Consider the following 115343-nt stretch of genomic DNA (forward strand, 5'->3'; position numbering starts at 1 on the left):
CCCGTTCGCCACTCATCCACACCCGAAGGTGCTTCAGCGTTCGACTTGCATGTGTTAAGCACGCCGCCAGCGTTCGTCCTGAGCCAGGATCAAACTCTCCAACAATGAATAGTTTAATCGAGGCAATGTAATGCTCTCAAAGGAAACCCCGACGAGGGGGTTTCAAATATAAGCTCTACTGGCTTAGTTCACTAGCACACTGTTGAGTTCTCAAGCAACACACTCCGGACTCACCGCCTTATCAGCGGCTCTATCCTCGGCAGTTGTTCCAAGCGATATTCACAAGCTTTTGGTCGAGCATGCCTCAGCCTACGGGTTTAGTCGTAGGGGGTCGGCGGCCGCTCGTGGGCCGACGCTGAACATTACCCGGTCCGATCCGCGGTGTCAACCCGCTCGTCCCGGCCTGGTCTCCGGGGCTTTCGGCCCCGGTGTGACCCGGTGTTCCTGGCGACGAAGAGAAGATTACATGGCCCGGAACGACCCCCGAACAGGGGGGTCACTTAACGGCATCGCCGCAGGTCAGACTGCTTACGGACGGCTACGACGGCACCGTCGGCAGATACCGCGGCGGCACCCGGGCCGGCGCGGCCCGCGAGAAGTCCGCCGCCAACGCCAGCATCCGGGCGTCGGACCACCGCGCTCCCATGAACGAGATCCCGACCGGGAGCTGTCCCGCGAACCCGGCCGGGACCGTCACGTCCGGGTAGCCCGCGACCGCGGCCGGCGTCGAGGACGGGATCACGTCGTTGTCGCCCACCGCGCAATTCGTCTTCCACGCCGGCGGGTTGGTCGGCGAGGCGATCGCGTCCAGGTGGTACGCGTCCAGGGTCTCGTCCAAGGATCGACGCGAAAGGTCCGTGAGCTCGGCGCGCACGGCGAGGTAGCCCGGGTCCGACGGACCGGGTGCCGCGAGGGCCTGTTCGAACAGCTCCTGCCCGGCGAAACACGTCCGCTCCAGCGGGTCCGCCCGGTTGTAGGCGATCAGCTCGGCCAGGTTCCGCGGCCCGGACGGGCGGGTCGCCAGGTACGCGTCGATGTCCCGGTGGAACTCCGTGAGCAGCGCCGGGAACTCCAGTTCGGTCAACCGCGACTGGTAGGGCAACGTCACTTCGACGACCGTCGCCCCCGCCTTGACCAGGGAGTTCTTCGCCGATGTCATGATCGCGTCGGTGGCCGGGCCGAGGACCGGGAGGCGCCACAGGCCGATGCGGGCGCCGCGCAGGACACCCGGCCGGAGGAACTTCGCGTAGTCCGTCGGCTGGGTGCGGGGGTACGTCAGGGTCGCCGGGTCCGCGGGGTCGCGGCCCTGCAGGACCGAAAGCGTCAGGGCCGCGTCGACGACGTTGCGGGCGATCGGGCCCGCCGTGTCCTGCTCGGCCGAAATCGGGACCACGCCCGTGCGGCTGACCAGGCCGAGACTCGGTTTGTGCCCGACCGTCGCCGTCATGCCGGCGGGGCACACGATCGAGCCGTCCGTCTCCGAGCCGATCGCGACCTGGGCCAACGTGGCCGCGACGCCGGCCGCCGAGCCCGCCGACGACCCGCACGGGTTGCGGTCCAGCACGTACGGGTTGTTCGTCTGCCCACCCACGCCCGACCAGCCCGACGTCGGCTTCGCGGCGCGGAAGTTCGCCCATTCCGACAGGTTCGCCTTGCCGAGGATCACCGCTCCGGCGGCACGCAAACGAGTGATGAGGGTGGCGTCCGCCGCCGGGCGGCTGCGCAACGCGCGCGAGCCGGCCGTCGTCCACTGGTCCCGGGTGTCGACGTTGTCCTTGACCAGCACCGGGATGCCGTCGAGAGGGCCACGCAGGTGGTGCGCGCGACGTCGCGCGTCGCTGGCCGCGGCCTGGCCGAGAGCCGACGGGTTGAGGGCCAGGACCGCGTTGACCTTACCGTCGATCCGGTGAATCCGATCGAGGTAAGTGCTGGTCAGGCCCACGGCAGTGAGCCGGCCCGACGCCATCCGGGCCTGCAGGGCCGGGATGTCGGCGGAGTCGAGGTCGAACCGCGGCGAAACCGGCGAAGCGGCGACGGGCGCGGCGGGGACGAGCACGAGTGCGGCGGCCAGCATCGCGAGGAACACCGGCCGCCGCCCCATCAGAGCACCGGGAGGAGCGTTCGGAGTTCGTACGGGGTGACCGCGCTGCGGTAGTTGTCCCACTCCACGCGCTTGTTGCGGAGGAAGAAGTCGTAGACGTGCTCGCCGAGCGCTTCCGGCAGGAGCTCGGACTTCTCCATCTCGGCCAGTGCCTCTCCCAGGTTCTGGGGTAGCTGGGCGTACCCGGCGGCGCGCCGCTCGGCGTCGCTCAGCTGCCAGATGTTGTCCTCGGCGGGTGGCGGCAGCTCGTAACCCTTCTCGATCCCCTTGAGCCCGGCGGCCAGGATGACCGAGTACGCCAGGTACGGGTTGCACGCCGAGTCCAGGGTACGGATCTCCACCCGGCGGGATGACGCCTTTCCGGGTGAATACATCGGGACGCGGACGAGCGCGGAGCGGTTCGCGCGGCCCCATGACACCGTCGTCGGCGCCTCACTGCCGCTGATCAGGCGTTTGTAGGAGTTCACCCACTGGTTGGTGACCGCGGAGATCTCCTTGGCGTGGTGCAGCACCCCGGCGACGAAGGCCTTGCCGGTCTCCGACAGCTCGTGCGGGTCCTCGGCGTCGTAGAACGCGTTGCGGTCGCCTTCGAACAGGCTGACGTGCGTGTGCATCCCCGAGCCGGGCTGGTCGGTGAACGGCTTCGGCATGAACGTCGCGCGCACGCCCTGGGTCAGCGCGACCTCCTTGACGACGTAGCGGAACGTCATCACGTTGTCGGCCATCGTCAGCGCATCGGCGTAGCGGAGGTCGATCTCCTGCTGGCCCGGTGCCCCTTCGTGGTGGCTGAACTCGACCGAGATGCCCATCGCTTCGAGGGTCTCGATGGCGTGCCGGCGGAAGTGCGTCGCGGTGGCGTGGCTGGCCTGGTCGAAGTAGCCGCCGTTGTCCGCCGGCTCCGGCTCGCTGCCGTCGTCGGGCATGTTCGAGAGGAGGAAGAACTCGATCTCGGGGTGCACGTAGCAGGTGAAGCCCGCTTCGGCGGCCTTCGACAGCTGGCGGCGCAGCACGTGCCGCGGGTCCGCCCAGGACGGTGAGCCGTCGGGCATCGCGATGTCGCAGAACATGCGGGCCGAGTACGGGCCGCCGTCGGGGGTTTCCCAGGGCAGCACCTGGAACGTGGCCGGGTCCGGCTTGGCGACCATGTCCGATTCGTAGACGCGCGCGAAGCCCTCGATGGCCGAGCCGTCGAAGCCGATCCCGTCGTTGAAAGCGCCCTCGAGCTCGGCCGGCGCGACGGCGACGGACTTGAGGAACCCCAGCACATCGGTGAACCAGAGACGAACGAAACGGATGTCGCGCTCCTCGAGCGTGCGGAGCACGAATTCCTGCTGGCGATCCATGGCCGCACCCTAACCACAGCGTGTTAACGGCATGTTTCGCGACGCGCCGACGCCGCCGAAGTCACGTCGCGAGCACCGCAACGGGTTTCTTCGCCCGCGTGATGGCCAGAGAAGCGACCGACGCGATCACGGCGAGCACGGCGGCGGAGTACCAGGCCAGGGTGTAGTTCCCGAGCTGGTCGCGGACCAGGCCGGCGGCCGACGCGGCGAACGCGGCCCCGAGCTGGTGGGAGGCGAAGACCCAGCCGAACACGATCGGGCCGGCGTCACCGAAGGCGCGGATGCAGAGCGCGACGGTCGGCGGGACCGTGGCCACCCAGTCGAGGCCGTAGAACAGGATGAACGCCCACATGCTCGGCTGCACGCTGTCGGTGAACAGCTGCGGCAGCAGCGCCAGCGAGAGCCCGCGCAGGGCGTAGTAGACGCCGAGCAGGATCCGCGGGTCGATCCGGTCGGTGAGCCAGCCGGAGAAGATCGTGCCGACGACGTCGAAGACGCCGACCAGGGCCAGCAGGCTCGCCGCCGTCGTCTGCGGCATGCCGTGGTCGTGCGCGGCCGGGACGAAGTGGGTGCCGACCAGCCCGTTGGTCGTCGCGCCGCAGATCGCGAAGCCGACGGCGAGCAGCCAGAACGTGCGGGTCCGGGCGGCCTGGCCCAGCACGGAGAGGGCGCGGCGGACCGAGCCGGTCTTCGGTGCCGGGCGCGCGATCTCGGTGCCGGCGGGCGCGCCGTAAGCCGTGGTGCCGATGTCGGCCGGGTGGTCGCGCATCACCAGCAGGACCACCGGGACGACGGCGAGCGCGGCGATGGCGATCACCAGCGACGCCGTCCGCCAGCCGGAGCTGACCGCGAGGTTCGCGATGAGCGGCAGGAAGATCAGCTGGCCGGTGGCGCCCGCCGCGGTCAGGACGCCGGTGACGACGCCGCGGCGCTGCACGAACCACCGGGTCGCGACCATCGCGGCGAAGCCCATCGCCATCGAGCCGGTCCCCAGCCCGACCAGCACGCCCCAGCACAGCACGAGCTGCCAGCTCGCGGTCATGAACACCGTGCCGCCCGCGCCGGCCGCGATCACGGTCAACGCCGTCGCCGAGACGCGCCGGATGCCGAACCGCTCCATCAACGCGGCCGCGAAGGGCGCGAAGAGGCCGAAGAGCACGAGGTTCACCGAGACGGCGGAACTGATCGTGGTGCGCGACCAGCCGAACTCTTCGTGCAGCGGGTCGATCAGGACGCCGGGAGCGGCGCGGAAGCCGGCGGAGGCGAGCAGCGCGACGAAGGCGGCGCCGGCGATCAGCCACGCGCGGTGCAGCTTCGGGGCGGGACGGGTCTCAACAGTCACGCAGGCAGTCTCACCGCGCGCGCGTGACGGCGGAAGTGGCCGGAAGGACATCATCCGCAAGATTCGGGCCAACAGTAGGCTCGCGCCATGTCCCGCCTCGCGCTGCTGCTGCTCGCGCTTCTCCTGACGGCCGGCTGCACCGGGTCACCCGATACGCGGGGGCCCTTCCCGGCGGGTGCCGACCTCGTCCGCGAGGCCGCGACGTCATTCGCGGCCGTGCGGGGCGTGCACTTCGCGGCCGGCGTCAACGGCGTGCTGCCGGGCTTCCCGCTGCGTCAGATCGAGGGCGACGCGACCCTCGACGACGGCGAGTCCGCGACCGGAACGGCCGACGTCCAGGATGGCGACGGCCACACCGAGTTCCGCTTCATCGTCAATGGCACGCACGTCGACACCGGCACCGAGGCCGGTCCCCTGCCCGACGCGTACACGGTCAGCAGGTTCCTCGGTCCGCACGGCGGGCTGAAGCGGCTGCTCGACGGCGTGACCGACGCGAAGACCGAAGGTCGCGAGAACGTGGACGGCGCGCCCGCGCTGCGGGTCGGCGGCAAGGTGCCGGCGAACGTCGCGTACAGCGTGCTCGCCCAGGTCCACGCCGACCTGACCGTCAAGATCTGGGTCGCCGACGACGGCGGGCCCCGGCGCTTCGTGCGGCTGTGGGTGCAGGTCCCGCCGGCCGGCGACCACCTCAGCCCGGTGATGATCGAGCTGTCGCTGACCAACCAGCAGCAGTAGCTACTGGCCCGAGCAGCGCTTCCCGTCCGGCGGCACCGTGCCGTCGACCAGGTAATCCGTCCCCGCCTGGTCCACGCACTTCACGCCCTGGAGGAACACCGTGTGCTGCGTGCCCTCGTAGGTGAGCAACGCGCCCTTCAGGCCCTTCGCGAGGTTGACGCCGGCCTGGTACGGCGTCGCCGGGTCGTTGGTCGTCGAGATGACCAGCGTCTTCGCCAGGCCTTCGACGTTCGGCACGTGCGGCTCGGACGTGTTCGGCACCGGCCAGAACGCGCAGGCGTCGCGGGCCGCCGAAGCCGGGCGGCCGTCGTCGAGGAACGGCGCCACCTTCACGTACTCCTCCTGCGCCTTGAGGATGACGGCCGGGTCCGTGACGCGCGGGTCGTCGACGCACCGGATCGCCGTGAAGGCGTCCTGCGTGGTGCCGTACTTGCCGTCGGAGTCGCGCTCGTTGTAGATGTCGGCGAGCTTCTCGAGCGTCGCGCCGCGCTGCTGCTTCAGCTCGTTGAGGCCGGTGTTCAGGGTGTCCCACAGGCTTTCCTGGTAGAGCGCCTGGATGACGCCGGTGGTGGCGTCTTCGTAGGAGAGCTTGCGGCCGTCGCCGACCGGCACCGGGAAGTCGATCAGCGGGCGGACGAGGTTCTGGAACGCCGTGACCGCGCCGCCGGCGTCCCCGCCGAGCGCACAGTCCTGCTGGGCCGCGCACCACTTCGCGAACTGCGTGAACGCCGTCCCGAAGCCCTGACCCTGCGCGACGAGCGACTCGACCGCGTCCTGCTCGGGGTCGACCGCGCCGTCGAGGACCATCGCGCGGACGTTCTTCGGGAACGCCTCGGCGTAGGCCGACCCGATCCGGGTGCCGTAGGAGTAGCCCAAATAGGTGAGCTTTTCGTCGCCGAGGACCGAGCGGAGGACGTCCAGGTCCTTCACGACGTCGCGGGTGCCGACGTTGGCGAGCATCGCGGTGCCGTCGTCGGTGCGCTGGGCGCACTTGGCCGCGAAGTCCTTTTCCTGCGATTCCTGCTTCAGCACCCCGGCCGGCGAGCCGTCGGTCTCGCTGTCGTCGGCGCGGTCGGCGTCCCGCTCCTGATCGGTCAGGCAGTGGATGGCCGGCTGGCTGGCCCCGATCCCCCGCGGGTCGAACCCGACCAGGTCGAAGCGCTTGCCCAGCCCGGTGCTGGTCACCGGCTTGCCCAGCCCGGCGGCGGCGACCATGCCCGACGCGCCCGGGCCGCCCGGGTTGACCACGAGCGACCCGATCTTCTCGCCGGTGGCCTTGCGACGGAGCAGGCCCAGCGTGATCGTGTCCCCCGCCGGCTTCGCGTAGTCCAGCGGCACGGTCAGGCGCGCGCACTGGACGTCTTTCGCCTGGAACGCCGATCGCGAGTCCTCCGACGTCGCGTAAGGTGCGCAGTCGGCCCAGCTCAGGCTCTGGCCGTAGAACCGCTCCAGCCCGGCGGGCACCGGCCCGGACGGCGGGTGCGACTCGGTCGTCGGCGCGGGCGGCTCGGTCTTGCCGGAAGACGTGCACGCGGCCAGCGAGGCCGCGAGCAGCACGGACGTCGCGATCGCGGTGATCCGGCGACGATGGGACCTGGCGCTGGGATGAGGGAACACGGTTGGATCGTCCCATCCGGCCGCGGAACTCGAACGCACCACCGTCGCGTTGGGTGGTGGAGGCCGGTCGAGCGAGAGAGAACGGGAGACCAGGGGTGGCAGCACTGATCAGCCGGATGGGCAAGAAGCTCCGCCGGATCATCCAGCGGCCGGGCAGCGTCGAGCTGACCCGCTACGAAGCACTGCTGCCCGCGGTCGAGAAGCTCGAACCCGAGCTCGAAAAGCTCTCCGACGAGGAGCTGACCGAGCGGGCGGGCAAGCTTCGCGAGACGCTGAAGGACACCGCGTTCGGCGACGACCAGCTGATCGAGGTGTGCGCGCTGGGCCGCGAGGCCGCCCGGCGGGCACTGGGCGAGCGCGCGTTCGACGTGCAGGTGCTGGGCACGATGGGCCTGCTCACCAAGCACGTCGTGCAGATGGAGACCGGTGAGGGCAAGACCCTCGCGGGTGCGCTGGCCGCGGCGGGGTACGCGATCCGCGGAAAGCGCGTTCACGTCGTCACGGTCAACGACTACCTGGCCCGCCGCGACGCGGAGTGGATGGGCCCGGTGTACGCCCTGCTCGGCGTGTCGGTCGGCTGGGTCGAGCCGTCGCACTCGCGTGAAGAGCGCCGCGAGGCCTACGCCAAGGACGTCACGTACGGCGCCGTCGCCGAGATCGGCTTCGACGTGCTGCGCGACCGCCTGGTCACGAAGGTCGACGACCTGGTCCAGCCCGACCCCGAGGTGGCGATCGTCGACGAGGCGGACTCGGTGCTGGTCGACGAGGCCCGCGTCCCGCTGGTGATGGCCGGCTCGATCGACCGCAGCGACGCCGACGAAGAGGTCGCCAAGATCGTCCGGCGGCTGCGGCTCAACCTGCACTACGAGACCGACAGCGAGGGCCGCAACGCCTGGCTGACCGACGCCGGCTCGTCCGTCGTCGCGAAGTCGCTCGGCCTCGAGGTCGACGACCTGTTCAACGAACAGGCGTCGGACCGGCTGGCCGCGGTCAACGTCGCCCTGCACGCCCACGCGCTGCTCACCCGCGACGTCGACTACCTGGTCCGCGACGGCAAGGTCCAGCTCATCAACGCCGCCCGCGGCCGCGTCGCCGAGCTGCAGCGCTGGCCGGACGGCCTCCAGGCCGCCGTCGAGGCGAAGGAGCAGGTCACCGCGACCGACCGCGGCGAGATCCTCGACTCGATCACCGTCCAGGCGCTGCTCGCGCGGTACCCGGAGGTCGCCGGCATGACCGGCACCGCGGTCGCCGTCGCCGAGCAGCTGCGCGAGTTCTACGAGCTCGAGGTCGCGGTCATCCCGCCGAACACCCCGAACATCCGCGAGGACCTCGAGGACCGCGTCTTCGCGTCGCCGTCGCAGAAGCTGCGGGCGATCGAGGAGGAAATCCGCACGGTGCACGAAACCGGGCGGCCGATCCTCGTCGGCACCCAGGACGTCGCCGAGTCCGAAGAGCTGGCCGAGAAGCTCGCGAAGGTCGACCTCGAGTGCGTCGTGCTCAACGCGCGCAACGACGCCGAAGAGGCCGCCATCATCGCCGAGGCCGGCAAGAAGGGCGCGGTCACCGTGTCCACCCAGATGGCCGGCCGCGGTACCGACATCCGGCTGGGCGGCACCGACGGCGCGACCCGCGAAGAGGTCGTCGAGCTGGGCGGGCTGCACGTCATCGGCACCGCGCGGTACCCGTCGAGCCGCCTCGACGGGCAGCTGCGCGGCCGGTCCGGACGTCAGGGCGACCCGGGCAGCGCGGTCTTCTTCGCGAGCCTGAACGACGACCTCGTGCTGTCGAACGCGCCGGACGTGCCCGAGGGCATCGTCGACGACGAAGAGACCGGCGAGATCACCGACGGCGCGGCGCTGCGGCAGCTCAACCACGCCCAGCGCGTCGCCGAGGGCGTCGACCTGGAGATCCACCGCAATACCTGGCGGTACACGCGGCTGATCGAGCGGCAGCGGCGTGACCTGCTCGTGCACCGCGACAAGGTGCTTCGCACCGCGTACGCGGCGGAGGTGCTGGAGAAGGCGCACGAGGAGAAGTTCGGCGAGCTGAAGGAGAAGCTGGACGATCAGGAGAAGCTGGAGCAGATGTGCCGCGAGGTGCTGCTGTTCCACATCGACCAGCTCTGGTCCGACCACCTCGCGTACCTGACCGACGTCCGCGAGAGCATCCACCTGCGCGCGCTGGCCCGCGAGACGCCGCTGGACGAGTTCCACCGCGCGGCGATCCCGGAGTTCCACAAGATCATCGGCGAGGCCGATGCACGGGCGGCGAAGACCCTCGAAGAGGCGGAGCTGACCGACGAGGGCATCGACCTCGGCGACGCCGGGGTGCGGCGGGCGAACACGACGTGGACGTACCTCGTGCACGACAACCCGTTCGATTCGGACTTCGAGCAGACCATCAAGAAGGTCCGGAGCATGATCAAGCGCAAGTAGCTCTTCGCCTGTCGAGGCCCCCGTCCGGTTCGCCGGGCGGGGGCCTTCGATTTCGCCCACATTCGCTCGGCCTTCCGGGTGACCGTGAGCCAGAATGGCGGCATGCCGCAACTGCGCATCGCGCTCGCCCAGGTCAACCCCACCGTCGGCGACCTCGACGGCAACGCCGAGCTGCACGTCGAGTGGACGCGGCGGGCCGCCGAAGCCGGCGCGCACGTCGTCGTCTTCCCCGAGATGTCCCTGACCGGCTACCCGATCGAGGACCTTTCGCTCCGCAAGACCTTCGCGGCCGCCTCGCGGGAGGGCGTCGAGTCGCTGGCGCGCCGGCTCGACGAAGCCGGCTGCGGTGAGGTGCTCACCTACCTCGGCTACCTCGACCTCGACGACGTCGGCCCCCGCGACGCCGCCGCGGCGCTCTACCGCGGCGAGGTCGTCGCCCGGCAGTTCAAGCACCACCTGCCCAACTACGGCGTCTTCGACGAGCACCGCTGGTACAAGGCGGGCACCACGCTCGACGTCGTCCGGTTCCACGGGCTCGACATCGGCATGGTCATCTGCGAGGACATCTGGCAGGACGGCGGGCCGATCTCGGCGCTCGGCCGGGCCGGCGTCGATCTCGTCGTGGCGCCGAACGCTTCGCCGTACGAGCGGTCGAAGGACGAGCAGCGGCTGCCGCTGATCGCCCGCCGCGCCGCCGAAGCCGGGGCGCCGCTGGTCTACACCAACCAGATCGGCGGGCAGGACGACCTCGTCTTCGACGGCGACTCGCTCGTCGTCGGCGCGGACGGCACGCTGCTGGCCCGCGCGCCGCAGTTCGTCGAGCACCTGCTCGTGCTGGACATGGATCTGCCCAAGACCGGGTACGCGGGCGACGGTTCGTACGAAGGCCTGGCCGTCCGGCGCCGGGTGCTCAGCGAGGATCCCCTGCCGGCGTACCCGGCTTCCGCCGAGCCGGTGATCAGCGAGCCGCTGTCGGACGAAGCCGAGGTGTGGCACGCGCTGGTCGTCGGGCTGCGGGACTACGTGCACAAGAACGGCTTCTCGTCGGTGACGTTCGGGTTCTCCGGCGGCATCGACTCGGCGGTCTGCGCGGCGCTGGCCGCGGACGCGCTGGGCGGCCACAACGTCTACGGCGTCTCGATGCCGTCGAAGTACTCGTCGGGGCATTCGAAGGACGACGCCGCCGACCTGGCTCGGCGGATCGGCGCGCACTACCGGGTCGAGCCGGTCGAGGACATGGTGCGCGTGTACGTCGAACAGCTGTCCCTGACCGGGCTGGCCGAGGAGAACATCCAGGCGCGGACGCGGGGCATGCTCCTGATGGCACTGTCCAACCTGGACGGTCACCTGGTGCTGGCCACCGGCAACAAGACCGAGCTCGCCGTCGGGTATTCGACGATCTACGGCGACGCGGTGGGCGCGTTCGCCCCGATCAAGGACGTCTTCAAGACGCACGTGTGGCAGCTGGCGAGGTGGCGCAACGCCGAAGCGGTGAAGAACGGCGAAACCCCGCCGATCCCGGAGAACTCCATCACCAAGCCGCCGTCGGCCGAGCTGCGGCCGGGCCAGGTGGACACCGATTCGCTGCCGGACTACGAGCTGCTGGACGACATCCTCGACGACTACGTCGAGGGCGACCGCGGGTACGCGGACCTGGTTTCGGCGGGCTTCGACCCGGAGACGATCGACCGCGTGGTGCGGATGGTCGACAAGGCCGAGTACAAGCGGCGCCAGTACCCGCCGGGCACGAAGATCACGTTCAAGGCGTTCGGCCGCGACCGGCGGCTGCCGATGACCAACTTGTGGCGCGAGGGCAAGGCCTAGCTCAAGGCGACCTGGCGGCCTTCCGGAGTGCGGAGGGCCGCCGTCAGGCTCGCCTTGTCCGCGCGGCGGACCAGCAGCTCCAGGCCGAGCGCGTCGGTCACCGCGAGCACCGAATCCGGGTCCGGGTGGGTGCCGGTGACCATCAGCAGCGGCAGGGACGGCAAGTCCCGCGTCGTCGGGTGCGGGGTGCTGCCCCAGTCGATGAGGAACGGGTGCAGGGTGCCCGGGACGCTCGGCGGGGTCAGGCGCCAGCGCAGGGTTTCGCCGTCGCCGGTTTCGCGGGACATCTCCCTCGGGTCGCCCGGGTCGAAGCCGTGGGCGCGGGCCTGCGCGATCGTCGCGTCGAGGTCCGTCGTGCGGACGGCCCAGGCGACCAGGGCGGGCTCGGTCAGGTCGTCGATGCCGAACGGCCGGGGCCCGTCGGGGTCCGGCTGGTCCGGGTCGGGGCCGATGACCTCGAGGTACATGCCCGCGCCGAGGTCGGCGAGGTGGTTGGCGGTGCCGAGACCGACGTGGCGGCCGCCGGGCGCGGGCGTGACCCCGGTGAGGGCGGCGACGCGGGCGACGGCGTCGGCGAGGTCCGGGCCGGCGTAGACGAGGTGATCGAGCACGAGCGCCATCATCCCGCGCCGACGGCCTTCGCCGCATCGACCACCCCGTGGCCGTAGTAGGTCGTTCCTTGTTTCGTGGGCGCGCAGACGGTGTCCGGGCAGGACAGCGGCGTGGCCGTGGCGTAGAGGGCGCGTTTGATGCGCTCGGCACTCCAGTGCGGGTGCTGGCTCGCGATCAGGGCGGCGACCCCGCTGGCGTGCGGCGCGGCCATCGACGTTCCGCTGGCCGATCGGTATTCGCCGTTCGGCCAGGTCGACCAGACGCGCGCGCCGGGCGCGGCGACGCTGATCCGCGTCGCGGAGTAGTTCGAGAAGGTGGCTTTGACGAGCTTTTCGTCGAGCGCGCCGGTGCCGACGACGCCGGGGAGCTCGTGCGGCAGCCGGGTGCAGCTCGGGTCGATCCGGCGCTCCACCGGCGTGCTGTCGGCCGGGCTTTCCTTGTCCACCGAGCGGGTGTCCAGGTTGATCCCGGCGTTGCCGGCGGAGGCGACGACGAGGACGTTCCGGCGTTGCGCGTACGCCACCGCGCGGCCGACGGCGAGCTTCGCGGCGGCCTGGTCCGGCTGGTCGTCGCAGTTGTAGCGCCACGGGATCGAGCGGTAGCTGTTGCTGGCCACGGTGAACCCGTGCTCGGCGGCCCAGACGAAGCCGCAGACCATGCTCTCGGCCGTCTCGGTGTCGTCGAGTTCGGCGAGCTTGACGGCGGCGATGCGGACGCCGGGAGCGACGCCGACGACGCCGGAACCGTTGCGGGCCGCGGCGATCGTGCCCGCGACGTGCGTGCCGTGGCCGTCGAGGGTGGGCCGCCAGGCGCCGGGGCCGCGGTCGGGCCAACCGGAGAGGCAGGAGACGGAGTTCCTTCGGTCGAACGCTTCCGTGAGCTCCGGGTGGGTGTCGTCGACGCCGACGTCGAGGACGCCGACGACGGTGTTTTTGCTGCCGTCGGTGACGGCGTGCGCTTCGGGCAGGTGCAGCGCCGGGACGTCCCAGGCGGTGCCCTCCGGCGGGACCTGGCCGGAGTTCGGCGAGTTCGGCCCGGCGTAGCGGAGGTCCTTGCGGGGCGCGAAGAACTCCTTCGGGACCTTCGCGGTGCGCGTCGCGCCGACGGCGTCGATGCCCAGGGTTGTCCGGAGCTTCGCGGCGAAGTCGTCCTTCGCGGTGTACGCGACGACGACGCCGATCTGCGGGTAGCTCGCGACGACGGTGCCGCCGGCCTTCTTGATGGCGAACTCGGCCCACCAGGTGTGGTGCGCGACGACGACGTGCGGCAGCACCAGCGGGTCGGCGGCCGCCGGCGTCGCGATCAGGCCGAGCAGCAGCGCTGTCGCCAGGATGATTCGCCGCACGCGTCCTCCTCGAATTCGCCCAAACCGAACTTAGCGATCATTTGCGGCGGGGCGGTACCCCTCTTCGGTCGTAGGCTGGACGCCATGACGACGGGGTTCACGGTGTTCGAGACGGCGATCGGCGCGTGCGGGCTGGCCTGGCGCGACGACGTCGTGATCGGGACGTCGCTGCCCGAGGGAAGTGCTTCGGCGACGCGGGCCTGGCTGATCCGGCGGTTCCCGGACGCCGTCGAGGGGCCGCCGCCGGCGCCGGTTCAGGAGGCGGTGGACGCGATCGTGGCGTTGCTCGGCGGCACGCGTCAGGACCTGGCTTCGGTGGCGCTGGACATGACCGGGGTCCCGGAGTTCAACCGGCGCGCGTACGAGGTCGCGCGGACGATCCCGCCGGGCAGGACGCTGACGTACGGCGACATCGCGCACCGGCTCGGCCAGCCGGGGTCGGCGCAGGCCGTCGGGCAGGCGATGGGGCACAACCCGTTCCCGATCATCGTGCCGTGCCACCGCGTGCTGGCCGCCGGCGGGAAGGACGGCGGGTTCTCCGCGCGGGGCGGCGTCGGGACGAAACGCCGGATGCTGGTGATCGAGGGCGCGCTGGCGGACGAGCCGACGCTGTTCTGAGCCTCCCGCGGTGCGCTCGGAGGGGCATCACGCGTGCCGGGATGGACGACACGCGTACCCAGGCGGACGACACACGTGCCGGGATGGACGACACACGTACCTGGACGGACGACACGCGTACCCAGGCGGACGACACGCGTACCTGGATGGACGACACGCGTGATTGGAGGGTCGGCTCGCGTGATTGGACGGACGACACGCGTGATTGGAGGGTCGACACGGGGGGGGCGGCTGGGTGGCTCGCGGGGGGGCGCGAGCCGGGCGGCTGTCAGGCTGGTTGGGTTGTCGGGGTCCAGGGCTTGATGAAGGGGGACTCGGGCCAGCCTTCGGCGGCGGCCATCAGGGGGAAGGCCGTGGCGCCGTCGATGTGCTCGCGGATGATGTCCGCGTGGCCGGCGTGGCGGGCCGTCTCCTGGATCAGGTGCAGCAGGACCCAGCGGACCGACCACGCCTCGACGTCCTGCGGGAACCACGGGACGCCCTTCGGGACCGGGACCGCCTGGCCGAGGTCCTCGATGCCCGCGATCACCTCGGCCGTGCGCGCGGCCACCTCGTCGTAGCGGGCCAGGACGCCCGCCAGGGTCTCGTCCGGGCGCAGCCGGTGCGCGTCCTCGTACTCCGCCACCGCCTCGTCGAACGGCTTCTGCGGGACCTGCAGCACCGTGTCCATCCAGCCGTACTCGGTGCTGGCGACGTGCTTGATCAGCCCGCCCACCGACAGCGTGCTCTTCGTCGAGGTGAGTCTCGCCTGCTCGTCCGTCAGCCCGTGGGCGGCCAGCCTGAGCACGTACCGCTGCTGCTCCAGGAAGCTCAGCAGCCCGTCACGCTCGTCGGCCACCGGGCGCACGTTTCCCGCCATGTCGATCCTTCCGCTCGGATTCCCTTGCGGCGATCGTGCCACCCGGCACCGACATTTTCGGGCGAATCCCGCTATCGGTGCACGTGCCGCGGGGCCGGCTTGACGAAGGCGTACGCCCCGCCGACGCCGTACAGGGCCGCGCGGACCACCAGCTGGACCCGCGTGAAGACGCCTTCGTACGTGCCCAGCTGCCGGGCGAGCACGACGGCCAGCCAGGTCGCCAGCACCACGGCCAGGCCCGCGACCGCGAGGGCGCGCCAGCCCGGCGGCCACCACATGATCAGGCTGATCACCCCGCCCACCAGGACCACGTTGAGCAGCGACGACAGCAGGTCGCTGCGCTCGGGGTAGGCGGCCTGCAGCAGCACCAGCACGCCGAACGCGCTCACCGAGATCGAGCTGAGCCGCGCCGACCAGTGGACCGGCCCGAGCCGGTGCAGCGGGGGCCCGGCGAGCACGAACGCGACCCCCGACACGGCGAGCAGGACGCGGAACACCGGCGGCCCGGTCAGCAGCGCCTCGGCCGGGTCGTGCACCGGGGACACCCCGGTCGGCAGGAAGAACTCCAGCAGCCAGCCCGAATACGCCAGGATGGCCACCCCCATCAGGAGGGCCGAGGCGATCCGAGCCGTGCGCACGAGGCAGAGCGTAAGCGACGGACCGCGCCACGGCCCGTCGCCGTGACCAGGTCCACCGACTCGTTATGCCTGCGGTCGGACGAAGGGGAACAGGACCGTCTGGCGGATCGACGCCCCCGTCAGCATCATCATCAGCCGGTCGACACCCAGGCCGAGCCCGCCGGTCGGCGGCATGCCGTGCTCCAGGGCGAGCAGGAAATCTTCGTCCAGTTCCATCGCTTCGACGTCGCCGCTGGCCGCGCGCAGCGACTGCGCTTCGAGCCGCCGCCGCTGCTCGATCGGGTCGGTCAGCTCCGTGTAGGCCGTGCCGACCTCGGAGCCGAACGCGATCAGGTCCCAGCGCTCGGCCAGCCGAGGGTCGGCGCGGTGCTGGCGGGTCAGCGGCGAGACGTCGGTCGGGTAGTCGGTGTAGAACGTCGGCAGCACGGTCGCGCCCTCGACGAGGTGCTCGAACGCCTTGAGCACGAGGTCGCCGTGGCTCGGGTTCTCCCCCACCGGCACGCCCGCGGCCGCGCACAGGCGGCGCAGGTCGGCCACCGGCGTCCCCGGGCCGACCTGCTCGCCGAACACCGCCGAGACGGCTTCGTGCACCGGAACCACCGGCCAGTCCCCGGAAATGTCGTACTCGACGACCTTCCCGTCCGCGTCGGGCCGCCGCACGATCTGGGCGCCGTACGCCGCTTCGGCCGCGTGCTGGACCAGCTCGCGGGTCAGCGTCCGCATCGTGTCGTAGTCCGCGTAGGCCTGGTACGCCTCGATCATCGTGAACTCGGGGTTGTGGGTCGCGTCGACGCCTTCGTTGCGGAAGTTGCGGTTGAGCTCGAAGACGCGCTCGACGCCGGCCACGCACAGCCGCTTGAGGTAGAGCTCGGGCGCGATCCGGAGGTACATCCGCATGTCGTAGGCGTTGATGTGGGTGACGAACGGCCGGGCGTTGGCCCCGCCGTGGACCGTCTGCAGCATCGGCGTCTCGACTTCGAGGTAGTCGGCGTGGTGCAGCCGGTCGCGCACCGCGCGGACCACAGTGGACCGCAGCCGCAGCATGGCCGTCGAGTCCGGGTTGACCGCCAGGTCGAGGTAGCGCTGCCGGACCCGCGTCTCCGGGTCGGTGAGGCCCTTGCGCTTGTCGGGCAGCGGGTGCAGGCACTTCGCGGTGACCGTCCACTCGTCGACGAGCACCGAGAGCTCGCCCCGCTTCGACGTCACGACCTGGCCGCTGACGCCGACGTGGTCGCCGAGGTCGACCCCGGTCCGCCAGCGGTCGAGGTCCAGCTCGCCGACCTCTAGCATCAGCTGGATCTCGCCGCTGAAGTCCTTGACGCGGGCGAAGCACAGGCCGCCGAGGATGCGCAGGTTCAGCACGCGCCCGGCGATCCGGACCCGGTGCCCGGTGCTCGTGTCCGGGGCCAGGTCGCCGTACTTCGCCACGACGTCCCCGATGTGGTCGTCGCGGCGGAAGCCGACCGGGTAGGGGTCGATGCCGGCCTCGCGCAGCTTGGCGAGCTTGGCGATCCGGACGCGGACCTGTTCGGGCCGCCGCACGGTCTTGGCCGCCGGTGCCGCCGCCGACTCCTCGATCTCCTTGACGTGGGCGACGAAGTCCTCGCTGACCGTCTCCAGCCGCAGCGACCGCGCCCGTCCGGTCGGGACGAATCCTTCGAGGGCGCCCGCGACGATGCCGACGCGCGGCAGCCGCCGGGCCGAGGAGTAGCAGAGGAACCGCGGCTCCCAGTCCGGGCCGTACTTGGCGTTCGACCGGTACAGCGACTCCAGCTGGAAGAACCGCGAGAAGACGCTCAGGATCCCGCGCCAGGCCCGCAGCACCGGACCGGCGCCGATCCGCTCGCCCTCGGAGAACACCGCGCGGAACATCGCGAAGTTGAGCGAGATCCGCTGCGCGCCGAGGTGCTGGGCGGCCGCGACGGTCTCGGCGATCATGTACTCGTTGAGGCCGTTCTCGGCGTCGCGGTCGCGGCGCATGAGGTCCAGCGAAAGCCCGCGGCGGCCCCACGGGACGAACGAGAGCAGCCCGCGCAGCTCGCCGTGGGCGTCGTAGGCCTCGACCATCACGCTGCGGCCGTCACTGGCGTCGCCGAGGCGGCCCAGCGCCATCGAGAAGCCGCGCTCGGTCTCGGCGCCGCGCCAGGCCTGCGCCCGCCACAGCAGCTCGGTCATCTCGGCGTCGGGGATTTCGCCGTGACGGCGGACCCGCGAGGTGTAGCCGGCGCGCTGGATGCGCTTGACGGCCTGGCGCACCGACCGCCGCTCCGGGCCGGCCAGGCTGAACTCGCGGACGTCGAGCACGGCTTCGTCGCCGATTTCCAGCGCGCGCAGGCCCGCGCCGGTGTACGCCTTGGCGCCGCGCTCGCTCGCCCCGAGCACGCCCGGGGTCCAGCCGTACGTGCGCGTCTCGTCGAGCCACGCGCGGACCGCGTCGGGCCACGCCTCCGGGTCGCCGACCGGGTCGGCGCTGGCGACGCTGGTACCGCCGAGGACGCGGTAGGTCACCGCCGCGCGGCCGTTCGGCGCGAAGACGACGCTTTTGTCGCGCCGGGTGGCGAAGTAGCCGAGGGAGTCGTCCTCGCCGTGTTCGGCGAGCAGCTTGCGCAGGCGGAGCTCGTCTTCGTCGGTCCGCAGCGCCCGGCTGCGCACGCCGCGGAAGAGCAGGTACAGGGCCGCGGTGGCGACGGCGGTCGCGCTGAGGTCGAGGAGGACGTCCAGCCAGCCGGGACCTTCGCCGACGCCGATCCGGCGCAGCTGCAGGTTCTCGCCGGTGGCGTGGTTGACGACCCAGGCGAAGCGTTCCCACGTGTCGCCGAGGTGGCCGGGGAACGCCTCGACCAGGCCCCAGCCGACCAGGATGACCACGGCGAAGCCGCCGAACAGCATGCTGAGGCCGTCGCGCCAGGCGCTCGGTGCGAGCCGGGCGGGGAACGCCGGGCGCAGCGCGAGCAGGAACACGATCAGCCCGATCGACACGACGTCGGCGATGGTCAGCACCCACAGCTGCGCGGGGATGTGCCGGACCTGCTTCGGGCCGAGCGTCAGCAGTTCGGGTGACCACAGCAGGGTCGCCTGCAGGGCCAGGGTGAGCAGCAGGCCGCCGATCTGGAACAGCACCAGCGTGTACAGCGCCGCCTTCTTGCGGCGGCGCAGCGCGCCCCCGAGCACCACCAGCAGCAGCACCATGACCAGGCTCTCGCTGGTCGGCACGCTCAGGCCGGAGAAGGCCATGTCGATGCCGTTGAGCAGGTGGCCGCGCGGGCCGCCGGTGAAGAGCAGGATCACCGAGAACACCGCGGCCAGCTGGACCACGGTCGCGACGATGCCGCCCGCCTTCGCCTTCCAGGCGGGGAGGCGACGGCGCGAGCTCGCGAGGTTTCCCATGGGTGGTTTCGTCGCCTTTCGCGGCCGGTCGGGGGTCATGCCCTCTTCTTGACGCAAGTGAACCCGCATCGGTTGTCCCCGGACATCAACCTGAAGGCTGACGGCCGGTCCTCCCCGGGGGTGTGAAGCTGGTCGCACGCGGTTGGGGCCGGTCCGGGGGCGTGTCACCCTTTGAGACGCCTCTGCTCCACGACCCGGGGACCTCACCGAGGCCTCGAGGGAAGGACGGTCGACGACGATGTCCGCCAGCACCGAAGAACCCGCCCCCTACGGCACCGGGCCCGCCGCTCCCGCGGCCAAGTCCCCGGGCCGGAAGGTCCGCGTCCACCACCTGCGCGAGCTCAAGGAACGCGGGGAACCGTGGCCCATGCTCACCGCGTACGACATGTACACCGCCGCCCTGTTCGACGAGGCCGGGATCCCGGTGCTGCTCGTCGGCGACTCCGCGGCCAACAACGTCTTCGGCTACGACACGTCGCTGCCGGTGACGGTCGACGAGCTGCTGCCGCTGGTCCGGGCCGTCACCCGATCGGTCAAGCGGGCCCTGGTGGTCGCCGACCTGCCGTTCGGCTCCTACCAGCTCTCGCCGCAGCAGGCGCTGGAGACGTCGGTGCGGTTCATGAAGGAGGGCCGCGCGCACGCCGTGAAGCTCGAAGGCGGGCGGCGGTTCGCCCCGCACGTCGAGGCGCTGACGTCGGCCGGCGTGCCGGTGATGGGCCACATCGGGTTCACCCCGCAGAGTGAACACAACCTCGGCGGCTACCGGGTGCAGGGGCGCGGCGAAGCGGCGGACGTGCTGCTCGCCGACGCGCTGGCGCTGCAGGAGGCCGGGGCGTTCGCGGTGGTGATGGAGATGGTGCCCGCCGAGGCCGCCAAGCGCGTCACCGCGGAGCTGAAGATCCCGACGGTCGGCATCGGCGCCGGTCCGGACTGCGACGCGCAGGTGCTCGTCTGGCAGGACATGGCCGGGCTGCGGCGCGGCAAGGCACCGCGGTTCGTCAAGCGCTACGCCGACGTCGCGACGGTGCTGCAGGACGCGGCCACGGCGTTCGCCGAGGACGTCCGGCGCGGGGAGTTCCCGGCGCCGGAGCACGCGTTCCACGACTGAGCCCGTCACCGGCGCTTGAACCGTTCCGCGAGCGCCGGGTCGTTCTCCCACCACAGGCCGGTCGGCGGCGCTTCGTCCAGCCGGACGTCGAGCTGCTTCGCCCGCCGTTCGTCGTCGCGGGCCCACCGCACGAACAACGCGACGACGAACGGCAGGCCGGCGACGTCACCGCCGATCCACAGCACGCCCGCGCCGATGACCTGGTCGGTGCGCGGGTCGGGGCCCCAGCCGGGGTGCGCGGCCGCGTAGTGCGCCGGGGCGAGCAGCGGGCCGAGCCACAGCACCAGGCCGAGCGCGCCGTCGAAGATCACCTCGGCGAACGCGATCCACACCGAGACCAGGTGCGGGTCCTCCCGCGGGGTCGGATCGAGCCCCAGGCGCGTCCAGAAGTAGGTGAAGCCGGCCAGCACGAGGGCCAGCCGGACCAGGCCGTCGACGAGCGGCGAGCGCAGCGTGAGGTCGTAGAGCGGCGTCAGGTACAGCACGAGCACCGGCGCGACCAGGACGACCGTGACGACCGGCGGGAACGTCAGCGCGCGGGCGAGCGGGCCACGGCCATGCCGCCGCAGCCACCGGGCGTCGACGGTGTCGGAGAGCAGCCGGACGGGCGCGCCCAGGGCCAGCAGCAGCGGCGTGATCATCAGCAGCGTGACCGTCTGGACCGCGCGGACCCAGAAGAACGTCGTGTCGTAGGTCGCCAGCGGCGAGCAGGTGACGATCAGAATCGTCGCGAGCCCGGCGAGGAACGCCGTCGTGCGGCCCGGGGGCCAGCCGCGGCCGCGGGCCGCGCGGACGTAGAGCGTCCCCGCGGCGAGCACGCCGAAGACGGCCGGGGCGTCGAACGTCAGCGGCATCTCAGACCGCGAAGAAGATCAGGCTGCCGATTCCGGCGACCACGCAGTAAATGGCGAACGGGGTCAGAGTGCGCGTTTCGAAGTATCCGGTGAGGAACCGGACAGAAACGTACGAAGCCACCCCGGCGATGACGCTGCCGACGAGCGCCGGGCCGAGTGAAGCGTGGTTTTCGGGGGCGAACAGCGTCGGCATCTTGAGCACACCCGCGGCGAGGATCACCGGCGTGGCGAGCAGGAAGGCGAACCGTGCGGCGTCCTCGTGACCCAGCCCGCGGCGGAGGCCGGCGACCATGGTGATGCCCGAGCGGCTGATGCCCGGCAGCAGCGCGAGGATCTGCGCGGCGCCGATCAGCACGGCCTCGCCGACCCGCAGCTTCGCCAACCGGACGTCGGTCGCCTCCTCGACCGAGACCGCCCGCATGACCAGCGTGTCTTCGGCCGAGAAGTCCACTGTGTCCGCTTCCTCGGCGGGCCTGCGCCGGGAGAACTTCTCGGCGGCGTAAAGGACACCGCCGTTGAGCGCGAGGAAGATCGCCGACGGCACCGGCTTGCCGAGGAAGTCGCGCAGCAGGCTTTCCAGCAGCAGGCCGGCCAGCCCGACCGGGATGGTGGCGAGCACCAGCAGCCAGGCGAGCCGCTGGTCGGGGGTGCGGACTTCGCGGTGGCGGAGGGACGTCCAGAGGCCGCCGATGATCCGCACCCAGTCCTTGCGGAAGAACAGGACCAGCGCGAGCGCGGTGGCGACGTGCATCGCCACCAGTACCGCGAGGTACGGCGAATCCTTCCCGATGCTCAGGTCCCGCTGCCACGAGCCGCCGAGCCAGGCCGGCAGCAGGATGCTGTGGCCGAGACTGGACACCGGAAACAATTCCGACACCCCTTGCAATGCCCCGACGACAATCGCCTCGAAATAGGTCACCGCGGACATTCCGTACCCCTTTTTGCCGAATCCCGACACCGGAAAGTACCGGCCCTTTCGTAAGCGCCGGGCAAGGGGGACGCGCGCACTCAGCGTCCTCACAGCGGGCGTTCACATCCATGAACATCAATCATGTTCTTGACTGGTGTTCGACTCGTGGCTTAGCGTTTAGCCCGTCGCCGCCACGACGAAGCATCGACCCTCGACGAGGAGGACGAAATGCGTGCGCGGATCACCGACCCACCCGTTTCCCCCCGCGGCGGCTGACGCCCTCGGACCGGGGACCCGCTCAGCCCGGCGGCGGGGGCGGGTCCCCACCTTTTCGGTCGTCGTCCCGGCTCTCGGCGGCGGGGCGCCGGGGCGACGGCCGAACCCCTACGGCACAGTGACTTGCATGGACGAGCTGTACCCGCCGATCGCCCCGCGTGCCGAAGGGTTCCTGGAAACCGGTGACGGGCACCGGATCCGCTGCCAGGAGGCGGGCAACCCGGCCGGGAAGCCGGTCGTGGTGCTGCACGGCGGTCCCGGCAGCGGGATCGCCCCGATGGCCCGGCGGCACTTCGACCCGGCGGCGTACCGGATCGTCCTGTTCGACCAGCGCGGCTCGGGGCAGTCGACGCCGGGCGCGCACGACCTGGGTGCGAACACCCTGTGGCACCTGGTTTCCGACATGGAGACCCTGCGCGAGCGGCTCGGCATCGACCGCTGGCAGCTCTTCGGCGGCTCCTGGGGCGCGACGCTCGCGCTCGCCTACGCCGAGACACACCCTTCGCGCGTCAGCGAGATCATCCTGCGGGGCGTGTTCACCGTCCGGCAGAGCGAGCTGGACTGGATCTACCGCGGCGGCGCGGCCCACCTGTTCCCCCGCGAGTGGGAGGCGTTTCTCGCGCCGTTGCCCGTTTCCCTGCGCGACGACCCCCTCGCCGGGTACGCGGTGCTGCTCGACGATCCCGCCGAGGAGGTCCGCCACCGCGCGGCGGTCGCCTGGAGCACCTGGGAGGGCGCGACGGTTTCGGTACTGCCGCAGGAGTCGTTCGTCCGCCAGTACGCGGACCCGGCGTTCGCGCTGACCTTCGCGCGGCTCGCGGTCCACTACTTCACCCACGGCGCCTGGCTCGACGACAGGCAGCTGATCCGGGACGCGGGCAAGCTGGCCGGCATCCCGGGTGTGCTGGTCCAGGGCCGGTACGACACGGTGTGCCCGCCGGTGACGGCGTACGAGCTGCACCGGGCGTGGCCGGGATCCGAGCTGAAGCTGCTCGAGGGCGCGGGCCACGCGGTGACGGACCCGGGCGTGCTGGCGGCCCTGCGCGCGGCGACGGACTCATTCCGCGAGTAGCACGGCGAACACCTTCTCGAGCTTGCCCCGCAGGACCTCTTCGTCCGCGCGGTTGAGCTCGGTGCTCCCGAGCAGGGTGCGCATCACCCAGAACCCGGCGATCACCGACAGCGCCAGCGCCGGGTCCGCCGGCGCGCGGTGCGGGAGCAGGCCGGCCAGGTGCTTCTCGACGTGCCGCTCGATGCCGGCTCGCAGGAGCTCCGCGGCCCGCGGGTTGGCCGCCGAACGCAGCATCAGCAGGAACGGGTCGAGCCGTCCGGCGTCCGGAGCCGTCCGGCGCACGAGCGAGGCCGCGAGGTCCGCGGCGAGCGTCGCCGGGTCGTCGGTGAGCACGGTCCGCTCGGCCATCGCCGCGTCGACGACCTCGGCGAAGAGGCCTTCCTTCGAGCCGAAGTAGCGGTTGACGAGCATCGCCGTGACGCCGGCCGATTCGGCGATCTCGCGCACGCCGACGCCGTCGTAGCCGGCCCGGGTGAACGCTTCGAGCGCGGACGCGAGGATCGCTTCCCGGGTCGCGGCGGCGTTGCGGGGTCTCATGTATACGAGTGTAGACTTCCCCTAAGTCTACAGCCGTAGACCTCAGCGAAAGGCACTTCATGGATCTCGAAATCGCAGGCAAGCGCGCTCTGGTCACCGGTTCGAGCGCGGGTCTCGGCGAGGCGATCGCGCGGTTGCTGGCCGCCGAAGGCGCGGCCGTGGTCGTCCACGGCCGGAACGCGGCCCGCACGGAGCAGGTGGCGGCGTCGATCGGGGCGGCCGGGATCGCCCTGGGCGATTTGTCGACCGACGCGGGAGCAGACGCGGTCGCCGCGGCGGCCGGGGACGTCGACATCCTGGTCAACAACGCCGGCGCCTACGACCACCTGGGGTGGGGCGACGCGACCCCGGCGGACTGGACCGCGATGTACGAGGCGAACGTCGTCTCGGCGGTCCGGATGATCCACCGGTGCGTGCCGGGCATGCGCGACCGCGGCTGGGGCCGGGTCGTCCAGATCGGCGGCGGGCTGGCGATCCAGCCCCTGGCCATGCAGCCGCACTACACGGCGACGCTGGCCGCGCGGCACAACCTGGCGGTGTCGCTGGCGCGCGACCTGGCCGGCACGGGCGTGACGTCGAACGTCGTCTCCCCCGGCGCGATCCTGGTCGACTCGGTGCGCGAGCTGCTGACGTCGATCGCCCCGCAGCACGGGTGGGGCACCTCGTGGGACGACATCGAACGCGCCGCGGCGCGCGAGCTGGTCCCGAACGACACCGGCCGCCTGGGCCGCCCCGAGGAGATCGCGGCCGCGGTGGGCTACCTGGTGAGCCCGGCGGCGGCCTACGTGAGCGGCGCGACGATCCGCGTGGACGGCGGCACGATCCGGTCAGTGCACTAGAGCCGCCCGCCCGAAGCCGTGTCGCCGGACAGGCGTTGCGCCAGGTACACCGGGACCGTCGACGCCACGATCAGCACCGCCGCCACCACGTTCACGATCGGGGCCTGGTTCGGCCGGAACAGGTTGTTGTAGATCCAGATCGGCAAGGTCTCCATGCCCGTGCCGAGGGTGAACGTCGTCACGATGATCTCGTCGAACGACAGCGCGAACGCCAGCAGTCCGCCCGCCAGCAGCGCCGACCGCAGCATCGGGAACGTCACCAGGCGGAACGTCGTGAGGCCGGTGGCGCCGAGGTCCATCGACGCCTCCTCCAGGTTGCCGCCCATCCTCCGCAGCCGGGCCACGACGTTGTTGAACACCACCACGATGCAGAACGTCGCGTGCGCGATGATCGCCGTCAGCAGGCCGAGGTCGATGCCGAGGATCGTCCGGAACGCGTTGTTCAGCGCGATGCCCGTGACGATCCCCGGCAGCGCGATCGGCAGGATGATCAGCAGCGACACCGGGTTGCGGCCGAAGAACCGGTAGCGCTGCAACGCGAACGCCGCCATCGTGCCGAGCACCAGCGCGATCGCCGTCGCCGCCAGGCCCGCCTGCACGCTCGTCCACAGCGCGTGCAACGCGCCTTCGTTGGACGCCGCGCGGCTCCACCACTCCAGAGTGAAGCGGGACGGCGGCCAGCCGAACGTCGTGTCGGCGTTGAACGAGTTGAGCAGCACCACCACCAGCGGGAAGTAGATCACCGCCAGGCCGAGCCCCAGCGCCACCCACAGCACCCTGCGCACGAGAGAACTCCTAGAGGTTGTCCAGCGCGCCGGTGCGGCGCACGGCGGCCAAGTACGCGAGCATGATCACGACCGGCACGGTCGCCACCGTCGCCGCGAACGGGAGGTTGTTGGCCGCGCCGATGTTGTCGTAGACGACGTTGCCGAGCATCTGGGAGGTGCCGCCGACGATCTTCACCGCGATGTAGTCGCCCAGGGACAGCGAAAACGTGAAGATCGAGCCCGCCACGATCGCCGGGAACGTCAGGGGCAGGATCACCGAGCGGAACGTCCGCAGCGAGCGGGCGCCGAGGTCGCCGGACGCGTCGACCAGGGAGTCCGGCAGCCGGTCGAGGCCCGCGTAGATCGGCAGGATCATGTACGGCAGCCAGAGGTACGACAGCGTGATGATCGTGGCCGTGACGCCGTACCCGGGCGAAATCGAGCTCAGGGCGCCGTTGCCGGACAGCATCGAGCGCCAGGCGTACGCCTTCACCAGGTAGCTGGCCCACAGCGGGGTCATCACCGCGATCACCAGGATCCGCTGCGCCCGCGGCGAAGCGAGCTTGGCCATCGCGTAGGCCATCGGGAACGCGACGACGGCGTCGATCACCGTCACCAGCGCCGCGATCCCGACCGTGCGGAAGGTGATCGTGCGGTACACCGCGTCGGTGAACAGCGTCTCGAAGTTGCCCAGCGACCAGTCGATGACGACCTGGCCGGTGAAGGCGTCGGTGTGCCAGAACGCCGTGACGAACAAGGCGGCGAGCGCGCCCAGGTAGGCCAGGCCGAGCCAGAGCAGTGGGGCCGACAGCAGGAAACCCAGGCGCAGCTTGGGTTTCCGGTAGAAGAAGGCGGAAACGGCGGTCATCGCACCTCGCAGGGTGAAGGCCGGACGCGGCGGGCGGAGTGGGGGGACACAGCCCGCCGCGTCCGGGGTTCGGGGGTCAGCCCTTGATCTCGGTCCAGGCCTTCGTCCACTCGCCGTAGTCCTTGCACTTGACGTCCGTGCGGCCGTCGAGGCACTGCGGGATCGGCGTGGTCCAGTACGCGATCTTCGCCGCGTACGCCGCGTCGTTGGCGTGGTAGGTGTCGCAGAGCGTCTTGTCCGACATCTCCGCGCACGCCTTCGTGTTCGCCGGCGCTTCGCCGAAGTACTCGGCGACCTGGGCGTTCACCTTTGGGCTGATGATGTAGTCGAGCCACTTGTACGCGCACGTCTTGTGCGCCGACTTCGCCGCCACCATCCAGGTGTCCGACCACCCGGTCGCGCCCTCGCTCGGCACCGCGGCCTCCAGCGGCGCGCCCTCGCCCTTGGTCAGGTTGACCGTGACCTGCCAGGCGGTGCCGACGACGGCGTCGGCGTTCTTCAGCGCCTGCGACTCCTTGAGGTAGTCCGACCAGTACTCGGACACCAGCGGCCGCTGCTGCTTGAGCAGGTTCACCGCCGCGGTGAACTGCTTGTCGTCGAGGGCGTACGGGTTCTTGATGCCCAGGTCCGGCTGGTGGGTCTGCAGGTACAGCGCCGCGTCGGCGATGTAGATCGGCGAGTCGTAGGCGATCACCTTGCCCTTGTAGGGCGAGTTCGCGTCGAACATCACCGACCACGACGTCGGCGCCGGGGTCACCTTGTCGGTGCGCCAGGTCAGCAGGTTCGCGCCCCAGCCGTGCGGGATCCCGTACGCCGTGCCGTTCACGCTGTTCCACGACTTGTTCTTGAGGAACGGCTGGACGTCGTTGTAGTTCGGCACCAGGTCGGTGTTCACCGGCTCGGCGTCCCCGGACGCGACCAGCCGCAGCGACGCGTCACCCGAGGCCGAAACGACGTCGTACTGCCCGGTCTTCATCAGTGTCACGGCCTCGTCGGACGTCCCGAACGGCTTGACGTTCACCTTGCACCCGGTCTGCTGCTCGAACGGCGTGACCCAATTGACCTTCGGGTCGTTCGACCCGTTCTCCGCGTACCCCGGCCAGGCGAGGACGTTCAGCTGTCCCTCCGGCTGCCCGAGCGCCTTCAGCGCTTCTAGCTTCGGCGGCGTGAAGCCCTGCGCGCCCGGCGGCGCGGCGGAATTCGAGCCGGACGTGCCACATGCAGCCAACAGCAGGCTGGCGCCGATGAGACCGGCGAGCCGCGTCTTCCTGTTCTTCATGGCAACCCTTCTGAAGGACTACTGGACCTGGAAGCTGTGTTCGTTCCGCCAGCTGAGCCGGACGCGCCCGTCGGCGAACGCCGCGCCGTCGGTGTTCTGCCGGACGACCGAAAGCCGGCCCCCGGCGTCGAGCGCGACCGAGTACCGCACGGTCGCCCCGGCGTAGACGACGTCGGTGACCGTGCCCGTCGCGGTGGTGTGCCCGGCCGCGGCGGGCTCGGACAGGTCGCCGTCGATGCGGATCTTCTCCGGCCGGATGCTGAACAGCCCCGGCCGGCCGATGACGCTCTCGGCGCCACGCCCGCCCAGCAGGTTGGACGTCCCGACGAACCCGGCGACGAACGCGCTCGCCGGGCGTTCGTAGACCTCCTCCGGGGGGCCGACCTGCTCGATCCGGCCGTCGTTGAACACCGCGATGCGGTCGCTCATGGTGAGGGCTTCGTCCTGGTCGTGGGTGACGAAGACGAACGTGATGCCGACGTCCCGCTGGATCTGCTTGAGCTCCAGCTGCATCGCCTGCCGCAGCTTGAGGTCGAGCGCGCCGAGCGGCTCGTCGAGCAGCAGCACCTTGGGCCGGTTGACCAGCGCGCGGGCCAGGGCGACGCGCTGGCGCTGCCCGCCGGACAGCTGCGCGGGCTTGCGGGAGCCGTAGTCCTCCAGCCGCACGGTCTTCAGCGCTTCGAGCGCGCGCTCCCGGCGCTGCTGCTTCGGGACGCGCTTGACGCGCAGGCCGTATTCGACGTTCTGCTGCACGTTCATGTGCGGGAAGAGCGCGTAGTCCTGGAACACCGTGTTGACGTCCCGCTCGAACGGCGCGAGCCGGCTCACGTCGTGGCCGTCGAGCTCGATCGTGCCCTCGGTGGGCAGCTCGAACCCGGCGATCATGCGCAGCACCGTCGTCTTGCCGGAGCCGGACGGGCCGAGCATGGAGAAGAACTCGCCCGGCGGGATGTCGAGGTCGACGCCGTCGACCGCGTGGACGTCGCCGAAGTGCTTGCGCAGCCCGGAAAGCCGGATCGCCGGGCGCGTGCTTTCCGGCGCGGCGGGCTCTTCCCGCGTCCCGGACGGTGCTTGGTTGGGCATCGCGACCCTCACAGTGCGCTCATCACGTGCTTGACGCGCGTGTAGTCCTCGAGGCCGTAGAGGGAGAGGTCCTTGCCGTAGCCGGACTTCTTGAACCCGCCGTGCGGCATCTCGGCGACCAGGGGGATGTGCGTGTTGATCCAGACGCACCCGAAGTCGAGCTTCGCGGCGGCGCGCATCGCCCGCTGGTGGTCGCGGGTCCAGACCGACGACGCGAGGGCGTACTGGACGCCGTTCGCGAGCTTCAGGGCTTCGGCTTCGTCGGAGAACCGCTGGACGGTGATGACCGGGCCGAAGATCTCGTTCTGGATCGCCTCGTCGTCCTGCCGGAGGCCGGAGACGACGGTGGCCTCGTAGAAGTAGCCTTCGTCACCGGCCCGGTGTCCTCCACAGTGGACGGTCGCGTGCTCGGGCAGCCGGTCGATGAACCCGGCGACCTTCTCGAGCTGGGCGGCGTTGTTGAGCGGGCCGTAGGCGACGTCTTCGTCGTCCGGCTTGCCGGTCCTGGTCTGCTCGGCCTGCCGGGTGAGCGCGGCGACGAAGGTGTCGTGCACGTCTTCGGCGACCAGTACGCGCGTGGCGGCGGTGCAGTCCTGGCCCGCGTTGAAGTACCCGGCGACGGCGATGGCCTCGGCGGCCGCTTCGAGGTCGGCGTCGCCGAAGACGATGACCGGCGCCTTGCCGCCGAGTTCCAGGTGCACGCGCTTGACGTCGTTCGCGGCCGACCGCGCCACCTCGATGCCGGCCCGGACCGAGCCGGTGATCGACACCATCGCCGGGATGTCGTGCTCGACCAGCGCGCGGCCGGTGTCGCGGTCGCCGCAGATCACGTTCAACACCCCGGGCGGGAAGAACTCGCCGGCGATCTCGGCGAGCAGCAGGGTCGACGCCGGGGTGGTGTCGGAAGGCTTGAGGACGACGGTGTTGCCGGCGGCGAGGGCGGGCGCGATCTTCCAGATGGCCATCAGCAGCGGGTAGTTCCACGGCGTGACCTGCGCGCAGACGCCGACCGGCTCGCGGCGCACGAACGACGTGTGGCCTTCCAGGTACTCCCCCGCGGCCCGGCCTTCGAGCACGCGCGCGGCCCCGGCGAAGAAGCGGACCTGGTCGAGGACCATCGGGATCTCTTCGGCCATCGTCAGGGCGACCGGCTTGCCGGTGTTCGCGGACTCGGTCGCGACCAGCTCTCCGGCTCGGGCTTCGAGGGCGTCGGCGAGCTTGAGCAGCGCGAGCTGGCGCTGGGAGGGCGTGGTTTCCCGCCAGGTCTCGAACGCGGTCGCGGCGACCTGCAGCGCGTTGTCGACGTCTTCGGGGCCGGCGATCGGGGCGGTGCAGTAGGGACGTCCGGTGACGGGGTCGACGATCTCCGCCGTCCGGCCCGACTTGGACTCGACGTACGCGCCGCCGACGTAGTGCTTGAGCTCCTGCGGCGGGGTGGGTGGGCTGGCAGAAGACACGGTCACTCCTCGGTGCTGACGGGAGCTAAAACATATGACTCCATATGTAATAGGACAAGGGCATGAGGCAAGATTGGTGCGAACGGGTACTCCGACCGGCGAGGATCACGATGCGCAAGGGCATGTCGCACAGCGCGCGTTCCGCCATGTTCGCCCCGCTCGGCCAGATCGGGCGGGCGGAGGCGGTGGCGGCGCGGCTGGTCGACGCCATCACCCTCGGCCTGCTCGCGGACCAGGAGCAGTTGCCCAGCGAAGCCGACCTGGCCGCGCAGTTCGGCGTCTCGACGGTGACGGTCCGGGAGGCGCTGGTGGCCCTGCGGCAGCAGGGGCTGGTCGAGACGCGGCGAGGGCGCAGCGGCGGCAGCTTCGTGCGCGCGCCGGCCCACCCGCCCGCGGACGCGTGGCGCTCGCGGCTGCGCGAGGTGTCGCTGTCGGACCTGCGGGACGTCGGCGACCACTACCTGGCGATCGCCGGGGCCGCGGCCAAGCTCGCCGCCGAGCGCAGTTCTCCGGAGGACGTCGCCCGGCTGCGGCTGGCGACCGACGACCTCCGCACGGCCCACGGCATCGATTTCACCCGGGCGGAGCGGCAGTTCCACCTGGAGGTCGCGGCGGCCGCGCAGTCACCGAGGTTGACGCACGAAGAGGTCCACCTGCAGAGCGAGCTGGGTGGGTTGCTGTGGCTGCCGCTCGGGTCCACGGCACCCTCGTGCGAGGAACACGCGGCGATCACCGCGGCGATTTCCTCCGCGGACGGCGAGCTGGCCCGCAAGCTGACCGAGGAGCACCTGCTGGGCGCCCTCGACCGCCTCGCAGACGTGCACCTGGACCTGCTCACGCCGTAAACTTCCGCTACTCCGCGCATCGAGGTGAGCACCGTGAACGACACCCGCACGCTGGCCGGCGACGAGGTCGTCGAGCAGGTTTCCGCGTTGGTGGAAGGGGTTTTCGAGCGGCTCAAGCCCCTGCTGGCGGCCGCCGAGTCGGTCCTGGCGGACAGTCCGGCCGCGGCCGCCCTGCACCGGATCCGCCCGCAGGTCACCGAAGCACTGGGCGGGCTCATCATCGGCGCGGGGTTCGTCAGCGCCCCGAGCGTGCTGGCCGACTCGGAATTCGGCTTCGAGTGGTGGACGGGCTCGTCTTCGGAGCCGTCCCAGCTGTTCATCAGCCTCGACCCGGCGAGCGAGAACTTCCTGGACTACACGCGCCAGTCCTGGTTCACGGTCCCCCGCGACACCGGGCGGCGGCACATCAACGGCCCGTACGTCGATTACCTGTGCACCGACGAGTACACGCTGACGTTCACGATCCCGGTGTTCCGAGGCGATTCTTTCGCGGGGGTCGTCGGCGCGGACGTGTACGTGAGGGAGTTCGAGCGGACGGTGCGGCCGCGGCTGCGGTCGCTGGGGCGCGGGGCGGCGCTGCTGAACGCGCAGGGCCGGGTGATCGTGTCGAACAGCGTCCGGCAGCCGACGGGATCGCTGGTGCGGGAGGCGGACGTCCCGGCGTGGTGGTCGGCGGGCGCGGAGCCCGGCCCGGGCCTGCGGCGGTGCGGGGATTCGCCGATCGTGCTGGTGACTGCGGCTTAGGGACCGCCCAGCAGTGCGTACCGCACGAAGCAGCCCGGGCTGTCCCGCACGAGCACCGTCAACGGCGTTCCCTCGGGCACCGGCCGGGTCGTGAACACGGGGTGCGCCGGACCGAACAGCGTGCTCACCTCGCCGACCCGGGTCAGGGAGGTTTCGTCGCCGCCGAAGGGGGTGCAGTTCGTGGAGGCGCGGTAGTCCCGGCCATCGTGGTGGATGCGCGAGGGGAGCCCGCCGTTGCCGGGCAGGGCGTAGCCGAAGTGGTTCGCCGTCCACGGCAGGAACGCCATCCCGCCCGCCGCGAGCAGGACGACGGCAGCCACGACAGCCGCGCGTTTCCAGGTCACCTCCCGAAGACGCCCGTCGGGGTGTTCAGGTTTGCAGCGCCACCCAAAGTTCCGCGCGGACGCCCGGTGAGTCCAGGTCGCGGCCCAGCAGTTCCTGCGCCTTCGTGATCCGGTTCCGCAGCGTGTGCCGGTGGACGCCGAGCCGCGCGGCCGCCACGTCCCAGTGGCCGTGGTGTTCCAGCCAGCAGCGCAGCGACGCCACCAGGTCTCCGCGGCCCGTTTCGTCGTGGCGGCGCAGCGGGGCCAGGAGGTTTCCGGCGTGGACGCGGGCCACCTCCGGGTCGATCAAGGACAGCAGGCCGCGGCCGGTGTGTTCGGCCGCCGAGATGAGGATCTTGCCCTCGGCCTCCGCCGCCTGGGCCGCCAGGCCCGCCTGCTCGAGCCCGGCCGCGAAGTCGCGTGGGGCGACCGGGCCCGCCACCCCGCCGTGCAGCCCTCCGATCCGCACCGCCACCTCGGCGGCCTGCTCGACCACGCTCGCCGGCCCGAAAGCGACCACCGACGCCCCGGAACGCGCCGCGAACAGCTCGCCGTCCAGGGCCCCGAGCAGCTTGCGCCGGGCCGCGGGCGGGCCGAGGAACACCAGCACCGACCACGGCGCGGCCGGCGCCTCGGCCCCGGAAGCGGCCAGCACCCGCAGGGCCAGTTCGGCCTGGCCGCCCACGAGCAGCTCCACCAGCCCGGTCCGCAACGCCTCCCGCGCCGCCGCCTGCGCGCGATCCTGTTCCAGCGCCAGGGAAAGCACCGAGACCGCCGTGTTGACGATGTGCCGCCCCGCCGTGTCCAGGGACGCCCCGACGGCGAGCACCCGGCGCGCGCTGGTGTCCAGCGTTTGCAGCACGACTTCGTCGTCCCCCAGTGACACAACCCGCGTGCCGGTCTGCAGCCGCTCCAGCTCTTCGCGCAGCGAAGCGCCGTACGTCCGCGCGCTCGCCGGAGCCGCTTCGGTGACGGTTGTGCGGTCGAAGAGCAGCACCCAGCCGTCGACGAGCTTCGCCAGCTTGCGCAGCACACCCGCCGGGCCGCCCTTGCCGACCGCCGTGCGGGTCAGTTCCTGCTGGGCGCGGCCGATGCGGACCGTCGTCGCGTACTCGTCGGCCGCCACCGCGCGCGACACGGCCCGGGTGATCGCGATGAACGGTGTCTTCCGCGGCACCTCCAGCACCGGCAGCCCCACCGACGCCGCCGTCGTCACGAGTGAGCGCGGGACGGACTCGTGGCTGAGCCCGACGCCGAAGCCGAGGCCCGCGACCCCGGCGGCCACGAGCCGCCGGACGTAGGCCGGTGACGTCGCTTCGTCCAAAGCCAGGCCGGTGGTGAGCAGCAGCTCGCCGCCTTCGAGGAACGCCTGGGGCTCGGTCAGCTCCGTCGGGTGGACCCAGCCGATCGGGCGGTCCAGGACGTCTTCGCCGGTCAGCACCCGCAGCCCGAGCGGGCGCTCGGCGGCCAGCCGGGCCAGCGTGAGTGCCATAACGGCCAATTGTACGCGCGGAATTGTCCAGGACGGCCACCTGACGACCGTCCGGTAACCGCTCATCCTGAGGACGTCCCCGACTTCCCAGGAGCACGCCGTGACCGCAAGCACCACCGCCGGGCCGCAGGCGCCGGCGCCCCGCCAGCGCAGGCTGCAGACCGAAATCCCCGGCCCCGTCTCGCGCGAGCTGCAGCAACGCCGCACCGCTGCCGTCGCCGCCGGGGTCAGCTCGGTGCTGCCCGTCTACGTCACCTCCGCCAGCGGCGGCCTGCTCACCGACGCCGACGGCAACGTCCTGATCGACTTCGGCTCCGGCATCGCGGTGACGAACGTCGGGCACTCCGCGCCGGCCGTCGTCGACCGCGTCCGCAAGCAGGCCTGCTGGTTCACCCACACCTGCTTCATGGTCACGCCGTACGAGGGGTACGTCGAGGTCTGCGAAGCCCTGGCCGAGCTGACGCCGGGCGACCACGCGAAGAAGTCCGTCCTGTTCAACTCCGGCGCCGAAGCCGTCGAGAACGCCGTGAAGATCGCGCGCACGGCGACCGGGCGTCAGGCCGTCGTCGTGTTCGACCACGCCTACCACGGCCGCACCAACCTGACCATGGGCATGACCGCGAAGTCCATTCCCTACAAGCACGGCTTCGGCCCGTTCGCGCCCGAGATCTACCGCGTGCCGGGCTCGTACCCGTTCCGCGACGGCCTGTCCGGCCCCGAAGCCGCCGCGCTGGCCATCGACCGGATCGAGAAGCAGATCGGCGGCGACCAGGTGGCCGCGGTGGTCCTGGAGCCGATCCAGGGCGAGGGCGGCTTCATCGAGCCGGCGCGCGGCTTCCTGCCCGCGATCGCGGCCTGGTGCCGCGAAAACGGCGTCGTGTACGTCGCCGACGAGGTCCAGACCGGGTTCTGCCGCACCGGTTCGTGGTTCGCGTCCACCGACGAGGACGTGGTGCCGGACCTGATCGCGACGGCCAAGGGCATCGCGGGCGGCCTGCCGCTGTCCGCCGTCACCGGCCGCGCCGAGCTGCTGGACGCGGTCCCGCCGGGCGGCCTCGGCGGGACGTACGGCGGCAATCCGATCGCGTGCGCGGCGGCGCTCGGCTCGATCGAGACGATGAAGACGGAGAACCTGGCCGCGTCGGCCCGGCGCATCGAAGGTGCCGTGCTGCCGCGGCTGCGGGCGCTGGCCGCCGAGACCGGCGTGATCGGCGACGTCCGCGGGCGCGGCGCGATGCTCGCCGCGGAGTTCGTGAAGCCCGGTACGTCGGAGCCCGACGCCAACCTGACCAAGCGCGTCGCGGCGGCCTGTCACCGGGCCGGTGTGGTGGTGCTGACCTGCGGGACCTACGGCAACGTCGTCCGGCTGCTGCCGCCGCTGGCGCTGTCCAACGACCTGCTCGACGAGGGCTTGTCGGTGCTGGAGCACGCCGTCCGGACGGAGGCCCGCGCATGACGTTCCCGTTCTGGGTCGCCGGGAAGGCGGTGACCGGCGGCGCGACCGCGGTCGTCCGTCACTCCTTCGACGGCTCCGAGGCGGGGTCCCACTTCGTCCCTTCGCCGTCGGACGTCGAAGCCGCGGTGCAGGCCGCGGCGGACGTCGCCGACGAGTTCGCGACGCTGCCCGCGCACGTCCGCGCCGGGGCGTTGGACCACGTGTCCCGTTCGCTGGGTGAGCGGTCCGAAGAGATCGCCGCGCTGATCACGGCGGAGTCGGGCAAGCCGCTGAAGTGGGCCCGCGGCGAGGTGGGGCGCGCGGTGTCGACGTTCCGCTGGGCGGCCGAGGAGGCCCGCCGCTTCTCGGGCGAGCTGCAGCGGCTCGACACGGACCCGGGCGGCACCGGCCGGCTGGCGCTGGTCCGGCGCGTGCCGCGCGGGCCGGTGCTGGGCATCACGCCGTTCAACTTCCCGCTGAACCTGGTGGCGCACAAGGTGGCCCCGGCGATCGCGGTGGGCGCGCCGATCGTGCTCAAGCCCGCGCCGGCGACGCCGCTGACGGCGTTGCTGCTGGGCGAAATCCTGGCCGGCACCGATCTGCCGGCGGGGTCGTGGTCGATCCTGCCGGTGGACAACGAGACGTCGTCCCGCCTGGTCGAGGACCCGCGCCTGCCGGTGGTGTCGTTCACCGGCTCGGTCCCGGTGGGCTGGGCGATCCGCGACCGCGTGCCCCGCAAGCACGTGGCCCTGGAGCTGGGCGGCAACGCGGCGGTGCTCGTCTGTCCGGATTGGCCGGACCTGGACTTCGCGGCGCAGCGGATCGCGACGTTCGCGATGTATCAGGCGGGGCAGTCGTGCATTTCGGTGCAACGGGTGTACGCGCACGACTCGGTGTTCGACGCGCTGGCCGCGAAGGTGCTCGACCAGGTCCGCGCGCTGGGAGTGGGTGACCCGCGCACCGAGGGTGTCGACGTCGGCCCGTTGATCAACGTCGACGCCGCTTCCCGGGTTTCGTCGTGGGTTTCGGCGGCGGTTGCTTCCGGCGCGAAGTTGCTCACCGGCGGCGGGCAGTCGGGAGCCACGGTCGAGCCCACGGTCCTGGCGGACGTGCCGGAGGACGCGTCGGTGATGGCCGAGGAGGTGTTCGGGCCGGTGGTTTCGCTGGTCCGGGTTTCTTCGGTGGAGGAGGGCGTTTCGCGGATCAACGCGTCGCGCTTCGGGCTGCAGGCCGGGGTGTTCACCCGCGACGTCCCGACGGCGTTCGAGGTGTCGGCGGCCCTTCGCGTGGGCGGCGTGATCGTCGGGGACGTGCCGAGCTTCCGCGCCGACCAGATGCCGTACGGCGGGGTGAAGGACTCCGGTGTGGGGCGGGAAGGCCCGGCGTCGGCGATGGCGGACTTCACCGAGGAGCGCGTCACGGTCCTGACGGGATTGACGCTGTAAGAGCCTCGTGCGCCTCGACGAGTGACGGTCCGTACCACGTGAGGTGACGGCCCGAGACCAGGACGTACCGCGCGTCCGGGAAGTGGTCCGGGCCGTCCTCCTCGGTGAACAGGTACGGCTCGTCCGGCAGCACCAGCAGGTCCGCGTCCGCCGAGAAGTGCGCCCGCAGCTCCTCGATGTCCGGGCGCGGGTAGCGCTCCTCCGACGTCGCATACACGTTCGCCACGCCGACGCGGCGCAGGACGTCGCCGGCGAACGTGTCGCGGCCCAGCACGATCCACGGCTTGCGCCACACCGGGACCACCGCGTGGAAACGCACCGGCCGGACCTCGCGCCAGGCCTCTTCCGCCGCCACCAGCCACTCCGGCTCGGCGAGCTCGTACGCCTGCGTCAGGATCCGGCGCAGCGAGCCGAGCGCCGCGGGCACCGACGCCGCCGCGGCCATCACCCAGACCGGGATTCCGTTGGCGCGCAGCCGTTCCACGTCCTCCTGGCGGTTCTCCTCCGCGTTGGCCAGCACCAGGTCCGGCGCCAGGTCGAGCACGCGGTCCAGCTTCGGGTACTTCGACCCGCCCACCCGCGGAACGTCCAAAACGGACGGATGCGTGCAGTAGTCCGTCGCGCCCGCCAGCCGTCCAGGGGCGCTGACCTCGACCGCTTCGGTCAGGGACGGCACGAGCGACACCACTCGCGAAGCCGGCCCGGACAGCGGTACCGGTTCGCCGAGATCGTCGACCAGGTACGTCATGCGCGTTCGAACGACACCTTCCGCTTCTCGACGTCGACCGCGGTCAGCCGGACCGCGATCCGCTCCCCCGCGGTCAGCCGCTCCCCCGCGCACTTCGCCATCACCGTGGGGTCCTCGACCAGGATCTCCGCCTTGTTCTCGTCCGCGCGCAGCACCACCGCGCTGAACTCGCCGCCGACGTGCTCGGCCAGCACCCACGCCTCGACCTGGTCGATGCACGCCCGCTCGACCTTCGCGGCGAGCGCGTCCGACGCGCTCATCCGCTCCGGGACGTCGGCGAGCGCCGCCCGCACCCACTCCGGGACCTCGCGGCCGGCCGAGACGGCGAGGCAGATCTCGGTGGCGAACCGGTCCACCAGCCGCCGGATCGGGGCCGTGACGTGCGCGTACGCGCCGCCGATGCCCGCGTGCGTCGTCAGTGACGGCAGTTCGCCGTCGAACGCCGTGTAGCCCGCGCCGCGCAGCAGCCGGGTCGTGTCGGCGTAGAGCGCCATCGACGCCGGCTGCCCGGGATCCAATCGGGACAGGAACTCCGACACGGTCACTTCCGGCGCCCACGCGATGCCGAGCGCTTCGGCCGAGCGGCGCAGCCAGTCGACGGCCTCGGGCTCCGGGTCGGGCAGCGTGCGCAGAACGCCGATCCGCGCGTCGAGCATGATCCGCGCCGCGGCCATCCCGGTGAGCAGCGAGATTTCGGCGTTCCAGGCGTCGACGGCGGTGCGCGGGCGGCGGGCGAGCACCCAGCCGCCGTCCGGGTCGCCGGTGATCTCCTGCTCCGGCAGCTGCAGCTCGACGGCGCCGCGCCGGACGGCCAGCTCGCGCCGCCGCCGGCCCAGTTCCGGCAGCGCGGCGACCGACGGGTGCGGGTTCCCGGCGTCGAGGGCGGCCTGCACCGTCTCGTAGTCGAACTGCTCGGTGGACCGGACCAGCGCGCGGCGGACGCGGGTGGCGGTCGGCTCGCCGGCGTCGTCGGTCTCGATGGTCCAGAGCACCGCGGGCCGGATCTCGCCGGGCAGCAGACTGGCCGCGCCTTCGGAGAGCACCGGCGGGTGCAGCGGGACGTTGCCGTCGGGCAGGTAGAGCGTCTGGCCGCGCAGGCGCGATTCGCGGTCGAGGGCGCCGCCGGGCGGGATGAACGCGGCGAGGTCGGCGATGGCGTAGTGCACGCGGAAGCCGTGCGCGGTCTTCTCGACCACCATCGCCTGGTCCAGGTCCTTGGACCCGGGCGGGTCGATGGTGACGAACGGCAGGTCGGTCGCGTCCTCGCGGGGGCCGGCGCTGGCCAGCGGGTCGAGGACCGCCGCCTCCGCCTCGGCCAGCACCTCGGGCCCGAACGACTCCGGCAGCGAAAACTCGGCACGCAGGGGGCCGAAGTCCCCGCCCGCCGAGTGTGTCCTGATCACGAGGGGAGGCACCCCCCAACCCTAACCCGCGCCGGGCCCGGAGATCGCCCGATCGGGTGCGGGCCGGTCGGGTGTACGTTGCTCTGGGCATAATGAAAACCGTCATCATTACCAGAAGGGGATCCCGACCGTGAAGATCGCGTTCGTCGGCAAGGGCGGCAGCGGCAAGACCACGCTGTCGTCGCTGTTCGTGGCGTACCTCGCCGACGCCGGCCTGCCGGTGCTGGCCATCGACGCCGACATCAACCAGCACCTGGCGGTGGCCCTCGGCGCGACCGAGGAGGAAGCGCTCGCCTGGCCGACGCTGGGCGACAACATGGCGCTGATCAAGGACTACCTGCGCGGCGACAACCCGCGGATCCCGGACGCGGCGTCGATGATCAAGACGACCCCGCCCGGCCGCGGCTCGCGGCTGGTCCGGCCGTTCGAGGACAACCCGGTCTTCGCGGCGTGCTTCCGCCAGCTGGGCGGCGTCCGGCTGGGCGTCACCGGCCAGTTCGACGAGGACGACCTCGGCGTCAAGTGCTATCACTCGAAGGTGGGGGCGGCGGAGCTGCTGCTGAACCACCTGGTCGACATCGACGGCGAATACGTCGTGATGGACATGACGGCGGGCGCGGACGCGTTCGCTTCGGGCCTGTTCACCCGGTTCGACGTGACGTTCCTGGTCTGCGAGCCGACGGTGCGGAGCGTGGGCGTGTACCGCCAGTACGCGGACTACGCGCGCGACTTCGGCGTCCGGCTCGTGGTGGTGGGCAACAAGGTGACGGACGCGGAGGACGTCGAGTTCCTGCAGGACCAGGTCGGCGCGGCGCTGCTGGGGTGGCTTTCGGCATCCGGGCACGTACGGGCGGCCGAGCGCGGAACGGCCCGCCCGATCGCGGAGCTCGAGCCGATCAACCTGGCCACGCTGGCCACGATGCGCGCGGCGGTCGACGCGGAAGAGCGCGATTGGGCCCGCTACCAGCGCCAGGCGGTCGAGTTCCACCTGCGCAACGCGGCGGCCTGGGCCGGCGCCGACCTCGCCGCGCAGGTGGACCCGGAGTTCGTGCTGAGCCCGCGGTTGACGGTCTAGTCGTCGTCCTCGGCATCGGCCCGCCGGGTGCGCTCCCGGGCGATCTCGAGGGCGCGCCGGGCGGTGGCCTCGTCGGGGTACGGGCCGAGCAGATCGACGCTGCGGCTGCGTTCGAGGTGCTCGACCTGGTGGGTGCGGGTGTTGTAGTACCACCCCTGGTCCGGGTTCGGGTCTTTGGACATGGTCCTAGGTTCGCACCCGAGCGCCGGTTTTTCAGCGCTTGTACCGGTAGGGGATCTCGGTCGGCTGCCCGGTGGGCCCGAAGTCCTGCGGTTCTTCGGGCTCTTTCTGTTCGGTGAATTCGTCGAACCAGCCACGCGGGGTGCCGCGAGGAGGAGTTTCGGGTTCCTGGCGAGAGGGCTGCGGGAGCGGGGTGTCCCGCCCGGGGAAGACGGGACGGGCGTTCGCCGCCGGCGGCGGAACGGGCGGCATGGTCCCGGGGCCCGGGAAGACCGGGCGGGCCGGGGCCGCGTGGCGGGCCGGGAACGGCTGGGGGGTGGATTCCGGGCCGGGGAAGACCGGCTTGGGGTTTTGGGGCCGGCTGGGTGGGGCTGGGGGGCTGATTGGGCCTGGGGTTGGAGTGCTGGGTGCTGCCGGGCTCTGCGCCGGTCCGGTGGCCGGGGTGCTGGGCACTGCCGGACTCTGCGCCGGACCGGTCGCCGGGGTGCTGGGCACTGCCGGACTCTGCGCCGGACCGGTCGCCGGGGTGCTGGGCACTGCCGGACTCTGCGCCGGACCGGTCGCCGGGGTGCTGGGCGCTGCCGGACTCTGCGCCGGACCGACGGCCGGGGTGCTGCTGGGCGCTGGGCTCTGCGCCGGAGCCCCGGGTGCCGCTGAGGCACCCGTCGGACTCTGCGTCGCGCCGGGCGCCGGCGTGCTGGGTACCGCTGGGGAGCCGGGCACCCCTTGGGCCGGGCCGACGGCCGGGGTGCTGGGTGCCGCTGGGGAACCTGCCGGGCTTTGCGCCGGACCGGCGACCGGAGCGCCAGGCGCAGCGGGGGAAGCAGCCAGACCTTGCGCCGGACCGGTGGCCGGAGCGCCGGGCGAAACGGGGAAACCACCCGGACTTTGCGCCGGGCCGGCGGCCGGAGTGCCGGAAACCGCTGGGGAACCAGTCTGCGCCGAGCTGGGCACCGGAGCAGCGCCGGGCGCCATTGGGGAATCGACCGGGCCTTGCACCGAGCGGCCGGGTGTCGTCTGGGAGCCGGCCGCGCCGCTGCCCTGCGCGGGCGTGGTGCCCGGCAGCGAGGCAGGCCCCCAGGGCGGCTTGGGCAGATGGGCGCCGATCATCGGAGCCGGTGCCTCCGGTGAGGTCGGCTGGGAGGCATCGGCCGAGGCAGCGCTTGGCTGAGCGACCTCCGGTGCGGCCTGCGATTCGGCAGGCTGTTGGGCGCCAGTCTGCGCCGTCGGCTGTGGAACGGCTGCGGGTGCCGGCGGTTCGGCGGGCGACTCCGACTCCGAGGCGGCCGTCGGCGGCGAAACCGCAGCGGATGCCGACGGTTCGGCATGCGACTCCACCTCTGAGGCGGCCCTCGGCTGCGACTCCGCTTCCGGAGGGGCTGTCGGTTGGGGGGCCTCGGGCGCCGTCTGCGATTCCGCGGCAGGCTGCACCCCGACCGGCGGCTGCGGCTGCTGACCAGCCGAGTGCGCTTCCTGCGGCACAGCCGGCGCACTCTCGACCGGATGGTCCGGCTTCTGTTCCGCCGGGCTGGGAACGTCCGGCTCGATCCGGTCTGCTTCGCCTGCCTGCGACTCGGCGGGCATGGGTGCCGCCTCGGTCTGGGGCTCGTTCGACGGCACCGATTCGGCCGCAGGTTCGACCGACTCCGGGCGGGCGGCCTCCTCCGATGCCGCTCCGGCGGATACCGATCCGGCTGCCTCCGCCTCTCGCAATGCCGGTGCGGCAACTTCCTGCTGGTCAGAAACCGCTTCAGCCGCCCCGGACTGACTCGCATCCCCCGCCTCGGCCGAAACCGACCCGGCAGCCTGATCCTCAGGTTCACCGGGTGGCGCCACCGCAGTCTCCGGCTGCTCCACGTCCTGCGGCGCTGCCGTCGCGCTGTCTGGCCGCGATTCACCCGCCGGGACGGCACCCTCAGGCCGCTCGGATTCCCGGGGCGCCGAGGCGACGGTCTCCGGCGCATTCACAGGCTCAGCCCCAGGGCGAGCCCCCTGAGCCTGCACGGCCTCAGCCACCGACGGGCGTTCCTCAGCAGCAACCGGCTCAGGCGCAGAAGTGACCGCATCCGGCGAAGCAGGAACCTCCGGCGCCGCATGGCGGGGCGGGGTCGGGGCCTTCACCGGGCCCGGCAGGTCCGGCTCGGCCGTCAGCGACCACTCCGGCGGAACCGGCGCCCCGCCACCGGACGAACCCGGCCGCGCCCACGCCCCCGGCACCTGCTGCTCCGGTGTCCCCGGTACCGCCTGGGCCGGCGGGGGGTGGGGCACCGTCCGCCACACCGGGGCCGGGCCGATGTTCATCGGGGCCGGGGCCGCCGCCGAGCCGGACGGGGACGCCGCCGGGGGTGCGGGTCGCGCTGCCGGCTTGGGGATCGGGTCCAGGCACGACACCAGGACCGACGTGTTCTCCGGGTCCGGGACCTTCCGCCCGCTCCTCTCCCGGTAGACCATCTCGCCGTCCGCGTCCATCTCCACCAGGTAGCCCGCCTCGGCGAGCTGTTCCTCGTCGAGGTCCGCCAGCTTCTCGTAGCGCGATGGCACCACCCGGTAGATCGGCCACGCCAGGCCCGCGTTCTCCGCGTGGAACTGGGCCAGCAACGCCGCCATCTGGTGCTGCCACGGCAGCGACATACCCTCGGCCAGCGACCGCGGCAACACCACGTACCCCGCGTCGACCCCCGGGTAGCCCTGGCCCAGCTGGTCGGCGAGCGGGGTGCTGGACACGGGACGCGCGCTCTGCCGGGGCGGCTGAGGCGCGCCGAACAGCGCCGCCGGGTCCCGGGGCTCGCCCGCTCCGGGCTTGCCCCTCCTGCCGAATTTGCGTCCCACGTGCTCATCCTCTGCCAGTACGCGGCCACCTGCTCGTGGAAGCGGCCGCGACGTCGGTGCGATCGGTGTCCAGGCCCTCGCAACCCATGCTAAACGCCGGGGCGGACCGCCTGCGGCACGAGTTCGCGCTCGTCGAACGAGAAGGCCCGGGTGTGCACCGGGACACCCGTCTGCTGCGCCTCGACGATCTTGTTGTCCCCCAGGTACATCATCACGTGGTGGATGGAGGACGGGTCCGCCGGGTCGGTGGCGAGGAACAGCAGGTCACCGGGCTGCGCGTCACGCACCGGCAGGTACGCGCCGGCGTGGTACTGGTCGCGCGAGACCCGCGGCAGGATGATCCCCGCCGACTCGTACGCGCGCAGCATCAGGCCCGAACAGTCGTAGGAATCCGGGCCCGTGGCGCCCCACACATACGGCTTGCCCTGCTCGCCCAGCGCGAAACTGATCGCCTGCCCGGCCGCCTGGCTCGGCGGCAGCAGTGCACCCAGGCCGGTGCCGCAGGCGACGACGTCGACGACCTGGCCGACCGTCTCGACCAGCGTCGCCGCCATCGGCTCCCACTTGTGGTAGCGGTCCGGGAAACCCGAACGCTCCACCGCCTGCGCCGCGTCGCCGGGCCGCTTGTTCTCCCAGTCCGGCACCGCGAGGAGGACGTCGTAGAACTTGTTGACCGCGTACGTCGGGTTCGTCACCTCGGCGACCGATCCCCAGCCCATCGACGGCCGCATCTGGAAGATGCCCTGGGAGTCGCGGTCACCGTAGGTGAGGTTGTGCAGGCCGGATTCGGTCATGCCGGCCTGGATCGCGACCTGCCACGCGCGCGGCGCGAGCGTCCGCTGCTTGCCGATCGAGATGATCAGCGCGACGATGCCGCGCTGCTCCTCGTCCAGCTTCGACGCGTCGACCGTGCCGCGATCACCCTGGCCGGGCTGCGTCGGCCCGACCGAGGCGTCGCAGCTCATCAGGTTGACGCCCCGGGCCTGCGCCTGCTGGTTGTCGACGACGACCTTGGCGGCGACCGCGGTCACGACCAGGGCACCGATCGCGACGAACACGACCAGCCCCAGCCACAACCCCAGGCGCCGCACGGTCAGCTCGCCTGGTCGTAGTCGGCGACCCGCCAGCCGGCGTTGGTACTCACCACCGTGATGGCCAGCTTCGGCCCGTCGGTCGGGATGGTCAGCTGCACCGAGCTCGGGTAGGACGTGCCGACGACCGGCTCACCGGTGACCTTCGACGCCGGGATGTTCGACGGGTCGACCGTCGACATCACCGGCAGGTACTCCTCGGTGGTGTACGGCTTCAGCTGCGCGAGCCACTGCTCGGAGGTGATGCCGGCCGGGTGCCTCACCCAGGCCGCGGCCCACTCCTTGGCGACGCGGATCGCGTCGGCGTTCGGCGCCGTCGGGGTGGGGGTGGCGAGCGGCGTGGACAGCCGCGTCGGCAGGTTCGACGTCGGGACCGGCGCCGCGACCCCCGGCGGGGTCGCCGTCGCCGAGGTGGTCGTCCCCGGGCCGCCCGGGGACGCCTTGGCCTGTGGTTTGCCGATCACCTTCGGCAGCACGATGCCCAGCGCGGTGATGAGGATGGCCAGGAACACGAGCGCGCCGACGAGGTGGCGCGGCGAGCGCAGCGGCCAGCCCCACAGGCGCCGGTAGACCGCGGCGCGGCCGCGGTTGGTGCGGATCGGCATCGATCACCGCCCCAGCACTTGGTCGGTGTCCCGCGGCTCCTCGCGGACTTCGATGCCCCGCGACGGCCGGTAGAGCACGAACACCGGCTTGCCGGCGACGACTTCGGGGTCCACGCGCCGCGGCTGAGCGCGCACACCCGGCGTCCGCGGCGCGTAGTCGCTGAAGCTGGACTCGGGCGGCCGCAGGTCGGACGGCACGACGACGGGCTCGGGCTCGTCGCTCCAGCGCCGGTCGGCCACCGGCGAGGTGTCGACGCGCCGGCTCTCCTCCCGCGTCGTCGGACGGCCGCCCGCGCCGACGACGACGTAGTCGCCGCCGTCGCCGTTGGCCGGGTTGTACTGGCCGAACACCGGGGCGCCGGGACGTCCGCCCGCCGGCAGCGCGCCCGCGGACCCGCCCCCGCCGACGGCCCCCGGCCACGCGCCGGACCAGGCGGCGGCCGGGCGGGAGGCGTGGGAGCCGTTGTCGAGGCGCTGGGCGTTGGCGAAGATGGTGGCTTCCGGCCGGAACCGGCCACCGCCGGCGGTCGCCCCGAGCGGGCCGCGCTGCTCGCCGTCGACGACGTCGTCGGTGTCGCGGACGTTCTGCCAGAACTCGTCCTGCGGGGTCGGGCCGTTCTTGTTGCGCCGGAACCGGGAGAAGATCCCGCCGCCGGGCGACGGCACCGCGGCGCCGACCATGCTGACCGACATCTCGACCATCTGCCACAGCCGGCGCACCGGCCGCCCGACCATGAACAGCAGCACGGTGATGAGCCCGGCGAGCACCATCTGCGTGAGCATGTTCAGCGAGTTGCCGGCGTCGAAGATGGCTTGCAGCAGCAGGGCGTGCACCCCGGCGAGCACGGAGAGGACGACGAGGTTGAAGGCCACCCCGCCGGCGACCTTGAGCACGCGGCGCAGGATCTCCGGGTGCAGCAGGGCGACCAGGCCGATGAGCGGCGCGGTGAGGGCGAAGAGGCGGATGAGGACCTGGGCGAGCAGGACGCTGGCCTTGGCCAGGAGCTGGAAGAGCGAGTAGACGAGGGCTTGGCCCAGGGAGAGGAAGCCGGCACCGGTGCGGCCACCGGCCTCGCCGGTGAAGTAGCCGGTGGCGGGGCCGAGCTTGGTGGAGATGTCCTTGTAGGCGTTCTTCTTGCCGTCGATGACGGACTGGTTGCCGTCGTCCCCGTTCACGAGCTGGTTGCGGGTGAACGCCTGGGCGTCGAGCAACGGCTTGCCGAACTGCTCGGCCTGCGGCGCCGTCGGCGTGCCGAACTCCCCGCGCAGCCAGTTGTTGTAGACGATCTGCGTGTGGAGCTGGGTCGGCAGGATGTCGCGGACGATCCGGTCGCCGCTCTCGTCGACGAACCCCGCCTGGATGTTCGTCGTGGTCTGGACGATCGCTTTGTCGATCGGGTCGAAGTACCGCAGCATCGCCAGCGACGACGCCGCCAGCCACACCCCGGCCAGCGCGTAGAGCGCCCGTTTGCTGACCGCGGCCAGGTCGCCGCGCCAGATGTTGCGGAACATCATGATCGACAGGATCAGCGCGACCAGGCCGAACAGCTGGGCGTAGATGTTGTTGTAGACCTTCTCGGCGCCCGACTTCACCGCGTTGTAGATCGGGTTCAGCAGGCCGCCCTCGAGCACCGTGTAGTGCAGCGAGTTGGTCGCGCCGACGATGTTCTTGCCCAGGTTGAACAGCTGGTTCCCACCCCAGGTGTCCAAAGTGGACCCCGGCGGGGTGAGGTTCACGGCCGAGCAGTTGGTCTCGAAGGTGTTCCAGACCATGCCCGCGTAGCCGTAGTCGATGTAGGCGCTGTTCGGCTCGCCGTGGCCCTCCGGCGGGTCGATCGCGCCGACCATCCCGGCACCCGGGCGTTCCGGGTTCGGCGCCTCGCCGCACGCCGCCGCGCTGGCCGCGGGGGCCGTGGCGATGGCCTGCAGGCCGAGGACGAGCATGACGGCGAACATGGTCGCCTTGCGGCTCGGCACGCGCCGGGCCGGCGGGCCTTCCTTGATGCGGCGCTTCACGGCGTGCCACCCGGCGGCCAGCGTCAGCAGCACCGCCAACGTCAGCAGGGTGTTCATGCCGCACCCCCCGTGGCCGCACCGGAACCGGCCTCGGAGCGGCGGCCCGCGACCCGGCGGCCGGGGCCCGCGTCCGCGCGCACGCCTCGTTCCCGGGCCGCGTTCATGCGGCGTCCCGGCCGGTGCCGCCCTTCCCACCTGAGCGGGCGTGTTGCTGCTGCCCGTTGGACGGCTGGACCCCGCCCTCCACTTCGCCCGTCTCGGACGCCAGCGGGTCCGGTGCGCCGAGGAGGTTCTCGTCGGCCAGGCCGACCTCCAGTTCCGCCGCCAGCTCGAAGTCCTGCTCCAGCTCGATGTCGTCCTCCGGGGGCACGGCGACGTACGGCTTCTTCTCCTCCGCCGGCAGCGCCAGCTCGTTGCCCGGGCGGCGGGACGGCGCCGCGTCCTTCGAACCCGGGGTCGTGTCCATGACCGCCCGCAGGTGGTCCAGGTGGGGGCCGGAGAAGTCGACGCGGATGCGCTCCACGCCTCCTGCGCCGTCACCGAAGATGAACTGGCGGGGCTCGACGTCCCGCTCCAGGCCCCGCTGCGCTCCGGGACGGCGTCCGAGCGCCGCCACGACCTGCTCGTACCCGACGCCGACCGGCACCTTCAGCAACCTGAGGGCGTCCGCCTGGGCGTCGTCGTCGTCGAGACGGCCGACGAACACCGAGTCCAGCAGGGCCACGAACCCCTGGATCTTCAGGAAGTCCGCCGGGATCTGGGACGACAGCAGCACGCGGACGTTCCATTTGCGCGAGTCACGCGCGAAGCGGTTCATCAGCACGCGGCCCGTGGGCACCTCGGAGAGGAAGAACGCCTCGTCGATCCAGACGCCCTTGCGCATCTCCTTCGGCTTCTCGTACACCGACCGCTGAGTCAGCCACGCCGCCAGGTTCAGCATCTCGACGCCCAGGGACTCCGCGTCCGTCCAGTACTCGCGGGGGACGCCGTCCTTCGGCAGGGTCAGCCCGGCCATCGTCAGAACGGTGAGCCGGTCGTCGCGGGTCTCCGAGTACGGGTCCGCGTCCGTCTCCGGGATGAGCAGCGCCATGCGCTCGCGCATCTCGTCGAGGAAGTCCGCGACGACGCCCGCGTGCTCGTGGTGTTCCGACGAATCCCGCCGGAGCGCATCGATTACCTGGCCGGGATCGGCGTCGAACCGGCCGCCGACGGCCCTCACCGCGCGCAGCAGCACGATCCGCGTCTGCGCCATCCGGGACACCTCGTACGGCAGGACACCGGTCAGGACGTCCAGCACCAGACGTCGCCGGGTCGCGCCCGCGAGGGCCTTCTCGCGGCGCCAGGACCGCTCGGGGTCGTCCTCGTCCATGAAGTGCTCGATCAGCGGCTCGGCGACCACCCGGTACGGGTTGAGGATCCCCGGCTGGGCGTTGAGCAGGTTGATCGGCCGCGCGTAGGGGCGCAGCTCCGGCAGGTCGCACAGCCGCGACAGCGGGCCCGACGGGTCGAGGATCGTCCAGTTCGCCCCCGCGCGCAGCGTCTTGTAGACGATGCCGCCGCCGAGGAACGACTTACCACCACCCAGGCCGGCCACCATCGCGGTGAGGCCGGAGCCGTCGCGGATCTCCTGGGCCATCCAGGGGTCCCAGGCGACCGGGCGGCGGGTCGCCGTGCACGTCTCGCCGAGCAGGATGCCGCGGCGGTCGCCGACCTCCGCGGTCGCCGTCGGGACCGCCGAGGACGCCCAGACCACCGACCCGCGGCGCATGTACGCCGCCGAGGCGAGGGGCTCGCCAGGGATGAACTCCCGGGCCATCGCGTACTGGGCCTCGGGGTGCTCGATGGCGATCTTCGGCTTGTACAGGTCGAGCAGCTGCTGGGCCAGGCGCAGCGCGTCGCGCTCGGTCGGGCCGGACACCGCCAGCCGCCACCAGGACCGCACGCGGGTGGCCAGCGCGGTGAAGCCCGACGTCATCTCATCGTCGATCTCCAGCACCCGCCCGGCCTGCCGGGACAGCGACTGCGGCGGCTCGAGCTCATGCTCGTCGGTGTAGTGCTTGACCTGCGAGCGGACCTTGTTCATCTGCCGCTGCAGCTCGCCGGCGACCTCTTCGGGCCGCCGGACGTAGATGCGCGCGGACACCTCGACCGCGGCGGGCAGGCGGTCGGCGTGCTGGATCCACGGGTCGTCGACCTCGGGGATCTGCAGGCCGTGCATCTGCCCGACGGTCAGGATGGCCAGGTGCCGCGAGACGCCGGCGTTGGAGCCGGTGCGGCCGCGGACTGTCACCGTCGGCGCGTACGGCTCGGCGTAGTAGTCGGCGGCGTCGGTGAAGCTGGCCAGGTCCTCCGGCTCCCAGGCCGCGCCCGGCACGGCGGGCATGTTCCGCGGCGCGGGCAGGCCCAGCGAGCACGAGCGGTGCATCAGCCAGGACATCTCCTCGGCGTGCACCGGACGGCCTTCCAGCCCGGCGCTGCCGATGACCTGGTCGAGGTGCTCGACCTCGGAGTCCAGCGCGGTCAGCTCGGCGTCGACGGCCTCGGGCAGGATCTTGCGCAGCACCGGCGCGGCCCGCTCGACCGCGCGGTCGACCATCCGCCGGGTCTGCACCTGGACGCCCAGGTAGACCTCTTTTTCGGCCATCGAGCGGCCCATCAGCTGCTGCTGTTCGCCGATCAGGTAGTCGTCGAACGACATGGCGCCGGGGACGTCGGCCGGGCGGCCGTGGGCGTTGTAGACGTGCGCCTCGGCCCACATCCGGATCGGGTACGGGCGGTTCGTCACGCGCAGGTGCAGCCAGCGGCCCTGCAGCTCGGCGTACTGGCCGGCGATGGCCGCGATCAGGTCGCGCCGCTGGGAGTCCGAGCGGAACGACCAGCGCTGCGGCGCCAGCCGGTACCAGGCGTAGACCTCGACGCCGGTGCGGACCAGGTGCCCGTCGATGCTTCGCACCGCGATCGACGGGGTATACGCGGGAATCGCCTGCTCACCGGGCAGGCGCGCCTTGTTCCCCGAGCCGTTCCGCGACGCGCGGACCTGCTCGGGCGGTTGCCATGCGCCCGAGTGGGTGTCCCGACCCCGTTTTCCTCGGCTACCGCCGCGACCGAACAACGACTACCTCCCGGCCCGAGCCGGGTTGCCCCGGCTCCGGCGCGCTCGTGGTGCTCCCTGGGTGAAGGCTGCCCCCGGCGGGCCGCCGTGGTGCTGGTACTGCCGCCTCCGCTTGTGCTTCGGCAGCGGGCGCTCGGCCCGGACCCGGACGCGGCTGGCGCTGACCGCGCCCCCGGTGCCCGTGGTCACCTCTCTGGGGGTGTTCAGCTCGCGCCCGGCCATCGCGACCACGGCCCCGAGCGGGCGCTCGTGGCTGATCTTGGCGGTGAGCAGCCGGGTGATCACGATGGTGGCGACGAACGCCCACGCCGTCGAGAAGAACCCGAAGCTCCACCCTGCCCAGCGTTCGACGCCGAGCACGAGGAAGAAGGTCGGGATGCCGATGAGCCAGGCGACGTACCGGGCTCTCCAGGGAAAAGTCGCTTTCGGCGGGCCGAGCCACACGGCGTCGACCCGGTAAACCTCGTCGTCGGTCCTGATGCGCACGTGGGCCGCCTCAGCCGGTGAACAGGCCGGCGATCCACTGGCCCACGTTCACGCCCGCGCCGCTGACCGCGAGACCGATGATGGCGAGCGCGATGACCACGCCGGCGAGCCGGCGCATGACACCGGCGTTGTCGCCCTTGCCGCCGCCCAGCCACAGGAGCAGGAGTGCGACGGCCAGCAGCACCAGGGGGATGACGTTGTCGAGCAGCCACTGGCGCACGTTGCCCGTGCCCAGTTCGCCGGCCGCCAGCGTGTCGAGGGTGGTCAAGGTCATCATCGCGATACTCCCGGTGCGCGGTGGGGGCCGCGCGGTTCTGGCTCAGGCGGTGCTTCGAACAACATCATGGGGGCTACGAGGGGTAGTGGTCAAAGTGCGCAGCGTAGAGACCGGCTGGCTTGTCAACCGTCGTGGTGCGCGCGGCACCCGAAATCTCCACGCCCACCATCATCGCGGCAAGGGCCCTCGGGTTGAACCCCGGCCACCCATACTTCTCAGTGTGCTGACGAACTCACCCCATTGCCCGGGATTTGCTCACTGTGGGTACTGACACTGTGGCCGTTGTGCGGCCTGGAACAGTGTTGCATGACACGAACGGCCGTGTCCCGCGAGTCCGCTCTGTGACAGCCGTCCGCCGGTCGGCGGCCATGTCGATCTTGACCGCGAGTGCTGTCCGTCACGGGGCGCCCGATACTTCACAACTTTTTCACTACATAGCGTGATCTTGACCGGTGTTCAGGGCCTGCCGAGGGCGAAGACGCCGTCCGGGAAGGCGCCCGCGTCGATGACGCGACGGCTGAGACCGCGGCACAGCTCCTCGAGCCGGGCGGTCCGCTCGGGGCCCAGGTGGTCCCACGGCCGTCGCGCGGCGGTTTCGGTGGCCGCTTCGATGCGGTCGCGCAGCGCGGCGCCCCCGTCGGTCAGCACGCCGTCGGCGTCGAGGACCCCGCGGTCCGCCAACCGGCTCTCGGCCGCGGCCCACTGCTCGTCGCTCCAGCCGCGGGTGAGCTTCGCGGCGGCGAGGTTGAACCCGCGTCCGGTGGCGCTGTGGGTGACGAGGGCTTCGAGGCCGTCGAGCCCTTCGAGGACGAGGGCGGCGATGTGGCCGTCGCCGCGGTACTCGCGCAGCAGCGTGATGGCGTGCCAGAGCACCAGGTGCGGCTCCCCCGGCCAGGCCAGTCCGGCGTGCGCGGCGTAGAGGGGACGTCCTTCGCCGGTGCACCCCCGGCTCGCTTCGCGCGCGAGTTCGGCGGCCTCGGCGACTTCGTCGCTCTTGACGTGGTCGCCGAGCAGGCGGGTCAGCGCCTTGTCGACGGCTTCGAGCCGCGCGTCGAGGACCTGCTCCGGCGTCGCCAGGGTCCAGGCGCGCGGGATCACCCGGGCGACGACCTCGGGGTTGAAGTTGTAGAAGGTGGCCGCGACGACCTCCGGCCCGACGGCCCCCATGGCCGCCGACCGGCTCGCGAAGTACGGCATCCGGCCCGGCCGCAGCCCGATCCCGGTGAGCGCGGCCTCGGCTTCGGGCACGAAGTACACGAAGGCGTGCAAGGAATCGAAAGCCGACTTGAACCGCTGCTCGTCACCCGCCATGCCCGCACCCTACTACCGGGTAACCACGCGACGGAACCACGCTTCGGCGTGCAGGAAGGGTCATCACCCGTGATTGAGCAGTCGACACGCGTGATCAGGAGGTCGACACGCGTGATTGAAGCGACGACACGGCTTCGGCTGCGGGTCCCGCCGTGTCGACCCTCCAAACACGCGTGTCGACCCTTCAAGCACGCGTGTCGACCCTCTAAACACGCGTGTTGGCCCTTTGATCACGGGGTGGGCGGACGAGCTGGCATGTAAGCCGGATCCTGTTCCCCGGTCGCCTTGCGGCTCGCGGGGCGGCGGCCATCCATCTCGGCCTGCCGTCGCCGGCAGGCTCCAGCGGCCTACCCGCAGGCTCGGACGGGCCGTCCTCGAACGCCTGCGCAGGAGCTCGCGCTCCCTCTTGGCCTTGCTCCGGGTGGGGTTTACCTAGCCGTCCCGGTCGCCCGGGACGCTGGTGGTCTCTTACACCACCGTTTCACCCTTACCCCCGCCGAGGCGGGGGCGGTCTGTTTTCTGTGGCACTTTCCCGCGGGTCGCCCCGGGTTGCCGTTAGCAACCACCCTGCCCTGCGGAGTCCGGACTTTCCTCGGGCCGGGTCGCCCCGGCCCGCGACCGCCCTGCCAGCTCGTCCGCAGGCTGGATCGTAGCCCAGCGCGGCTCAGTGACCGGCCACCGCCTCGCTGCGGCGGCGGGGCCGGGCCGGGGGCGGGGACTCGGCGGGCGCCGGGTGCTGGCGGGCCAGTTCCGCGGTCCAGTGCAGGACGGCGGCCGGGCTGTCGAGGCCGATCAGGCCGACGAGCCGGCCCTGGCGGACGAAGCCGGTGATCGGCCGGGTGCCCGGGACCGGGGACTCCAGCAGCACCGTGTCGGTGGCCAGCGACGGCCGGCCGGCGACCTGGATCCGGACGCCGTGCTGCTCGGACCAGTAGCGCGGCACCGGCGTGTAGGCCGGGGCCCCCTGCGGCCCGGCCAGGAGGTTCTCGGCGGCCGCGCGGCTCATCTCCACGGCGTTGAGCCAGTGCTCCTCCCGGTGCGGTGCGCTGTCGAAGCGGAGGTTGGGCCAGCGGGCGACGTCGCCGGCCGCGACGATCGTCGACGAGCCGACCACGTGGCAGGTCGGCGCGCAGACGACGCCGTCGTCGAGCGGCAGCTTGGCGCCGCGCAGCCAGGACACCGCCGGAACGCTGCCGACCGCGACCACGACGCAGGCGGCCTCGAGGGCGCGGCCGTCGGCGAACTCGAGACCGACGTGCGTGGGCGCGGGCCGCCAGCGGCGGATCGTGGTGCCGAGTTCGAGGTGGACGCCGCGGGCGGTGTGCAGCGCCGTGAGCCAGTCGCCGATGTCGGGCCCGAGGACGTCGGCCAGGAGGGCGCGCTGCCGTCCGAAGAGGACGACCTCGCGGTTCATCTCGCGCAGGCTGGAGGCGACTTCGCAGCCGATGAAGCCATCGCCGATCACGGCGACCGGGCCCGGGTTGGAGGCGAGGGCGCGCTGGAGGGCGATCGTGTCGGAGAGGGTGCGGACGACGACCACGCGCGGGTGGCCGTGCGGCGCGCCGGGCATCCGGCGCGGTTCGACGCCGGTGGCGACGATCAGGCCGTCGTAGTGGAGTTCTTCGTCGCGGAGGTGGACGACCTGGCGGTTCGGCGAGAGCCCGGTGACCGGCGTGCCGAAGCGCCATTCGGCGTCGACCTCCAGGGGGTCGGCGAGCAGCGTGTCGGCGCGGCTGACCGCCCCGGTGAGCAGCTGCTTGGACAGCGCGGGGCGGTGGTAGGCGATGTCGGGTTCGGCGCCGAGGACGACGACTTCGCCGTCGAACCCGAGTTCGCGCAGCCGTTCGGCCGCGCGCAGGCCGGCCAGGCCGGCTCCGGCGATGACGATGCGTTCGCTCATCGGGTGGCTCCCAACAGGTGGATGGCTCTCATGGGGCAGGCGCGCGCGGCGGCCTGGACGTTCGGGACGAGCTGGGCTTCCGGGCGCCTCTCGTAGGCGAGCTGCCCGTCCTGGCCGAGCTGGAAGACCTGGGGCGCTTCGGACTGGCAGACCCCGTAGGCGTGACAGCGCTGGCTGTCGACGTCGACGCGCACGGTGGCCGGCTCCGGGCCGTCCCCCGCGGGCGGCCGCGCGACCAGGCCCACGCGGGCCAGCGCCTCGGCGGGCAGCACGCGCAGCACCGACAGCAGCACCGGCGGGACGAGCAGCGTGATGCCGGCCAGCCAGACGACGGCGAGGTGCCCGCTCGCGATGGCGCCGAGCCACGCGTGCACGGCGAGCAGGCCGATGGCGAGGTACCCCACCTGGTGGAACCGCAGCCAGCGGCCTTCGCGGGTGCCGCGGCGCAGGGCCGCGGTCACCGACACGGCGATGACGAGCTCGAGGCCGGCGATGCCCAGCGCGTGCCGGGGCGTGCCGTCGTAGAAGGGCAGGAGGAGGTCGGCGACGCCGAGCGGGTCGTCCTCCAGGAAGAGGAAGGTCAGCCCGTGCAGGGTGCCGGTGGCGAGGGTGAACGCGGCGAGCACGACGTGCCCGGTGCGGATCGCGTCCTGGCCGCTGAACCGGCGGACCCAGCCGGTCGCGGCGAGGACGCCCCAGCACAGCGTCAGGCACATGCAGAGGTAGGTGAGGCGGCCGGACAGCGTGGCGGCCTCGGCGATCCCGGTGTCGTGCGGCGACACCGGGATCAGCGCGGCGTGGGGGGACATGGAGCGGCTTACCTCCGGGGGCGCGGCGAGGTCCTGCCGGGGGTTCCGAGCAGGCGGAGCAGGCCGAACGTGGCGACGGCGGCGAGGGCCACGAGAACGGCACCGGCGGCGATGGCGCCGCCGCCGAGGGTGTCGTCCTCGGTGGCGGAGACGAGCAGGGACGTGGTTTCGGCGAGCCCGGTGCTCTCGAGCAGGGTCAGGTGCCCGAGCGAGGTGTCGACGGCGGTCTGGGCGAACGCGCGGACGTCGTCGTCGCGGGTGCCCGCGCGGACGTCGGAGGCGAGCCCGAAGAGCGTGCCGTACTCGGCGCGGAGGCGGTTGACGTAGGCGCGGTCGAACGTGTCGCCGGAGTCGGCGGCGATCTCGTCGGCCCAGCCGCGCTCCCGGTCGGTCGGCTCCCCCGGAAGGGTGACGGCGAGCCGGTCGGCGACGGCGCGCAGGGCGACGTCGAGGCGGGCCTGGTCGTCGGCGATGCGGACGGCGACGGCGCGCACGCGGCGGTTGGTGGCCCGCTCGACGGCGAGCCTGCTCGACGGCACGGCCCACAGCGTGTGCTGCTTGAGCCGGGTCAGCAGGGCGCGGTCGGACTGCTGCAGTTCCCCGGCCGACGCCGGCCCGGCACAGCCCAGCACGAGCGCGGCCACGGCGGCCAGCAACGCCACGAATCGGAGCGGCATCCCCGTTGTCCCTTCGCAAAGGAGTCCTCATCTCCTGGTACGGCGCGCGGATGTGATCCGGTTCTCTCCGTCACCTTTTAGTGACCTGTGACCTGTATCACAAGACACATTGTGAACCGGCCGGTGGTGACACTCGCCGACGCTGCATCGAATTGAGCCGTGAAACTGATGCATATGGCCTATTAAGTGATTTTGCGCTACGCTCCGATGACCCTACGGTCCGCCAGTCAGGTGAGGTTGCGAGCTTTATGGAAGCAGCAGGAAGAGAAAGTCGCGGCCAGGTCGGCTACGCGTCGTCCGCGACAGCGGTCGACACCGGCCCCGCGGCGGGGGACGACCTCGTCCCGCTGCTCTACAAAGACTTCCGCGCCACCCTGTTTGCGCAGGTCCTGGCCCTGACCAACCATGATCGCCAGTGGACCGAAGACGTGGTGCAGGAGACCATGATCCGGGCCTGGCAGCACTCCGCGACGCTCGAACGCGAGCCCGGAATGCTGCGCGGATGGCTGCTCACGGTGGCCCGGCGGATCGTCATCGACGGCTGGAGGAATCGCCGCGTCCGCCCGCAGGAGGTCGCTCTGGAGATCCCGGAAAACGCCGAGTCCACGGACCGCACGGACAGCTCGTTAGCGGCGCTAACGATTACTCGGGCATTGCGGGAACTGGACGCCAAATATCAGTCGGTCATCTACGAGACTTATCTCGCGGGAAATACCGTTCGGCAGGCGGCGGAAATTCTCGGAATTCCCGAGGGAACTGTCAAATCGCGGTTGTACACGGCGATGCGGCAATTGCGAAAAGCGCTCGGGGAAGTGGCGATCCGATGAGCGGGCGGAAGGGGGACACCGCGGCCTACGGGCTCGGTGTCCACGACGATCCGGAAGAGTTCGAAGCCCACTTGCGGAGCTGCGCCCGCTGCCGGGGCCGGGTCGCCGGGTTCACCCCGGTGGCCGGCGCGCTGGCCGAAGCCGTGCGGCTGGGCTACCTGCCGCCGGGCGACGGGGCGGCCCGGCGCCGGAAGTCGGCGGGCTCGGCGGCCCTGCGGGGGCCCGCGGCCGGCCCGCTCCTGCTGCTGGCGCTCGGCGTGGCCGCAACGAATCTTGCGGGGGTCCGGGTGGCAGAGCCCCCGGCCCGCGGCGAAGCCGCGGATGTCACCGCCCTCTGCGCGCACCGGCCGGTGGTCGGGAAGATCCGGTTCGCAAGCCCTGCGTCCATCGTCTCCCCTGGTCAGGTCGTCGCCGGTACCGGCCGCGCACCGCGGTCTCTCCCGTGGTCGGCCGGTTTCCAGTAGTCTGCCCCAACCCAACATGAAAGTCCTTACGGTGGATACCGAAGTAAATCCCGAGCACCCCGCCAGCGGGGCTTCGGTACCGAAGCGTCCCGCCCCGCGGCTCCCCGGCCGCGAGCCCGAGCTCGGCCGCCTGACCGGTCTCTTCCCGGCCGTCCTGGGCGGCACGGCCGCCAACGCGGTGCTGGCCGGGGAGTTCGGCATGGGCAAGAGCGCCACCCTGCGGACCACCGCGGCGCTGGCCGCGGACGCGGGCTTCACCATCGCGACGGCCACCGGGTCGCGGCTGGAGAGTCACCTGGCCGGCGGGGTCGTCCGGCAGCTGGCCGACGCGCTCGAGGAGCCGGGTGCGCCTCCGCGCCCGCCCGTCGCCGAGCTATGCGGCGCGGCCGGCGAGAGCGAAGCGCTCGACCTCTTCTTCCGGATCGTCCGCGACGCCACCGACCGCGGTCCGCTGTTCCTCGGCATCGACAATATCCACCTGGCCGACGCCTGGTCCATGCGGTGCCTGGCCTACCTCCGCAGCCGCGTGCTCGACCTGCCGGTGCTGGTCGTCCTGACGTCGGTCGTCGGCTACCCGCAGCACCGCGAGGTCGCGCTGCTGGACATGGTGGGGAGCACCCCGCTCACGGTCACGCTGAACGGCCTCGGCGACGCGGCCGCGGCGGAGGTCCTCGGCCTCGCCCCCGGCGAGCTGGCCTCCGCCTGCCGCGAGGCGACCGGCGGCAACCCGGTGCTGCTGCAGGCGCTGCGGCCGCGGCTGCTGCCCGGCGCGGACCCGCACGAGCTCGGCTCGTCGCTGATCGGGCAGGTGCTCACCACGCGGGTGCAGGAGTTCCCGCACGCGCCCGCCATCCTGCACGCGGCAGCGATCCTCGGCGAGGACGCCGGCTTCGACCTGCTGGCCCGGCTGGCCGGCGTCGACGAGCTCGACGCGCTGCAGGCGATCGACACCCTCGTCCGGCTGCACGTGCTGACCAACAGCGATCAGCCGACGCTCACCTACTCCTTCGTCCGCAACTCCCTGCTCAAGGACATGCCGCACACGACGCGGGCGGTCAACCACTCACGGGCGGCGAAGCTGCTGACCGAGGCGGGGGCGCTGCCCGAGCGCGTGGCCGCCCACCTGCTGGAAGCGCCGTCGATCCGGATCCCGTGGGCGGTGGACGTGCTGCGGCTGAGCGCGCGCGACGCCGTGTTCTCCGGACGGCCCGAGCTGGCCGCGCGGCACCTGCGCCGGGCGCTGGAGGAGCGGCTGACGTCCGGGCGCCGGATGGCCGTGCTGCTGCAGCTCGCGCACGCGGAGTTCCAGTTCGACCCGCCCGCCGCGGCGAAGCGGGTGCGGGAAGCCGTCGACACGGTCGGCAACCGCGAGACGGCCGCGTACATCGCCACCGCGATGCTGCTGTCGCTGTGCGGCGGCCAGGACGCCCGGCTCGGGATCAGCGCGGCGGGCCAGATCGCGGCGCGGCTCGACGCGGGCGGCCCGGACGCGGTGTGGCCGCTGCTGTGCATGACCTACCTCGCCGAGGCCGGCAGCCGGCTCGGCCCGCCCCCGGAGTTCCGCGACTTCGAGGAGCAGTGGGCGCCGCTGACCGACCCGGCGGCCCAGCGGAGCCGCTCGGCGCTGCTGGCGCTGGACGCGGTCCGCAGCGGCGAGTCGGCGCAGGACGCCATCGGTCACTTCGCCGACGCGCTGAGCCAAGCCGGGGCTTCGCCGCAGGCCGAGGGCGCCGCCACCCGGAGCCCCCGAGGGGTGGCGGGCGACGACGGCGACCTGTTCGAGCAGCACTACTTCTTCACGCTGGCCACGGCGGTGCTCGCGGACGAGCCGGCCCACGTCGACCGGCTGTGCCGGGTCCTCGACGTCGAGCGCGAGCCCTGGGACGTCCACGTGCCGCACGGCGCGCTCCCCACCCTGGCCCGCGGGATCGCCCTGCAAGCCAGCGGCGACCTGCAGCGCGCGAGCGTCCACTTCGAGTCGTTGCTGCGCCGCTTCGACGAGCGCGGCGCGACGACGACGTGCCCGGTCGGCGTCCTGTGCGCGGCGAAGCTCGTCGAATGCTGGGTGGACCTGGGCCGGTTCGAGGCGGCGACGTCCCTGCTGGACCGGATGGACTTCGTCGCCAGCCAGGGCCTGTTCACGCATACGTACCTGCTCTACGCGCGCGGCCGCCTGCGCGTCGCGACGGGGTACACGCGCTTCGGGTTCGAGGACCTGCTGAGCTGTGGCCGCCGCCTGGCGCACCACGGCATGCGGTTCCCGGGGTTCGTGCCGTGGCGGGCCCACGCGGCGCGCGCGGCGCTGGCGCTGGGCCAGACCGACGACGCGGCCCGTCTGGCCGAAGAGGACATCAACGCGTCGGCCCGCTGGGGCGCGGCGCGGCCGCTGGGGACGGCGTTGACGACGCTGGGGCTGGTCCGGGAGGACGACGAAGCCGAGCGGGCGTTGCAGAAGGCGATCACGACGCTGCGGTCGTCCCCGGCGCGGCTGCAGCTGGCGACGGCGCTGACGGAGCTGGGGACGCTGCAGGCCCGGCACGGTCAGTCGGAGAAGGCGATCGAGACGCTGCGGCAGGCGGTGGAGCTCAGCGAGCAGTGCGGGGCGCGGCCGCTGGCCCGCCGGGCGGCGGAGGAGCTGCGCTCGGCGCGGCGGGCGCTGACGCCGGCGAAGGACAACGAGCACGGGCTGACCCGGCAGGAGAACCGGATCGCGGTGATGGCGGCGCAGGGCCTGACGAACCGCGAGATCGCGACGGCGTTGCACCTGACGCGGCGGACGGTGGAGCTGCACCTGTCCGGGGCGTACCGGAAGCTGGGGATCCCCGGGCGGGCGGAGCTCGGTGGCGCGCTGGCGAAGTCGTCCCAGCGGGTGGACGGCCGCTGAGCGCGGTCAGTTCGCGAGTCCCAGGCCCAGCCAGAGCGCGACGGTGGCCGCGGCCAGGCACAGCGGGGTCGTGAGCGCCCCGAGGACGTGGAACGTCTTGAAGGAGGGCGGCTTCGGGAGCGTCCGGCGCCAGAGCAGGGTGGCCAGGGAGCCGAGGTAGCTCGCGTTCGGGCCGATGTTGACGCCGAGCAGCACCGCCAGCAGCACGCCCGGCGCCGGGTGCGCGCCCAGCACCGACAGCAGGATCAGCGTGGCGGGCAGGTTGTTGACCAGGTTGGCCAGCAGCGCGGCCACCCCGGCGGCGATCAGGAGGTCGACCAGGCCGGTGGACGTCGGCAGGACGTCACGCAGCACGCCGCCGAGGACGTGCTCCGACACGGCCTCGACCACGACGGCCAGGCCGAGCACGAACAGGCACAGCTGCGGCGCGGCCTCGGTGACCAGCTGCCACGGCCGGATCTTGCCCTGCGCGAGCGCACGCACGCCGAGGACGAGCGCGGCCAGCGCGGCGATCCAGCCGGGTTCGACGTGCCCGAGCTGCCCGACGGCGAACCCGGCGAGCGTCAGCCCGAGGACGACGAGCGAGAAGGTCGGCGTCTCCAGGTGCTGCCGCGGTTCGGGCGTCTCGCGCGGCCGCAGGTCGGCCTTGAAGAACCGGAGGAAGACGAGCAGTTCGAGGCCGATGGTGACGAGCCACGGCAGGGCCATCAGCGCGGTGAACCCGGCGAAGGTCAGCCCGGACGCGGCGAAGGCGAGCAGGTTGGTCAGGTTGGAGACGGGCAGCAGCGTCGACGCCGAGTTGGCCAGGTGCGCGCAGGCGTAGACGTGCGGCCGCGCGGGCAGTTCGAGGCTGGTGGCGGTGGCGAGGACGACGGGGGTGAGCAGGACGACGGTGGCGTCCAGGCTGAGGATCGCGGTGACCCCGGCGGCGGCGGCGAAGGTGAGCACGAGCAGCCGCCGCGGCCGGCCGTGGCACGCCTCGGCGAGCCGGTTGCCGAGCCAGGCGAAGACGCCGTCGACACTGGCCAAAAAGGACAAAAGCAGGATAGCGGCCAGAAACCCCAGCGTGGGCAGGATTTCCACCGCCCGCTCCCCGGCGGCGGCGGGGTGCACCAGGCCGAGGAGGAGGGCAACCCCGGCAGCGGGAACGGCGGCAACGGCTTCGGGCCACCCCCGCGGCCGGACGATGGCGAAGACGAGCACACCGGCGAGGAGCAGCAGGCTGGCCGCGCCCGCGAGGAGATTCACGCGTTCACGCTAACCGCGGCCCGGTTTTGTCGGTGCCACCGGGTAGCGTGGGAAACGGGGGGCGCCCCCGCGGGCCGGAGTCCGAAGTGGACGCCGGCTGGGCTTGCGTGGCCTTGGGGCGGGCTCGATGGGGCATGGCGCGGACCTGGCGGGGCATCACGCGTGACTGGAGCGGCATCACGCGCTCGGCGGGACATCCGCGGCACTGGAGCGGCATCACGCGAACCTGAGCGCTTGGCGGGGCATCACGTGGGAGTGGAGCGGCATCACTCGGGACCGGAGCGGCGTCACGCGGGCTCCGCGGGGCATCACTTGGGACCAAGCGGTAACTCGCGTGCTTGAGGCCGGATCTCACGTGATTGGAAGCGGCGTGGTCGGCGCCGAACTCGCGAGTTCGGCGCCGACCACGCCGGTTCCGGGCTCAACCACTCCGGCCAGAGGCGCGCCGGGGACCGGCGGTGAGAGCAGGGTCAGCTGGGCATGGTGATCGTCTGGCCCGGCTTCATCGTTGCGCCGCAGTCGTCGAGGGGGCCGCCGAAGCGGTCGGCCGCCACCGCCGGGATCGTCTTCGCCGCGTAGTCCTGGGCCGCCTTCAGCTTGGCCGGGTCCGTCACCGCGTCTCGGCGGACCCAGTCTCCGTTGCGCAGGCCCTCGATCGGCGATGAATAGATCAGCACGTAGTCGCGGTCGAGGCGCGGGTCCAGTGCGATGCCGTTGCCCGCCGCCCAGGGGCCCCACGAGTGGATGAACGTCGGCTTGACCGTGTCGAACACGTAGTTGCGCAGGCCCGCCAGGTCGTTGTCGTGGACCAGGTCCGCGATCGGCTTGTTGACCAGGCCCGCCATGTCGACCAGCTCGAGCCGGCTGGTCATCGACGAACCGCCCAGGTCCGGCAGCAGCAGGGACGCCTTCTGCAGGCCCAGGATGTCCGCGTACGTGTTGAAGCCGCGGCCGAAGCGGTCGGCCACCAGGCACGCCGTGATGTTCGGGTTCTTCGCGAACTTGTCCGCCGCGGCCGCGAACCCGACCGCCGACGGGACGAACGCGCCGACCAGCACCACGACGATGCCCGCGCGCAGCAGCACCTGCCGGTGGCGCAGCAGCTCGCCGGCCGACAGCGTGCCCGCGATCACCGCCAGCGCCCAGATCGGGCTAGCGAACCGGTGCTGGTACATCCAGTCGGCGACCATCACGCCGTACGCGACGATCCCCAGCCCCAGCGGCACCAGCAGCGCGATCAGCGACCGCCGCCACGGGGCCTTGACCAGCGCGAACACGATCACCAGCGCCAACGCGATGACGCCGGCCCAGCCCGCGTAGCCGACCAGCTCGAACGGCCGCTTGACCGCGTCGAAGCCGGGCAGGCCCTGCTGCTTGGCCACCGACGGGTTGGCCAGCAGCCGGCCGAACTCCGCGTGGCGCCAGACGACGTACGCGCCGAACGGCACCGCGAACGCCGCCACCGACAGCAGGGCGAGCCGGAAGCTCTTCCAGAACAGCCCCGAGCGCAGCAGGAACAGCGCCGCCAGGGGGTACGCGCCCGCGTAGATCAGGCCTTCCGGGCGGGTCAGCGCGGCGAACGCCACCATGACCCCGGCCCAGAGCGCGACCTTGGGGGTCAGGAGCCGGTCCTTGCGCACCGCGACGAACAGCGTCACACCGAGGGTGACGACCGCGAACGCGAACAGCGAGTTCTCCAGGCCGGACACGACCCAGATGACGTACGACGGGATCGTCGCCAGGGTCAGGCCCGCGATCAGCGTGGCCAGCCACGCGAAGCGGGTGAAGATCTGCTTCGCGGCGATGTGGCAGGCCGTCAGGACGCCGCCGGTGAACAGCAGGCCCAGCGCCTTCGGGAACAGCACGTAGTCCGGGATGCCGAAGATCGCGCCGTGGTCGAACAGGCCGACGAGCTTGCCGAGGCCGAGCAGCACCATCCACGTCGGGTCGGAGAAGCCCTCGACCGGCGGCGCGCCCGGCTGCAGCACCGGGCCGAGGCCGTCGGCGAAGCTGCGGGCGTAGGAGAAGGTGATGGCGGCGTCGTCGACGATCCAGTGGCCGTACCGGGTGGCGTGCACGGCCACGGCCGCGACGCCGGCGAGCACGGCCAGCACCGGCGCCAGGCGCGCGCCCCAGCCGCGGGTGGCCGTGGTGGTGGCCGGGTCCTCGGGGACGTCGCTCGGGGAGGTCTCGGTGAGTGCGCTAGCCGTCATGTCCTCGTCACTGTTCCGCCCGCAGGCTTCTGCCGGTGGGATACGCGCGAGCTGGCGCCCCCTGACTGGGTCGATCTTCGAGACCCGCCACCGCGGCGACGCGGTCGAGACACTGTAGCCAATACCCCATCCGGGGTCCGCCACGCGTCGGCGTTGAGCGTGATCCACCCCACATTTTCGCCGGTCAGGCCAGGTGCGAGGTGTCGTTGACGAGGCGGACCGAAGCGTTCCCGTCCGGGTAGAACTCGACGATCGACAGGGACGCCAGATCCAGGTGCAGCCGGAAGAGCAGCTGCGGGCCGGCGTCGAGGCCCATCCGCAGCAGCGTCTTGATCGGCGTCACGTGGCTGACCAGCACCAACGTCTTCCCGCCGTGCTCGGCGATGAGCTCGTCGCGGGCCTTGCGGACCCGCCGGTGGACGACGTCGAAGCTCTCCCCGGCGGGCGGCGGCACCGAGCTGTCGCCGAGCCAGGAGCGGTGCAGCTCGGGGTCGCGGTCGGCCGCTTCGGCGAAGGTCAGGCCCTCCCACTCGCCGAAGTCGGTCTCGATCAGGCCGGGGTGGGTCTCGACGCGGCCGCCGAGCGCGTCGGCGACGGCCTGCGCGGTCTGCTTCGTGCGGGTCAGCGGCGAGGAGACGATCGGGACGGCCTCGCCGTCGACGACCAGGCCCTCGGTCGCGGCCAGCCGCTTCGCCGCCGCGGCGGCCTGCGCCCGGCCCAGCTCGGTGAGCGGGACGTCGCCGCGGCCGGAGTAGCGGCGCAGCGCCGACATCTCGGTCTGGCCGTGCCGGAGCAGGAGCAGCCGGGTGGGGGTGCCTTTCGCGCCCGTCCAGGCCACCGTCGCGCGGTCCGGCTTGCGGGTCGGGAGCTGGGGCTTGGCGGCGGTTCCGGGGCGCCCCGCGGCGGGCTTGCCGGTCGCCGCGTCCATGGCCTCGTTGGCCAGCCGGTCGGCGTGGGAGTTCTGCGCGCGCGGAATCCACTCGTACTTGACGCGGGAGAAGCCGGCGGCCAGCTCCTTGGCCCGCTCGGCCAGCGGCTGCATGTCCGGGTGCTTGATCTTCCAGCGCCCGGTCATCTGCTCGACCACCAGCTTCGAGTCCATCCGGACGTCCACAGTGGACGCCCCCAGCTCGGCCGCGGCGGCCAGGCCGGCGATCAGGCCGTTGTACTCGGCGACGTTGTTGGTGACCACGCCGAGGCTTTCCTTGCGCTCGGCGAGGACTTCGCCGTCGGCGTCGCGCACCACGGCGCCGTAGCCGGCCGGCCCGGGGTTGCCGCGGGAGCCGCCGTCGGCCTCGACGATGACGTGCGAGGTCACAGACCCGACTCCAGGGTCCGGACCAGGATCGCGCCGCAGTTCTCGCACTGGATGACTTCGTCCTCCGGCGCGGCCTTGATCTCGCTGACCGTGTTGCGGTCCAGCTCCAGCTGGCAGGCGCCGCAGCGGCGGGCCCGCAGCAGCGCCGCCCCGATGCCCTTGTGCTCGCGGACGCGCTCGTACAGCTTGAGCAGCGGCTCCGGGAAGCGCGGCACGAGCTTCTCGCGGTCTTCGGCGCGGCGCGCGCGGGTGGTGTCGAGGTCCTTGAACGCCTCGTCGCGGCGGGCGATCGCGGCGGCGACCTCGGCTTCGGCCTTGTCGACCTCGGCGCCGGTGCGCTGCGCGTCCAGGCCGAGGGCCTCGCGCTGCTCCATCAGCTCCAGCAGGTCGTCCTCCAGCGCGCTCTGGCGGCGCTCCAGCGACTGCAGCTCGTGCTCGATGTCGGTCATCTGCTTCGCGTTCACCGTGCCGGAGGCCAGGAGCTTGCGGTCGCGGTCCTCGCGGGCGCGCACCGACTCGATCTCCTTCTCCTGCCGGGCGATCTCGCGGTCGAGGTCGGAGGCGGCGGTCTCCACCGACACGAGCGCGTCGCGGCGCTCGCGGACGGTCTTCTCCCCCGCGTCGATCTCGGCCAGCTCGGGCAGGGTGCGACGGCGGTGCGCGGTGCGCGAGAGCTCGGCGTCCACCTTGGCGAGCTCGAGCAACTGGCGCTGCACGGCGGGTTCGGCCTTCACGGTGCTCCTCTTAGATCGATGTGCGCTCGGCGCGGACGTTCCACGGGTCGGTGCGCCGCGTGGAGACGTGAACGTCGACGTTACCCGCAAACGCCTGCGCCACGAGCGCCGAGGCTTGCCCGCACCAGGGCCACTCGCTGGCCCAGTGGGTCAGCCCGACCAGCGCGGGCACCGGGCCGCGGCCGGCGAGGTGCTCGCCGGCGGGGTGATGCCGCAGGTCGGCGGTGACGAAGGCGTCGACACCGGCCTCGGTGGCCTGCTTCAGGTAGGAGTCCCCGGCGCCGCCGGAGACGGCGACGGTGCGGATCGGGCGGTCGGCGTCGCCCGCGCCGAGCACACCGGGCACGGTCGCCGGGAGGGCGTCGGCGACGCGCTGGACGAACACCGCGAACGGCTCGGGCTCGGGCAGCTCGCCGATCCGGCCGATGCCGGTGACGCCGTCGGCTTTCGGCTCCAGGGGGCCGGTGACGCGAAGGCCGATCGCCTGCGCGAGGGCGTCCGAGACGCCAGGGTCGGCGGAGTCGGCGTTGGTGTGCGCGCAGTAGAGGGCGATGCCTTCGCGGATCATCCGGTGGACGAGCGAGCCCTTGGCGGTGTCGGCCGGGACGCCGTGCACCCCGCGCAGCAGCAGCGGGTGGTGCGCCACGATCAGCTGCGCGCCGAGCTCGACGGCTTCGTCGACGGTCTCGGCGACGGGGTCGACGCAGAACAGCACGCGGTGCACGGGTTCGGCGGGATCGCCGCAGACGAGGCCGACGGCGTCCCACGACTCGGCGAGTTCGGGCGGGTAGGCCCGTTCCAGCACGGAGATGACTTCGGAAAGGGCGGAAGGCGCGGGCACGCGGTGATTTTCGCATGTAGCGTTCCGGGTCATGCGCCTTCGGTCCTTGCTCGTCACGGTGACGGCGGTCCTCTCCGCGTCGCCGCTCTTCGCGGCCCCGGCATCGGCTTCGGAGCCGTCGTTGTGGCGGCTCACCGACCTGGCGGCCCAGCGCGTCGCGATCGCCGATCAGGTGGCGGCGGCCAAGTACGGGACGCCGTCGCCGATCGACGACCCGGTGCGGGAACAGCAGATCTACGACTCGGTGGCGTCGCGCGCCCCGGGCCTCGGCCTCGCCCCGGCGGACGCGGTGCGGTTCTTCCGCGCCCAGATCGAGGCGAACAAACTGGTGCAGCGCGGCCTCTACGCGCGTTGGGACGCGCACCCGTCGGAGGTGCCTTCGCCGCGGCCGGACCTCTCGCGGATCCGCCCGGTGATCGACGGGCTCAACACGGGGTTGCTGACGGAACTGGCGGCGACGGTGCCGGCGCGGGCCGCGCGGACGTGCCCGATCCAGCAGCTGGTGACGGCGGACGTGGTGGACGTCTTCCACCGGTTCGACGCACTGCACGTGCGGGCGCTCGCCGAGGCGACGTCGGCGACCTGCACGGCGGGTTAGGGCGCCCCGGCGGCGTCAGGGCCGCCGCGGCGCCGGGTGGGGGTCAGTTGCAGTTGCCGCAGCAGCCGCAGCCCTGACCGGTGCACTTCGAGCAGCACCCGTGCATGATCGCTCTCCTTCCGGTTCGCGTCCTCGCCCGATCGACGCTAAGTGGGCGCCATCGGCCGCGGATACCGCCGAGCGGGCGGGTGACCGGGTGAACCCGGTGGTTACGCACGGGCCTCGCGGCCCGGCCGGGGTGGCCGGTCGTTACCCTCGGGGCGTGCCGCACATCGTCTTCGTCTGCTCCGGCAACATCTGCCGTTCCCCGATGGCCGAGCTGGTGTTCCGGGCCGGGCTCGACGCGGCCGGGCTCGGGGACGCCGTGCGCGTCACCAGTGCCGGCACCGGTCCGTGGCACGCCGGGGAGCCCGCCGACAAGCGGGCCCGCGCGACGCTCAAGGCGCACGGCTACCCCACCTCCCATGTCGCGTCCGAGGTCTCCGACGAGGACCTCGCCGCCGATCTGCTGCTGGCCGCGGACGAGGGGCACCTCGAGTTCCTGCGCGCGCGGGTCGACGACCCGGGCAAGGTGCGGCTGCTGCGGTCGTTCGACCCGTCGGCCCCCGAGGGCGCCGAGGTCCCGGACCCCTACTACGGCGGCGACGAAGGCTTCGAAGACGTCCTCGGCATGGTCGAGCGCACGGTGCCCGGCCTGCTGGACTGGGTGCGCGCCCACGCGTGATCGGCGTCACAGGCACGCGAAGTACTGATCCACCCGGCCCGGCGATATCCCTTCCGGCATCGTCACCGATGAGGGGAATCGCGTGCTCAGAAGAATTTCGGGCGTTCTTGCGCTCGTGACGGCGGCGGGGGTCCTGGCCGCCGCGCCGGCCCGAGCGATCGCCGGGGGAAGCCAGGCCGCCGAGGGGACGTATTCGTTCGTCACCAAGGTGAACACCGCCGGCCGGGCCTGCACCGGGTCGCTGGTCGCGCCGCAGTGGGTGCTGACCGCGTCGACCTGCTTCGGCGACTCGGTTCCGGCGGGACCGCCGCCGTCGGCCGCCACCGCGACCGTGGGCGGGCGGACCGCCGGAGTCACCGCGCTCGTGCCGCGGACGGACCGGAACCTCGTCCTGGCCCGGCTGGACGCCCCCGTCTTCACCGTCGCCCCGGTCGCGCTCGCCGCGGGCCCGGTGCGGGCCGGCGAGGTGCTGCGGATCGCCGGCTGGGGCCGGACCGCGACCGAGTGGGTGCCGGACAAGCTGTCCACCGCGCTCTTCACCGTGCAGTCGAGCACCGCCACGACGCTGGCCGTCACGGCCGGCGCGACCACCTGCAAGGGCGACGCGGGCGGCCCGGCGCTGCGCGAGACCGGCGGAACGGCCGAGCTCGTCGCGATCAACGCCGCGTCGTGGCAGCACGGCTGCATCGGGGAGACCGAAACCCGCCACGGCACCACCGAAACTCGGCTCGACGAGATCGCGGACTGGGTCCGGGCGCAGCTCCCGCCGTACGCCATCCGCAACTTCAACGGCCTGTGCACCGCCGCCGGTGCCCGGGTGACCACCGCGGTCTGCGCGCCGGACGCGGCCGGGCAGCGGTGGACCCTGCCCGGCGACGGCACCGTGCGCACCCCGGACGGGCGCTGCCTCGGCGTGACCGGGACGGACGTCGTGACCGCCGCGTGCGCGGCCGTCCCGGAACAGCAGTGGCGGTTCCCCGGCGACGGCACCCTGCGGACGGCGGCCGGCGCCTGCGCCGACCTCGGCAGCAACGACGCGGGCACGCCGCTGCTCGTCACCGGGTGCGTCGCCGGCAACGTGAGCCAGCAGTGGTTCCTCAAGGGCGACGGCACCCTGCGCAACAGCAACGGCCTCTGCGCCGACCTCGGCTCCAACGCCGAGAAGACGCCGATGATGGTGGTGGCCTGTGACGAGAGCCTCGTCAGCCAGCGCTGGGGGCTGTCCGGCGGCTCGCTCGTCAACACCAACCAGCTCTGCGCCGACCTGGGCTCGAACGCCCCGGGGACGCGGCTGATCATGGTCGCGTGCGACGCCGGCCACGTCAGCCAGCAGTGGACCACGCCGGGTGACGGCACCCTGCGCAACCACAACGGCCTCTGCGCCGACCTGCGGTCGAACGCCCCGGGCGCCGGGGTGATCACGGACGTCTGCGTCGCCGGGAACCCGAGCCAGCAGTGGCGGCTCGACCGCTGACGCCGGGTTCGCCCCGCCCGGGTGGTTCGTCCGGCCTCCGTCACCGGTGACGGAGGTCGGCGGGCGGCCCGGGCGGGGCACGGCCTACCGTGGTGGGGTGCGGTTGCGGTTCCTGCTGAAGCCCGGGTGGCTGGCTCTGACGGCGGTGGTGTTCACCTTCGCCATCTGCTGCTTCACCCTGCTCTCGCCGTGGCAGTTCAGCCGCAACACCGAGCGGGAGCAGCAGAACGCCGCGCTGGAGACGTCGTTCACCGCCGCGCCGGTGCCGCTCGCGCAGCTGCTGCCGCCGGGGAGCGTGCCCGGTCGGCACACCGAATGGCACCTCGTCTCGATCACCGGGCAGTACCTGCCGGACAAGGAAGTCATCGCGCGGCTGCGGACGGTCCAGGGCGAAGGCGCCTTCGAAGTCCTGACGCCGATGCGGACCACCGACGGCACGGTCGTGCTGATCGACCGCGGGTACGTCCGGCTGGACAGCAGGTCGGCCGCGCTGCCGTTCGCGCCGCCGCCGGCCGGGACCGTCTCCGTGACCGCCCGGGTGCGGGCCGACGAGACGGACCCCAAGAACCGCGACGCCTTCGCCGACGCCTCCACCGGCGGACGGCTGCAGAGCTACGTCGTCGACTCGCGGGTCGTCGCGCGGGCGGGCGGGCTCGACATCCGGCCGGGGTACTTCCAGCTCGACGTCGGCCAGCCCGGGGTGCTCGGTGCGCTCCCGCTGCCGCAGACGGACTCGGGGCCGTTCCTGTCGTACGCGCTGCAGTGGATCGCCTTCGGCGCGATGGCGCTGCTCGGCTGGCTGTACTTCACGGTCCGCGAGCTGAAGCCGGGCGGGGCGCTGGACGCCTCCGCCGCGGCGCCGGCGCGGCGGAAGTCCGTCGCGGAGATCCTCGCCGAGGACGAACTCGCCGAAAGTGGCCATCAGAAGTAGGCCGGAAATGGCCCTGTGGAGAGGCCAATTGCGGTGGTGATACTCGGGCCATGTTGATCCACCCGTGGGATGCGTCGTCCGGCACCGAGTGGCGGGAGTGGCTGTCCGCGCACGACTTCGGCCAGCTGATCGCCGGCGGCCGCGGCCGGGACCTGCCCGTGGTGACACCGGCGCACTTCGCGTTCGACGGCGAAGGCACGATCGTCACGCACCTGGCCCGGCCGAACCCGATCTGGCCGCTGTTGGAGGAGCACCCGCGAGCGCTGCTGACGGTGCTTGGTGACTACACGTACATCCGCGCGGACTGGAACACGACCGGGGACCCGGCCCACGGCGTCCCGACGTCGTACTACGCGACGGTGCAGCTCGAAGGGGACGTCCGGCTGGTCGACGATCCGGCCGCGAAGGCGGCGCTGCTCGACAAGCAGCTGCGGCACTTCGAGCCGGACGGCGCCCGGGCCCCGGTGAGCGCGGACCACGACGCCCCGGACCGGCGGCTGCTGCCGGGGATCCGCGGCATCGAGTTCACGATCACCGGCGTCCGGGCGAAGTTCAAGTTCGGCGGCAACAAGACGGCCGAGGACCGCGAGCGGATCGGGGCCCGGCTGGCCGAGCGGGGCGGACCACTGGACGAGGAAGCTTTGGCCCAGCTGCGGCGGCGCGGCTGAGTCAGCGGCGTCCGAACCCCGCCAGAACGGCGACCACCACCGAAGTCGCCCCCGCGAGCCAGCCCACCACCCGTGACAGCTCCACCGCGCGCGTCACGTGTCCCGCGTCCGGGTTGCGGCCCACGCCCAGCACCGGCAGCTCCAGCACTCCGTGCGGGTACACCGTCCGGCCGCCGACGCGGATCTCCAGCGCTCCGGCGAACGCCGCCTCGACGCGGCCCGCGTTCGGGCTCGGGTGGGCGATCGTGTCGCGGCGCCACGCGCGCCACGCGCCGCCGGCCGAGCCGCCGACCACCGGGGCCGCCAGCACCGTCAGCGCCGCCGCCACGCGGGTCGGGACCAGGTGGACCAGCTCGTCGGCCCGGTCCACCGCCCAGTGCCCGCGACGGCCGGCGCGGGACCGGCGCAGCAAGCTCACCGCCCGCGCGCCCAGCAACCCCGGCACGCCCGCCAGCGCGCCCCACACCAGCGGGGCCACCACCGCGTCCGACGTGTTCTCCGCCAGCGTCTCCACCGACGCCCGGGACAGCGCGATCGCGCCCAGGCCGTCCGCCACCCGGGGGTCCAGTTCGGACAGCGTGGCCCGGGCCGGTTCGAAGCGGCACTCCTCCAGGTCGCGGGCCAGTTCCGTGCCCTGCTGGGCGAGGCCCGCCGCGCCGAGGACCGCCCAGGTCGTCACCGCCGTCGCCGTGGCCTGCGCCAGGGGACGGCCGCGGCTCGCCCGCTCCAGCACCGCCCCGCCCGCGACGAGCACGCCCGCGGCCACGACCGCCGACCGGCGCGGGAGCCGCCGGAACGCCGTCACCGGGAGGCGGCGGCGGGGGTCGCCGAGGGCGCCGTCGGCCGCCACGCCCAACACCAGTCCGATCGCGCGCGCCGCGCTCACCCGTGCCCCCCGGCGGAAGAAAGTCCAGTTCTCCCCGGGAGGCTACTCGGCCTCGGCCGGCCCCTCCGCCACCAGGGCGGCGATCTCGTCCCGCGCTTGGACGACGATGTCGCGCATCGCCCGCTCCGCCCGGTCCGGGTCCCCCGCCGCCACCGCCGCGGCCACCTCGACGTGCAGCGCCACCGCCTCGGGCTGCGGCTCCGGCGGCATCAGGCCGTGCCCGGTCCGCCCGGTGAGCACCTCCGCGACGACGTCCGACAGCTGCCCGAACATCGGGTTGCGGGACGCGGCGAGCAGCAGGTCGTGGAAGGCGATGTCGAAGCCGAGGAACGCCGAGAGGTCGCGGGCGCGGGCCGTCCGCGCCAGGCGCTCCCCCAGCGCGCCCAGGCGGCCGCGCTCCTCCGGCGTCGCGCGCAGGGCCGCGTACCGCGCCGCGCACGGCTCGATCGCCGAGCGGAGCTCGTTCAGCGTGGCCAGCGCCGCCGGGCGGGCCGGGCCGTCGAGCTGCCAGCGGATCAGCCGCGGGTCGTAGTGGTTCCACTCTTCCGGCCCCCGGACGATCACGCCGACCCGGCGCTTGCTGGTGGTCAGCTGCATCGTCTCCAGCACGCGGACGACTTCGCGGGCGACGGTCCGCGAAGCGCCGAAGCGTTCTTGAAGGTCTTCGGAGCGCAGCACGCTGCCCGGCGCCAGGGAACCGTTCGCGATCGCCGCGCCGAGGGCGTCCAGGACCTGCTCATGCCTCACCCCCGGCAACTTAGCCGTCTGACTCGATTAAGTAGTACTTCATCTTGAATAAGTAGTACTTTTGAGTTTCACTCACCTGGGCACAACGAAGTGGGAGGTGCGGATGACCGTCATCGTGGTGATGGGGGTGTCAGGCTCCGGGAAGACGACGATCGGCACGGCACTCGCCGAGGCTCTGGGCGTCGAGTACGCGGAAGCGGACACGTTCCATCCGAAGGCCAACATCGACAAGATGACCGCCGGCACGCCGCTGACGGACGAAGACCGCGCGCCCTGGCTCGAAGCCATCGCCGCCTGGATCCGCGAGCACCAGGCCACCGGCGGGGTCGTGACGTCCTCCGCGCTCAAGCGCCGGTACCGGGACGTCCTGCGCACCGGCGGCGACGTCTGGTTCGCCCACCTGCAGGTCGACCGGGCGCAGCTGGCCGAGCGGATGAAGACCCGGAAGGGCCACTTCATGCCGGTGTCGCTGCTGGACTCGCAGCTCGCCGACCTCGAACCGCTCCAGCCGGACGAGGCCGGCGTCGTCCTCGACAACTCCCGCGGCACCCCGGAAGAAATCACCGAAGCCGCACTGACCGCCTTCCGGGAGCACGCGTGAACGCCGTCCTCGCCGCCGGCTGGACCGGCCACGACACCCGCCTGATCATCGCGACGGTCGTCGCGATCGCCGTCATCGTCGTGCTGATCACGAAGGTGAAGCTGCACCCGTTCCTGTCCCTGACGATCGGGTCGCTCGCGCTCGGCCTCATCGCCGGGCTGCCGATCACCAAGGTGATCGAGACCTTCAGCAAAGGCGTCGGCAGCACGGTCGCCTCCGTCGGCATCCTGATCGCCCTCGGCGCGATGCTCGGCAAGCTGCTGGCCGACTCCGGCGGCGCCGACCAGATCGTCGACACCGTTCTCGGCAAGGCCCGCGGGGCCGCGCTGCCGTGGGCGATGGCCCTGGTCGCCGCCCTGATCGGGCTACCGATGTTCTTCGAGATCGGCCTGGTCATGCTGATCCCGGTGGTGCTGCTGGCGGTCAAGCGCACCGGGAAGCCGTTGATGCTGCTGGGCATTCCGGCCGTCGCCGGGCTTTCCGTGCTGCACGGCCTGGTCCCGCCGCACCCCGGCCCGCTCGCCGCGGCCGGCGCGCTGAACGCGAACGTCGGCGTCACGCTGGCGTTCGGCCTGCTCGTCGGCGTCCCGACGCTGGTCGTCGCGGGCCCGCTGTTCGGCAAGGTCGCGGCCCGGCTGGTGCCGGACGCCGTCGCCCCCGAGCGGCTGATCCCCGAACGCGCCGACACGGACAAGCCGCGGCCGAGCTTCGCCGCGACGCTCACGACGGTGCTGCTGCCGGTCGTGCTGATGCTGGCGAAAGCGCTGTCGGACATCCTGCTGGCCAAGGACAACCAGGCGCGCAAGGTGTTCGACTTCGTCGGCGACCCGCTGATCGCGCTGCTCGCGGCGGTCCTGGTGGGCATGGTGCTGCTCGGCCGCCCGGCCGGGCTCGGCCGCGAAAAGCTGTCCACTGTGGTCGGTGACTCGCTCGGCCCGATCGCCGGCATCATCCTGATCGTCGGCGCGGGCGGCGGCTTCAAGCAGACCCTGGTCGACGCCGGCGTCGGCGACGTCATCACCGGCCTGGCCAAGGACGCGAACCTGTCCCCGCTGCTGCTCGGCTGGCTGGTCGCGGTGGCGATCCGCCTGGCGACGGGCTCGGCCACGGTCGCCACCGTCTCGGCGGCGGGCATCGTGGCCCCGCTGGCGGCGACGATGGACCCGTCGCAGAGCGCGCTGCTGGTCCTCGCGATCGGCGCCGGGTCGCTGTTCTTCTCGCACGTCAACGACGCCGGGTTCTGGCTGGTCAAGGAGTACTTCGGGCTCTCGGTCGGGCAGACGCTGAAGAGCTGGTCGGTGATGGAGACACTGATCTCGGTGGTCGCGATCGCGCTGATCCTGCCGCTGTCGCTGGTCGTCTGATCACCGCCCCAAGGCCGCCACCCACCGCGGGTGGCGGCCTTTTCACCCGTTGACATGTGACCTTTTGGTCACCTATTCTCGCTGACGTGCCCGACGACGACCTGGTGTTCAAGGCGCTGGCGGATCCCACCCGCCGGTTCCTGCTCGACCTGCTCTTCGAGCGTGACGGCCGCACGCTCACCGAGCTGGAGACCCAGGTGGAGATGACCCGCTTCGGCGTCATGAAGCACCTGAAGCTCCTCGAAGAAGCCGGGCTCGTCGTCGCCAGGAAGGAAGGCCGCGAGAAGCGGCACTTCCTCAACCCCGTCCCGATCCGCCAGATCCACGACCGGTGGATCGACAAGTACACCGAGCGCCGCGTCACCGCGCTCCTCGACCTCAAGAACGAGCTGGAAGGCGAAGAACCATGACGAACACCGTGCAGGTCCACCGCATCTACATCAAGGCGACCCCGGAGCGCATCTGGGAGGCCATCACCAAGCCCGAGTGGACGCAGAAGTACGGCTACACCGGCCTCGCCGACTACGACCTCAAGGCCGGCGGCAAGCACCGCACGCGGCCGACGCAGGAGTTCATCGACGCCGGGTTCACCGGTGACCTCGCCGACGGCGAGGTCGTCGAGGTCGACCCACCGCGCAAGCTCGTCATCACCTGGAAGCTGCTGATGAGCCCCGAGCTCGCCGAAGAGCCCTACACGACCCTCACCTACGACATCGAAGAGACGAAGACCGCGGGCACCCGGCTCACCATCACCCACGACGTCACCGGCGCGCCGAACACGGCCGCCCTGGTCAGCGGGCAGATGGAGGACGTCGACGCCGGGCCGGGCGAGAACGCCGGTGGTGGCTGGGCTTGGGTGCTTTCGGACCTCAAGTCGCTGCTGGAGACCGGCGAGATCCTGGTCCCGGCGCCGTAAGGGGGTCTGGCGGAGCCTGTCCCGCGCCGCTTCGGGACAGGCTCCACCAGAGTCTTCAGACGCGCTGGGTCGCCGCCTTCAAGGCCGCCTTCGCGGCCTCGGGCGCTCCCAGCGTGTCGAGTCCGAACAAGGCCGCGCCCACCACGGGGTTGACGTCGACGACGCGGACCACCGCGCGCGGCGCCACCTTCAGGCACCGCTTCTCGATCTCCGCGATCACCGGCGTGCCGACCCCGGTCAGGACACCGCCGCCGAGGACGATCTCCGGGGCGTCCTCGGTCAGGTCCAGCTCGCGGAGGATCACCGCCGCGAACACGCTGACCTCCTCGACGAACCGCGTCACGATGTCCTGCGCGACCTCGTCCCCCGCCGCCGCGACTTCGAACAGCAGCGGGCAGAGGCCGTGGATCGACGCCGGGTCGATCTCCTCGAAGTGCAGGCCCTGCACGACGTCCAGCAGCGTCGGCTTCCCGAAGTACGCCGCCACGGCCGGCCTCAGTGCGGTCCGCGGGCCGCGGCCGTCCTCGGCGCGCACGGCCCACCACAGGGCCTCCTCCCCGAGCCGGTAGCCGCCGCCCCAGTCACCGGAGATCTTGCCCAGCGCGGGAAAGCGGTGCACGCGGCCGTCGGGGCCGACGCCGGCGCCGTTGATCCCGGCGCCGCAGACGACCGCGACCCCCACCCCCGCGCTGCCCGCCCGGAGCAGCGCGAGGGTGTCGTTGCCGACGGTCAGCGTGTCGCTCCAGCCGCGCGCGGCCAGGGCCGCGTGCAGCACCTCTTCTTCCCGGGGGAAGTCGAGTCCGGCCAGGTACGCCGAGGTGTGGACCGCGGACGGCTTCCCCTCGAACGCGGGATACGCCTCGAGCACCAGTTCTTCCAGCGCCGCCACACAGCCCGCGACGCCGATGTTCTGCGGCGACGCGCCGGGGCCGCGTGAGGACCCCAGCACGACACCGTCTTCCGAGATCACCAGGACTTCGGTCTTGCTGTTGCCGCCGTCGATCGCGATAATCGCAGGCTTCATCCGCGCGCCCAGGGCAAGTACTCGCGGTTGATCTGCACCAGCGAATCGGCGAGCGTGTCGGCCTTCGAGTACTGCCCGACCAGCGGGTGCGCCAGGAGCGCGTCGGCCACGCGGTCGCGGCCACCCTTCAAAGCCGCCTCCAGCGCCAGGAACTCGTACGCCGTCGTCGCGGAGATCAGGCCCGAGTACTGGGGCTCCACCGGCGGCTGCGGAATCGGCGCGGCACCCTTCGAGTCCACAGTGGACCGAGCCTCGATGACGGCGTCGTCGGGCAGGAACGGGAACGTGCCGTCGTTGCGGACGTTCACCACGTGCTCCTCGGCCGGACCGCCCGCGGTCAGCGCGTGCACCAGCTGCACGGCGGCTTCCGAGTAGTACGCGCCGCCGCGCTTTTCGAGGGACTCCGGCTTCGTGTTCTGCTCCGGGTCGAGGTAGATCTTCAGGAGCTCTTCCTCGACGTCGGAGACCACGTCCGCGCGCGGGCGCTCGGTGCGCTGCTTGGTGACCTGCTCGTCGTGCGCGTAGAAGTACTTCAGGTAGTACGACGGCACGACGTTCAGCCGCCGCAGCCACTTCTCCGGGACGCTGACCTCATGGGACAGGTAGTCCAGGTGGTGCTCCAGCAGCTCGGGCAGCCGGTCGACGCCGTCGACCAGCGCGCCGCGCTCCCAGCTCAGGTGGTTGAGGCCGGTGTGGACGAGCTTGACGTCGTCCGCGCCGACACCCAGGAGCCGGCCGAACTGGCGCTGCAGGTTGATCGCGACGTTGCACAGGCCGACCGCGCAGTGCCCCTCGTTGAGCAGGGCGCGCGTGACGATGCCGACCGGGTTGGTGAAGTTGACGATCCACGTGTCGTCGCCGGCGATCTTGCGGACGCGATCGGCGATGTCCAGCACCACCGGCACCGTGCGCAGCGCCTTCGCCAGCCCGCCCGCGCCGGTCGTCTCCTGGCCGACGCAGCCGCAGGCGTGCGGGAACGTCTCGTCCGAGCGCCGCGCCCGCTGCCCGCCGACGCGCAGCTGGATCAGCACGGCGGAAGCGCCGTCGACGCCCTCTTCGAGCGACTGCGTGGTCCGCACCTGCGCCGGGTGCCCGGCGTGGTCGAGCAGCCGCTGGCTGAACCCGCCGACGGCCTCGACGCGGTAGGCGTCCGGGTCGACCAGCACGATCTCGTCGACGTTCAAAGTGGACCGGCGGCCGGCGATCCCGTCGATCAGCTCCGGCGTGTAGGTGGACCCGCCACCGACGACTGCCAGCTTCATCCCTTGACCCCCGTGAATGTGATGCCCTTGACGAACGACTTCTGCGCGAAGATGAACAGCACGATCACCGGCGCCATGATCAGCGCGGTGGCCGCCATCGTCATGTTCCACTCGACGTGGTGCATGCCGCGGAAGGACGCGATGGCCAGCGAAAGCGGCCAGTGGTCCTGGTTCTCGCCGGTGTAGAGCAGCGGCCCGAAGTAGTCGTTCCAGGTGAACAGGAAGCAGAACATGGCGGTGGCCGCGATCCCGGGCTTGGCCATCGGGATGAGCACGCGGTACATCGCCTGGAACTCGTTGCAGCCGTCGATCTTCGCCGCTTCGAGGTAGTCCTTCGGAATGGTGAGGAAGAACTGGCGGAGCAGGAAGATCGAGAAGGCGTCGAAGAAGAAGTACGGCACGATCAGCGGGACCAGCGTGCCGGTGAGGCCCATGCGCACCCACAGGTCGTACAGCGGCACCACGGTGACCTGTGGCGGCAGCAGCATCGCCGCCACGGTCAGCATGAAGAACAGGTTCTGCCCGCGCCACTTGAGCTTCGCCAGCGCGTAGGCCGCCGGAATCGCCGAAAGCAGCGCACCCGCCGTGGCCAGCGCCGAATACAGCAGGCTGTTGCCGAAGTATTCGAGCAGCGGCGCCTTCTGGAACACCTTGACGAAGTTCTCGAAGTGCCATTCGCTCGGCCACAGGCTCGCCGTCATCGCCTGGTCGCTCTTCATCACCGCGGTGAGGAAGACGAACAGCAGCGGCAGCATGAAGATCACGCCGAGCGCGATCCCGACCGCGTGGGTGGCGATGAAGCCCAGCCGCTTGTCCCAGGTGCGCTTGAACCGCACGCGCGGCGGCACGGACACCGGCGGCTTGCGCGCGGTGTCGGACAGCGTGATCATGCCCCCTCCTCCTGGTGCTGGGACTTCCGCAGCTGCCGCACGAGGATCCAGGTGAACCCGGAGCTCACGATGAACAGCAGTACCGCCATCGCCGCCGCGTAACCCATGTTGAAGTAGCGGAAACCCTGGACGTACAGCCAGATCGGGTAGGTCAGCGTCGAGTTCTGCGGTGCCCCGATGAGCTTCGAGTTGCCGGCGACGTCCGCGGTACCCGCGCTCGCCGAGGCCGCCACGATCGCCTGGGTGAAGAACTGCAGCGCGTAGATGATCGAGTTGACCACGCCGAACAGCAGCACGGGCGAGATCGACGGCAGCGTGACGTGCCAGAACCGGCGGATCGGGCCGGCGCCGTCGAGCTCCGCGGCTTCGTACTGCTCGGTCGGGACGTCCAGCAGCGCGGCCAGGATGATGATCATCAGCTCGCCGGAGCCCCAGAGCGCCAGCAGCGTCAGCGCGGGCTTCGACATCTCCGGGCTGTTGAACCACAGGCCGCCGTCGATGCCGACGAGCCGCAGGAACCGGTTGACCGGGCCGAACTCCGGGTTGAACACGAAGACGAACGCCAGCGTCGCCGCCGCCGGCGGGGCGAGGGTCGGCAGGTAGCACAGGGTGCGGACCAGCCCGACGCCCGACTTGAGCCGCGAAATCACCGACGCGATGCCGAGGGAGAACACCACCCGGCAGACCGTCAGGACCACCACCAGCCACAGCGTGTTGTACGCGGCCGTGCCCACCAGGGGCTCGGTGGTGAACATCCGGATGTAGTTGTCGAAGCCGATGAACTGCGGCGGGTTGATCAGGTCGTAGCGGGTGAAGGAGTAGTAGACCGTGGCGATCAGCGGGTAGCCGAAGAAGATCAGGAACCCGAGGAACGCCGGGGCCATGAAGAACAGGACGGTCCGGCGGCGCTTGGCCCGGCGGGCCCCCGCCCGCACCTTCGCAGGTGCGGACGGGGAAGCCTTTTCCGCGAGGGTGGAGGTCATCCGCCCGCGCCCTTCTGCTTGAGCTCGTCGTCGATCTGGGCGTCGACCTTCGCCAGGCCCGCGGTCAGGTCGGGCACCGAGCCGGCCTGCCACTTCTCGGCGAAGTCGTTGACCGCCTTGAGGTGCGCGTCGCCGATCGGGGTGGTCTGGTTGGCGACCAGCTTGCCGCTGTCGTAGATGTCGAGGAACGTCTTGAACTGCGGCTGCAGGTCCAGCTTCGGCGAGGTCAGCGACGCCTTGGTGCTGGGCACGTTCTTCAGGCCGTTGGCCATGTCCACCAGGGTGTCGGTGTCCAGGGTGACCTGCTTGATGAGCTCCCACGCGGCGCCGGGGTTCTTGGCGCCCTTGGGGATCGCGATGATCGTGCCGGTGGTGAAGCCGCCGCCGTAGTGGTCGGCCATGCTGTCGAGCACCGGCGCGGGCGCGGTGGCGTAGTCGAGCGACGGCGCCTGGTCCTTGAGGAACGCGGTGCGGAACTCGCCGTCGTAGATCATCGCCAGCTTGCCCTTGTGGAAGCCGTTGTCGGCGGAGTACTCGTCACCGAGGCCGGCCTTGAACTGCTCGACCTTGTCGTGCCCGCCGAGGAAGTCGATCATCTTCTTCTGGAACTCGAACATCGCCTTCCAGCCGGGGTTGCTGGCGAGGTCGGACTTGCCGTCCGGGCCGAGGAACGGCGCACCGAAGTTCGGCGCCCAGTACTGGGCCTGGTTGGCGTAGAACGGCATCGAGGGCAGGAAGCCGGCGACCTTGATCGAGCCGTCCGGGTTGAACTCGGTGAGCTTCTTGGCGTCCTCGAACCACTCCGTGGTGGTCTTCGGCGGCGAGGTGATGCCCTTCGCCGCGAACATGGCCTTGTTGTAATAGAGCCCGTAGACGTCGGCGAGCATCGGCATCGCGCACCGCTTGCCCTGGTACTCGGTGTAGTTGCGGACCGCTTCGGGGATTTGGTTCAGGTCGATCTTGTCGCGGTCGATGTAGGGCTTGAGGTCCTGGAAGCTGCCGGTGGAGCACCAGGCGCCGAGGTTGTCGGTATAGAAGGAGATGGCGACGTCGGGTGGGTTGCCGCCGCGGATCGACTGGGTGAGCTTGTCGTCGTCCTGGTTGCCTTCGTGCTTGATCTCGATGTTCGGGAACTTCGCCTTGAGCTTGTTCAGGCCGGCCGTGACCACGCCGTACTCGCGGTCGGTGAACTTGGAGTACACGGTGAGCGTGAGCTTGTCGTCCTTGCCGGGCGCGGCGGCCGTGTCACCTCCGCTCGGGGCGGCGGCGCCGGAACAGGCGCTGGTCAGCAGGACGGACGCCGCGGCGGCGGCCACCAGCAGGGCGCCACGGCGGGTCCGGGTGGTCGGGGGCATGGCCCTCCTCCTCATCGGTTGGGGCTGGTCGGTCGGGGACGGGTGCTGTCGCCCTCGGGCCGGCGCGACCCGAGGAGCGTGGGGGTGACGACGCCGAAGACGTCCTCACGGGTGGTGGCGAGCGCCGATTGGAGGGCGCCCGCGCGAACGGCGTTGCCCTGCACGGAAGCGCAGCCGACGGGCGTGCGCGGCAGGACGAGTTCGTGCAGCTTGTCCTGCACGAGCGCGGCGAACTCCTCGCCGCCGGCCCGGCTGGTGTCGCCGCAGAGGAGGACGAGCTGCGGATCGGCGACGGCGACGAGGTTGGCGACGCCACCGGCGACCCTCCTGGCGAGATCGTGCCGGAAGGGGTGGTCCGGTCCGGTCTTCGCGACGGCGTCCCAGGCGGTGTCGGCCGGGATGCCGTGGGCGGCGGCGAGCCGGCAGATGGCGGGCGAGTCGACCAGGTTGCCGAACCGGGCGCCGGCCGCGGGCCAGACGTCGCCGGTGTCCACGGTGGCCGGATCGGGCACCCGCATCCAGTCGATCTCGCCGCCCCCGCCGGTGGCTCCGCGCAGCAGCCGCCGTCCGATGACGACGGCACCGCCGACGCCTTCGGACAGCCAGACCATGACGAAGTCGTCGACGTCCTGCGCCATCCCGACGGTCATCTCCTCGACGGCGACCAGGTTGACGTCGTTCTCGATGAGGACGTCGACGCCGAGTTCGTCGCTGAGTTTCTGCGGGACGTCGAAGCCGAGCCAGCCGGGGATGTGCGGCGCGGAGGAGAGCAGGCCGGTCCGCGGATCGAACGCCCCCTGCGCGCCGATCACCACGTGGGCCAGGTCTTCGCGCTTGATCCCGGCTGCTTCGGCGACCTTCTGGAGGGCCTCGCCGAAGGTCCCGACGACGTCGGCGCCCGCGTGCACGGGCAGCGGCGTCCGGTGTTCGGCGAGCACGATTCCGGCGACATCGGCGACGACGAAGTCGGCAACGTGCGGCGTCAGATCGACGGCGGCGACGAAGGCGAGGCCCCCGTTGGCCGCCCAGAGCTGGGCGCGAGGCCCCCGGCCACCGCCCCGCACACCGGCTTTGGTGACGAGGTTGTCCTGCTCGAGCCGGGTGAGCAGCTGCGCGGTGGCGGGTTTCGAGAGCCCGATGGCGAGCTCGAGTTCGGCCCGCGTGAGCGGCCCCTCCCGCAGGAGGACCTCGATGGCGGCGCGATCGTTGATCTCGCGCAGCATCCGCGGGCTACCGGCTCGCACTCGTTCCTCCGGACTTAATTAGGATACTTTACAGACGGTTTCCGGGGACTGTAGTGAGCCGGGGCACAGCCGTCAACGGTCTCGCGAAACGGGGAGATAACGCTTGGGGGCGCGTTGGGCCAGGTGGCCGGTGTACCGGTGAACGAGTTGCGCTGGTCGCGGTGGGTTCGGTGAGCGGATTTCGACTTGCGGCGGCGGGGAGGCTGGTCGTTGTGGACATCGTGGCGCAGCGGGTGCGGACCACCTGGACCAAGCGGTCCCGGGGTGGTCCGGCGGCGGCTGCGCGGAACCGGGTGCCGATCGCGTTCCCGCTGCTCCGCCACCTCCGGTGAAGGTTCCCGGCACTACCGACCTCGATCCTCCGGGACGGCATCGACGGTCTACGAGTAGCGAGAGAAGGATTCAAGGGTGTCCGAAGAAAACCGGCTCTGCCGGCGCTGCGGCTACCCGGTGCGGCTGAACCGGGACGACTACGAGACGTTCGAGCGGATGCACTTCGTGTGCTTCCACTACGAGTTCGAACACCGCTCGGGGGTGCCCGACAACGACCCCGACGTCGCCTGTGGCCTGCTGCACTGCCCGTCAGCCCCGGCCGCTCGGCACAAGGACGAACTGGTGGCCGTCGTGACGGCGTTGGCCGCGGACTGCTCGGAGGGGGTGCCGGCCTTCTGGGCCAACGACACGCTGCCCCGGTACCTGGAAGCGCTGGCGGCGTGGCTGACCGACCGCGGCGGCGACTACCCGATCGAGGACACCTGGAGCGGCTGGGAGGTCGCCGCGAAGGCCATGCGGGCCGCGACGAGCTACGAGCCGTGAACCTGCTGAAGGCCGGCACCGGCCCTCAGCAGGTCGGGCCTACTCCTCCGCGTCCGCCCAGGCTTTGAGCATCACGCGGGCGATCGACGAGTTCCCCGGCAGGATGATCTCCGCCGCCCCACCGGCGATCGGCGTGGGGCGAGAACCCGCGCCCCGGTCGGCGCTGTTCTCGAACGCCTCCCGCACCTCGGCCCGCGAGACCCACAGTGCCTCTTCGATCTCCCCGTCCGCCGGCACCAACGGCAGCGAGCGGTCCGCCCGGGCCGTGAACCCCAGCATGATCGACCTCGGGAACGGCCACGGCTGGCTGCCCAGGTACCGCACGTCGGACACCGAAGCGCCCACCTCTTCGCGGATCTCCCGGATCACGCACGCCTCCAGGGACTCCCCCGCCTCGACGAACCCCGCCAAGACCGAGTACCGCCCCGCCGGCCAGATCGGCTGACGCGCCAGCAGCACGTGGGAGCCGTTCACGCCCTCCGACGAGTGGACCAGGCAGATCACCGCCGGGTCCGTGCGGGGGTACTCCTCGCGGCCGCACCCGGTGCACTTGCTCGCCCAGCCGAACTGGATCAGCTCCGTCGGGCTGCCGCACCGCGTGCAGAACCGCGCCTGGCGCCGCCAGAAGCGCAACGCCTGGGCCGTCGTGAAGAGCCCTGCCGACGTGTCGTCCAGGAGGTCGCCGTAGCCGCGCAGCTCGACCCAGACTTCGCCGTCCGCGCGCGGGACCTCCTCCACGAAACCCCAGCTGCCCGCCATCTTCACCGTGTCGGCCGCGCCCGACGGGCCGCCCGGGAGCGACCAATAGTCGACGTCCTGCCACTCGCCGAGGAACACCGCGTCCTCCGGCGGCGAAGCACCGAAGTCGATCGCCTTGCGGAACGCCAGCGTCGACGCCCCTTCGGCCACCGGGGTGCGCCCGGCGTCGTCCAGGAGGACGACCCGGGCGTCCGGCCAGCGCGACGCGAGCCGTGCGGGGTTGGTGCGCAAGCCTTCCTGGCGGTCCACTGTGGACCGGGACAGGGTCGGCGGGTCCCCCAGGGTGAACGGGACCGACATCAGGCCGGCTCGCCCACGACGACGTCGCCGAGCGCCAGGAGCTTGCGCTCCAGCACCGCCGCGTCGCCGACCACCACGCCCGTGAACCGCTTGGGCGCGAAGTACTTCAGCGCCGCTTCGGCGACGTCGTCCGCGGTCACCGCCGCCACCCGCGCCGGGTGCTCGTTCAGCCACTCCAGGCCCAGCCCGGTCGACGCCAGCGCCAGCACCTGCCCGGCCAGCCCGGCCTGCGAGGACGTCGAGGTCAGCAGCGAGCCGATCGCGTACTGCCGCACCGACTCCAGCTCGTCGCCCGACGGCGGGACCTGGCCGAGGCGACCCAGCTCGTAGCGGGTCTCCAACAGCGCCGGGGCCGTCGCGTCGGTCGCCGTGTCCGCGTCGACGTTCACCACCGCCGTGCCGTCGGTGAACTCGAAGCCGGAGTGCGCGGAGTACGTGTACCCCTTGTTCTCGCGGATGTTCTCCACCAGCCGCGACGAGAAGTACCCGCCGTAGGCCAGGTTCGCCAGCTGCAGCGCCGCGTAACCCGGGTCCGTGCGCGGGATCGTCTGCGCCGAGAGCCGGATCTGCGACTGCACCGCACCCGCGCGCGGCACCAGCAGCACGCTCGGCCCGGTCAGGTCCGGCAGCGGCGGCAGCCGGACGGCGGAGCGGTCGGACGCCCAGCCGCCGAGCACCTTCTCCAGCTCGCCGACGACACCGGCCGGGTCGAGGTCGCCGACCAGCACCATCACCGAACCCCGCGGCAGCACCGACGCCTGGTGCAGCGCTCGCACCTGCTCCGGCGTCACGACCGCGACGTCTTCGGCGCGCGGGACCTCGCGCGTGGCCGGGTGGTCGCCGTAGCGGTGCTTCTGCAGCGCCTCCCGAGCGATCGTGCGCGGCTGCGTGCGCGAGACGGCGATCCGCTCGACCAGCCGCTCCTTCTCGCGCGCGATCTCCTCGTCGGCGTACGTCGCCCCGGTGAGGACGTCGCCGAGGACGTCGAGGAACGTCGGCAGCTTGTCGGCCAGCGCGGACCCAGTGAGCACCAGGCGCTCCGGGTCGACACCCGCGCCGATGTCGCCGCCGATCAGCGCCAGCTCGGCGTCGATCTCGATGCGGTTGCGGCGGGCGGTGCCGGTCAGGATCGTCTCGGCGAGCACCTCGGCCGTCGCCGGGTGCAGCGCGTCGTCGCCCGCGAACGGGATCCACAGCCGGGCCTCGACCATCGGCACGGTCGCCTTGCGGACGGCGACCACGCGCAGGCCGTTCGCCAGCGTCGTGTCCACATGGGACAGGTCGGCGGCGGCCCGCTGCTCGCCGAGCGGCGGCAGCGGCCGCGGCCCCCGCGCGGTGCGGCCGATCTCCTCCGCGCTGCGGTGCGTTGCTGAAGTCACTGCTCGTTGTTCCCTTCCGAAGCGGGCTTGACCACCAGCACGGCGCGCGCGTCCGGGCGCAGCGCCTTCGCCGCCGCCGACACGGCCTCCGCGGTGACGGCGGACATCCGGTCCGCGAGCCGGTACACCAGCGACGCGTCGCCGTAGAGCAGTTCGAACGAGCCGAGGGCCAGGGTCCGCGACACCAGCCTGTCGTGCTCGGAGTGCAGGCTCGCCGTCCAGCGGGCGGTGACCTTGCGCAGCTCTTCCTCGCTCGGCGGGGTCTCGGCGAGCTTCTCCAGCTCGTCGTCCAGCGCGGCGAGCACGCGCTCGCGGGGCACCTCGTGCGGGTGGATCAGGGTGATGGTGAACGTGTCGGGGTCGCGGGCCTCGAACGGGCCGAACAGCCCGGCGCCGGCCCCGATGTCGACGACCAGGGGCTCCTTGTGCACCAGCCGCTGCTGCAGGCGGGAGCCGTCGCCGTCGGTGAGCACGCCGGCCAGCACGAGGTAGGCCAGGTAGCTGTCGACGTCGTTGATCGGGTCCGGCATCCGGTAGCCGATGCCGAGCGCGGGCAGCGGGGCGTGCGCGTCTTCGACCTCGCCGCGCAACTCGGTGGTCGGCAGCGGCTCGGCGAACGACGGCCGCTGCGGCGCCGGCCGGTGCGGGACGTCGCCGAAGTGGTCCTCGATCAGCTTCTTGGCGGTGTCCACCTCGAAGTCGCCCGCCACGGTCAGCACGGCGTTCGCCGGCGAGTAGTAGGTGTCGAAGAAGGCCGCGCAGTCGTCGACCGTGGCGCTTTCGAGGTCCTCGAAGCCGCCGTAGCCGTTGTGCGCGTTGGGGAACGTCGAGTACAGCACCGGCGGCAGGGTGATCCACGGGAACCCGCCGTAGGGCCGGTTCAGCACGTTGAGCCGGATCTCCTCCTTGACGACGTCGATCTGGTTCGCCAGGTTCTCCGCGGTCAGCTTGGGCGCGCGCATGCGGTCGGCTTCGAGGAACAGCGCCCGCTCGAGCGCGGCGCTCGGGAGCACCTCGAAGTAGTCGGTGTAGTCCGGGTGGGTGGACCCGTTGAAGGTCCCGCCGCTGGACTGCACGTGCCGGAAGTGCGCGAGTTTCTCCAGGCTCTCGGAGCCCTGGAACATCAGGTGCTCGAAGAGGTGCGCGAAACCGGTGCGCCCCTCCGGCTCGGAGCGGAAACCCACGTCGTAGTGCACGCTGACGCCGACCACCGGCGCGGTCGCGTCGGGGGCGAGAACCACGCGCAGACCGTTGTCGAGGGTGTATCGGACGAGCTCGGGATCGGCCATGGCCCCACCCTACGACGGCGGGGCCGTCGCATGCGTCTCGACTGGCTGCTGAGAACCGGCGGCCCGGCCGGCGTCGGCGAGGAGGTGGGCGCGGTGGGCGGCGGCGAAGGTGCCGGTGAGCGCCGTCGCGAAGGATCCGGCCTGGTCAGGGCGGACGTCGCCGGCGTGCCAGTAGACCGGCGGCGGGTGCTTGAGGCCGTCGAACGCGGCCACCCAGGACGCCAGTTCGCCCAGAGCGAGCGCGTACGGCAGGCCGCGGGAGAAGACCAGCTCGCGCTGCGGCTTGTCCAGGTCCTCGACCCGGACGGCGGCGACGCCGCGGAGCCGGCGCGCGACCTCGGCGCCCGCTCGCCGCCGCGCGGGCAGGGCGGCCGAGGCGGCGACGGCGGTGACCCCGGCCAGCGCGAGGAGCACGCCGAGCTGGGCGTAACCGACCGTCAGGGCCAGCAGCACCGTGAGGAACACGCCGTAGCAGACGACCCGGAGGCCGGCCCGGCGAAGCCGCCCCGTCGCCCACCAGCCGCGCCGGACGAGGTCGGCGGCCAGCTCGGCGCGCGGGACTTCGACGCGTCGCTGCCGCAGCTCGGCGAGCGTCACCGTCTCTTCCGGCAGGACGGCTTCGAAGACAGCACGTTCGAAGGGCGACAGGTGCTCGTCGGCGGGGTTGCGGCGGCTCAGCCGGGACCCGTCTTCGCTCACCCAGAGGTAGTTGCGGACGGCGAGGTCGAGCACGGTCGCGGCCAGGTCGAGGGGTCCGGCCCGGCCGCGCAGGAGGACCCCGGCGTGGCCCGGCAGCACCCCGGCCGGGGACGCGAATTCACCGTTCGCGGTGACCAGCTCGGCCTTCGGAGCCGCCCCCTGATCGGCGTCACGGCGGCGCGCGAGGCCTACCAGCAGAGCGGTGACCAGCAGCAAGACCGCGAAGCCCGCCCAGGCCCAGCCGACCGGCGCGGTGAGCACGAACGCGCCGGCGATCGTCTTCGCCGGGACCAGGACCTCGTTCGCCGGAACGGTACCGGCGGGCAGCTCGACGGTCGCCGTCATCCGCTCGCCCGCGGCGAGGTTCTGCTGGCTGAACCGGGTCAGCCCGGCGTGGTCGATCTGCGCGGCCGCGCACGGGAGGTCGCCGGCGAGGCAGTCGACGGCGACCGGGATCTTCGGCGCCGCGAAGGAGGCGCGGAGGAACTTCAGCTCGGTGCTCCAGCCGCCGGCCAGCTCCCAGGTGACCCGGTCTCCGGCGACCGCACCGTCCACTGTGTACCGGACGATCGACGTGCCGGAGGTGAGGTGGACGGTGAAGGCGTCCTCGCCCACGCTCGCCGTTCCGCGGCCTTCCAGCACGACGTCGCGGACGCCGTAGACGCGGTCGCGGTGGTGGGGCGCAGCGACCCGCAGCGGGACCCGGCGATCCATCGTGAGGCCGTCGGGGACCGAGATCGCTTCGACGACCGAGAGCGAGCCGTCGCGCTGGACCTTGAGCTGGATCTCCGCGCTCTGCGGCACGGTGGGCAGGGGCGGCTGATCCGCGGGGCCGGCGGCCAGTGCGAGCGCGAGGACCGCCCCCGCGAGCACGGTCAGCGGGCCGCGGCGGCGGTGAGGACGCCGTCGAGCGCGGTCAGGAAGGACGGGAAGTGCGCGCCGAAGCGGCGCAGGTCCGGCTCGGCTTCCATGCCGCCGTACCAGTACAGCCCGGCCGAGCCGTCGGCCGACGGGTTGAGCGCGGCGAAGGTGCCGAGCCAGCGTTCGGTGTCGCCCAGGACGACCGCGTACGGCAGCGAGCGGGAGAACACCAGCTCGCGGTCGGCGGGCGGGATGTCGTCGGCCCGCGCGGTGTGCAGGTAGTCGAGCAGGCCGCGGACCTGCCCGGCCAGCGCCCGGCCGCGGGCGGTGCGGGACGGCAGCAGCGCGGCCACCGCGACGACGGCGAGCCCGGCCAGGGCCAGGGCGACGCCGAGCAGCGCGTACCCCGCGGTGAAGGTGAGCACCGCGGTGGTGACCAGGCCGAGGGTGAAGATCCCGGCGCCGAGCCAGGTCAGCCGGCCGCGGGCGGTGTCGGGGCGGCGGGAGAACCAGCGCTTGCCGACGACGTCGGCGTACATCGCGTCGCTGATTCGGCGCAGGTCGAGCCCGCCGCGGGCGCGCAGCTGCGACACGAGCACGGTGTCGGTGCCCGGCGGCAGCAGGGTTTCGCAGACGGCGCGTTCGAAGTCGTGGAGGTGCTCGTCCGGCGGGTTGCGGCGGGCGATCTGCCAGTCGGGGCCCGGGACTTCGGCCAGCCACAGGTAGTTGCGGACGGCGAGGTCGACGACGGTGGCGCTGATGTCGACGACGTCGACGGTCTCGTCGACGACCGTGCCGACCTGGCCGGGCAGCACGCCGTCGGGGCTGGCGAAGAAGACGCGGTCGCCGTCGCGCAGGAGCACCTCGACCGGGCCGGTGGCGGTGCGCAGCGCACCGGCGTCCTGCTTGCGGCGCCGCCACACGAAAAGGGCGGCCGCGACGAGGAAGACGAGCAGGACGGCGAAGGCGATTCCGGTCAGCGGCGTCAGCGCGAAGGCGTTGGCCAGCAGGCCGATGGCGGCGAACCGCGCGTTCGCCGGGGTGGTGCCCGCGGGCAGGCCGACGAGCAGGTCGACGCGGTCGCCGGGGCGGACGTCGTCCTGTTCGAGCCGCACCACGCCGGTGTGGTCGAGCTCGGCGAGCGTGCACCGCTGGTTCGAGCCGACCGGGCCGGCGAAACAGTCCACAGGGGACAACCGGGTCGCCGGGGCGACGAGGGACGCGGTGAGCTTGGCGAGCGGGGTGTCGAAGCCGCTGGCGACCTGCCACCGGGCCTGCTGGCGGCCGTTCTGGTCGGCGATGGCGCCGTCGACGGTGTAGGTGACGCCGCTGGTGCCGGCCGGGAAGGTGAGCACGAGCTGGTCGCCGGTGAGCTCGGTGGTGGCGCCTTCGGCCTTGACGTCGCGGACGGCGAAGACGCGGTCCTGGTCGTCGCTCGCGGGGACCTTGAGCGGGACGCGCGAGGTGAGGTGCTGTCCACCGGGGACGGTGACGTGTTCGGTGACGGAGAGGGTGCCGTCGCGGAGGACCTTGAGGGCGACGTCGGCGGTGGCCCCTTCGGGCGGCCGGACGTCCTGGCCACCGAGCAGCTGGGGTTTCTTGGACTGGTCGTCGGGCAGGTTGGGCAGCACGGGCCCGGCCGACGGCCCCTGCGCGGCGGCGGGCCCGGCGACGGTCACCAGCACGGCCGCGACGGCGATCGCGGCGGCGGCCCCCCATTTCATCGACACAGCACCACACCCTAGAGCACTCGATCTATGCTGACGCCCGGAACGGCGCGATCACCGCAGGTACGCCGCTTCCGACGGGGAAATCGCACGGGGGGTTCCATTCGATGACGCACGGTCCTGGTGCCGGCCCGGGTCCTGGTGCCGGCCCGCACGACCCGCGCCGCCCGCAGCCGCCGGGCCGGCCGCCGCAGCCGCCACCGGGAGCGCGGCCGCTGCCGCCGCCGGGGGTGCGGCCGCTGCCGGGGCAGGGTGGGCCGCCGAATCGCTCCGGACCGCCCGCGCACCAGCCAGGCCCGGGCAGCGCACCCGGCCCTTTCGGGGCGCCCGCACAACAACCCGGCCCCGGCAGCGCACCCGGCCCTTTCGAGGCGCCCGCACAACAACCCGGCCCAGGCAGCGCACCCGGCCCTTTCGAGGCGCCCGCACAACAACCCGGCCCCGGTGGCGCACCCGGGCCGTTCGGGGCGCCCGTGACGGGTGTCCCGCAGCCGCCGCGCGGTCCGTACGGGCCGCCCACCGGGCCGTTCGGCCACCCCCTCCCGCCGCCCGCGCGGGCTCCGCTGCCACCGCCGGCCGCGGCCGCGGCGCCCGTCTTCGCGCCGGGTTACGCCGCACCTCCCGCATTCGGGCCGCGGTTCGCGCCCGGCTACACCCCTTACGTCGCCAAGAAGTCGAACACCGGGGTCGTCGTCGCCGTCGCCATCTTCGCGATCGTCGCCGTCGCGGGTGGGCTCGTCGCCGCCGTCGCGTTGTCCGGGAACCACAAGCGGCACGTCGCCGACGCCGGCTACTCCAGCACCTACCCGACCACCACCGAAAAAACCACCACCGAAGCGACGACCACCGCGACCACGACGTCGGCCGGGGAAACGACGACCGCCCGCACCACCGAACGCCGGACGCCGGCCTCGCAGCCGCCGTCCGGGCCGCGGTCGGTCGCGGCCACCGGGAACAACCCGCTGTTCGGCAGCCCGGACTACGGTCTGCAGAACGTCCCCTGTTCGCTGAGCCGCTGGGCGACCGACCAGAACAGCGTCACGCGCTTCTTCCAGTCCGGCATCGGCTGCCTCGACGCGATGTGGTCGCGCATGCTCGGCGCCGTCGACCTGCCGTTCCGGTCGCCGAACCTGTCGGTGCCGCGGTCGTTGTCGGAATCGTCGACGCCGTGCGGCAGCGGCGGCACCACCACCGGTGTCACGCCGTTCTACTGCTCGGCGAACAACACGATCTACATGCCGATGGACCGCATCGAGCTCGACGTGTGGGGCAACCACCCGGGCCCGTACCTGTCGATCCTGGCCCACGAGTACGGCCACCACGTGCAGAACATGTCCGGCATCACCGAGGCGTTCGCCAACCAGCGCTACGACGCGGGCGCCGACTCCGCGGCCGGCCTGGAACTGTCCCGGCGCATGGAACTCGAGGCGCAGTGCTTCTCGGGGATGTTCCTCGGCTCGGCGTCGGTCTCCGGCGGCTCGGTCGACAAGAACATCTACAACGAAGCCTGGAACGCCCAGGACCGCGGCGACGACTACGCCCGCAACGGCAAACGCGACCACGGCAGCGCAAAGCACAACATCAGCTGGTGGCAGCACGGCGCCACGAAGAACCGCAACCAGCAGTGCAACACGTGGCTCTCGCCGTCGGGGGACGTCTCGTGACGCCGGTCAGCTCGGCGGGGTGAACGGGTTCTCCACCCCCGTCGGCGGCGTCGGCGGATCCGGCTGCGCCACGGACGGGACACCGGCCGCCGCCGGGTAGGGCTGCGGCAGCTGTCCCCGCGCCGCCGCGACCTGGGCCTGGTAGGCCTGGAACGCCCGGGCGTGGTCGCGGTTGCGCCGCTCCGCCAGCACCGCCGCCAGGAACGCCCACGGCGGTACCCCGGGCGGCACCGGCGTTCCCAGCGCGTTGCCGACCTGCTGCGCGAGCCCCCAGCCGAGCGCGTGCGACGCCTCCGGGCGCAGCTCGCGGAACCGGGCCAGGAACTGGCGGCTCGCCAGCGCGAGGTCGTCCGGCAGGCGGGTCAGGTCGAGCTGCGACGCCCAGCCTTCGAGGCCCGGCGGCATGCCGATCGCCGCGTACGCCGCACCTTCCGGGACGCGCTCGCGGACCACCAGCGTCCCGGCGAGGAAGTCGCCGACGCGGCGGCCGTCCGACGAGCACAGCGACACGATCACCGCGACCGCGCCGAACAGGCCGAGCGCCCAGAAGTCGACGACGAAGCCGCCGAGGCCGCGGACCAGCGCGTGCCGGAAGCGGATCGGGCCGCCGTCGACGCGCACCACCCGCAGGCCCACCGCCATCTTGCCCAGGGAACGGCCGCGCGTGAGCGTCTCGGAGATGACCGGGTAGCCGACCATGACCAGCACCACGAAGACCAGCAGCAGCGCCACGAAGAGCGACTCGTCGTCGGCCGGCGTCACGAACGAAAGCACCATGGCCGCCGCCAGCAGCAGGGCCAGCTGCAGGAGGACGTCCAGCGCCATCGCCAGCGCGCGGCTGGCGAGCTTGGCCACGCGCAGGTCCAGGACGACCGCTTCGCCGGTGACCAGCTCCGATTCCTCGTGCACGAGGACCAGCGTATCGACGGATAGGGTGGCCGGTGTGGATGTGGACGTCTTCGTCGCCGCGCACGCGGCGGAGTGGACCCGGCTCGGCGAGCTGACCCGGCGCGGCGGCAAGCTGACCGGGCCGGAAGCCGACGAGCTGGTGACGCTCTACCAGCGGACCGCGACGCACCTGTCGATCGTGCGGTCGGTCGCGCCGGACCCGGCGCTGCTCGGCCGGCTGTCGGACCTGGTCGCCCGCGGCCGGGCGGCGGTCTCCGGGTCGCACAACCCGGCCTGGCGCGAGGTCGCCCGGTTCTTCACCCGCCGGTTCCCAGCCGCGGTCTACCTTTCGCGGCGCTGGTGGATCCCGGCCGCGCTGGCGTCGATCGCGGTGATGGTGGTGATCGCCGTCTGGGTCGCGCGCGACCCGCTCGTGCGCGCGTCCCTGGGCACCCCGGACGAGCTGCGCGAGCTGACCAAGCCCGGCGGCGACGCGGAGACGTACTACTCGACGGGACCGGCGGCGTCCTTCGCGGCGCAGGTCTGGACGAACAACGCGTGGGTGGCGGCGACCTGCCTGTTCCTCGGCGTCGCGCTGGGCCTGCCGGTGATCGGCGCGCTCTGGCTGAACTCGCTCAACGCCGGGATGATCATCGGCGCGATGAGCGCGGCCGGCCGCGGCGACGTGATGATCGGCCTCCTGCTCCCCCACGGCCTCCTGGAGCTGACGGCGGTGTTCGTCGCGGCGGGGACGGGGCTGAAGCTCGGCTGGACGGTGATCGACCCGGGCCGCCGCTCCCGCACGGCGGCGCTCGCCGAGCAGGGCCGGTCGGTGGTGGTGATGGCGCTCGGGCTGACGTGCGTGCTCCTGGTGTCCGGCGTGATCGAGGCGTTCGTGACGCCGTCGGGCTGGCCGACGTGGCTGCGGGTGGGCATCGGCGCGGCGGTGGAGGTGGCCTTCCTGGTCTACGTCTTCACGCTGGGCCGCCGCGCGGCGAAGGACGGCGAGGTCGGCGACCTGGACGCCCGCGACGCCGGGGACGCGCTACCCGAGTCGGCTTGAGTTGTGCGGCAGCAGTCGACACGCGTGATTGGCGAGCCGACACGCGTGATTGACGGGTCGACACGGCAAGGCTCGTCGTGTCGACCTCCGGATCACGCGTGTCGACCTTCGGATCACGCGTGTCGACCTTCGGATCACGCGTGTCGGCTTTGCGATCACAGTCGTCCTGCGGCCTTCAAGGCCAGGTAACGGTCCGCCAGGGCCGGCGGCAGTTCCTCCGGGACCGCGTCCACCACGTGCACCCCGTGCCGCACCAGGCGTTCGGTCACGCGCTGGCGCTCGGCCGTCGTGCGGGCCGCCGAGGCCGCGTCGTACACCGCTTCGGCGTCCCCGCCGGACGACAGCATCTCCGCCACCCGGGGGTCCGCCACCGACGCCACCACCAGCTCGTGCCGGCCCGTCAGCGAACTCAGCACCGGGAAGAGGCCCTCCTCCAGCGGTGCCGCGTCCAGTCCGGTCAGCAGCACCACCAGCGCGCGCCGCCGGGTCCGCTGGAGGACCTCCGCGATCATCCCGCGCGCGTCCGTCTCCACCAGCGACGGCTCGAGCGGTGCCATCGCGTTCACCAGCGACGTCAGCAACGACGCCCCCGACGACCCCTGCACCGCCGCGCGCAGGCGGCGGTCGTAGGCCAGCAGGTCGACGCGGTCGCCCGCGCGGGAAGCCAAGGCCGCCAGCAACAACGCCGCGTCCATCGCCGCGTCCAGCCGCGGTGCGTCGCCCACCCGGCCCGCCGATACGCGGCCCGTGTCCAGCACCAGGACCACGTGCCGGTCGCGCTCGGGGCGCCACGTCCGGACCATGACGTCCGCCGCGCGAGCCGTGGCGCGCCAGTCGATCGAGCGGACGTCGTCGCCGATGACGTACTCGCGCAGCGAGTCGAATTCCGTGCCCTGGCCCCGGATCAGCACCGCGTTGCGGCCGTCGAGCTGCTGCAGCCGCGCCAACCGCGACGGCAGGTGCTTGCGGCTGTGGAACGGCGGCAGCACCCGGACCGTCCACGGCACCGCGTGCGACCCCTGCCGGGCGGCCAGGCCCAGCGGCCCCACCGAACGGACCGTCACCCGGGCCGCCGTCCGGTCTCCGCGCCGGGTCGGCCGCAGGGACGTCACCAGGGCCCGCCGCTCCCCCGCCGGGACGTGCACGGCGTGCCGGTCGGCCGCGCCCGCCGATGGCGGCCACGCGTCGCGCAGCTGCCCGCGCACCGCACGGCCACCGGGGTTCGCGACCACCAGCCGCACCTCGCACGGCTCGCCGAGCCGGACCGAGGTGTCGCCCGAGCGCGCGAACGTCAGCGCCCGCACGCTGCCCGCCAGCGCCAGGTCGACGGCGACGAGCACCAGCAGCACCGCGCCGACCGCCAGGATCCCGGTCGTCGACGGCAGCAGCAGCCCGACCACCAGCGCGCCGAACAGCGCCAGCAGCCCGAGCCTTCCGGTGACGGCCATGTCAGCGCGGCACGGGCACGGACGCGAGCACGCGGTCCAGCACGCCGTCCGCGGTGACGCCTTCGAGCTCGGCCTCGGGCCGCACGTCCAGGCGGTGCCGCAGCGCGGGCCGGGCGAGCGCCTTGACGTCGTCCGGGGTGGCGTAGTCGCGCCCGGCGAGCCACGCCCAGGCGCGGGTCACCGCGAGCAACGCCGTGGCGCCACGCGGGGAAACGCCGATCCGCACCGACGGCAGCGACCGCGTCGCCCGGCACAGGTCGACGACGTAGCCGATCACCTCGGGCCCGATCGTCACCCGCGCCACGGCTTCGCGCGCCGCCGCGAGCTCGGGAGCTCCCGCGACGGCCTTGAGGCCCGCCGCGGCGAGGTTGCGCGGGTCGAAGCCCTGCGCGTGCCGCCACAGGATGCCGATCTCGTCCTCGCGCGAGGGCGCCGGCATGGTCAGCTTGAGCAGGAACCGGTCCAGCTGCGCCTCCGGCAGCGGGTAGGTGCCCTCGTACTCCACCGGGTTCTGGGTGGCGATCACGATGAACGGGTCCGGCAGCGGCCGCGACTTGCCGTCGATCGAAACCTGCCGCTCCTCCATCGCCTCCAGCAGCGACGACTGCGTCTTCGGCGGCGTCCGGTTGATCTCGTCGGCGAGCAGCAGGTTGGTGAACACCGGCCCCTCGCGGAAGGAGAATTCGCCGCTGTGCGCGTCGTAGACGATCGAGCCGGTGACGTCGCCGGGCATCAGGTCCGGCGTGAACTGCACGCGCGTGGTCTCCAGGTCCAGCGCCGCGGCCAGGGCCCGCACCAGCAGCGTCTTCGCCACGCCCGGGACGCCCTCGAGCAGCACGTGCCCCCGGCAGAGCAGCGCCAGGATCAGCCCGGTGACGGCGGCTTCGTTGCCGACGACGGCCTTGCCGACCTCGGTGCGCAGCGCGATCAGCGCGTCACGGGCCCCGGTCGCGTTCTCGGTACCGCTGGTCAAGTTCGCCCTGCCTCTCGTTCCACCTGATCGAGTTCGCCGGCCAGCCGGACCAGCGCGGGGTCGTCCGGCACCGGCGGGCCGTAGAGGATCGCGCCGACGTCGTTCGCCGGACGGCCGGTCCGCGTGCTCACCGACGCCACCAGCGCCGCCGCGTCGGCGTCGCGCGGCAGGCCCAGTGCCGTCCGCAGCCGGCCGCGCGCGGCTTCCCGCAGCGTCTCGCCCGCGTGCCCGGCCGCCTTGGCCCGCCGGTACAGCCGGGCGCGGCCCTCGGCCGTTTCGGCCGCGCGGACGACGATCGGCAGCGGCTCGGTGACGACCGGGCCGAGCCGGCGGGCCCGCCACAACGCCAGCAGGGCCACCGCGACGAGCGCCTGCGCGGCGCCGTAGGACCAGCCGTCCGGGATCAGGTCGAAGATCGACCGGCGGGAGTCGTCCAGCGCCGGGTCGGACGTGGTCGGCAGGTACCAGACGAGCTTCGGGTGCGCGCCGAGCAACCGCAGCGACAAGGCCGCGTTGCCCTGCTCGGCGAGCCGCTGGTTCGTCAACGGTGCCGGCGTGCCGAGCAGCGTCGTCGTGCGGTTCCCCTCGGCGAGCTGCAGCAGCGTGCCGCCGCCGTCCTCGCCGGGGTAGCACGAGCGCGCGCCGGGCGAGGTGTAGCCGATCCCGCCGAGCGTGACCTCGCCGGCCGCGACCGCCGCGGCGACCGTGCACTGCGGCGGCAACGTCCCGACGTCGCTGCGCCCGGCCGGGTGCACCAGCGGCAGCGAATCCCGCAGCGTCACCTCGCCCGGCGTCACCAGGACGACGTCGGCCGCGCGCTCCCGCAGCGCGTCGAACCGCTTCGCCGGGGCCAGGTCCGGGGCGGTCACCAGCAGCGTGGTGTCTTCGCCGACTTCGGCGTCCGCTTCGGCGACCGTGTGCGCGGTCCGGACGTCGACGCCCTGGTCTTCGAGCAGTTTCACCAAGGCGTGCGCGCCGCCGGGTTCGTACGAGCCGGGTTCGAGGGCGCCGTAGGCCTGCTCGCCGCGGCCGAGCAGGAGCAGGGCCCCGGCGACGAAGATCAGGACCAGGAGGGCGAGCGGGATCCGGGCGCCGCGCCAGATCCGGCGCAGGTCGGGCGAAACCGAGGTGCTCACGGGGCCGCCATGGCGACCGGCCGCTCACGGCGGCAGCGTTCGTCCAGTTCGGTCAGGGTCCGGTACGCCGCTTCGGTGCCTTCGCGGCCGCCGTAGTGGACGTCGTCGAAGAGCCGGGCGCCCTGCCGCAGCTGATCCGCGACGTTCGGCAGCAGCTGCCCGGCTTCGGCGGCGGCTTCATCCGCCGTCCGGCCGGAGCGGACGTCGAGCAGCGCGCGTTCCTCCAGGGCCCGCACGACGGCGCGGAAGCGGTCGCGGACGGCGTCGTCGAACCGGCCCGCGGCGGCGGCTTCCGCGGCCGAGCGGCGGTAGTCGGCGGCACTCCGGCGCTGCCCGCCGAAGACGACGCGATCGGCCCGCGCCGCGCGGGCGACCTTGCCCGTGCGCACCCGGATCACCACGACGAGCACGATCAGCAGCGCCAGGACCAGCAGCACCCCGAAGATCCCGCCGGGGACGTCCGAGGACAGGCTGTTCAGCAGCTTGTCCAGTTGCTCCCCCAGCCACCGGCCGATCTCCTGCAGGAAGCTCGGCCGCGCCTCGCGGTACTTCGGGTCGGAGAGCTCCTGCTCGGCCGCGCGGCGGGCCGCGTCCCGGTCGATGTCGACCGGGACGTCGGTGAGCCGGAAGGTCACCATGCCTGCGGTGGCTGCACCCCGGCGGCGCGGGCCAATTCGATGTCCATGCCTTCGCGGCGCATCCGCTGGTCGAGGTAGACGATCACGGTGACCAGCGCGACGAACGGGATCGCGACGGTGCCGGCGATGATCTGCCCGGCCGACGCCAGCAGCAGGTCCCCGGTGCTCGGCACGGTCACCTTGCCCGGGTTGAACACCTGGCTGAACATGCCCGTGCCGATGGTGAACGGCAACTGGATGATGTTCTCGAAGAACGACTCGATGATCCGGGCCAGCAGCAGCACGCCGAGCACCCGCCAGAACGCGCCGCCGACCAGCTTGACCGACCGCGCGAACGCCTCCCGGAACGTGCCGCGCTCCAGAACGAGCGCCGGGGCGGCCAGCGCCCAGAACACCCAGGCGAGGACGCCGGGGATGATGCAGAGCATGACGCCGATGGTGCTCAGGAGCGCGTAGACGAACGCCACGCCGAGCAGCGGCAGCAGCCGCGGCTGCACTTCGCGCCAGGCGATGCCGAAGCTGACCTCGCGGCCCAGCGCGGCCCGGCCCATCACCGCGGCCATCAGGCCGGTGGTGACGGTCGACAGGAGCGTCGAGACCAGCGTCGAGGAGATCAGCACGATGAACAGGTCGCCGAACGTGCCGAAGAGGGCGTTGCGCAGTTCCTCTTCGGTCGCCGCCGGGCCGAGTTCGACCGTGGTCGCGAAGCTCTCCAGGTCGGTGAGGACGTACCTCTGCAGGACGAACGTGAGCGCGGCGCTGAGCACCGCCACCACCGCGCCGATGCCGAGGATCAGCAGCGCGTGCCGGCGGATCGCGGTGATCGCGCCGTCGAGGATGTCGCCGATGTTCAGCGGCCGCAGCGCGATCACGCCGGGCTTGCCGAGCCCGTCCGGGTTCCAGCGCGGCGGCTGGTACTGCTGCTGCCCGGTGAACGGCGGCAGCGCGTCCGGCCGGTGGGACGACCCGTGCTGCCAGCCCGGCGGCGGGGTCGCGGGCGCGGCCGGGGTGTCCGGTGCCTGCCAGCCTCGCGGCGGCGTCGGCGGTGACGCGGCGTGATCTTCGGGCGGCTTCGGCTCACTCGATCCGGGGGCGGGAGCCGAGGGCACGCCCTGGCTCGGAGTCGGCGTGTCGGCACCCTCGCCGCCGGGCGCGCCACCGGTGTCTGTCATCGAAGCCCCTCGCCTGCAGTACCTGCTTGGCAACACTCTCTCAGAGCCCATTGCACCCGGCCAGACCTGGGGTGACGTCGGTGCGTCGTGACGCGGTGCGCACGGACGGGTGCGAGACGGCCCGTTCCCCCGATATGCTGAATGGCGGGATCGGGTACCCCCGGTCCGTACCGAGACCCTTCGGGACTGCCTAGTGACGCAACCGCCCCCCGGCCAGGAACCGCCTCGCGGAACCGTTCAGCCGCCGCCGGTGCCGGATGCGCAACCGGATCTCCCGTGGCTGGGCCGCCCGCACACCGTGTCCGCACCGAGGCGCCGGTCACCGGCGGCGGTGATCGGCGTGTGCCTCGGCGCGGTGGCCGTGCTGGTGCTCGGCCTGGTCGCGATCGTCGCCCTCAACCGCGACGAGACCCCGCTGGCCAACGCGAACTTCCGGGACGTCCCGACCTCGCAGGACGTCCCCCCGCAGCAGCTGCCGCCCGGCGGCGCGGGGGCCCCGGCGTCGGCGTCGAACCCGGCGACCGAGCTCTCGACGCCCAGCCCGACCGGGCCGCAGAAGATCCTCAAGCTGGCCGACCACCCGATCCTGCAGGACCCGAACGCCGGCCTGCAGAACCGCGTCTGCACGCTGCCGGCCTGGCAGAGCACGCAGGAAGGCGCGGAAGCGTTCTTCACCGCGGCCAGCAAGTGCCTGGACGCGGCGTGGGGCCCCTTCCTCGAGGCCTACCACCTGCCGTTCACGTCGCCGTCGCTGCACTTCCCGACCGGCGCGAGCTTCGAGACCGAGTGCGGCACGATCCAGGTCGGCATCGCGACGGCCGCGTACTACTGCGAAAACAACCTGTACGTCCCGTTCCGCGGCCTGCAGACCGACCAGTACGGCAACAACCCGGGTGTCTACCTGGCCCTGTTCGCCCACGAGTACGGCCACCACGTGCAGGAGGTCGCCGGGCTGATGGACGCGGCCTGGCAGAAGATCTACGAAGCGGGCCAGAACAGCCCGGCCGGGCTGGAGATGTCGCGGCGCAAGGAACTGCAGGCCCAGTGCTTCTCGGGGATGTTCCTCGGCGCGCACGTCGACCAGGGCGGCACGATCAGCCGCGACATGTACAACAAGGCCTGGAACGACCAGGAGACCCGCGGCGACAACACCTCCCGCAGCCACGACCACGGGACGAACGCGCACTACGCGTCCTGGTGGCGGGCGGGCGCGACGAGCAACCGGATCGCCGACTGCAACACCTTCGCGGCGCCGTCGTCCGAGGTCAGCTAGCCGTTCTGGGGCGCAGCGGGATGCTCAGCCACCGGTAGACGAACATCCCGCCGGAGAAGCACGCGAACACCAGCAGGGCCAGGCCGAGCGGGCGCCGGGCGTCGGACGCGCCCATCGACGTGTCCGCGGCGGTGACGGTGACCTGGCCGGTGTCGGGCAGCACGTCCGGCACCGCGACCTCGACGCGCTCGCCCTGGCCGTGCCCGCAGCCGTCGAGCGTGCCTTCGTGGGCCTTCCCGGCGACGGTGAACTTGACGGTTTCCTTGGCGTCAGCCTGGCCGCAGGGCGCCGGCTTGGTCACCTCCGCCTGCACCGGGGCGCCCAGGACGTCGTTGCCGATGCCGAGCAGGCCGGGCCCGGCCAGCCAGGCGAGCAGCACGACGAGCACACCCGCCGCGGCGGGGATCGCCACCGTGGGCCACGTGAGGGCGAGGGATCGCGGGGGCACCCGGCCATGGTTCCAGATCCCGCGGGCAAAACCCAGGCGCCCTGGTCACCGCTCGATCTTCTCCGCCTGGGTGACCTTTTTGACGTAAAGCAGCTTGTCGCCCGGTTCGATGGCGTCGGCCTGCGGGGCGTCGATGCGGTACAGGACGCCGTCGCGGACCAGGCCGAGGACGAGGTCGGCCAGGTGCCGCGGCGAACCGCCCTCTTCGGACGGTTCGACCGCCCGCTCGGCGATCGCCAGCCCCGATTCGGGGGTCAGCAGGTCCTCCATGATGTCGACGACCAGCGGCGTCGACGTCGCCATGCCGAGCAGCCGCCCGGCCGTCTCGCTGGAGACGACGACCTGGTTGGCGCCCGACTGCTTGAGCAGGTGGACGTTCTCCGCCTCCCGCACCGACGCGACGATGTGCGCCTTGGGCGCCAGCTCGCGGGCGGTGAGCGTGACGAGCACCGCCGTGTCGTCCCGGTTCGGGGCGACCACGACCGCGCGCGCGTGCTGGACCGCGGCCACCCGCAGGACGTCCGCCCGGGTGGCCGAGCCGTGCACGGCGACGAGGCCGAGCGCGCTCGCCGCGTCGAGGGCCTGCTGGTCGGTGTCGACGACGACGATCTGCTCCGGGGCGACGTCCTCGTCGCCGAGCAGCGCGTTGACGGCGGACCGGCCCTTGGTGCCGAACCCGACGACGACCGTGTGGTCGCGCACCTTCGTCCTCCACTTCTGGATCTTGAACGCCTGGCGGGAGCGCTCGGTGAGCACTTCCAGGGTGGTCCCGACCAGGACGATGAGGAAGAGCACCCGCAGCGGGGTGATCACCAGGACGTTCACCAGCCGCGCGGACGACGTGGCCGGCGCGATGTCGCCGTAGCCGGTCGTCGAGAGCGAGACGGTGGCGTAGTACAGGCTGTCCAGCAGGGAGAGGCCGTCGCCGTTGGCATCGCGGTAGCCGTCGCGGTCGAGGTAGACGATGACCACCGTGGCCAGCAGCGCGAGCGTCGCGCCGATGATCCGCTTGACGATCGAGCGGAGCGGGCTGACCGTCAGCTCCGGCATCCGCAGGACGCCGACGAGCTCGTGGTCGGGCCGATCGGTGAGACTGCCCAGCGGCAACCGTTTGAGGGCCTTCATGCTGGCTCGTGTCGAGCGTCACTCACGCCCGGAGGATAGCCGAACCGGACACCGCGCCGCCGCGTGGAACGATGAGTTCATGGCAACCTCGCAACGGCCCGCGCACGTGTTGGCGGGCGCGCTGGGCTTCATGGGCGTGCTGCACTTCGCCGTCCCCAAGCCGTTCGACGGCCTGATCCCGGCGTCGCTGCCGGGCTCGCGGCGGGCGTGGACGTACGGCTCGGGCGTGGCGGAACTGGCGGTCGCGGCCGCGGTGGCGGCGCCCCGCACCCGCCGCCTCGGCGGCCTGGCGGCGGCCCTGCTGTTCCTGGGCGTGTTCCCGGGGAACGTCAAGATGGCGGTGGACGCTCGTCGAGCACCGGCCCCGCAGCGCGCGATCGCCTGGGCGCGGCTACCGATGCAGTGGCCCCTCATCGCCTGGGCCCTGAAGGTCCGCGACAACGCGTGATCCAGCGGTCGACACGCGTGATCGAAGGGTCAACTCGCGTGATTCAAGGGTCGACACGGCGACCCGGCCGGAGCCCCGGTGTGTCGTCCCCTCAATCACGCGTGTCGACTTCTCAATCACGCGTGTCGGCTCTCTGATCACGCGTGTCGGCTGTCTGATCACGCCTCGGGGAGGTCGCGGAGCAGGCCGCGGAGGGCTTCCGGGGCCAGGAGGTCGGCCGGGCGGATCGTGCGGTTCGCGCGGACGTAGTGGAAGGCCGCGCGGACCCGCTCCACCGGGACGTCCTTCAGCGCCGCCCAGGCCATCCGGTACGCCGCCAGCTGGACCGACAACGCGGGGATGCGGGACTCCGGCGGGACCGCGCCGGTCTTCCAGTCGACCACCGTCCAGCCGCCGTCGGGGTCGGCGAACACCGCGTCCATCCGGCCGCGCAGGGTGATGCCTTCGACGTCGGCCGAGAACGTCACCTCCACCGCCACCGGGACCCGCGCCGCCCACTCGCTCTTCTCGAACTCCGTCTGCAGTTCCTCGAAGTCCGCGTCGGGGGCCTCGCCGAAGTCGGCCGCGCCCGGGAGGTCGTCGATCTCGATGAGCTGGTCGCCCGCGAAGCGGCGCTCCAGCCAGCCGTGGAACTCCGTGCCGCGGCGGGCGAAGCTGTTGGGCTCCACCGGGAGCGGGCGGCGCAGGTCGGCGGCGAGGCGGCCGGCGTCGTCGGCCAGGGCGACCAGCTGGCTCACCGAAAGCCGCGACGGCAGCGGGACCCGGTGCACGTGGTCGTCCTTGCGCGCCCACTCCTCCAGCAGGACGTCGGTGTCGGTCACCCAGCCGTCGGGATCGTCGTCCTCGGCTTCTTCCGCAGGCTCGGCGGCCAGGGCTTCGGACACCAGTTCCACGCCGGTCTGCACGCCGGTGCGGCGGTCGCCCAGCGGGTCGACCGGCCAGCGCGCCGCCCGCGAGTCCGTCACCAGCGGGTTTTCGTCGTCCTTGTCCGGTTCCGGCGCCCACTCCGCGAGCTGCCCGATGCCGGTCTCACGGAGGACGTCGGCGATCTCGGTGAGGAACTCCGACGGCCCCTTCGCCCGGCTGCTGCTCTCGTTCCACCAGTGCCCGGAGACGATCATCGCGTGCTCGGACCGCGTCAGCGCGACGTAGCAGAGCCGCCGTTCTTCCGCCTGTTCCCGTTCGACGAACCCGGCTTCGTGCAGCTCCAGTCCTTCTTGGACTTCCTTGCGGTCGTAGCCCTCGGCGATGTCCAGCGTCGGCAGGTCCTCGGCGTCACCGCGCAGCTTGGCCGGCAGCGACGTCGCGGTCCGCAGCCACGACGACGACCGCCGGCGCCCGGGGAAGACGTCCTGCACCAGGTGCGGCACGGCGACGACCTCCCATTCGAGGCCCTTCGCCGAGTGCACGGTCAGCACCTGCACGCGGTCCGGGACGACCTCGACCTCGCCGGGGGTGAGCCCGTCTTCGGCGTGCGCGGCGGTGTTCAGGTAGTCCACAAAGGACAGAAGGGTGGCGGTCGGCGCCGTCTCGGCGTAGTCGGTGACGACTTCGGCGAACGCGTCCAGGTGCGCCCGTCCCGCGGATCCGGGCCGGGCCAGCGATTCGACGTCCAGCAGCATGGTGCGTTCGACGTCGGCGACGAGCTCCGGCAGCGACTGGTCGAGCCGCCGCCGCAACGCCGCCAGCTCCCACCCGATCCGCCGGATCCGCCGGTAGCCCTCCTCGGAGTACCGCTCCGGGTCGCCCGGTTCGTCGATGGCGTCGATGAGACCGGCCTGCTCGACGCGCTCGACGACCAGTTCCGGCGTGTCCGGCTTCTCGGGGCTGGACAGCTCGCCGGCGCGCCGCCACAGCGCGGCGACGTCGGCGGCGGAGAGCCGCCAGCGGGCGCCGGTCAGCAGCCGGGCCGCGGCGCTGCCGGACAGCGGGTCGGCGAGCACCTTCAGCGTCGACACGAGGTCCGCGACCTCGGGCTCGTCCAGCAGCCCGCCGAGCCCGACCACCTCGACGGGCAGCCCGCGCGCCCGCAGTTCGGCGGCGATCGGCGCCATGTCGGCGCGGCGCCGGACCAGCACCGCGGCGGTCGGCGGCTTGCCGGTTTCCTCTTGGTGGGCGTACCAGCGCCGGGCGAGCGCGTCGGCGACCCACGCGCGTTCGGCACGGATGTCCGGCAGCAGCGCACAGGCGAGGTCGGCGGGCCCGGCGCCGTCGCGCGCCCGCAGCCGTTCGACGCCGAGGCCGCGGGCGCGCAGCGGTTCGGCGATCGCGTTCGCGAGGTCGAGGATTTCCGGCGGGTTGCGGAAGCTGGTCAGCAGCCCGAATTCGTGCGCGGGGACGAGCCGTTCGCCGTCGAAGCGCGGGAAGTCCGTGGTGAACCGGGGCAGGTTGGCGGCGCTGGCGCCGCGCCAGCCGTAGATGGCCTGCGCGGGGTCGCCGACGGCGGTGACCGGCATCGGCGGGTTCTCGACGCCGCCGAACAGCGCCCGCAGCAGCACGCGCTGGGCGTGGCCGGTGTCCTGGTATTCGTCGAGGAGGACGGCGCCGTAGCGCTCCCGCTCGCCCCGCACGACCGACGGGTACCCGCCGGCCAGCTGGGCCGCGAGGGACATCTGGTCGGCGAAGTCGAGTGCGCCTTCGTTGCGCTTGCGGCGGTGGTAGTCGTCGACGAGCGGGAGGAGGGCGAGCCGGAAGTGTTGCGCGGCCATGATTTCGGTGAGTTTCTGCGGCAGCGCGGCTCGTTGGCCCTTGGCGCGCGGGGCGTTCTCGATGACTCTGCACAGCCAGGTCGTGTACTCGGCGAGCTGTTCGGTGGAGACGAGGTGCTCGCCGAGCTCGCCGGCCAGCGCGAGGAGGTCGGCGGTCACGGTCGGCGGGACGCGGTCGGTGTCGAGTTCGTTGTCCCATGTGGACACCACGCGGTGCGCGATCTGCCACGACGACGTCTCGGAGAGGAGCCGGACGCCGGGCTGGACGGGCAGGCGAAGGCCGTGTTCGGACAGCAGGCGGCCGGCGTAGGCGTGGTAGGTGAGGACGGTGGGTTCGCCGGCGACCACGGTCGACCGCAGGCCGCCGGTCGGGTCGAGGCGGTCGAGGAGGCCGGACCCGGCGAGGCGGCGCAGGCGCGCGCGGACGCGTTCGCCGAGCTGGCGCGCGGCTTTGCGGGTGAAGGTGAGGCCGAGGACGCGGTCGGGGCTGACGATGCCGTTGGCGACGAGCCAGACGACCCGCGCGGCCATGGTTTCGGTCTTCCCGGCCCCGGCCCCGGCGACGACGAGGGAGGGTTCGACGGGCGCGGCGATGACGGTGGCCTGCTCGGGCGTGGGCCGGTGCAGCCCGAGCGCATCGGCGAGTTCGGCGGGCTCGACGGGGTTGGCGATGACGAGCGGGCTCACGGCCGCACCTCGCGGCGCTCCGGCTCGGTCGCGTGCTCACGCCTGGCTGAACTCACCGGATAGTTCACACGCTCGCCGCCCGACCAGCGCCGCACTGCCGCGCGTGAACTAACCAGATGGTTCACAAGCCCCGCACCCAGCGGACCCCGCATGGGCAACGAACTCACCCGATAGTCCACAAACCCACCACCCAGCCAACGCCACACCACCGCATCTGAACTAACCAGATGGTTCACAAACCACGCACCCAGCCAACTTCGCGCAGCCAACGAGCTCACCGGATAGTCCACAAACCCACCACCCAGCCAACGCCACACCGCCGCGCCTGAACTAACCAGATAGTCCACAAACCCCGCACCCAGCCAGCTCGCCGAGCCAACGAACTCACCAGATAGTCCACAAGCCCGCCGCCCGGCCGCCCCCGCCCCACAGCGCCTGAACTAACCAGATCGTTCACAGCCCCGGCACCTGCCGCCCCTCGGGCCGGAGCGGGCAGCACCCGCGCGCCGGGCAGCGGTCGCAGTCCGGGTTCTCCTGGGCCTGGTAGTCCGGACCCGCCGCCGAGGCCGCCGCCTTCTGGACCAGCTCCAGCCACTGCTTGCCGCCCACCTCGTCGAGCGGCGGCTGGGACCGCTCCGTCGCTCCCGTCTTGTTGTTCGCCTTCGCCACATACACGAGCCGAGCGCCACCCGCCTCGGTCCGGCCCTCGATCGCCCCCAGCAGCACCGCCAGCTGGTACGCCGCCAGCTGCGGGTGCGCCTCGGCCTCCGCCCCGGACACCGGGACCTTGCCCGTCTTGATGTCCACGATCACGGGCCGCCCCTCGGAATCGAGCTCCACCCGGTCGACCCGCCCGCGCAGCAGCACCCGGACCTCGTCCGCGCCCCCGGCCGGCAGCTCGACCTCGATGTCCTGCTCGACCCCGGCTTCCTTGAGCTCCGCCCGGCTGCGCTCCAGCCACGTCGTGAAGTTCCGCAGCATCTGCTCGACCCGCCGCCGCTCCCGCCGCGAGAACCACGGCGCCCCGGCGTCGACGCGCACCCACGCCTCGTCCAGCGCGGCCTGCAGCTCCGCGTCCGTCGAACCGGACGCGACCGCCTGGGCGAGCCCGTGCACCAGCGTGCCCGTCACCGCCGCGAGCTGGGCCGGGTCGCTGCCGCCGTGGCGCTCGATCATCCAGCGCAGCGGGCACTTCGTCAGGATTTCCACTGTGGACGGTGAGATCCGGATCAGGTCGCCCGGCGGGTGCACCGGCTCGTCGCTGGACGCCGGGAGCAGGCCGTACCACGTCGACGGGTGCGCGCCGGGCACGCGGGCGTCGGCCAGCCGGGCCAGCTGCTTCGCCGCCCGACGCCGCCGCGCGGGGTCGGCCTTGTCATCGCAGACGACCTCGCGCAGCTCCCCCACCAGCTCGGCGAGCACCAGCGACCGGCCCGGCGGCTTCATCCGCGAGTCGAGCCCGCCGTCGTCGGCGCCGTTCTCCTCCAGGTCGTCGAGGAACCGGGACGGCTGCTCGTCCTCCCCCGAAACCGCGGTGACCAGCAGCGTCCGCTTCGCGCGGCTCAGCGCGAGGTAGAACAGGCGCCGCTCCTCGGCGAGGATCGGCGCGGTCTGGGAGACGGCGTCGTCGTCGACCCCGGCCATCAGGTCCTTGAGCCGCTCCACCCCCAGTACCGACCCGCGCAACCGCAGGTCCGGCCACGCGCCCTCCTGCACACCCGCGACGGCGACGACCGTCCACTCGCGACCGGCGGCGGCGTGCGCGGTGAGCAGCGAGACACCGTCGGACGGGACGGCCGCCGGCGCCAGCGTGTCGCCAGCAATCCTCTGCGCGCCAAGGTAATCCGCAAAAGATGCGACGCTCGCGCGCGGCAGCCGGTCGACGTACCGGCCCGCGGCGTCGAACAGCGCGACGACGGCGTCGAGATCGCGATCGGCCTGCGCCCCCAGCGACCCGCCGCGTTCGACCTGCTTCAGCAGCTTGTCCTGCAGCCCGCTCTCCCGCCACAGCTGCCACAGCACCTGCTCCACACCCTCGCCGCGCGCGACGGCCTGGTGCGTGACGCGCAGCAGCCCGCCGACGCGCCGCACCGGCTCGGCCTCGGCGTCGGCGAGCCCGGCCAGGATGTCGCCGCCGCGCAACGCTTCCACGAGCAGCTCGTCGCTCGACCGCTGGCCGCCGCCGGCCAGTTCGAGCCGGCGCAGGCCGCGCCGCAACCGCCGCAGCGCCAAGGGATCCGCGCCGCCGAGGGCCGACGAAAGCAGCATCTCCGCGAGGTCGACGTCGAGGAGCTCGGGCGACGGCGCGAGCTTCAGCACGGCCAGCAGCGGCCGCACCGCGGGCTGCTTGGCCAGCGGCAGTTCCTCGGTCGCCGACCCGATCGGGACGCCGGCCGCGCGCAACGCGCGTTGCAGGACGAGGAAAGTCCGCGCGGGCGATCGGACGAGCACCGCGATCTCCGACCACGGCACGCCGTCGACGAGGTGCGCGCGACGCAGCTGGTCGGCGATCCAGCTCGCCTCGGCGGCGGGCGTCGGCATCACGCGGACACGGACGTTCCCCCCGGTCGCTCCGCGTGGCGGCACGATCTTGCGGTGCGGCGACGCGCCCGGCAGCGTCGCGCCGATCTTGGCCACCGCGAGCCGGACGGCCGGGGCGAGCCGGTGGGCCGTGGTGAGCGTGACGGTCCGGCTGCCGTCCGGGTCGGCGTCGGCGAACAGGCGTGCGTCCGCGCCGCGGAAGGAGAACACGTTCTGGTCGGGGTCGCCGGCCACGACGAACTCGGCCGCGGTGTGCCCGATCACCCGGACCAGGCTGGTCTGCAGCGGGTCGAGGTGGTGGGCGTCGTCGACGAACAGGTGCCGGACGCGGGTGCGCTCGCGTTCGCGCAGCTCGTCGTCGTCTTCGAGGGCGAGCAGCGCGGAGGTGACGAGCTCGGCGGCGTCGAGGGCGGGCGCGCTCGCGACACCGAGGGCGTTGCCGCCCGCGCCCTGCAGCTGCGTGACTTCTTCGTACTGCGCCCAGAACTCCCCGGCGGCGATCCACTCCTCGCGGCCGCGGCGCCGGCCCAGCTCGGCGAGGTCCCCGGGGCCGAGGCCGCGCTCGGCCGCGCGCATCAGCAGGTCGCGCAGCTCCTCGGCGAAGCCGGGGACCATCAGGGCGGGCCGCAGCTGCTCGGGCCAGTACTCGGCCTCTTCGTCGAGGTCACCGGCCAGGAGTTCGCGGACGACGACGTCCTGTTCGGCGCCGGCCAGCAGCCGCGGCGGCGGGAGCTCTTCGGCCATCGCCTCCAGCCGCAGCAGCGAGTAGGCGTAGGAGTGCACGGTGCGGACGAGCGGTTCGCGCACGGTCCGGGGCAGCGGCCGCGCCAGGTCGGGGTCGGCGGTGAGCCGCCAGGTGATGTCGGCGCGCAGCGCGTCGGCGGATTTGCGGGACGTGGTGAGCACGAGGACGCTCTCCGGGTCGGCGCCCTCGGCGATGCGGCGGGTGGCGGCCGAGGCCAGCAGCGCCGTCTTGCCGGTGCCCGGGCCGCCGAGCACGCGGAGGAACCCGCCGGGTGCGGAGAGCACGCGCCGCGCGCCTTCGTCCCAGGTGAACGAGGGTGTGGCGACGATCGGCGTGCGCACCAGCCGCGCGTCCGCCTGCGCCGTTCGCCTCCCGTTCACCCCGCGATGGAACCACGCCCGGTCCCCCGGGTGGCGCACCGGCACGGCTTAGCGGGGGTCCGTTCGGCGAAGGCGCCGCAGCGTGCGCTGGATGGTTGCGAAAAATGTCGTACCCGTCCGGCACAGTAGGAGTCATGGACGACGTTCTGCACGAGCGCGTGCGGGAGATCATCGAGTCGGTGCCGGCCGGCACGGTGGCGACGTACGGCGACATCGCCGCCCTCGCGGGGGCGCCGTCGCCGCGGATGGTCGGCGCGATCCTGGCCGAGGACGGGCACGACCTTCCGTGGCACCGGATCCTGCGCGCGAACGGCACCCCGGCGCCGCACCTGGTCCACGACCAGCTGGAACGGTTGCGCGCCGAGGGTGTGCTGGCCGACGGCCAGCGCATCGACCTGCGCAAGTACCGGTGGAAACCGGACGGAGAGGAGGACCACGGACCGGAAGGACTGTTCTGAACCCGCGTCGTTAGGTTAGCCTCGCCTAATGACGACCCAGCTGGAGCGACCTGCCCTGACCTACCACCGGGCGCGGGTGACCGTCGTCCGGCCGGTCACGCCGCACCTCGTGCGCGTGACGTTCGCCGCGGAGAGCTTCCGCGACGTGCCGGCCGGGGCGCCCGACCAGTACGTCAAGGTGTTCTTCCCGCTGCCCGGGCAGGAAGCGCCGGTGCTGCCGGAGACGGCTTCCGACGTCATGTCCTGGTACCGCACGTACCTGGCGATGCCGGACGGCGTCCGGCCGCCGATGCGCACGTACACGGTCCGGGCCCACCGCCCGGACGCGGCGGAGATCGACGTCGACTTCGTGCTGCACGGCGACACCGGGCCGGCCTCGGCGTGGGCGTCGCGGGCGACACCGGGCGACCGCGTGACGTTCACGGGGCCGTACGGGCTGTACGCGCCGCCGGAGGGCTGCGGCTGGCAGCTGCTGGTGGGCGACGAGACGGCGCTGCCGGCGATCGGCGCGATCATCGAGCAGCTCCCGCCGGGCGCGCGCGCCTCGGTGTACGTCGAGCTGGCGGACCGCGCGGACCGGCAGGTGTTCGAGACGCGCGGAGCGGTGGAGGTCCACTGGGTGCTGCGCGGGTCACGGCCGCTGGGCGAGGCGTTGCTGGAGGCGTTGCGCGGCGCGGCGTTCCCGGGCGGGACGCCGTATGCGTGGGTGTCCGGCGAGGCGGGCGTGGTGAAGTCGGTGCGGCGCCACCTGGTGCGCGAGCGCGAGGTGGACAAGCGGCTGATCTGCTTCACGGGCTACTGGCGGCTCGGGATGAGCGAGGAAGCGGCCGGCCGCGAGGCGGTCCGGGCGGCGGAGGCAGGCGAAGCCCTGGTCGAAGCGGACTGAGTCCGCGCAAGCGGGCGGGCTACTCCTTGCCGAGCTTCGTGGCCAGGAGCTTCACCAGGGCACCCAGGCGCTGGCGGTCCGGCTGCAGCGTCTCGATGCCCGCCGCCTCCAGTGGGGCCGCCGTCACCGGGCCGACGCACGCGCACACCAGCGGGCCGCGCAGGGCCGTCAGCAGGTCGTCGTAGTGCCCGGACGTGCGCGCCAGCGTCAGGAAGTTCGCCGCGGCCGGGGCGCTCGTGAAGGCCAGCGCGGCCAGCTCGCCCGCGACGATCGCGTCGATCAGGTCGTACACCGGGGTGACGTCCGGCGGGGAGTGCCAGCGGTACGGCTGCACCTCCACCAGGGAGGCGCCGGCCTGCACGAGGGGGTCGGTGAGCTCCGGCAGCGGCGTTCCGTGCAGCTGGACGGCGACCCGCTCGCCGGCCACCCCGGCCGAGGTCAACGCCCCGAACAGCTCGGCGTTCGACTCCGACGCGGCCGAAAAGGACTCGCGCAGGCCGGCCCCGCGGACCGCGCCCACCGCCTTCGGGCCGCGGGCGTAGATCCGCGACTCCCCCAGCGCCGCCACGAGCCGATCGCGCAGGCCCCAGCCCCCGGCCGCCTCGAGCCAGCCGCGGAAACCGGCGCCCGTGGTGACCACCGTGAAGCCGACCGGCTCCGCCAGGACCGCCTCGGTGCCCGCGCGCAACGCCGGGTCGCTGTCCAGGGGCACGATGGTGATCGTCGGCGCGTGGCGGACCTCGGCGCCGTGGCGTTCGAGGGCCGCGATGAATTCGCCCGCTCGCCGCTCGGCCGTGACCCCGATGGCGATACCGCTCAGCTCACCCATAGAACGCGCCCATCTCCTCGATCGCTTCGGCCAGCTCCGCCCGGAGGTCCGCCGGTTCCAGGACCTCCAGGTGCGGCCCGAAGCGCAGCAGCTCGCCGATGGCCGGTTCGCCCGGCTCCACCGGCAGCTCCACGGTGAGCCAGCCGTCCGCGTCGGGCTCGTTCCGGCAGTCACGCAACGCGCGGGCGCCGACGGAACCTCCGTAGAACGGTACGAGGGCCTGCGCCCGCGGCGAAAGGCGCACCACCGCGACGCGCGGGTACATCCGGCGTTCGAACTGCTCGGACCACTCCTGCCAGTACCGCGCGAGGTCGAAACCGGCCGGCCGCTCGAAGACCTCGCCGAGGTCGGTCAGCTCCAGGACCCGCGAGATCCGGTACGTCCGGTCGGTGCCCTCGCAGCGGCCGGCGAGGTACCAGTTGCCCGCCTTGAGGATCAGCCCGAGCGGCTCCAGGTCCCGTTCGACGACCCGCTGCCCCCAGCGTTCGTAGCGGATCCGGATCCGGTGCGACGACCACACGGCGTCGGCGATCGCCGACAGCGTCGGCAGGCTCTCGATGCCCCGGTGCCAGCCCGGGACGTCCAGGTAGAACCGCTCGGCGACGCGGCCGGCGCGATCGCGCAGCTCGCCCGGCAGCGCGGCGTACAGCTTGAGCTGCGCCGCCGCCAGCACCGTGCCGAGCCCGAGCTCGGCCGCCGCCACCGGCAGGCCGGCCAGCGACAGCGACTGGGCCTCTTCCTCGGTCATCCCGGTGAGCCGGGTGCGGTAGCCGTCGACCAGCCGGTAGCCGCCGGTCCGGCCGCGGTCGGCGTACACCGGGACGCCGGACGCCGAGAGCGCGTCGATGTCCCGGTAGACCGTCCGCACCGAGACCTCGAGCTCTTCGGCCAGCTCTTCGGCCGTCATCCGGCCGCGGTTCTGCAGCAGCAGGAGGACGGACAGGAGGCGGCTGGCGCGCATGGTCCAAGTTTGGCAGAAATACCTGACACAAGCTGACAGGTATGCCCGGCAGGGTGATCCCCATGAACGGATTCACGACGAAGAACTGGGAAGAGAAGATCGTCAGCGGCACCGAGGGCGGGCCGCGGGTGGCCTACGCGCACGCCACCTTCGCGTACCAAGGCGTCATCGAGGGTGAGTCGATCTGCGACCTTCTGCTGTACTACGCGGGCGAAGGGTACGAAAGCGGCGAGACGACGTCGCCGTGCTTCGAACGCTTCGAGGGCAAGGTCGACGGTCGCGAAGGGACGTTCATCGTGCGCCACGAGTACACCTTCGACGCGAAGGGCATCGCCTCGACGTTCACCGTCGTCCCCGGCTCGGGCACCGGCGACCTGGCCGGGCTCACCGGCCGCGGCACCGCCGGCGGCGCGATGGGCGAGGACCCGATCGGCTACACGTTCGAGTACGCGTTCTAGGAGCTGCCCCGTGGACCGCCGTCAGGTACTCGCCTACCGCATCGCCGAGCACGGCCTGCACCGCTCGGCGAAGGACGTCGCCGACCTCGCCGTGGTCCGGGCCGGGCTGCAGGACAGCATGCGCGACACCGCGCTGCTCGCCCTGGTGGCCCGGCTCGACGGCCCGGTGGCCCTGGACGACGAGCGGCTCGTCCTGGCCTGGACGTTGCGGGGCGCGCCGCACTTCCACCTGCGCTCGGACCTGCCCGAGGCGATCCGGGCGCTGGTCCCGCTGGACGACGCGGACGCCCTGGCCCGGATGTTGTGGCAGCGCAAGGAAATGGCCGCCACGGGACTGGCCGCGACCGAGGTGGTCTTCACCGCGGCGGGCGCGCTCCGGAAGGTCGTCACGAAACCGATGTCGAAGGGCGCGGTGTCGACGGCGGTCACGAAGGTGCTGCCACCGTCGTTCTCGCGATGGTGCCGGGGTTGCCACGCGACGCACATCCAGGAGCAGCTGATGCGCATCGCGACGCCGCACGCCGGAGTCCGCCTGGTGACGGGGGCATCGCCGGCAACGCTGGCCCCGCTGGAAGGCCGTGGCCGGATGCGCAAAACCCCGGACCCGGCCGCGGCGACGGCGGTGATCGAGCGCTACCTGGGGTTGAACGGCCCGGCCTCTCCGGGCGACGCGGCGGAGTTCGCGGGCACGGCCCGCGCGGTGGTCGACCGCACCTGGCCGGCGGGCTTGGTCTCGGTGCAGGTCGAGGGCAAGACGCGGTACCTGCCGGAGGACCGGCTCCCGGCGCTGGAGAACCCGCCGGAGCCGGACGTGGTGCGGCTGCTGCCACCGCTGGACCCGTTCATCCAGGCGCGGGACAAGGCGTTGCTGGTCCCGGACCCGTTGCGGCGCAAGGAAGTCTGGAAGATGCTGGGCAACCCGGGGGTGCTGGTGGCGGACGGCGACATCGCGGGAACGTGGCGCACGAAGGGCAGCGGGGCGAGGCTGACGTTCACGGTGACGGCGTTCGACCCGCTGCGCCCGGCACTGCGCGAGGAGGCCGAAGCCGAGGCGGCCCGGGTCGCGGCGGCGCGCGGCTTCGAGAAGCACGCGGTCACCTGGGCCGGCTGACCACGCCTGGCCTCACGCCTGCGGCGCGGGGCTTTCGCGGAGCCTCCGCCGGCTGCTCGCCGACCACGCCCGCGGGGGCGCCCCCCGTTTTCCACGCTACCAGCGGGCACCGACAATTTCGGTCCGTCCCCAGCGCCCCGATGTGGCGTTCTACCGCCGACGCCACACCGGGGGCGCTCCGGCCTCACAGGCTGTGGGCGTCGATGTCGCCGTAGGACGTGGTCGCCTGGATGGCCAACCCCGGCGTTCCCTCGTTCTTCAGCGCGTTGCGGATCCGGCCGTACGTCGTCCCCGCGTCCAACGATGCCGAGACACCCGCCGCCGCTCCCACCGTGATGTTGCCCGCCTGGGTGCTCAGCACCAGGTTGCCGCTCGCCGCCTCGGCGATGCGGATGTCGCCCTTGCCCGTGGTGATCTCGGCCGGGCCCGTCAGCCGGCCCACCGAGACGTCGCCCGCGTGGGCCGTCAACCGGAGGCTCGCCGCCTCGTCGAAGACGACCTCGCCGTGCGCTCCCGAGACCGTGACGTCACCGAGGCGTCCGACGCCCCGCAGCGAGACGCTCGCCGCCTTGGCCTCCACCGACGAGCCCGCCGGCAGCGAGACCGTCACGTCGAGCGCCCCGGACGGGCCGAAGTACTGGTTCTTCGCCTCGAGCGAGATGCGCAGGACACCGTCGTCGAACGACACGGACGCCTCCGAGGCCGCCTTCACGTCGCGGTTCTTCGCCGGGTCGGCGGGCAGGACCTGGACGACGGTGCCGGTGTCGTCGGAAGCGACGAACCGGACGCGGCCGGCCGGGATGGCGAGGGCGGTGGTGATCGGGGCGGGGGTGGTGAACTTCTGCATCGGATTCTCCTTGGCTCGGTGTGTGAACCCACCTTCGCCGCCCCCGCTGACACCGGAAGGCCACCGCCCTGACACGACCCCTGACAGCGCCGACCCGCTCCTTAGGCGTCGACCGCCAGCCGGTATCCGCGCTTCACCACCGTCTGGACCACCTTCCCGCCCCCCAGCGACGTCCGCAGCCGGCCGATCGCCGTCTCCACCGCGTGCTCCTCGCCGCCCCCGGGCAACGCCGAGATCAGCTCGCGCCGCGACACCACCCGCCCCGGCGACGCCGCCAGCGCCCGCAACAACGCCATCGGCGCGGGCGCCACCTCGCACCACTCGCCGTCCACGATGGCCGCCTGGCCGCGGAGCTCGATCGAACGCCCTCCCGCGCGCAGGCGAGGCGAACGCGCGACCAGGGTCTCCGCCACCGTCCTGGCCAGTGCGCCGATCCGGGCGCGGTGCGGCTGGACCGTCGGCACCCCCAACGCCGCCAATGGGCCGGCCGTGATGGGTCCGACGCAGGCCGCCACCACCGGGCCGGACAGCGCCGTGACGAGCCCCGGCAGCCGGCCCGTGCGGCGGGCCAGCGCGATGAGCGACGCCGCCGCCGGGGCGCTGGTGAACGGGAGCGCGTGGATCGAGCCGTCCAGGACGCCGTCGAGCAGGCGGTCGACCGGGCCCGGGTCCACCGGGCCGACCCAGCGGTACACCGGGATCTCGATCACCTCGGCACCCGCCGCGCGCAGCGTGTCCACGAAGTACGGCAGCGGCTCGCCGTGCAGCTGGACCGCGATGCGCAGCCCGTCGACCCCCGACGACAGCAGGTGCTGCAGCAGCTCCGCGTTGCTCTCCGACGCCGGTGAGTACGACTCCGACAGCCCGGCCGCCCGCAGCGCGCCGGTCACCTTCGGCCCGCGGGCCAGCAGCGTCGCCGTCGACAGCCGGTCCAGCAGCGAATCCCCCAGCCCCCAGCCCTCGGCCGCCTCCAGCCAGCCGCGGAAGCCGATGCCGGTGGTCGCGACGACCGCGTCGACCGGCGCCGCCAGCAGCGCCGCCGTCGCCGCGTGCAGCTCCCGGTCGTCCGTCAGCGGCACGATCCGGATCGCCGGGCCGTACCGGACGCTCGCCCCCTTGCGCACCAGCAGCGCGCCGAGCTCGTCAGCCCGGCGCGCCGCGGTGATGCCGATCACGAAACCGGCCAGTGGGAGCACATCGCTCACGGGCTCTCCACTTCGACGACGCCTTCCCGCACGCGCACCTCGTACACCGGCACCGAAACGTCCGCGGCGTCCAGGCACTCGCCGGTTTCGAGGGCGAACCGCTCCTTGTACACCGGCGACGCCACCACCGGCACGCCGCCGGTGTCGCCGACGATGCCGCGCGAGAGCACCGCCGCGCCGCTGCACGGGTCCCAGTTGGACAGCGCGTACAGCCGGTCGCCGGGCAGCCGGAAGATCGCCACCTGAACGCCGTCGTCGAGCAGCGCCGCCACCCCGGCGTACTCGGGCACCGCGCCGACGGGGCAGACCGCCGTCCAGGTCCGTTCGATCGACGTGGTCATCGCCGCACCTCCGGAACTCCCAGCATCACAGGCACTTTCTGCGCCCGCTCCTCGCGGAACGAGATCGCCGGGTCGGGCGCGCCCGGCGCGTTGACGAAGGAGGAGAACCGGGCCAGCTTCTCCGGGTCCTCCAGGACGCCCTTCCACTCGTCGGCGTAGTTGTCGACGTGCTTGG

General features: G+C 72.3%; 99 protein-coding genes, 1 rRNA gene and 1 other RNA gene (1 of these 101 running past the window's edge). 33 read left to right on the forward strand and 68 right to left on the reverse strand.

Translation table 11 applies throughout. The annotated features are described in order from the left end of the window. From H5965_RS15880 to H5965_RS15895, 4 genes are all read right to left on the reverse strand, one after another. Positions 1 to 105: ribosomal RNA gene (locus H5965_RS15880) — 16S ribosomal RNA — on the reverse strand; the annotation flags it as partial. A gap of 433 nt (positions 106 to 538) precedes the next feature. Next, positions 539 to 2101, reverse strand: a complete 1563-nt coding sequence (locus H5965_RS15885; protein ID WP_310970621.1) for an amidase — start codon at positions 2099 to 2101, stop codon at positions 539 to 541. Further along, complete coding sequence (glnA, locus tag H5965_RS15890) at positions 2101 to 3444, reverse strand: type I glutamate--ammonia ligase (protein ID WP_191315086.1); 1344 nt, start codon at positions 3442 to 3444, stop codon at positions 2101 to 2103. Before glnA ends, H5965_RS15885 begins: the two co-directional genes overlap by 1 nt. 61 nt (positions 3445 to 3505) lie before the next feature. Then, positions 3506 to 4786, reverse strand: coding sequence for an MFS transporter (locus tag H5965_RS15895; RefSeq protein ID WP_310970623.1), 1281 nt, complete (start codon positions 4784 to 4786; stop codon positions 3506 to 3508). A gap of 87 nt (positions 4787 to 4873) precedes the next feature. Here H5965_RS15895 and H5965_RS15900 point away from each other — a divergent pair, with 87 nt between their 5' ends. Further along, positions 4874 to 5521: an LppX_LprAFG lipoprotein gene (locus tag H5965_RS15900; protein ID WP_310970624.1), complete on the forward strand. Its 648-nt coding sequence runs from the start codon at positions 4874 to 4876 to the stop codon at positions 5519 to 5521. On the opposite strand, the gene H5965_RS15905 is transcribed toward H5965_RS15900, so the two are convergent. Continuing rightward, positions 5522 to 7078 carry an alpha/beta hydrolase gene (locus H5965_RS15905; RefSeq protein ID WP_310971357.1) on the reverse strand — a complete coding sequence of 519 codons (1557 nt, stop codon included), beginning with the start codon at positions 7076 to 7078 and terminating at the stop codon, positions 5522 to 5524. Between the two features lie 155 nt (positions 7079 to 7233). Here H5965_RS15905 and secA2 point away from each other — a divergent pair, with 155 nt between their 5' ends. Both secA2 and H5965_RS15915 read left to right on the forward strand, forming a co-directional pair. Then, positions 7234 to 9573 (forward strand): accessory Sec system translocase SecA2, encoded by a 2340-nt coding sequence (secA2, locus tag H5965_RS15910; protein WP_310970626.1) that lies wholly within the window; start codon positions 7234 to 7236, stop codon positions 9571 to 9573. Positions 9574 to 9675: 102 nt separating this feature from the next. Then, positions 9676 to 11397, forward strand: a complete 1722-nt coding sequence (locus H5965_RS15915; protein ID WP_310970627.1) for an NAD+ synthase — start codon at positions 9676 to 9678, stop codon at positions 11395 to 11397. On the opposite strand, the gene H5965_RS15920 is transcribed toward H5965_RS15915, so the two are convergent. Next, positions 11394 to 12008, reverse strand: a complete 615-nt coding sequence (locus H5965_RS15920; protein ID WP_310970628.1) for a VOC family protein — start codon at positions 12006 to 12008, stop codon at positions 11394 to 11396. The genes H5965_RS15915 and H5965_RS15920 overlap by 4 nt on opposite strands. Before the next feature lie 8 nt (positions 12009 to 12016). Continuing rightward, the gene (locus H5965_RS15925; protein WP_310970629.1) at positions 12017 to 13354 is read right to left on the reverse strand and encodes a S8 family serine peptidase; all 1338 of its coding nucleotides are present in this window, start codon (positions 13352 to 13354) and stop codon (positions 12017 to 12019) included. Positions 13355 to 13438: 84 nt separating this feature from the next. Here H5965_RS15925 and H5965_RS15930 point away from each other — a divergent pair, with 84 nt between their 5' ends. After that, on the forward strand, positions 13439 to 13972 hold the full coding sequence (locus tag H5965_RS15930) for a methylated-DNA--[protein]-cysteine S-methyltransferase (protein ID WP_310970631.1): 534 nt from the start codon (positions 13439 to 13441) through the stop codon (positions 13970 to 13972). A 268-nt stretch (positions 13973 to 14240) separates the two neighbouring features. On the opposite strand, the gene H5965_RS15935 is transcribed toward H5965_RS15930, so the two are convergent. From H5965_RS15935 to lysX, 3 genes are all read right to left on the reverse strand, one after another. After that, positions 14241 to 14831, reverse strand: a complete 591-nt coding sequence (locus H5965_RS15935) for a DinB family protein (RefSeq protein ID WP_310970632.1) — start codon at positions 14829 to 14831, stop codon at positions 14241 to 14243. A gap of 71 nt (positions 14832 to 14902) precedes the next feature. Next, entirely contained in the window at positions 14903 to 15469 is a 567-nt protein-coding gene (locus H5965_RS15940; protein ID WP_310970633.1) for a hypothetical protein, read from the reverse strand. Between the two features lie 63 nt (positions 15470 to 15532). Next, positions 15533 to 18856: a bifunctional lysylphosphatidylglycerol synthetase/lysine--tRNA ligase LysX gene (lysX, locus tag H5965_RS15945; RefSeq protein ID WP_310970634.1), complete on the reverse strand. Its 3324-nt coding sequence runs from the start codon at positions 18854 to 18856 to the stop codon at positions 15533 to 15535. A gap of 238 nt (positions 18857 to 19094) precedes the next feature. Here lysX and panB point away from each other — a divergent pair, with 238 nt between their 5' ends. Beyond that, positions 19095 to 19964, forward strand: a complete 870-nt coding sequence (gene panB / locus H5965_RS15950) for a 3-methyl-2-oxobutanoate hydroxymethyltransferase (protein WP_310970635.1) — start codon at positions 19095 to 19097, stop codon at positions 19962 to 19964. 5 nt (positions 19965 to 19969) lie between these two features. Here the strand turns inward: panB and H5965_RS15955 are convergent, their stop codons facing one another. Together H5965_RS15955 and H5965_RS15960 are read right to left on the reverse strand one after the other, a co-directional pair. Continuing rightward, complete coding sequence (locus tag H5965_RS15955) at positions 19970 to 20818, reverse strand: cytochrome c oxidase assembly protein (RefSeq protein ID WP_310970636.1); 849 nt, start codon at positions 20816 to 20818, stop codon at positions 19970 to 19972. 1 nt (position 20819) lies between these two features. Then, positions 20820 to 21746: an undecaprenyl-diphosphate phosphatase gene (locus tag H5965_RS15960; RefSeq protein ID WP_310970637.1), complete on the reverse strand. Its 927-nt coding sequence runs from the start codon at positions 21744 to 21746 to the stop codon at positions 20820 to 20822. 385 nt (positions 21747 to 22131) lie between these two features. On the opposite strand from H5965_RS15960, the gene pip reads away from it, so the two are divergent. After that, positions 22132 to 23076, forward strand: a complete 945-nt coding sequence (gene pip, locus H5965_RS15965) for a prolyl aminopeptidase (protein ID WP_310970639.1) — start codon at positions 22132 to 22134, stop codon at positions 23074 to 23076. Here pip and H5965_RS15970 read toward each other — a convergent pair. Beyond that, positions 23062 to 23613 carry a TetR family transcriptional regulator gene (locus H5965_RS15970; RefSeq protein ID WP_310970641.1) on the reverse strand — a complete coding sequence of 184 codons (552 nt, stop codon included), beginning with the start codon at positions 23611 to 23613 and terminating at the stop codon, positions 23062 to 23064. The two genes, pip and H5965_RS15970, sit on opposite strands and share 15 nt — an antisense overlap. 59 nt (positions 23614 to 23672) lie before the next feature. On the opposite strand from H5965_RS15970, the gene H5965_RS15975 reads away from it, so the two are divergent. After that, positions 23673 to 24452: an SDR family NAD(P)-dependent oxidoreductase gene (locus H5965_RS15975; protein WP_310970642.1), complete on the forward strand. Its 780-nt coding sequence runs from the start codon at positions 23673 to 23675 to the stop codon at positions 24450 to 24452. On the opposite strand, the gene H5965_RS15980 is transcribed toward H5965_RS15975, so the two are convergent. The 5 genes from H5965_RS15980 to H5965_RS16000 form a co-directional block, all read right to left on the reverse strand. Next, positions 24449 to 25237: an ABC transporter permease gene (locus H5965_RS15980; protein WP_310970644.1), complete on the reverse strand. Its 789-nt coding sequence runs from the start codon at positions 25235 to 25237 to the stop codon at positions 24449 to 24451. The genes H5965_RS15975 and H5965_RS15980 overlap by 4 nt on opposite strands. Positions 25238 to 25247: 10 nt before the next feature. Further along, complete coding sequence (locus tag H5965_RS15985; RefSeq protein ID WP_310970645.1) at positions 25248 to 26087, reverse strand: ABC transporter permease; 840 nt, start codon at positions 26085 to 26087, stop codon at positions 25248 to 25250. A 76-nt stretch (positions 26088 to 26163) separates the two neighbouring features. Continuing rightward, on the reverse strand, positions 26164 to 27366 hold the full coding sequence (locus H5965_RS15990; protein ID WP_310970646.1) for an ABC transporter substrate-binding protein: 1203 nt from the start codon (positions 27364 to 27366) through the stop codon (positions 26164 to 26166). Between the two features lie 18 nt (positions 27367 to 27384). Further along, positions 27385 to 28449 (reverse strand): ABC transporter ATP-binding protein, encoded by a 1065-nt coding sequence (locus H5965_RS15995; protein ID WP_310970648.1) that lies wholly within the window; start codon positions 28447 to 28449, stop codon positions 27385 to 27387. A gap of 8 nt (positions 28450 to 28457) precedes the next feature. Continuing rightward, complete coding sequence (locus H5965_RS16000; RefSeq protein WP_310970649.1) at positions 28458 to 29906, reverse strand: gamma-aminobutyraldehyde dehydrogenase; 1449 nt, start codon at positions 29904 to 29906, stop codon at positions 28458 to 28460. A gap of 110 nt (positions 29907 to 30016) precedes the next feature. On the opposite strand from H5965_RS16000, the gene H5965_RS16005 reads away from it, so the two are divergent. Both H5965_RS16005 and H5965_RS16010 read left to right on the forward strand, forming a co-directional pair. Continuing rightward, complete coding sequence (locus tag H5965_RS16005; protein WP_310970650.1) at positions 30017 to 30751, forward strand: FCD domain-containing protein; 735 nt, start codon at positions 30017 to 30019, stop codon at positions 30749 to 30751. Positions 30752 to 30784: 33 nt separating this feature from the next. Continuing rightward, positions 30785 to 31495: a cache domain-containing protein gene (locus tag H5965_RS16010; RefSeq protein WP_310970652.1), complete on the forward strand. Its 711-nt coding sequence runs from the start codon at positions 30785 to 30787 to the stop codon at positions 31493 to 31495. Here the strand turns inward: H5965_RS16010 and H5965_RS16015 are convergent. Together H5965_RS16015 and H5965_RS16020 are read right to left on the reverse strand one after the other, a co-directional pair. Further along, a complete protein-coding gene (locus tag H5965_RS16015) occupies positions 31492 to 31839 on the reverse strand; it encodes a hypothetical protein (RefSeq protein ID WP_310970654.1) in 348 nt (115 codons plus the stop codon). The genes H5965_RS16010 and H5965_RS16015 overlap by 4 nt on opposite strands. A gap of 25 nt (positions 31840 to 31864) precedes the next feature. Then, positions 31865 to 33310 (reverse strand): PucR family transcriptional regulator, encoded by a 1446-nt coding sequence (locus H5965_RS16020; protein ID WP_310970655.1) that lies wholly within the window; start codon positions 33308 to 33310, stop codon positions 31865 to 31867. A gap of 100 nt (positions 33311 to 33410) precedes the next feature. On the opposite strand from H5965_RS16020, the gene gabT reads away from it, so the two are divergent. Further along, positions 33411 to 34766: a 4-aminobutyrate--2-oxoglutarate transaminase gene (gene gabT / locus H5965_RS16025; RefSeq protein WP_310970656.1), complete on the forward strand. Its 1356-nt coding sequence runs from the start codon at positions 33411 to 33413 to the stop codon at positions 34764 to 34766. Then, on the forward strand, positions 34763 to 36190 hold the full coding sequence (locus tag H5965_RS16030) for an aldehyde dehydrogenase family protein (RefSeq protein WP_310970657.1): 1428 nt from the start codon (positions 34763 to 34765) through the stop codon (positions 36188 to 36190). Before gabT ends, H5965_RS16030 begins: the two co-directional genes overlap by 4 nt. Here H5965_RS16030 and H5965_RS16035 read toward each other — a convergent pair. Both H5965_RS16035 and H5965_RS16040 read right to left on the reverse strand, forming a co-directional pair. After that, the gene (locus H5965_RS16035) at positions 36162 to 36938 is read right to left on the reverse strand and encodes a helical backbone metal receptor (protein WP_310970659.1); all 777 of its coding nucleotides are present in this window, start codon (positions 36936 to 36938) and stop codon (positions 36162 to 36164) included. The two genes, H5965_RS16030 and H5965_RS16035, sit on opposite strands and share 29 nt — an antisense overlap. Beyond that, positions 36935 to 38341, reverse strand: a complete 1407-nt coding sequence (locus H5965_RS16040; RefSeq protein ID WP_310970660.1) for an RNB domain-containing ribonuclease — start codon at positions 38339 to 38341, stop codon at positions 36935 to 36937. The genes H5965_RS16035 and H5965_RS16040 overlap by 4 nt, the downstream gene beginning before the upstream one ends. Before the next feature lie 130 nt (positions 38342 to 38471). Here H5965_RS16040 and H5965_RS16045 point away from each other — a divergent pair, with 130 nt between their 5' ends. Continuing rightward, positions 38472 to 39416 carry an AAA family ATPase gene (locus H5965_RS16045; RefSeq protein WP_310970661.1) on the forward strand — a complete coding sequence of 315 codons (945 nt, stop codon included), beginning with the start codon at positions 38472 to 38474 and terminating at the stop codon, positions 39414 to 39416. Here the strand turns inward: H5965_RS16045 and H5965_RS16050 are convergent. The 12 genes from H5965_RS16050 to H5965_RS16110 form a co-directional block, all read right to left on the reverse strand. Next, on the reverse strand, positions 39413 to 39598 hold the full coding sequence (locus H5965_RS16050; protein ID WP_310970663.1) for a hypothetical protein: 186 nt from the start codon (positions 39596 to 39598) through the stop codon (positions 39413 to 39415). The genes H5965_RS16045 and H5965_RS16050 overlap by 4 nt on opposite strands. 2916 nt (positions 39599 to 42514) lie before the next feature. Continuing rightward, positions 42515 to 43516 carry a C40 family peptidase gene (locus H5965_RS16060; protein WP_310970664.1) on the reverse strand — a complete coding sequence of 334 codons (1002 nt, stop codon included), beginning with the start codon at positions 43514 to 43516 and terminating at the stop codon, positions 42515 to 42517. A 2-nt stretch (positions 43517 to 43518) separates the two neighbouring features. Then, positions 43519 to 44121, reverse strand: a complete 603-nt coding sequence (locus H5965_RS16065; protein ID WP_310970666.1) for a hypothetical protein — start codon at positions 44119 to 44121, stop codon at positions 43519 to 43521. A gap of 3 nt (positions 44122 to 44124) precedes the next feature. After that, on the reverse strand, positions 44125 to 46194 hold the full coding sequence (locus tag H5965_RS16070; protein ID WP_310970667.1) for a magnesium transporter: 2070 nt from the start codon (positions 46192 to 46194) through the stop codon (positions 44125 to 44127). A gap of 103 nt (positions 46195 to 46297) precedes the next feature. Next, complete coding sequence (locus H5965_RS16075) at positions 46298 to 49249, reverse strand: ATP-binding protein (protein ID WP_310970669.1); 2952 nt, start codon at positions 49247 to 49249, stop codon at positions 46298 to 46300. A 3-nt stretch (positions 49250 to 49252) separates the two neighbouring features. Next, the gene (locus tag H5965_RS16080; protein WP_310970670.1) at positions 49253 to 49735 is read right to left on the reverse strand and encodes a hypothetical protein; all 483 of its coding nucleotides are present in this window, start codon (positions 49733 to 49735) and stop codon (positions 49253 to 49255) included. A 10-nt stretch (positions 49736 to 49745) separates the two neighbouring features. Then, the gene (locus H5965_RS16085) at positions 49746 to 50012 is read right to left on the reverse strand and encodes a hypothetical protein (RefSeq protein ID WP_004562703.1); all 267 of its coding nucleotides are present in this window, start codon (positions 50010 to 50012) and stop codon (positions 49746 to 49748) included. A gap of 456 nt (positions 50013 to 50468) precedes the next feature. Then, on the reverse strand, positions 50469 to 51323 hold the full coding sequence (locus H5965_RS16090) for an SCO6745 family protein (protein ID WP_310970676.1): 855 nt from the start codon (positions 51321 to 51323) through the stop codon (positions 50469 to 50471). A gap of 242 nt (positions 51324 to 51565) precedes the next feature. Then, positions 51566 to 51957, reverse strand: an RNA gene (gene rnpB / locus H5965_RS16095) — RNase P RNA component class A. 30 nt (positions 51958 to 51987) lie between these two features. Then, a complete protein-coding gene (locus H5965_RS16100) occupies positions 51988 to 53223 on the reverse strand; it encodes an FAD/NAD(P)-binding oxidoreductase (protein WP_310970677.1) in 1236 nt (411 codons plus the stop codon). Then, positions 53220 to 54032 (reverse strand): ferredoxin, encoded by an 813-nt coding sequence (locus tag H5965_RS16105; RefSeq protein WP_310970678.1) that lies wholly within the window; start codon positions 54030 to 54032, stop codon positions 53220 to 53222. The genes H5965_RS16100 and H5965_RS16105 overlap by 4 nt, the downstream gene beginning before the upstream one ends. Positions 54033 to 54040: 8 nt before the next feature. Then, on the reverse strand, positions 54041 to 54709 hold the full coding sequence (locus H5965_RS16110) for a DUF4142 domain-containing protein (RefSeq protein ID WP_310970680.1): 669 nt from the start codon (positions 54707 to 54709) through the stop codon (positions 54041 to 54043). Between the two features lie 248 nt (positions 54710 to 54957). On the opposite strand from H5965_RS16110, the gene H5965_RS16115 reads away from it, so the two are divergent. Genes H5965_RS16115 through H5965_RS16125 form a run of 3 tightly spaced genes read left to right on the forward strand, consistent with a single transcriptional unit; the run spans position 54958 to position 58884 of the window. After that, positions 54958 to 55536 (forward strand): sigma-70 family RNA polymerase sigma factor, encoded by a 579-nt coding sequence (locus H5965_RS16115; RefSeq protein ID WP_310970682.1) that lies wholly within the window; start codon positions 54958 to 54960, stop codon positions 55534 to 55536. Then, positions 55533 to 56000, forward strand: coding sequence for a hypothetical protein (locus H5965_RS16120; RefSeq protein ID WP_310970683.1), 468 nt, complete (start codon positions 55533 to 55535; stop codon positions 55998 to 56000). Before H5965_RS16115 ends, H5965_RS16120 begins: the two co-directional genes overlap by 4 nt. A 31-nt stretch (positions 56001 to 56031) precedes the next feature. Beyond that, the gene (locus tag H5965_RS16125) at positions 56032 to 58884 is read left to right on the forward strand and encodes an AAA family ATPase (protein WP_310970684.1); all 2853 of its coding nucleotides are present in this window, start codon (positions 56032 to 56034) and stop codon (positions 58882 to 58884) included. 6 nt (positions 58885 to 58890) lie between these two features. On the opposite strand, the gene H5965_RS16130 is transcribed toward H5965_RS16125, so the two are convergent. The 5 genes from H5965_RS16130 to H5965_RS16150 form a co-directional block, all read right to left on the reverse strand. Further along, entirely contained in the window at positions 58891 to 60132 is a 1242-nt protein-coding gene (locus H5965_RS16130; RefSeq protein WP_310970685.1) for an SLC13 family permease, read from the reverse strand. 470 nt (positions 60133 to 60602) lie between these two features. Then, a complete protein-coding gene (locus H5965_RS16135; protein WP_310970686.1) occupies positions 60603 to 62345 on the reverse strand; it encodes a hypothetical protein in 1743 nt (580 codons plus the stop codon). 184 nt (positions 62346 to 62529) lie between these two features. Beyond that, positions 62530 to 63663: a bifunctional RNase H/acid phosphatase gene (locus H5965_RS16140; protein WP_310970688.1), complete on the reverse strand. Its 1134-nt coding sequence runs from the start codon at positions 63661 to 63663 to the stop codon at positions 62530 to 62532. Then, positions 63660 to 64397: a C4-type zinc ribbon domain-containing protein gene (locus H5965_RS16145; RefSeq protein WP_310970690.1), complete on the reverse strand. Its 738-nt coding sequence runs from the start codon at positions 64395 to 64397 to the stop codon at positions 63660 to 63662. The genes H5965_RS16140 and H5965_RS16145 overlap by 4 nt, the downstream gene beginning before the upstream one ends. Before the next feature lie 10 nt (positions 64398 to 64407). Continuing rightward, the gene (locus tag H5965_RS16150; RefSeq protein ID WP_310970692.1) at positions 64408 to 65238 is read right to left on the reverse strand and encodes a Nif3-like dinuclear metal center hexameric protein; all 831 of its coding nucleotides are present in this window, start codon (positions 65236 to 65238) and stop codon (positions 64408 to 64410) included. 31 nt (positions 65239 to 65269) lie between these two features. On the opposite strand from H5965_RS16150, the gene H5965_RS16155 reads away from it, so the two are divergent. From H5965_RS16155 to H5965_RS16175, 5 genes are all read left to right on the forward strand, one after another. Further along, positions 65270 to 65836 carry a chorismate mutase gene (locus H5965_RS16155; RefSeq protein WP_310970694.1) on the forward strand — a complete coding sequence of 189 codons (567 nt, stop codon included), beginning with the start codon at positions 65270 to 65272 and terminating at the stop codon, positions 65834 to 65836. A gap of 262 nt (positions 65837 to 66098) precedes the next feature. Beyond that, complete coding sequence (locus H5965_RS16160; protein WP_310970695.1) at positions 66099 to 66560, forward strand: low molecular weight protein-tyrosine-phosphatase; 462 nt, start codon at positions 66099 to 66101, stop codon at positions 66558 to 66560. Positions 66561 to 66642: 82 nt separating this feature from the next. Next, complete coding sequence (locus tag H5965_RS16165; RefSeq protein ID WP_310970696.1) at positions 66643 to 68034, forward strand: ricin-type beta-trefoil lectin domain protein; 1392 nt, start codon at positions 66643 to 66645, stop codon at positions 68032 to 68034. Positions 68035 to 68131: 97 nt separating this feature from the next. Next, positions 68132 to 68965 carry an SURF1 family cytochrome oxidase biogenesis protein gene (locus H5965_RS16170; protein WP_310970697.1) on the forward strand — a complete coding sequence of 278 codons (834 nt, stop codon included), beginning with the start codon at positions 68132 to 68134 and terminating at the stop codon, positions 68963 to 68965. Between the two features lie 50 nt (positions 68966 to 69015). Further along, complete coding sequence (locus H5965_RS16175; RefSeq protein WP_310970698.1) at positions 69016 to 69633, forward strand: FMN-binding negative transcriptional regulator; 618 nt, start codon at positions 69016 to 69018, stop codon at positions 69631 to 69633. Between the two features lies 1 nt (position 69634). Here H5965_RS16175 and H5965_RS16180 read toward each other — a convergent pair whose 3' ends face one another. Both H5965_RS16180 and H5965_RS16185 read right to left on the reverse strand, forming a co-directional pair. Then, complete coding sequence (locus H5965_RS16180; protein ID WP_310970699.1) at positions 69635 to 70519, reverse strand: cobalamin biosynthesis protein; 885 nt, start codon at positions 70517 to 70519, stop codon at positions 69635 to 69637. Positions 70520 to 70561: 42 nt separating this feature from the next. After that, positions 70562 to 71266 carry a FadR/GntR family transcriptional regulator gene (locus H5965_RS16185; RefSeq protein WP_396136908.1) on the reverse strand — a complete coding sequence of 235 codons (705 nt, stop codon included), beginning with the start codon at positions 71264 to 71266 and terminating at the stop codon, positions 70562 to 70564. Positions 71267 to 71369: 103 nt separating this feature from the next. Between H5965_RS16185 and H5965_RS16190 the strand changes: the two genes are divergently transcribed. From H5965_RS16190 to H5965_RS16205, 4 genes are all read left to right on the forward strand, one after another. Beyond that, a complete protein-coding gene (locus H5965_RS16190) occupies positions 71370 to 71867 on the forward strand; it encodes a gluconokinase (RefSeq protein ID WP_310970701.1) in 498 nt (165 codons plus the stop codon). Further along, on the forward strand, positions 71864 to 73231 hold the full coding sequence (locus H5965_RS16195) for a gluconate:H+ symporter (protein WP_310970702.1): 1368 nt from the start codon (positions 71864 to 71866) through the stop codon (positions 73229 to 73231). Before H5965_RS16190 ends, H5965_RS16195 begins: the two co-directional genes overlap by 4 nt. Before the next feature lie 86 nt (positions 73232 to 73317). Further along, positions 73318 to 73641, forward strand: coding sequence for a helix-turn-helix transcriptional regulator (locus H5965_RS16200; protein ID WP_103340579.1), 324 nt, complete (start codon positions 73318 to 73320; stop codon positions 73639 to 73641). Further along, a complete protein-coding gene (locus H5965_RS16205) occupies positions 73638 to 74147 on the forward strand; it encodes an SRPBCC domain-containing protein (protein ID WP_310970705.1) in 510 nt (169 codons plus the stop codon). Before H5965_RS16200 ends, H5965_RS16205 begins: the two co-directional genes overlap by 4 nt. A gap of 55 nt (positions 74148 to 74202) precedes the next feature. On the opposite strand, the gene H5965_RS16210 is transcribed toward H5965_RS16205, so the two are convergent. The 6 genes from H5965_RS16210 to H5965_RS16235 are packed head-to-tail and all read right to left on the reverse strand — an operon-like array spanning position 74203 to position 80884. Beyond that, positions 74203 to 75171: a BadF/BadG/BcrA/BcrD ATPase family protein gene (locus H5965_RS16210; protein ID WP_310970706.1), complete on the reverse strand. Its 969-nt coding sequence runs from the start codon at positions 75169 to 75171 to the stop codon at positions 74203 to 74205. Then, complete coding sequence (locus H5965_RS16215; protein WP_310970708.1) at positions 75168 to 76433, reverse strand: 6-phospho-beta-glucosidase; 1266 nt, start codon at positions 76431 to 76433, stop codon at positions 75168 to 75170. Before H5965_RS16215 ends, H5965_RS16210 begins: the two co-directional genes overlap by 4 nt. Beyond that, complete coding sequence (locus tag H5965_RS16220) at positions 76430 to 77323, reverse strand: carbohydrate ABC transporter permease (protein ID WP_310970709.1); 894 nt, start codon at positions 77321 to 77323, stop codon at positions 76430 to 76432. Before H5965_RS16220 ends, H5965_RS16215 begins: the two co-directional genes overlap by 4 nt. Then, positions 77320 to 78306 carry a sugar ABC transporter permease gene (locus H5965_RS16225; protein WP_310970710.1) on the reverse strand — a complete coding sequence of 329 codons (987 nt, stop codon included), beginning with the start codon at positions 78304 to 78306 and terminating at the stop codon, positions 77320 to 77322. Before H5965_RS16225 ends, H5965_RS16220 begins: the two co-directional genes overlap by 4 nt. Beyond that, entirely contained in the window at positions 78303 to 79661 is a 1359-nt protein-coding gene (locus tag H5965_RS16230) for an extracellular solute-binding protein (RefSeq protein ID WP_310970711.1), read from the reverse strand. Before H5965_RS16230 ends, H5965_RS16225 begins: the two co-directional genes overlap by 4 nt. Before the next feature lie 11 nt (positions 79662 to 79672). Further along, complete coding sequence (locus tag H5965_RS16235) at positions 79673 to 80884, reverse strand: ROK family transcriptional regulator (RefSeq protein ID WP_310971358.1); 1212 nt, start codon at positions 80882 to 80884, stop codon at positions 79673 to 79675. 429 nt (positions 80885 to 81313) lie between these two features. On the opposite strand from H5965_RS16235, the gene H5965_RS16240 reads away from it, so the two are divergent. Then, complete coding sequence (locus H5965_RS16240; RefSeq protein ID WP_310970713.1) at positions 81314 to 81721, forward strand: hypothetical protein; 408 nt, start codon at positions 81314 to 81316, stop codon at positions 81719 to 81721. A gap of 39 nt (positions 81722 to 81760) precedes the next feature. Here the strand turns inward: H5965_RS16240 and nudC are convergent, their stop codons facing one another. From nudC to H5965_RS16265, 5 genes are read right to left on the reverse strand one after another with little or no spacing between them, the layout of a single operon-like run. Beyond that, on the reverse strand, positions 81761 to 82780 hold the full coding sequence (gene nudC / locus H5965_RS16245) for an NAD(+) diphosphatase (protein WP_310970714.1): 1020 nt from the start codon (positions 82778 to 82780) through the stop codon (positions 81761 to 81763). Further along, positions 82780 to 84159, reverse strand: a complete 1380-nt coding sequence (locus H5965_RS16250; RefSeq protein ID WP_310970715.1) for a pitrilysin family protein — start codon at positions 84157 to 84159, stop codon at positions 82780 to 82782. The genes nudC and H5965_RS16250 overlap by 1 nt, the downstream gene beginning before the upstream one ends. Continuing rightward, a complete protein-coding gene (locus H5965_RS16255) occupies positions 84156 to 85448 on the reverse strand; it encodes a pitrilysin family protein (RefSeq protein WP_310970717.1) in 1293 nt (430 codons plus the stop codon). The genes H5965_RS16250 and H5965_RS16255 overlap by 4 nt, the downstream gene beginning before the upstream one ends. 9 nt (positions 85449 to 85457) lie before the next feature. Beyond that, entirely contained in the window at positions 85458 to 87020 is a 1563-nt protein-coding gene (locus tag H5965_RS16260) for a DUF2207 family protein (protein WP_310994574.1), read from the reverse strand. A gap of 2 nt (positions 87021 to 87022) precedes the next feature. Beyond that, positions 87023 to 88732, reverse strand: a complete 1710-nt coding sequence (locus H5965_RS16265) for a DUF2207 family protein (protein ID WP_310971359.1) — start codon at positions 88730 to 88732, stop codon at positions 87023 to 87025. 476 nt (positions 88733 to 89208) lie between these two features. Here H5965_RS16265 and H5965_RS16270 point away from each other — a divergent pair, with 476 nt between their 5' ends. Then, on the forward strand, positions 89209 to 90399 hold the full coding sequence (locus H5965_RS16270) for a neutral zinc metallopeptidase (RefSeq protein WP_310970721.1): 1191 nt from the start codon (positions 89209 to 89211) through the stop codon (positions 90397 to 90399). Positions 90400 to 90405: 6 nt separating this feature from the next. Here the strand turns inward: H5965_RS16270 and H5965_RS16275 are convergent, their stop codons facing one another. After that, the gene (locus H5965_RS16275) at positions 90406 to 91308 is read right to left on the reverse strand and encodes an RDD family protein (protein WP_310970722.1); all 903 of its coding nucleotides are present in this window, start codon (positions 91306 to 91308) and stop codon (positions 90406 to 90408) included. 34 nt (positions 91309 to 91342) lie between these two features. On the opposite strand from H5965_RS16275, the gene H5965_RS16280 reads away from it, so the two are divergent. After that, positions 91343 to 92350: a stage II sporulation protein M gene (locus H5965_RS16280; RefSeq protein WP_310970724.1), complete on the forward strand. Its 1008-nt coding sequence runs from the start codon at positions 91343 to 91345 to the stop codon at positions 92348 to 92350. Positions 92351 to 92505: 155 nt separating this feature from the next. On the opposite strand, the gene H5965_RS16285 is transcribed toward H5965_RS16280, so the two are convergent. Genes H5965_RS16285 through H5965_RS16305 form a run of 5 tightly spaced genes read right to left on the reverse strand, consistent with a single transcriptional unit; the run spans position 92506 to position 97717 of the window. After that, positions 92506 to 93798 carry a DUF58 domain-containing protein gene (locus tag H5965_RS16285; RefSeq protein ID WP_310970725.1) on the reverse strand — a complete coding sequence of 431 codons (1293 nt, stop codon included), beginning with the start codon at positions 93796 to 93798 and terminating at the stop codon, positions 92506 to 92508. A gap of 1 nt (position 93799) precedes the next feature. Then, entirely contained in the window at positions 93800 to 94771 is a 972-nt protein-coding gene (locus tag H5965_RS16290; protein WP_310970726.1) for a MoxR family ATPase, read from the reverse strand. Then, the gene (locus H5965_RS16295) at positions 94768 to 95907 is read right to left on the reverse strand and encodes a DUF4350 domain-containing protein (protein WP_310970728.1); all 1140 of its coding nucleotides are present in this window, start codon (positions 95905 to 95907) and stop codon (positions 94768 to 94770) included. The genes H5965_RS16290 and H5965_RS16295 overlap by 4 nt, the downstream gene beginning before the upstream one ends. Next, positions 95904 to 96545, reverse strand: a complete 642-nt coding sequence (locus tag H5965_RS16300; RefSeq protein ID WP_310970729.1) for a DUF4129 domain-containing protein — start codon at positions 96543 to 96545, stop codon at positions 95904 to 95906. Before H5965_RS16300 ends, H5965_RS16295 begins: the two co-directional genes overlap by 4 nt. Continuing rightward, positions 96539 to 97717 carry a hypothetical protein gene (locus tag H5965_RS16305; RefSeq protein WP_310970730.1) on the reverse strand — a complete coding sequence of 393 codons (1179 nt, stop codon included), beginning with the start codon at positions 97715 to 97717 and terminating at the stop codon, positions 96539 to 96541. The genes H5965_RS16300 and H5965_RS16305 overlap by 7 nt, the downstream gene beginning before the upstream one ends. Positions 97718 to 97967: 250 nt before the next feature. Between H5965_RS16305 and H5965_RS16310 the strand changes: the two genes are divergently transcribed. Then, on the forward strand, positions 97968 to 98990 hold the full coding sequence (locus H5965_RS16310) for a neutral zinc metallopeptidase (protein WP_310970732.1): 1023 nt from the start codon (positions 97968 to 97970) through the stop codon (positions 98988 to 98990). On the opposite strand, the gene H5965_RS16315 is transcribed toward H5965_RS16310, so the two are convergent. After that, positions 98983 to 99402: a hypothetical protein gene (locus H5965_RS16315; protein WP_310971360.1), complete on the reverse strand. Its 420-nt coding sequence runs from the start codon at positions 99400 to 99402 to the stop codon at positions 98983 to 98985. The genes H5965_RS16310 and H5965_RS16315 overlap by 8 nt on opposite strands. A gap of 81 nt (positions 99403 to 99483) precedes the next feature. After that, positions 99484 to 100563: a potassium channel family protein gene (locus H5965_RS16320; protein ID WP_310970733.1), complete on the reverse strand. Its 1080-nt coding sequence runs from the start codon at positions 100561 to 100563 to the stop codon at positions 99484 to 99486. 79 nt (positions 100564 to 100642) lie between these two features. Here H5965_RS16320 and H5965_RS16325 point away from each other — a divergent pair, with 79 nt between their 5' ends. Then, positions 100643 to 101011: a hypothetical protein gene (locus H5965_RS16325; RefSeq protein ID WP_310970735.1), complete on the forward strand. Its 369-nt coding sequence runs from the start codon at positions 100643 to 100645 to the stop codon at positions 101009 to 101011. Positions 101012 to 101169: 158 nt separating this feature from the next. Here the strand turns inward: H5965_RS16325 and H5965_RS16330 are convergent, their stop codons facing one another. Continuing rightward, positions 101170 to 104406: an ATP-dependent DNA helicase gene (locus tag H5965_RS16330; protein ID WP_310970737.1), complete on the reverse strand. Its 3237-nt coding sequence runs from the start codon at positions 104404 to 104406 to the stop codon at positions 101170 to 101172. Positions 104407 to 104859: 453 nt separating this feature from the next. Then, positions 104860 to 108033: an ATP-dependent DNA helicase gene (locus H5965_RS16335; RefSeq protein ID WP_310971361.1), complete on the reverse strand. Its 3174-nt coding sequence runs from the start codon at positions 108031 to 108033 to the stop codon at positions 104860 to 104862. Between the two features lie 173 nt (positions 108034 to 108206). On the opposite strand from H5965_RS16335, the gene H5965_RS16340 reads away from it, so the two are divergent. Further along, entirely contained in the window at positions 108207 to 108530 is a 324-nt protein-coding gene (locus tag H5965_RS16340; RefSeq protein WP_310970739.1) for an MGMT family protein, read from the forward strand. A 28-nt stretch (positions 108531 to 108558) separates the two neighbouring features. Continuing rightward, on the forward strand, positions 108559 to 109416 hold the full coding sequence (locus H5965_RS16345; RefSeq protein WP_310970740.1) for a siderophore-interacting protein: 858 nt from the start codon (positions 108559 to 108561) through the stop codon (positions 109414 to 109416). Between the two features lie 19 nt (positions 109417 to 109435). Here H5965_RS16345 and H5965_RS16350 read toward each other — a convergent pair whose 3' ends face one another. Together H5965_RS16350 and H5965_RS16355 are read right to left on the reverse strand one after the other, a co-directional pair. Beyond that, positions 109436 to 110245, reverse strand: a complete 810-nt coding sequence (locus tag H5965_RS16350) for a uroporphyrinogen-III synthase (RefSeq protein ID WP_310970742.1) — start codon at positions 110243 to 110245, stop codon at positions 109436 to 109438. Beyond that, positions 110238 to 111206: a YafY family protein gene (locus tag H5965_RS16355; protein WP_310970743.1), complete on the reverse strand. Its 969-nt coding sequence runs from the start codon at positions 111204 to 111206 to the stop codon at positions 110238 to 110240. Before H5965_RS16355 ends, H5965_RS16350 begins: the two co-directional genes overlap by 8 nt. Positions 111207 to 111268: 62 nt before the next feature. Between H5965_RS16355 and H5965_RS16360 the strand changes: the two genes are divergently transcribed. Both H5965_RS16360 and H5965_RS16365 read left to right on the forward strand, forming a co-directional pair. Further along, a complete protein-coding gene (locus H5965_RS16360; protein ID WP_310970745.1) occupies positions 111269 to 111664 on the forward strand; it encodes a DUF3224 domain-containing protein in 396 nt (131 codons plus the stop codon). A 10-nt stretch (positions 111665 to 111674) separates the two neighbouring features. Next, on the forward strand, positions 111675 to 112775 hold the full coding sequence (locus H5965_RS16365; RefSeq protein ID WP_310970746.1) for a DNA glycosylase AlkZ-like family protein: 1101 nt from the start codon (positions 111675 to 111677) through the stop codon (positions 112773 to 112775). Between the two features lie 184 nt (positions 112776 to 112959). Here the strand turns inward: H5965_RS16365 and H5965_RS16370 are convergent, their stop codons facing one another. From H5965_RS16370 to nirB, 4 genes are all read right to left on the reverse strand, one after another. Beyond that, positions 112960 to 113622 carry a DUF4097 family beta strand repeat-containing protein gene (locus tag H5965_RS16370; RefSeq protein WP_310970747.1) on the reverse strand — a complete coding sequence of 221 codons (663 nt, stop codon included), beginning with the start codon at positions 113620 to 113622 and terminating at the stop codon, positions 112960 to 112962. Between the two features lie 101 nt (positions 113623 to 113723). Continuing rightward, positions 113724 to 114827, reverse strand: coding sequence for a uroporphyrinogen-III synthase (locus H5965_RS16375; protein ID WP_310970748.1), 1104 nt, complete (start codon positions 114825 to 114827; stop codon positions 113724 to 113726). Beyond that, the gene (gene nirD / locus H5965_RS16380) at positions 114824 to 115168 is read right to left on the reverse strand and encodes a nitrite reductase small subunit NirD (RefSeq protein WP_310970749.1); all 345 of its coding nucleotides are present in this window, start codon (positions 115166 to 115168) and stop codon (positions 114824 to 114826) included. Before nirD ends, H5965_RS16375 begins: the two co-directional genes overlap by 4 nt. Further along, positions 115165 to 115343: the end of a nitrite reductase large subunit NirB gene (gene nirB / locus H5965_RS16385; protein ID WP_310970751.1), read on the reverse strand. The gene runs 2329 nt beyond the window's last position; the window shows 179 of its 2508 coding nt (coding positions 2330–2508); its start codon lies beyond the right edge, outside the window; the stop codon is at positions 115165 to 115167. Before nirB ends, nirD begins: the two co-directional genes overlap by 4 nt.

The organism is Amycolatopsis sp. 505 (assembly GCF_031625235.1).
Lineage (GTDB): Bacteria > Actinomycetota > Actinomycetes > Mycobacteriales > Pseudonocardiaceae > Amycolatopsis.

Coding starts and splice junctions, on each gene's coding strand:
- H5965_RS16050 (WP_310970663.1), bottom strand. CDS start 39,598: ATGTCCAAAGACCCGAACCCGGACCAGGGGTGGTACTACAACACCCGC.
- H5965_RS16255 (WP_310970717.1), bottom strand. CDS start 85,448: ATGGCCGATCCCGAGCTCGTCCGATACACCCTCGACAACGGTCTGCGC.
- H5965_RS16265 (WP_310971359.1), bottom strand. CDS start 88,732: ATGAAATGGGGGGCCGCCGCCGCGATCGCCGTCGCGGCCGTGCTGGTG.
- H5965_RS16100 (WP_310970677.1), bottom strand. CDS start 53,223: ATGAGCGAACGCATCGTCATCGCCGGAGCCGGCCTGGCCGGCCTGCGC.
- H5965_RS16190 (WP_310970701.1), top strand. CDS start 71,370: ATGACCGTCATCGTGGTGATGGGGGTGTCAGGCTCCGGGAAGACGACG.
- H5965_RS15960 (WP_310970637.1), bottom strand. CDS start 21,746: ATGTCCGCGGTGACCTATTTCGAGGCGATTGTCGTCGGGGCATTGCAA.
- H5965_RS16340 (WP_310970739.1), top strand. CDS start 108,207: ATGGACGACGTTCTGCACGAGCGCGTGCGGGAGATCATCGAGTCGGTG.
- H5965_RS15995 (WP_310970648.1), bottom strand. CDS start 28,449: ATGCCCAACCAAGCACCGTCCGGGACGCGGGAAGAGCCCGCCGCGCCG.
- H5965_RS16355 (WP_310970743.1), bottom strand. CDS start 111,206: ATGCGCGCCAGCCGCCTCCTGTCCGTCCTCCTGCTGCTGCAGAACCGC.
- H5965_RS16115 (WP_310970682.1), top strand. CDS start 54,958: ATGGAAGCAGCAGGAAGAGAAAGTCGCGGCCAGGTCGGCTACGCGTCG.
- H5965_RS16350 (WP_310970742.1), bottom strand. CDS start 110,245: ATGGGTGAGCTGAGCGGTATCGCCATCGGGGTCACGGCCGAGCGGCGA.
- H5965_RS15970 (WP_310970641.1), bottom strand. CDS start 23,613: ATGAGACCCCGCAACGCCGCCGCGACCCGGGAAGCGATCCTCGCGTCC.
- nirD (WP_310970749.1), bottom strand. CDS start 115,168: ATGACCACGTCGATCGAACGGACCTGGACGGCGGTCTGCCCCGTCGGC.
- lysX (WP_310970634.1), bottom strand. CDS start 18,856: ATGGGAAACCTCGCGAGCTCGCGCCGTCGCCTCCCCGCCTGGAAGGCG.
- H5965_RS16305 (WP_310970730.1), bottom strand. CDS start 97,717: ATGACAGACACCGGTGGCGCGCCCGGCGGCGAGGGTGCCGACACGCCG.
- H5965_RS16320 (WP_310970733.1), bottom strand. CDS start 100,563: ATGAAGGCCCTCAAACGGTTGCCGCTGGGCAGTCTCACCGATCGGCCC.
- H5965_RS16215 (WP_310970708.1), bottom strand. CDS start 76,433: ATGAAGCTGGCAGTCGTCGGTGGCGGGTCCACCTACACGCCGGAGCTG.
- H5965_RS16155 (WP_310970694.1), top strand. CDS start 65,270: ATGCGCCTTCGGTCCTTGCTCGTCACGGTGACGGCGGTCCTCTCCGCG.
- H5965_RS16360 (WP_310970745.1), top strand. CDS start 111,269: ATGAACGGATTCACGACGAAGAACTGGGAAGAGAAGATCGTCAGCGGC.
- H5965_RS15975 (WP_310970642.1), top strand. CDS start 23,673: ATGGATCTCGAAATCGCAGGCAAGCGCGCTCTGGTCACCGGTTCGAGC.
- H5965_RS15990 (WP_310970646.1), bottom strand. CDS start 27,366: ATGAAGAACAGGAAGACGCGGCTCGCCGGTCTCATCGGCGCCAGCCTG.
- H5965_RS16300 (WP_310970729.1), bottom strand. CDS start 96,545: ATGGTGACCTTCCGGCTCACCGACGTCCCGGTCGACATCGACCGGGAC.
- H5965_RS16370 (WP_310970747.1), bottom strand. CDS start 113,622: ATGCAGAAGTTCACCACCCCCGCCCCGATCACCACCGCCCTCGCCATC.
- H5965_RS16135 (WP_310970686.1), bottom strand. CDS start 62,345: ATGACGGCTAGCGCACTCACCGAGACCTCCCCGAGCGACGTCCCCGAG.
- H5965_RS16230 (WP_310970711.1), bottom strand. CDS start 79,661: ATGCCCCCGACCACCCGGACCCGCCGTGGCGCCCTGCTGGTGGCCGCC.
- H5965_RS16020 (WP_310970655.1), bottom strand. CDS start 33,310: ATGGCACTCACGCTGGCCCGGCTGGCCGCCGAGCGCCCGCTCGGGCTG.
- H5965_RS16235 (WP_310971358.1), bottom strand. CDS start 80,884: ATGCTGCGCGAGATCAACGATCGCGCCGCCATCGAGGTCCTCCTGCGG.
- H5965_RS16105 (WP_310970678.1), bottom strand. CDS start 54,032: ATGTCCCCCCACGCCGCGCTGATCCCGGTGTCGCCGCACGACACCGGG.
- H5965_RS16005 (WP_310970650.1), top strand. CDS start 30,017: ATGCGCAAGGGCATGTCGCACAGCGCGCGTTCCGCCATGTTCGCCCCG.
- nudC (WP_310970714.1), bottom strand. CDS start 82,780: ATGTCGGTCCCGTTCACCCTGGGGGACCCGCCGACCCTGTCCCGGTCC.
- H5965_RS15985 (WP_310970645.1), bottom strand. CDS start 26,087: ATGACCGCCGTTTCCGCCTTCTTCTACCGGAAACCCAAGCTGCGCCTG.
- H5965_RS15935 (WP_310970632.1), bottom strand. CDS start 14,831: ATGGCGGGAAACGTGCGCCCGGTGGCCGACGAGCGTGACGGGCTGCTG.
- H5965_RS16110 (WP_310970680.1), bottom strand. CDS start 54,709: ATGCCGCTCCGATTCGTGGCGTTGCTGGCCGCCGTGGCCGCGCTCGTG.
- H5965_RS15885 (WP_310970621.1), bottom strand. CDS start 2,101: ATGGGGCGGCGGCCGGTGTTCCTCGCGATGCTGGCCGCCGCACTCGTG.
- H5965_RS16285 (WP_310970725.1), bottom strand. CDS start 93,798: ATGGCCGTCACCGGAAGGCTCGGGCTGCTGGCGCTGTTCGGCGCGCTG.
- H5965_RS16085 (WP_004562703.1), bottom strand. CDS start 50,012: ATGATGACCTTGACCACCCTCGACACGCTGGCGGCCGGCGAACTGGGC.
- H5965_RS16210 (WP_310970706.1), bottom strand. CDS start 75,171: ATGAAGCCTGCGATTATCGCGATCGACGGCGGCAACAGCAAGACCGAA.
- glnA (WP_191315086.1), bottom strand. CDS start 3,444: ATGGATCGCCAGCAGGAATTCGTGCTCCGCACGCTCGAGGAGCGCGAC.
- H5965_RS16090 (WP_310970676.1), bottom strand. CDS start 51,323: ATGGCGGGTGACGAGCAGCGGTTCAAGTCGGCTTTCGATTCCTTGCAC.
- H5965_RS16175 (WP_310970698.1), top strand. CDS start 69,016: ATGTTGATCCACCCGTGGGATGCGTCGTCCGGCACCGAGTGGCGGGAG.
- H5965_RS15915 (WP_310970627.1), top strand. CDS start 9,676: ATGCCGCAACTGCGCATCGCGCTCGCCCAGGTCAACCCCACCGTCGGC.
- H5965_RS16220 (WP_310970709.1), bottom strand. CDS start 77,323: ATGATCACGCTGTCCGACACCGCGCGCAAGCCGCCGGTGTCCGTGCCG.
- H5965_RS15900 (WP_310970624.1), top strand. CDS start 4,874: ATGTCCCGCCTCGCGCTGCTGCTGCTCGCGCTTCTCCTGACGGCCGGC.
- H5965_RS16205 (WP_310970705.1), top strand. CDS start 73,638: ATGACGAACACCGTGCAGGTCCACCGCATCTACATCAAGGCGACCCCG.
- panB (WP_310970635.1), top strand. CDS start 19,095: ATGTCCGCCAGCACCGAAGAACCCGCCCCCTACGGCACCGGGCCCGCC.
- H5965_RS16030 (WP_310970657.1), top strand. CDS start 34,763: ATGACGTTCCCGTTCTGGGTCGCCGGGAAGGCGGTGACCGGCGGCGCG.
- H5965_RS15930 (WP_310970631.1), top strand. CDS start 13,439: ATGACGACGGGGTTCACGGTGTTCGAGACGGCGATCGGCGCGTGCGGG.
- H5965_RS16345 (WP_310970740.1), top strand. CDS start 108,559: ATGACGACCCAGCTGGAGCGACCTGCCCTGACCTACCACCGGGCGCGG.
- H5965_RS15955 (WP_310970636.1), bottom strand. CDS start 20,818: ATGCCGCTGACGTTCGACGCCCCGGCCGTCTTCGGCGTGCTCGCCGCG.
- H5965_RS16325 (WP_310970735.1), top strand. CDS start 100,643: ATGGCAACCTCGCAACGGCCCGCGCACGTGTTGGCGGGCGCGCTGGGC.
- H5965_RS16120 (WP_310970683.1), top strand. CDS start 55,533: ATGAGCGGGCGGAAGGGGGACACCGCGGCCTACGGGCTCGGTGTCCAC.
- H5965_RS16225 (WP_310970710.1), bottom strand. CDS start 78,306: ATGACCTCCACCCTCGCGGAAAAGGCTTCCCCGTCCGCACCTGCGAAG.
- H5965_RS16035 (WP_310970659.1), bottom strand. CDS start 36,938: ATGACGTACCTGGTCGACGATCTCGGCGAACCGGTACCGCTGTCCGGG.
- H5965_RS16070 (WP_310970667.1), bottom strand. CDS start 46,194: ATGAACACCCTGCTGACGTTGGCGGTGCTGCTGACGCTGGCCGCCGGG.
- H5965_RS16065 (WP_310970666.1), bottom strand. CDS start 44,121: ATGCCGATCCGCACCAACCGCGGCCGCGCCGCGGTCTACCGGCGCCTG.
- pip (WP_310970639.1), top strand. CDS start 22,132: ATGGACGAGCTGTACCCGCCGATCGCCCCGCGTGCCGAAGGGTTCCTG.